The sequence below is a fragment of the Haladaptatus cibarius D43 genome (assembly GCF_000710615.1).
GTDB lineage: Archaea > Halobacteriota > Halobacteria > Halobacteriales > Haladaptataceae > Haladaptatus > Haladaptatus cibarius.
In genome coordinates, this window is sequence record NZ_JDTH01000006.1 from 1 (window position 1) to 115,343 (window position 115,343).

Here is a 115,343-nt window from a genome sequence, read left to right on the forward strand (position 1 = left end):
CGACGTCGCCGACGAGTTCGACCTTCACGGAGGGCATCTCCTCGTGGACGACACGATGTGGGCGCTGTTCACCCAAGACCTCCGGAGCGCACTTCCGGAGGCAACCTTCGGTCTCGCCAGCGAAGTTCTCGAACCTCTCCGAATGCGAAAAGACGAAGCGGAAATCGAGGCGCTACGACGCGCTGGCGAGGTCGCAGACGAGGTCTGCGTCGAAATCCGCGAACTCGGCGAGGACGCAATCGGGATGACCGAGGGCGAACTGGCGCAGGAAATCGAGTCTCGATTGAACGATGCGGGCGGCGACGAACCCGCATTCGGCACTATCGTCGGTTCCGGGCCGAACGGGGCGAAACCGCATCACGGTCATGGCGACCGTCAAATCGGGTACGGCGACCCCGTCGTCCTCGATTTCGGCGCGTTCGTGGACGGCTATCCGGGCGACCAGACTAGAACCGTCGTCTTCGCGGGGACGCCGCCGGAGGAGTTCGACCGGGTTCATCGTGTCGTCCGCGAAGCACAGCAAGCGGGCGTTGAGGCCGCCGAACCCGGCGTCACTGCCGAATCCGTGGACGAGGCAACCCGCGAGGTTATCGAATCCTACGGCTACGGCGAGCAGTTCATTCACCGAACCGGCCACGGAGTCGGCTTGGACGTTCACGAAGGGCCGTACATCGTTTCGGGGAACGACCTGCAACTCCAATCCGGGATGGTGTTCAGCATCGAACCCGGCGTCTACATCCCCGGCGAGTTCGGCGTCCGAATCGAGGATTTGGTCGTCGTTACGGAGGACGGCTGTGAACGATTGAACGATTCTCCCCGGACGTGGCAAGCGCTGTAGGATAGCTCTCGATTTGTGTCGGTCGCTCCTCCAGTCTCATTTCAAAAAATTCGCGAGCCTGCTAGAATCCGCTAGCAGTCGTTCGTGTCTTCGTCGTCAGTCGCTTCGTCGTCCTCGGAATCCGAGTCTTCGGCCGTGTCGTCCGAGCCATCGTCGTCGGTACTTTCATCCGAATCGTCGATCGTTTCTTCGTCGCTGTTGTCGGACTCTTCGCTGTCGTCCGTGTCGTTGCTATCGTCTTTCGGGGTCGTCGCGGAGTCGTCGGAGTCGTCCGTCGAGTCGTCGGTGTTGTCGTCAGACCCGTCGTCTGCGCCATCGTCGGAACCGTCACCAGCATCGCCATCCGAACCGTCGTCCGCGTTGTCGTCGGAGTCGTCGCTGTCGTCCGAATCATCGGAATCGTCGGTGTCATCCGAGTCATCGGAGCCGTTCGATTCATCGTCGCCGGGTGCAGTTGCACCCTGTTCGCTGTCGTCACCACCACTCTGCGTCGCCGTCACGATGCCGCCATCGTCGCGTAGTTCGACGATGTCCGGTTCTCCGTTGTAGAGAACGGTGCCGTCGTATCCGGCATTGTAGTCCGCATCGATTGTCGTCTCACTACCCGTTCCGACCGTTATCGACTCTCCCGGGTCGATACTCGTTCCATACGGGAACGAAAATCGTTCGTAGTTATCGCCGAACGAAACCGTCATTCCTGAGAGGTCATACGACTGGTCACCCTCGTTTTCGATGACGACGTACTCTCCCTCATCGTTGACCTCGGAGATGCCGAGGTCAAGCTCGGCGTATTGTGCGCTTACGAGATGGAATCCGGTTGCAGACAGTAGCAACGCGAACACCACCGCGATCACTGCACCACGTCCTTTCGATTTCATGATTTACTCTGTTAGGTGTGAACGTGCCGGAAATTTCATTTCGATGCACTGTAATTATTCGTTGTCTCGCGGTAATTCCGGCTCGTTCGTATGATAATCATGTTGTCGATTATATTTATATAATATTGGCCGAATAACAAATTATTCAGATTTGGAATATGATAATTGTGTGGGGTATATACTACTGTAATGATTCTTTCCCGAAGTTGAATTTAGAGGATATATCCGAAATTACAGTGGTCTCCGAGGAGTAACGACCGGCCCTTCCGGGCCGATTCCGACCGTCGCCTCGACGCCGAACACGTCGGCCAACAGCTCTTCGGTCACCACTTCGCTCGGCGGTCCCCAGTCGTACGGTTCGCCGTCCCGCAGGGCGACGAGGTTGTTGGCGTAGCGGGCCGCCTGTGAAATGTCGTGGAGGACGATGCCGATTGTCAGGTCTTCTTCCTGCGCGAGGGTTCGGACGACTTCCAGCACGCGAAGTTGGTGGCGCAAGTCGAGGTAGGTGGTCGGTTCGTCCAGCAGGAGAACGTCCGTATCTTGGGCCAACACCATCGCAATCCACGCGAGTTGCCGCTGGCCGCCACTGAGACTGCCCATCTCCTCGTCTCGAAGGTGGGTGACTCCCGCGAGTTCGAGAGCCTTTTCTACAGCCTCGTGGTCTTCTTCCGTTTTCGACTCGAAAAATCCGCGATGCGGGTACCGCCCGTGATACGCGAGGTTTTCTACGGTCAGGTTTCCGGGCGACTCGTTCTCTTGAGAGAGCAAGCCGAGTTTTCGGGCCAGCGTTTTGGTTCCGAGTGAGTGTACGTCCTCGCCATCGAGCTGTACGACTCCCGATTCGGGGTGGAGTTCCCGCGACATCGCCTTGAGAAGCGTGCTTTTCCCGCTTCCATTCGGCCCGACAAGGGCCGTGATTTCGCCCGCCGGGACGACGATGGATTCACATTCGACGATGATACCCGAGTTGGGATAGCCGATTTCCAAATCGACTCCGCGAAGTTCGCTCGCGTTTTCGGGGTTCTGCTCTCCGCCAGCGTCCATTTCTTTCCGTTCTGCGACCATTCCACCGTCGGTCTGTCGCTCGTCGTCGGTTGTTCGTTCGCTCATGGTTCGATTTCCTCCATGTGTTTTCGGACGAGATTCCGCCCGCGCTCCGCTCGTTTCACTCGCTCCGTATCGTCCATCTCCAGTGAGGTGTATTCGCGCTTGAGCCGTTCTTTCATTCGCTTTTTGTCTTCGGGAGTCGCACTTTCGGGCGCGTGCTCGGCGATTAAATCGTCCAACCATTCCCAGTTCGTTCCGCTGTACCGTCCCTCCTCGACAGTCCAATCGTAGTAGTGCTCGGCGGCCTCATCCCAGAGTTCCTCGTCCTCTCGCCGAACGTCGCGGACGAGCGCCAGCGCAGTCCGCGCACCGTCGCCCGCGCTGACGATGGCTTGATGTTCCGCCTCGCCGAGCCATCCCGTGACGTACAGTCCGGAAACGGGTGTTTTCCCGTCGCGTTCGACGGACTCCAACTCCGTTTCGAAATCGGACAGATATTCGTCGTCGTAGACTGACGCGGCGACCAGTCGATTCGGTTCGATTTCTCGACCGTCCTGCGTCGTCACGCGAAACCCGTCGTCGGTTTTCTCGGCGGCGACCACCATCCCGTCCGTGATTTCTGCTCCCGCGAGTTCGGCCTGTTCTCGGCTCATCGCAAGGAACGTCTCCGGCGGAATTCCACCGGGGAAGCCGAGGTAGTTCTCCAGATGCACACACTGACGAATCGCGGCTGTTCCGCCGTCGAATACGAGCGTATCGAGTCCGTACCGGGCGAGAAACACCGCGGCGGAGAGGCCCGACGCACCGCCGCCGACAATGACGACATCCCGGTTCGAAGCCGTTCTTTCGCCCTCCGTCCGTTCTTTTTCCACCATCAGAGTTCACCCAGTTGTTGTCGCTTTCGCATGAGATAGAGGAAGTACGGCCCGCCGACCAGTCCGGTGACGATGCCTACCGGAACCTGAACCGGGTTGAGCGCGAGGCGCGCGCCCACGTCTGCACCGACGACCAGCGCAGGCCCCGCGAACAGACAGCCGATAACCAGTTTTCGGTAGTCGGTTCCGACGACGTTTCGGACGATGTGCGGGACGATGAGGCCGACGAAACTGACGATTCCGGCGACCGAAATGGCGGTGCTCGCGGCGAGAATCGCCAATGTGGAGAGCATGAATCGGACGCGTTCGACCGACATTCCGAGCGACCGGGCGGTTCGTTCGCCGAGCAGGAGGAGGTTCAACTGCCGCGACACGACGAGGGAAATCGGGACGATGAACAGCGTCGGAATCAGGGCGGTTCTAACTTGTTCCCATCCGGTTCCCGTGAGCGACCCGGTCGTCCACGCGAGGGCGGTCTGTACCACGCCGATGTCCTGCGCGAAAAAGAACAGGCCGCGCTGGAACGAGTAGAAAATCGTTCCGACGATGAACCCGGCCAGCACGAGGCGGACGGGACTCGTCCCACCTTTCCAGGCGATTGCGTACACGATCATGAAGGCGACGATGCCGCCCAGTGCGGCGAATATCGGCAGGAACATCGACAGGCCGCTGAAGACGATGAGCGTGAGCAGGACGGCGAAACCAGCGCCGTGGCTCACGCCGAGGATGTACGGACTGGCCAGTTCGTTGCGTGTGACAGCCTGAAAGATGGCTCCCGAGATGGCGAGATTGGCACCGACCAGAATCCCGACGAGGACGCGCGGGAGTCGAAGGCTCCAGACGACGGTGGTTTCACTGCTCAACTCCACAGGAATCTCGTTCCCGAGGAGCAGCGCCAGCAGCACGTCGGGATTTGTTATCACCTTCGGGTCGAACACCGCCCCCCACGCCTGTTCGAGCGACATGCTAAACGCCCCGAAACTCACCTGCACCAGTCCACCAATCACGACGATGGCAGTGCTGGCAATTGCGACTGCCGCCAGTGCCCCGTCGAACGTCTTCGTTACCTCGTTCTCAAAATTCTCGCTCATGTATCCTCTTTTTGTGACTCGGTCGAATCGAGTGCCGCCGGTCGCACTTTGTCGATTTCGAGTCCTCGTTCCTGACTTTAGGTCACCCTAAACGCCGATAAGAGCTTTGGTTTTCCGCACCGCACCCAAATCTGCTTTATTTTCCGTCTTCCGACGCGATACTCTACTCTGTTCAGATTTGTTCGTCTGAAATTATATCTGCCACTTCGCGCTCATCGGTCGGTTGACTTTCGGGGAGTGTTCTCGCTCTTCTCTGTTGTGTAAAATAAGGGTGATTTGTGATATGGGATTGAACGCGAGCGCGATGCCCACCGTGCTCGCGTCGTTCTGCGTGCGATACACTGACTACTGCTTGTTCGTCTTAACCGTTGACGATGTTGACGACCTTCTCGCGGTCGAACAGCTGTTCGGAAATGTCGTACACCTGCTTCGCCGCGCGCTCGGTGACGACGAGGTTCGTGATTGGCCCCTGATAGAGCGGGCCGCCACGGTACACGTCGCCGTTTTTGACCGCCGTGAGTTTGCTCGCCACGTTGTGGTCTTTCATGAACGAGACGACGGTGTTCTGGAACTCCTCTTTTGTCTTCGCTTCGTGACCACGGAAGAGGAGTACGTCGGGGTCGATTTCGAGCAAAGTTTCGTAATCGACCTCGCCGCGGTTTTTGTGGAAGTCACGAACCGACGTGTTTGAAAGTGCGTCTTTGACTTTCAGGCTCCGCCACTGCTTGAAACTCGTCCCCTCGCTGATGAGGTAGGGGAGGAACGCCGTCGGTTCGTTGCCCGACGCCCACATGGTTGCGACTTCGGGGCGGTCGGCTTTGTTCTTCGGAACGACCGAATCGACTTTCGATTGGAACTCTTCGTGGAGCGACGCAAACTGTTCGTATCGGTCAGTTCGCTGGAACACCTGTGCCAACTTCTCGAACGCTTCGTACAGCGTGTAGTACTTGTAATCGTTGTGGAAGTCGTAGCTACGCGAGAAGATGCTGTTCCCGAAGAAGGGTGCGACATCATTGCGAACATCGTCGATGTCACCCTGCTCCCAGTTGAATCGGTTCAACAGGAAGTTCGGGTCAATGATGTGAACGTCGCCGTCCAGTTCGTAGAACAACTCTTTGTTTACGCCGTCCGAAGAAAGGTTGACCATGTCGCTTTTGTCGACGGACACACCCGGAATTTCGTCGTAATACTGGGTGTGGTATCGGCTGGTCAGCCATACTGCTTTCGGCGGTTCAAGTCCGAGCGCGATGCCCATGTCGGCCCAACTGCCGTTGTTGGCGACCCACGTTTCCGGCACCGATTCGAACTCCACTTCGCCGACCGGTTCCATCGACACCGAGTACGGCCCTGACTGGGAAGTCGTGCCGCCACTGCCCGTCCCGTCGTCATCTTCACCGGTTCCGTCGGTACTCGTCTGTGTCTCGTCGCTATCGTCGCCGCCGCCGGTACATCCGGCAAGCAGTGCCGCGCCAGCGACACTGCTTCCCGTGATGAATCGACGTCGAGTGACGGTTTTCGACTCGTCTGCTACCATACTCATGTTTTAGGCTTACCTAAAGATACGTAAAACTTCCCATTTTTCGGCGGGCCTAAAATCTCCTCCCGGCGTGTCTTCGATAATTTTTCGTGTCGCTTGTTGAACTTGACGGCCGAGTTTCAAATACTTGCCCATCGTACCGCGTATCGAGAATGGGGGAGACGACACGATGGGAAACAAAAACGACGGAGAGCGACGACCAGCGACGCGCTCGACGTTCGACAGACGATTTAGAACCATGGGCAGACGACGCTTCGTTTCGACGCTTCTCGGGGCCGGATTCGGTTCGATGGCGGCACTACTCACACCGGACGATATAGAATCTGCAGGGCGCAACGAAGTTCCACTCGTGTACGCGCGCGGGAGCGGCTCCGAACCGCGAACGACGACGGTTTCCGCGGACTGGTTCGAAAACCTCCGCTCGGCTTTCGACGCACACCGCCGACTCGACGTTGCCTCGCTGCCGAGTGTGGTCGGAAGTGCCGTCGTTCCGGGGGAGTTCGGCGGCCGAAACGCCGCGCTCTCGGTTGACGTGACCGGAAGCGAAGCAGGCGGCGCAGTTCCGGAACGCGTCGGCGACGTAGCAGTCGAACTGAACCGCGTCGAATCGAGGAAGACGGACGCGAATCGGAACCGCAGTTCCGATTCGCTCGGGGGAAAACTGGTTCCCGGCGGTATCAAATGCGGCAACCGGAACTCTGCCGGAACGCTCGCACCCGCGATGTACGACGGAACGTCCCCGTTTTTCGCCACCTCAAACCACGTCTTCGGCGGCGATGCGGAACAGCATCGGGGCGAATCGTTCTTCGTCTTCGGCGACGACACCCCGCGGAAAATCGGTGAAGTTCGCAGAGGCTACCAACTCGACGATTTCGTCCGCATCGACCCCGTAAACGGGTTTCACCCGGCGAGCGAGATTCACGGCGTCTCACCGGCCACCGTCGTCGGGCAGTTCACCCGCGAGGGACTCGCCGAACTCAAAGCGCGCGGCGAAAAACTGGAGAAAGTCGCGTATCGGTCGGGCCACTCTACCGGGGCCCTCCACGCCATCGACGGACTGACCTGCGCCTACGGAAAGGTGTGCAAGCGTGGCCAACTGAAATGGGGGTCGCAGTCGGATTTCACCGACGGCGACAGCGGCAGCGTCAACTACCATCCCGACCCGGAAAACCCCGATACTGGCGTTCTGGTCGGCGGGTTCAACAACGCTCGGACGTGGTGGCCCGGCGAGGATTACATCTGGGGAACGTCGGCTTACCACATCACGGCCAACTACGGCTTTACGTTCTCGCCACTGACCGCTGGCTCTCGGTGAACTCCACTTCGACTATCGTTTTTCCGTCGAGTCGTCCGGAGACTGCGTTTGCAAGTCGCTCCGACAACTGCGGATACGGTTCGTTCGTCGGACGACGCACGACGACGGTAATCTGTTGACTGTCGTCGAGGGTTCCCATGTCGTCGAACTCGACCTGTATCTTCACGAGTTCGAGCTGTTGGTACCGCTCTTGTTCGAGTACCGACTGAACCTCTTCGTTGACGGCGTTTTCCGTCTGCATCTGCTTGCTCATCACCAGCCCCGACCCGGAAAACGCGGTGAGCAGGACGGCAACAGCGACGAGGGTCGGAGCCGCCTTTCGGAGCGTCGTTCCTTCGACCGGTCGATAGCCGAGTATCCACAATACGCCACCGCCTGCAGCGTTGATGGAGACGGCGTTCACGACCAACAGGACGAACGCGCCGAGTGCGATGACCGGCGGCCCCCACGCGAGTCCGATTCCGACCGCCGCCGCCGCGGGGATGAGCGCCGCGGCAATCATGACGCCGACGAGCGAAACCGGGAGGGCGGTTGCAAGCCCTAACGCCCCTGCCGCTCCTGCACACAGACCGACCGCCACCGAGAGAAAGCCGGGTGAAATGCGTTGGCTTATCTGATTCACCGTCACCACGTTGAGCGACGGGGGGATGAACTGTGCCGTCTTCAGTGCCCAGCCAAAAATCGTCGCACTGACGATGGCGACGACTAACCCGAGAATTTGGGAACGTAACCCGTCGATAATCATGTGTCGGTCGTTCAGTACGAGGCCGACGCTCGCCGTCATCGCCGACCCGACTTGCGGGGCGATAACCATCGACCCGACGACGATTGCCGGCGAATCGAGCAGGAGTCCGGCGGTTGCGACGATTGCCGACAGCACGGTCATCGCGTAGTAGGTCACCGGACTCGGATTCATCCCGAGCGCTTTCGTGCGGATTTCCTCGGTGGCGATGCTGTCGTCCTCGTCGCCACCCTTGACGAACTTGTCCTCCAGTTCCTGAATGTTCGGCGTCCGTGCCGTTTCCACGCTCCCGATGACGGTGTAATCGTCGGATAGACCGGCCTCCCGAAGGTCAGAGAGCACCCTATCCACGGCCTGTGCCGGGAGTGGAAACTGAACGATTGCCGAGTTGTCGCCGTTGCTCTCCTCGCGCGTGAGGACGTAATCAATACGCTCGTCGTCTAAGACGGAGAGAACGGCGTCCCGGCAGTCGTCCGGAACGAGGACCTGGATGAGACGCATGGCGAAACAACCGAGCGGATGATAAAAACCTCACCGGTCGAAGAATGTTCCAAGCAGTTTCAACTGCGCACGTCGCAGATGTTGGTGAAACGTCGGCGGTGACACGCCGAGTGACGCCGCTACGTCTTCGCCCGTGCTGTTTCGCGGCCATTCGAAAAACCCGGCGAGATAGGCCGTCTCCAACGCCGTCCACTGGCGGTCGGTCAGCGATTCTCCCAACGTTGTCCGAAACTCCGTCACGGTCGGTTCGGGCGTGTCCCGTTCGCGCTGTGCGACGACGTGTACGTCGGGATACATGCCTTGAATCGCCTCGACCATCCCCCGAACGTTCGCGGTCGTCGGGAGTTCGATAAGCGCTCGTGCGCCATTCTCGTCAGCTTCCGCGCTCGCAATCGTTGCACCCCTGTCCGCGAGTGCCGTGACGAACGGCGCTTTTTCGTACCGTAATTCGAGGACGCACTCTGTCTCGGCTTCGTGGAGGATACGACTATCAGTTATCCTGTCGAATTCGGATACCCAGTCGATAACGTCCGAAGATTCTGCGTCCGACACGGTTACGAAGCAGAGGAGCGCCCCGTCCGACGCGAGCGTGTTTCCGAGCAAGTCGAGTTCACATCCCAACTCCTGCGGTAGCTGGACGAAGACGTTGTTCGCATCCGTCGATTCGATTTCCACCTCGACCACGCAGTCGGAAACGAGCGCCTTCCGACTCTCGATTCCAGCAATCGCAAGGCCGATCGTTTCGCCGAGTTCGGCGAGTACCGACTGCTCGCGCTCGTCGAACGCACCGGTTTGATTCGCATGAACGACGAGAACGCCGTAACACGTTTCGTCGTATCGAATCGGGATGGCAGCGAGCGAGCGAAATCCCCTGTCGAGCGACTCCTCGCGCCATGGTTCGAACGCCGGGTCGGTGGCGATGTCCGAGACGACGACGGCGCTCTCCGTTTCCAACGCTTCCGTCGCTGGCCCTCGGAACTCGTCGTCCGGCCTGATGGCCGATTCGAGATACGCTTTGCCGTCCTCGTCCCCGGCGTGTGCAACCGGTTTGACGCTTTTCGCGTTGGCGTCGTACTCGCCGACCCACGTGAACTGATACGGCTCCACCGTCACTAACCGCTCTGCGACCGTCGATTCTATCTCCTCTCGACTCGTCGCCTGCACCAGCGTTCGGTCAACGTCGCGGATGACTGCGTTGATGCGGTTGAGTTCCTCTAACTCTTCGCGGTGCTTCGAAAGCGTCTCTTCGCGCTCGGCTCGGTCGAGTGTCGATTGCACGTTGGCCGCCAGAATCTCCGCGAAATCGTGGACGCGTTCGTCGAGTTCGGTTTCGAGCACCGAACCGACCACGAACACGCCGTGGTCGGCCAGCGGCAGGATGAGTTCCGTTTCGACCGGCGTTTCCGGATTGTACGCCCGCTGTTCGTCTTCTACATCCTCGAAAACGATGGCTTCGCCGGATTCGAACACCGACCACGCAAGCGCTGTTTCATCCTCGGATTTGGGTATCTCGCTTAGTATCTCCTCTGCTTTTCCCGTCACTGCGGCGGGTCGAAGGATGCACTCTTCGGTGTCCACGAGATAGATACCACAGAGCGACAGATCGAGTATCTCGCTCGCCGCCGACACCGCTATCTCGCAGATTTCGTCTTTCGTTTCCGCCCGCATCAGGTCGCGTGTCGCGGAGCGAAGCCTATCGAGGCTTCGCTCGCGTGCGTTTCGCTCCGACACGTCCTTGAAAATCGCGTGGAGAACCTGCTGGTCGCCGAGTTCCGTCACGTTCGAACTGACTTCCACCGGAATTTCAGTTCCGGAGGGGCGGGCGATGTTGATGCCAGTCGCATCCTTCGTGACGCCGCCGCGTTCTGCGTGCTGGTCGAAGATATGTCGATAGAACGCGCGACGCTCGACGGGATGAATTTCCGACTGGTGCATTCCGATTAGTTCGTTTTGTGGCCGTCCGAGCAGAGTTTCGGCGGCCGGATTCGCTTCGATGATGGAACCCGTTTCCGTATCGGCGACGAGAATCGCCTCCGGACTCGTCTCTATCACTTTTCGATACCGTTCGCGTGACTGTTCGAGTTCCGCTTCGACCCGTTTGCGCTTCGAGATGTCGCGGATAACGCCGGTAATCGTTCGCTCGCCGTCGTACCGTCCCTCGCGGAACGACAGTGCAATCGGGATTTCGGCTCCGTTTCTGTGCTGGGCGGTCGTCTCGACGTATCCCCAATCGGTTCGCTGTTCGCCGGTCTCAACGTATCGAGCGAGCGATTCCCGATGAGTCGGTTGCAGTCGTTCCGGTATTAGCTCCGTCAACGGCGACCCGACGAGGTCGTCCGACTCGTAGCCGAAAATCCGTTCGACGCCGTCGTTGGTACATTTGATACTCCCGTCTTCGCCTATCGTGATAATAGCGTCCGGTATTCTGGAAAGCAGCGCCTCTGTGCGTGACTGCCTGTTTTGTGTCCGATACTGGTCGATTGCGCGCTCGATTCGATGTGTTAGCAGTTCCGGGCTGTCGGGTCGAACGCAGTCGGTCGCACCCGCCGAAAGAACGTCAGAGATGACGGTTTCGTCGGCAGTTAGAACGAGAACTGGGAGGTTCGAATCGCGCTCACGAATCGTTTCGAGAGACGACAGCGCATCGTGGTCGGGCAGTGCGTGTTCACAGAGGATACAGTCGGCCGTTTCGAGATTCTCGATAATTTCACGTTTCCCTCTCACTCGCTCGACATGCCCTGACTTCCCTATTTCGACGTGGCTATCACCAACATGAAGGATTCTCGTCTCTGGTTTAGATTCTATCTTAGAGGGCATAATATTAGTACAGCATAGACTGTCTTTATCTTTCGGTCGAACGGGAATCGTTAATACCGGTGCGTGTCAGCCGACAGGTATGAGGCTGGAGGACTACTGGGGCGTGGGACCGAAGACGAGCGACCTGCTCGAAACCAAACTCGGCGTCGAACGGGCGATTCAGGCCATCGAATCGAACACCGTCCGCGTCCTCTCGAACGCAGGCTTGTCGAGAGGTCGGGCGACTCAGATTCTTCGGCAGGCTAACGGCGGCGAGGGAATGGCGGTACTGGCGACGCGGGACACCCGCTCCGTCTACAAATCGCTTCTCGACCTCGCCAGCGACTACGCCGTGACGCCCGACGCTGGCGACCGGATTCGCGTCATGACGCCGGTTCGCTCCTCCGAAGAAGCGTCTGACCGACTCGATTCGGTGATGGACGCCGTCACGTCGTGGAACGTCCTGTCGGACGCCGAGCGCGAATCGGTACTCGCCGCGTTCGAAGAATACGACGGAAGCGAACGAACCGCCGTCGAGACGGCCCTCTCCCTGCAAGCGACCGACACGACCGAGGGCGCGTTCTCTCCCGTCGCGGCAATTGACCGGTCGGCCCTCGACGCCGCGGTCGGTGCCCTCGGCAAACTTGACGATGGCCAAGTCGCCGAAGGTGCGGACGACGAACTCGACCGCCGCCGCGACCAACTGACGGCAGTCGAACGCCTCGAAAGTGATGCGTTAGACGTTCTCGAAGCGGTACAATCCGAAAATGTGCGAAACCCCGACGAGTTCCGCGAGAGCTACGTCGAGTACGTCGCCCGCGAAACCGACATCGAGCCACAGCGCATCCGCGATGCGACCGTCGGGGAGGCCACCGACGCCACGGATTTCGTCGGCGGGTCGCTCCGCGAAATCGTTTCTGAACAGCGAGAGACGGTCGAGGAGCGCGAATCGACAGTCGCAGCGGAACTCGAAACGAAAATCGAGGACGCAAGAGACGCCATCGACGCCGCCGTTTCCGCTGTCAACGACCTCGCTGTCTCGCTCTCGTTGGCTCGATTCGCCGACGAATTTTCGCTCACGCGCCCCGAATTCGTGGACGAGGGGTTCGCCGTCGAAGACGCACGAAATCTGTTTCTCGCAACCGGAAACGGGGACGGGGACGTACAGCCAATCACCTACGGAACGGCGAGCACGGCGTCGCCGGGCCGCCGAAAGGTGATCGAGTTGCCGTCCTGACTGGGGCGAACAGCGGAGGGAAAACCACCCTCCTCGAAACGCTCTGTCAGGTCGCCCTGCTGGCCCAGATGGGATTTCCGGTTCCAGCAGATCGCGCCCAAATCTCGATTTCGGACACCATCGTCTTCCACCGCAGACACGCCAGTTTCAACGCCGGGGTGCTAGAATCCACGCTTCGCAACATCGTCCCACCGCTCACGGACGACGGGCGCACCCTCATGCTCGTGGACGAGTTCGAGGCGATTACGGAACCCGGAAGCGCGGCTAACCTCCTGCACGGCCTCGTCGGCCTGTCGGTAGACCGCGGCGCGCTCGGCGTCTTCGTCACCCACCTCGCGGAGGATTTGAACCCGCTTCCCGACCAAGCCCGAAAGGACGGCATCTTCGCGGAAGGATTGGACGACGACTTAGAACTGCTCGTGGACTACCAGCCCAGATTCGATACCGTCGGCAAATCGACCCCCGAGTTCATCGTTTCGCGTCTCATCGCCTCCGCCAACGACCGCGGCGAACGCGCCGGATACGACGTTCTCGGGCGGGCGGTGGGCGAGGCGGCGGTTCAGCAGACGCTGAGTTCGTGGGCGGAAGAGCAGGAGAAGTAATCGAAAATCAGTTGTCGAACTACTCTCGTTCTCGAAGTCGCTCGCGCTCGTCCGCACGAAACCGATCTTCTACGTCCTCTATCGTCTCGGTTTCCATGAGCCGTTCCAGTTTCCGCTCGAACTGGTCGTCCGTGAGTTCGCCGCTCGCGTATCGGTTCCTGAGGGTTTCGAGGGCGTCCTTGTTCGATTCGGTCGGCTCGTCCGGCCTTTCAGCTTCGTTCGATTTTGCCTCTCCGAGGCCGCCGAATCCGTTCCACCAGTCGGGTTCGTTCCACGACTCGTTCCACCAATCATCGACTTGGTCTTCTTGGTCGAACAGCATGGAGACGATTGGAACGACGACCATGTAGCCGAGGAGCAGGGCATAGAGCCACCAGCCTTGCCCGCTAAGGAGGGCCACGAGCCAGATTCCCGTGACTACCATCGACGTGATTCCCGTCGCGTTTTCGTAGAGTCGTTCACGGGGTGTGTCGCCCATAGGTGTGGGTTTTCGCTACTGGCTATAAAATATCACCTTTGCTATGTTGTCGAGCCCTTCACAACCACAGAGATGGCAGGCCGTTGGCCTGCCCGCCACTATCTCGCCACAAACCTTTACGCCGAAACCCGACGAATCCAAACCCAACGTGCCCGAACTCGAAGACCCTCTCGAAATCGCGGGCGTCGAACTGCCGAACCGCCTCTATCGCGCCCCGCTCCTCGAATGCGCCGGAAACGGCCCGGACGCAGTGGACACCCTGATTCGGGAACTCGAACCCGCGGCGGAGTCGGGTGTCGGCCTCATCTGTCAGGGTGCAACCATCGTTCGCGGGGAGGGCGGCTGTGCCGCACCGGGAATGACGCGGGTTCACGACCCGAAATTCGTTGCGAAACTGGAGCGGCTGACCGACGCTATTCACGACCACGACAGCCGGATTTTTCTCCAGTTGGAACACGGCGGCCTGCGAAGCATGGAGACGTGGCACGCGGGCTTTCGCGCCGAAAATCCCGACCTCCAGCAACTCGCGGTTTCGTGCCCCCCCGCCATCCTGCGGGCGCTTGACCGCGTCGGATTTCTTTCCTACGACGCGCACGTCCTTAGCACCGAAGAGGTGTACAACCTCGCAAAAGATTTCGGTGAAAGCGCGAAGTACGCCATCGACGCGGGCTACGACGGAATCCACATCGCTGGAGCCAACATGGGCATCGTCCAGCAGTTTCTCTCGCCGTTTTACAACCGCAGAACCGACGAATTCGGCGGGTCGCTGGCCGAACGAACGCGATTTCTCGAACTCGTCCACGACGAGATTCGAGAGCGAGTCGGCCCGGCGGTTCCGATTATGACGAAGGTGCCCGCCGAGACGACCGTGCCGCCATTCGTCCGAACGCATCTCTCGCTCGCGGATGGGGTTCGAATCTGCGACCGACTCGCCGATGTCGGATTCGACGCGCTCGTTCCCGTGCAGGCCTCCGTGTTCTGGGACGCGAGCATCGTCCGCGGCGCGTTTCCGGCCCGCGCGTGGCGCGACGAGCGATTCCGCGAGGGCTACGCCGACGCGTTCGGAAGCAAGTGGCGGGCGAGCATGGTTGCCCTGCTGAACTGGCTTCAGTCGAAAAAGTACGATTTCGACCCGGCGTGGAACCGCCCGTTCACCCGTCGGGTGACGGAGCGCGTTTCGGCTCCGGTTCTCGCGGAGGGTGGTATTCGAACCCGGGACGGAATCGATAGGTTGCTCGCAGGAGGTGACTGCGATGCTGTCGGAATGGGCCGTCCGTTTTACGCCGAACCGCGGCTTCCGGCCCGAATTCTCGGGGAGGGGGTTCGGGGAAGTGAGCAGACCGCCGTCGTCTGTGAAAACTGCAACAACTGCACCGTCCCGCAGGCGACTGGTGCCCACGGGGTCTGTCGAACGACGAGCGTTCTCGAAAAACGCGGCGAACTGCGGAAGGCGGGGGTCTACGACGTGGACGAGTCGGGCAATCGCCCGAATCGTCCGAATCGGTAACCCGAGTCGTAACGGGTATTCCGCGGGAGAACCAACCGTGGAGCAGTGACCGACGAGGATTACGGGATTTCGGACGTGTACGACGCCGTTGAGGACATCGGTCGTCCGGTGCTCACCGCCGACGAAGTCGCTCGGGTACTCGACTGCTCGCACGAGGAGGCAAACCGCGTGCTGGAACGATTGGCTGACGAGCGCGAGGTGTCCCGCCTCGACGTGGAACGCGACCCTGTCGTCTGGTTCCCGACCGAATGGGAGCGACTGGCCGACCGGGAGCGAATCGTCGTGTTTCCGAATCGCCGGGAGATCGTCGCCGACCAACCGCGGCAGTTCACCCGGGCGCAACTCTCGCAGTTCGCGCATTTGACGGAGACGACCCGGGAGGGCGGTTACAGCTATCGAATTCGACAAGAAGACATCTGGTCTGCCCCCTACGACTCGCTCGACAACCTACTGCGAACCGTCCGGCAGGTGCTTCCCGAGCAGTCGCCCGACATCGAGCAGTTCGTCGAACAGCAGTGGAAACGCGCGAAACAGTTCCGACTCTACACGCACGAAGACGACTACGTGGTTCTCGAAGCCGCGAGCGACGACCTGATGGGCAACGTCGCACGGCAGAAATTGGACGACAGCCACCTGCGCGCGCCGGTTTCCGACAACGAGAGTTGGGTCGCCGAGGAGAAAGTCGCCGAAGTCAAACGAATCCTGTACGAGGCGGGCTACCCGGTGCAGGACGAACGCGATTTGGAAACCGGCGACGAACTGGCCATCGACTGTTCGCTCTCCCTGCGTGACTATCAGCGCGAATGGGTGGCGGAGTTCATCGACCTGAAATCCGGCGTCCTCGTCGGCCCGCCGGGAAGCGGGAAGACGGTTGCCGCGATGGGCGTTCTGGAAGCCGTTTCGGGGGAAACACTGATTCTGGTTCCGAGCAGGGAACTCGCCGGACAGTGGCGCGACGAACTGCTGGCCCACACGACTCTCTCACCGGAACAAGTCGGCGAGTACCACGGCGGCGAGAAGAACGTTCGCCCCGTGACGATTGCGACCTACCAAACTGCCGGAATGGACAGGCATCGGCAACTGTTCGACCAGCGACGTTGGGGGCTCATCGTCTATGATGAGTGTCAGCATATTCCAAGTAAGGTTTTCCGCCGGAGCGCGAACCTCCAGAGCAAACATCGATTGGGACTGTCAGCCACACCCGTCCGGGAAGATGACAAAGAAAAAGATATTTTCACGCTCATCGGGCCGCCAATCGGCACCGACTGGGACGCGTTGTTCGAGGCGGGATTCGTCGCCGAACCGGAGGTGGAAATCCGGTACGTCGGTTGGGACGACGAAACGTATCACGGCGAGTACGCCAACGCGAGCCAGCGCGGCAAACGCCAGATTGCCGCGTCGAATCCCGCGAAGATGGACGAAATCCGGTTCCTGCTGGAAGAACACCCTACTTCGAAAGCATTGGTGTTCGTGGAGTATCTGGAACAGGGTGAGGAGATTTCAGAGGCTATGGACGTTCCGTTCATCAGTGGCCAGATGCCGCATCCCGAACGCGAGCGCCATCTGCAAGCGTTCCGTGACGGGCGTCTCGACACTCTCGTCATCTCGCGCGTCGGCGACGAAGGAATCGACCTGCCGGATGCCGAACTCGCAATCGTCGCGTCGGGACTCGGCGGGTCGCGGCGGCAGGGTGCCCAACGCGCCGGGCGAACAATGCGCCCCGCCGGACGCGCCCGGATGTACGTGCTGGCGACTCGCGGAACGCGCGAAGAGGAGTTCGCGCGCCAGCAGTTGCGCCATCTCGCGTCGAAGGGAATCCGGATTCAGGAGTCGGTTGCAGAGGAGACGATTTTGGAGGAAAAAGCAGTCGCGGAAGAGTAATCTCGAAACGTCGATTTCACGCCGAAACTGAAGTGTTGGGAGCGACAACTCCGCACATGGCCCGCGAAGTCAGACACACAGAACGGAGTCCACGGATAATCGACGAGGACGACATCGACGAAGAGAAGGGCGACATCGCAATCTGTCTCTGCGGACTGTCCGCCGAATATCCGTTCTGCGACGGGTCACACCGAGCGACCTACGACGAAGAATCGGATACGGTGTACCGATACGGGAACGGCGAGCGCCGGGAAATAGAAGAGCTGGTTTTCGCCGACGAGTAGCCCCTAACTGCACTGAAACAGTTACGCGTCCGAAACGAGTGACCGAACTCGTTTTTCGAGGTCGGCAAGGGGAACCGATTGTGGCGCAGTCGGCGGCGCTGACTGCTCACGGAACCCGGTTCCGGTCGCAATCGCAACGACGTAATCGCCCGTCGAAATCTCGCCCGATTTCGAAAGCTGGCGGATTCCCGCCAATGTGGTCGCAGAGGCGGGTTCGACGCAGATCCCCGCACGGCGGGCGAACTGCTGTTTCGCGTCGAGAATCTCGTTGTCCGAGACGGACAGCACCGCACCGCCCAGTTCACGAACTGCGGCGAGGACGCGGTTACCACTCGGCGGGTCGGAATTGGCAATCGAGTACGCGACGGTTTCACCGCCCTCGATAGAATCGACTTCCTCGGCATCGGCGCGAAATGCCTGTGCAATCGGGTCACAAGCGGCGGCCTGCACGAAATACAGTCGCGGAATCGAGTCGAGCAACTTCGCCTCGCGGAGTTCCCGAAGGGCTTTCCAGATGGCGCTCGCGTGGCCGCCGCTGCTGACCGGCGCGACGATTGCGTCTGGAGCGTTGGGGGAATCGGGTGACTTCGACGAATCCGCCACGAATCGGCCGTGACCGGTCGCAAACGCCTCGCAGATTTCCAGCGCCGTGGTCTTTTGCCCCGCCACGCGATACGGCGTATCGGAGTTGACGAACCGAATGCCCGGCAGTTCCAAACTGTCGTAGTATAGTTTTCCGTACTCCCCTTCGACCTGCACGAGTGTCGGGTCGTACTGGGCGATGTGTCCGAGGCGCTCCGGCGGAATGTCGTCGGGGACGAGGACGAGGCAGTTCACGCCTGCACTGGCCGACATCGCGGACATGCTCATCGCCATGTTTCCGTGCGAGACGGTGCCGACCCAGCCATCTCCGGCTTCCGTTGTCTCCAGCGCGCGGGCGACGCCGACCGCACTACCGCGGTCTTTGAACGTCCCTGTCGGATTGGCGCTCTCGTCTTTGACCCACAACTGACATCCGGCGTAGTCGTCCAATCGTTCGGTTCGAATCAGCGGCGTTCCGCCCGCCGCCAGACCGACGCCCGGTAGCGGTTCCGTCGGAAGCAACTCGCCGTAGCGCCAGAGTCCGGATTCGGGTGGGTTTGATGATTCGTCCGATTCCGTCCACGAAAAATCGCTCGCGTCGGTTTTCAGCCAGAGCGGTTCGCCGCACGCACAGCGCGCGCCGGTTTCCGTCTCCCTGCCGCAGTGATAACAGACGAGGGTCATCGAATCAGTTGCTCGTACTCCCGCTTCGCGCGCGTTGCCCCATCCAGAAGATAATCGGCGTCGATACCGACGACCTGAAAGTCGAACCCGGTTTCGGCCCATCGCTCGACGTCGGTGGGGTCAAGGGCGATGGTTCCGACCGCGGTGTCGGATTCGCCGACGGCGTCCAAAACAGCGGAAATCTCGGTGTCGAGGGAGTCCGTTTCGCCGAACCGACCGAGGGATGCCGAAAGGTCTGCCGGGCCGACGAACAGCGCATCGATGCCGTCCACCGCCGCAATCGAACCGGCGTGTCCGACGCCCTTTGCGGATTCTATCTGCACCATCACGAGGAGGTCGTCGTTCGCGCGTTCGAAGTAGTCACCCATTTCGAGTCCGTACTTCGCGGCTCGTGACCCGGCAACGCCTCGAACCCCTTCCGGCGGATAGCGCGTCGCTTTGACCACTGCGCGGGCCTGTTCCGCCGTTTGGATCATCGGCACGATAACACCGGAAACGCCGGTGTCGAGGACGCGCTTGATTCGGGTCGGGTCGTCGTCCGGTAGGCGGACGACAGGTTGCGTTTCACCGCTCGCCGCGTCTACCGCTCGAACGAGGTTTTCGACGGTTTCGAGCGACATAGACGAGTGTTCCGCGTCGATGACGACGAAATCGAATCCGAGTTCGGCGCTCATTTCTGCGACCGCCGGATGGCCGATTGTCACCCACGTCCCGACGACGGGGTCGCCCGCCCGCACTGCCTGCCTGAGTTCACTCATGGTTCTCCAAACGCTTGGCGGGCAAAAATAGCTATTCGGTCGGCGGTGTGGCTGATTTTTTCGCTCAGTCCGACCCTGTCACGCTGTAGATGACGAACAGGTATCCAATCGTCGAAACGCCGTAGTTCACGGTCAGCAGCACGCGACTGTTTTCGAAATCGTACAGAAACGCGCTGAACGTGGTTGCGATTGCGGCCGCGACGAGAATCGAAAAGCCGATGCAGAGGACGAGCATCGACCGACGATTGGTCTGTAAATACGCCCGCATCGCCAGTCCCACCATGGTAAGACCGGTCGCCGCGAGAACGGCACTGAGTACGATATAGGTGATTTCGATAACTTGCATCTGGTGAGTCGCCCTCGGTATTCGTCACCTACAATTCGGGCAATAGATTTAAATTTATTCAATACCGCAAGTCAGTAACTGGACTGGATGGTTCACCGATAGTTTTGATAGCGCATCGAACTGTTCGACGCACGATGCGCCACTTGCGACGACGCAGTCGTGTGTCACAGCTTCGACAGCAGATTCACCGACTGTGATGCTGAGGTCGTAGTAGTCGGATTTGTAGCCAAAACTTCCGGCCATGCCACAACACTCCACGTCGGTCGTCTCGACCTCGTAGCCGAATCGGGAGAGGACGGCGACGGTGTACGGTTCGAGGCCGAGCGTTCGCGCTTGACAGTGGGCGTGGTAGGTGACTTGCTCTTTGGCTCCGGCTTCGGCATCGGACTCCGAGGCCGAGGCCGAAAGCGCGTCCGGATTGGCACCGTTTTCCAGCAATCCGTAAATATACTCGAACAGTTCGTAGCTGTTCTCGCCGAGACGGTCGAAATCGGACGCGGACAGCAGATTCTCGTAATCCCGTCGGAACATGGCGAGGTCGCTCGGTTCGATGACGACCACGTCCCGATTCGAATCGAGATGCGGCGCAAGTTCGTCCGAAAGTGCCCGAGCGTTGCTTCGCGCCGTTTCGACCATGCCTTGCGAGAGCGGCGCGCGACCGGTCGGCGGCAAAGATGGAATCCGTACCGAAACCCCGAGCGATTCGAGGACTCGCACGGCGACTTTGCCCCGCTCAACGAGAATGTAGTTCGTGTAGGGGTCGGGATACAGAATCGCTTCGCGCTCCACCGATTCCGCGTTCGTCTCTGTTTCCGCATCCACGTGGAGTGGTTCGCGGTCCGCGAACCACTCAACCAGCGTCTCGCGTTGAAACTCCGGCAGTTCCCGTCGTGGGTCGATGCCGAACGCCCACGACAGAAATTGTCGAGTCGCCGTCGAACCGGCGACCCAGTTCGAAACCGGAGCGAAACGACTCCCGAATTTGGCGAGCGTCGAGAAGTTGCCGAACAGTTGCTTTCCCCCGTCGAGAGAGGCGGTTTCGTCGTCCGGCAGGAGTCCGTGGTACACCGAATCGAGATTGTCACTACCATCGCGGTTGATTCGGTCGCGGATGGCAGTGTTTATCCACGGAATATCTATTTCGACCGGACAGGCGTTCACACAGCGAGAACAGCCGGTGCAGAGGTCGTTGAACTCGCCCGCGCTGTCGAGGCCGTAAACCCCTGCCTCCCATCCGGTTGCGATTCCGCCGGTGTACGTTTCGCCGCCGAAGGCGTGGCCGCCGACGTGCTGGAAGTTCGCACAAGAGTTTGCACAGGCACCACAGCGCACGCAGTACAGCGTCTCGCGGAGGACATCGTCGTCACGCATGGCCATCCGACCGTTGTCCAACAGGACGAGATGGAAATCGCGGTCAGCGTCCGAATCGGTCACCGTTTCGACCGGCGGCGTCAAAAACGACACGTAGGAGGTGATGTCCTGTCCGGTCGCGGAGCGCCCGATGAGTTCCACGAAGGGTTGTAAGTCGCTGATGGTGGGTACCAACTTTTCGACGCCTGCTATTGCGATGTGCGTATCCGGCGCGCTTGCCGTCTTTCTGGCGTTTCCCTCGCTGGTGACGAGCGCAAGCGTTCCGGTTTCCGCGGCGACGAAGTTCGCACCAGTGAGGCCAACGTCAGCAGTGCTGATTTTCTCGCCGAGGTAGTTGCTGGCGAACGCCGTGAGGCCTTCCGCGGTTTCGAGCGGTTCGTCCGGGTCGAAATGGCCGTTGAACAGTCGCGCGATGTCCTCGCGGGAACGGTGAATAGCGGGCGCGACGAGATGCGACGGTGCTTCGTCGGCTACCTGCAAGACGAACTCCCCGAGGTCGGTTTCGTACACGTCGATTCCCGATTCCGCGAGATGGTCGTTGACCTCGATTTCCTCCCCCGTCATCGTCTTGCTCTTGACGAGCAGTTCGGCGTCGGCGTCATCTGCGACTTCCGCAATGTACCGATTCGCATCCTCCGCATCGTCCGCGAGATAGACGGTTCCGCCGTTGGCTTCGACCGATTTCCGCACGGTTTCGACCAATTCCGGCAGGCGCTCGATTGCATCTTCCTTGATGCTTCTGGCTCGGGACTTCAGTTCCTCGTACTGTTCGAGTTCCGCGGTTGACTCGTATCGTCCGTCGTTGAACGTTCGCGTATTTGTTTCGACGCTCCGTCCCTCGGTCGCTAGTAGATTTCGGATGCTGTCGGCTTTGTCCGTCATCGGTCGGAAAGCAGGATAACGTGGACGTTTTTCGGCCCGTGGACGCCGTGAACGAGCGCCCCCATATCGGCGGTTGCGCTCGCTCCGGTTGCGAAGATTGCGCTTCCACCGGATTCTGCAATCGCTTCTAGCCGGTCGAACGCACCGGTCATACCGGGAACCACGTCACTCTCGGCGACGACGGCGACGTGGTGGTTGGGATGAAGGCTAACTCGCTCCTCGCCTGCCGAAGTCGGCTGAATCACGACGGTTCCGTAATCTGCGATTGCGAGGCTGGCGTGCGTGACGCCTGTTTTCGCGTTTTCGAGGGCGTCAACAGTCGAATCGCGTGCGCCGAATCGAGGAATTGAATCGGGGAGCGAAATGCCGTCGAACGGCAGTTCCGTCCCCAGTGCAGGTTCGACGACGGCGTCCGAGAGTGCCCGGCCGAACTCGGCCGTCGTCGTTCGGGTAAATCCGACATCGAGTTCCCGCAGGGAGTCTCGAAAAGTCGAGACGGTGTCGGCAGACATGGCACAACGTGGCGCGTTCTCGAATAAATAGTTACGGGCGATGCAGCGCCTCCGCGACTTTTTCGATGGGATGCGGCGGACGCGTACCGATGTCTTCGAGTTGGGTTCGACAGGACGTGCCGGGCGCGACGACGGTTTCGGCGTCGCTCGCTTCCACCTGTTCGAACAGGATTCGCCCGATTGCCTGCGAGAGGTCGTACTGTTCGGCACGGTAGCCGAAACTCCCCGCCATGCCACAGCATCCCGAATCGAGGGGGGCAACCTCGTATCCTGCTCTGCGGAGCACGCCGACGGCGTGATGGTCGCTTCGAATCGCCTTCTGGTTGCAGTGGCCGTGGTAGGCGAGCGATTCGTCAACCTCCCGAAACCGGATTCCGTCGTCCAGCCGTTTTTTGTCGAGAAATTCACAGACGCTGAAGGTGTTCGCCGCGACCAACTCGACCATCGATTCGGTCACCAAATCGGTGTACTCGTCCTGAAACATCACCACGTCGGAGGGTTCCACGAAGACCACAGACCAGCCGTCTTCGACGCGGTTTTCGAGGGCCGAAACGTTCGTTTCGGCCCGTTCGCGCGCTTTATCGAGGAAGCCTTCCGAATAGGCGGCGCGACCACTTGGTGCGAGATTATTTGGAACTCGGACGTGAACTCCCGCCGCTTCGAGCACGCGAACGGCGGCTTTTCCGGGTTCCGGATAGCTGTAGTTGGTGAACGTGTCCGGAACGAACAGCACTCGCTCGGTGGCGATTTCGCGGGAGATTCGCGGCCCGCGCGATTCAAACCAGTCGGTGAACGTCTCGCGTGTGAATCGCGGGAGGTCGCGCTCCGCGGCGATTCCGAGCGCTTTTTGGGCGAGCAGTCCGGCACCCGGTAGTTTCGTGGCCCAGTTCGAAACCGGCGCGAGCGCGCTTCCGAGGGCGGACGCGCGCTCCGCCTCGGCGAAGAATTTGTCCCGCAAACTCGCACCCTGTTTCCGGTGGCTGGCGTGTTTCACCTCGGCTTTCAGCTTTGCGAGGTCTACTCCGGTCGGACAATCTCGGGCACAGCCCTTACAACCTAAACAGAGGTCTAACACTTCTTCCTGAAATCGGTCGGTGTACAGCTCTTCGGTCGGAATCTCGCCGCTGATGGCGGCCCGGAGGAGGTTCGCCCGCCCGCGCGTGGTCGTCATCTCGTCCTTCATGCCACGGTAGGACGGACACATCGTTTCGCTTCCCGTTTGTCGGCAGGTGCCACAGCCGTTACACAGTTCCACGAGATGCGAGAAGCCGCCTTCGTCGGAGAAATCCTGTACCGTTCTCGGTTCGATGGAGGCGTATTCGGGGCCGTATCGGAGGTTTTTGCGCATATCTGCCTCATCCTTGCGGAACACCACTTTCCCCGGATTCAGCCGCCACTCCGGGTCGAACGCGGTTTTGAGTTCCTTGAACGCCGTCCAAAGCTGTGGCCCGTACAGTTTCGGATTGAATTCGGTTCGGGCGAGTCCGTCCCCGTGCTCGCCCGAAAACGCTCCGTTGTGGGTGAGAACGAGCGACGTCACGTCCTCCGCGATGGAGTGCATCGTCTCGATTCCGTCCTCGTCTTTCAGATTCAGAATCGGTCGAATATGGAGCGTTCCGCTTCCGGCGTGGGCGAAGTAAGCCGCCGTGGTGCCGTGGTCTTCTAGAATCGCCATGAACTCGCGGACGTACTCGGCCAACTCTTCGGGCGGCACCGAGGCGTCTTCGATGAAGGGGTAGGGTTTCGGGTCGCCGTCCATGCTCATCAGGAGCGGAATCGCGGCTTTACGGAGTTTCCAGAGGCGCGCTTGGTCGTCGTCCGAATAGGCTTCCAGCACGTCGAAGGCGTCTCCGGCGTGGACGAAATGCGCGTTCGTCTCCGCGATGGCCTCCTCGAAATCCGAGTGCAGTTCGGAGTCGAACTCAAGCATCAATCCCGCTTCCGCCGTTTCCGGAATCGGTTCGGCGTACTCCGCAAATTCGGTCGATTCGCGGGCCAGTCGAAACACCTCGTCGTCCATCAACTCGACTGCGCTCACGTCGAAATCGAGCGCGTCGGGAACCGCCGACAGCGCCGAAACGAGGTCGTCGTAGCAGTAGAGCGCGAGCGCGGTTTGTTCGGGCCGCGTCACCAAATCCAGCGCCGCGCGGACGACGACGCCAAGCGTGCCTTCCGCTCCGACGAACAGTGCAGAGAGGTTGATGTACGTCTCGCCGTCGCGCTCGGACACGACTTTGTGGAGGTTGTATCCGCTGACTGAGCGTTTCAGCGTCGGATAGCGTGATTCGATTTCGTCCTCGTTTTCCGAAACCAGCTTTCGGACGGTTCGGTACAGTTCGGCTTCCTTGTCGTCTTTGCCGACGATTTCGTCCCACTCCGCGCCACCGACCTCGATTTCGCGCGTGTGAATCAGCGACCCGTCAGCCAGTACCACCTCCAGCTCCGCGGTGTAGGCGTTGGTGATGCCGTATCGAACGGAGTGCGCCCCGGTCGAGTTGTTGCCGATACCGCCGCCGATTGTCGCCCGGTTCGAGGACGCGGGGTCGGGTGCGAACTTCAGTCCCCATCGGTGGAGGTGGTCGTCCAAATCGTCTTGCACGACGCCGGGTTCGACGGTGGCCCGTTTCGAATCCGGGTCAACGTCGAGGATTTCGTCCATGTCGCGCGAAAAGTCGAGAACGACACACCCCGGGCCGACCGACTGTCCCGCGAGCGACGACCCGGCACCGCGCGGGAGAATCGGCGTGTCGAACTCCGCGGCGATTCGAACTGCGGCCTGTACGTCCTCGATGCAGGTTGGAAAGACGACGCCGACAGGTCGGGCTTGGTAGATACTCCCGTCGGTGGCGTAGAGTATCTGCGTGTACTCGTCGAAGCGAACGTCGCCATCGACGGCAGAGCGGAGGTCTGACGCGAGTTCGGGGCGTTCGTCTGCGGGGTCGTGGCCGAGCGACTCTCGGTGCGTTTCGAAGTCGGGATTTTCGTCCCGTGTTGCCATGGTAGACAAAACCATACATGGCGACATAAATCCGATGCAGATTCCGAGGTCGAAAATTTAAAAAGATATATCTGACTGTTGCCGGAGTGATTTTCACAGATTTGCTCGCCCTGTCGGTGTCGGACAGTCGTAGTCGTGGTGTCACCGGACGACGCAATCCAAATTTCGCGTGGTTTCCACGCGAGATGTGACGGTCGGGAAACTATCTTCGCAGTTTGGATAGAGCGGGAAAATATCGTTTGAACAACAATTTTAGCTGCCAGAGAAGACGGGAGAATCGGACATATAAATCGCAAGCAAGCGGTCTGGTGCCCTCTGTTTGGCCATCACTCTTTTGTCTATTGCATGAATCTGTAGTATTAGGGAGAACCATGCACGACCTGACTGGTTTCCAGCGAGACTTGCTGTACGTCATCGCTGGACTAGACGAACCTCACGGACTCGCTATCAAAGAAGAACTCGAAGCCTACTACGAGAAAGAGATTCATCACGGGCGACTATACCCGAATCTCGATTCGCTCGTGGATAAAGGACTGGTGGAGAAAGGCCAGCGCGACCGCCGAACGAACTACTACACGCTCACGCGTCGCGGCGCACGAGAAATCGAAGCGCGCCGGGAGTGGGAAGAACAGTACGTCGGCGAAGACGTGTCCCAAACGCAGACCGTTTAGGGGGACAGTGCGGTGCCGAGAACGGCGGCGTTTAACGCTCTCACGTTGCCGAACACCGGATTTGCCTCGTCGAGCACGTAGCTATCGCCGGATTCTACGAGTATACCGAGATTTGCGAGTCGTTCGACGTGCATCCACACCGATTTTCTGGACAACCCAACGAGTTCGTGGAGGTCGTCCTGTGTGATTTTTTCGTCCATCTCCATCGAGAGCAGTGCGTCCAACATCAGGCGAACCGCCTCCGGACTTGCGATGTCGTGGAAACCGTCTTCCGAACCGTGTTCGTCCGCAGTGACGCGCAGACGCTCCGCAGTCTGGGCAACGACGCTTTCTGCGTTCGGACGGTAGGCATCGTCTTCTTCCCGAAATACGTCGAGCGCGACGAGGTATTCCAAGCTCTGTTCGACAGTTTCCTCGCTCTGGTCGAGTTCGTGTGCGAGTTCCTCCGCCTCCCACTCGCCGCCGGTCGCGGCGGCGAGACGAACCAGTTCGCGGGTGGCGGTGTCGCGGGTCAAAAAGAGCCATCCGGAAGGATACGTTAGTCGTGCCTCTCGAATGCCGTCTTCGTCTGCGAGTTCCCACATCTCGTCTCGGTTGTGGGCAGTGCGGAGAGTCCAATCGTGGGCATCTGCGTGAAGCGCCATTGGTTTTCATCTATGCGTAAAGGTATTTAATGTTGTACTCCTGCACCTGCGTCAGGTCGATGTCGATTCGCACGAAACAGTCCACGAAATCCCCGAACAGTCGGAGAGGCGGTGATACATGGCGAGTAACCCCGCAGAGCGCGTGTCGGGAAGTACGTGCAGTTCGACTGACTCGTACCTGACAACGACGCGAAACGTCGTGTCTCGGTCGTGATCGCGGACGAGATACATCGGTACCGGCAGGTCGAACCAGTCGCCGTAGGTGTACGGTTCGGATTCCAGTACGTCCTGTACGACCGCGGTCAGGCGCTCTTCCGAGCAGTCCGAACCGGGCGACAGGCGAAAGATAGTCTCCCCCTCGTAGCGGACGCCGCCGCCGCGCGGATACGTCCGTCGCGGGCGGTGCGGAATCGAAAACGATGGGTCGCTATCGTCTACCATCTTCACGAAATATGCCGTCATCGGTTAAATAGTTCAGCCACGGGAGCGAACGAAAATCGCGGCTCCCGAGACGAGTAGTACCGCGACGACGTGTCCGACGAGGGCGAAGACGAGCAGGTCGTAGCCCCACACGAACGGAACGAGGACGAGTTGAAGCAGAGAGAATCCGATGACGAGCGCATCGACTGCCCGAAGATGCGCGCGAGTTTCGCCGTCGGTCGGATGCCGAACTGCGATCCAGAACCCGGTGACGCTGGCCCACCACGCGGTTCCGATTCGGTAGCAGACGTCCCAGAGGACGAGCAAGGTGAGAACCACCGCCGGAATCGGCGGTTCGGTTCCGAGCACCGATTCGAACAGTGGCGTCCCGCCCTGCCGCGGATTGTAGACGAACAGGTAGGTAACCAGTCCGATGTAGGACAGCAGGCCGAGAACCACCTCGATGCTCGACCCGAACAGCAGTTTTCGGTAGGCGGCGGGCGTCGAAAGCGTTCGAATCCGCCGCGCAATCGTGAGCATCAGCGCGCTTCCGGCAGTGGCGATGACGACCGCCGCAGTTCCGGCGAGGAAACCACTCCAGAGGTCGTAGCGCCACACGAGGAGTAAGAGTAGTCCTTCGAAAAGAACGAACTGAACGGTCAGCGCGAGCCAATCGGGAAGCGTCACGCCCGGAATCGCGTCCACGATGCTCTCGTACGTCCACTGATACGGCCCGCGCTCCGCTTGGCTCATTCCATCCGCCGGATTCGTCTGCTCTATCCGATTCGTCCGGCTCATGAGACCGCTTGTCTGACTGCTTCCTCGAATGGAGTCAGTTCGACTGGGACGATGGAGCGAATCCGATCGTCTTCGACCACAGTGCGCGTTTTCAGGCCGAGGATGAGCGGATGGGCGACGTCTTTCGGCACGTCCGTCACGAGGTCAACCCAGTAGGCGGACAGCTTCGGTGTCAGGACGGGAACCGGAACCATCGTCGCTTTCTTGTCGAGGATTTCGCCCGTCGTCAGCACCATCTCGCCGTAGGTTAGCACGTCCGGGCCGCCGATTTCGAACGTCTCGCCAGCCGCATCTGAACTGTCGAGCACGCCGACCAGGTACGCGACGACATCGTCGATGGCGATTGGTTGACACTCGGTTCTGACCCACTGCGGGGTAATCATCAGCGGGAGACGCTCCGCCAACTGCTGGACGATTCGAAAACTCACGCTATCGTCCCCGATGATGATGGCCGCCCGAAGGACGGTGAGGTCGTAATCACCGTTTGCGAGGATATGCTCCACCTCGCGCCGTGATTTGAGATGGTCGGAGAGCGTCGCTCGCTCGCCACCGAGGCCGCTGAGGTAGACGACGCGCGAAACGTTCGTTCCGCGCGCCGCGTCCACGAAGTTTCTGGCCGCGTTGCGGTCTTGCTGCATGAAATCACCATCTTCGCCCATCGAGTGGACGAGGTAGTACGCGGCATCGATTCCGTCGAAAATTCCGTCGAGACTGTCTCGGTCGTTCAAATCACCCTCTACTACCGAAACCCCGTCTGGCGGGTCGTAAGACGAGGCGTCACGAACCAGTGCGGTCACGGCGTTGCCGTCTGCGAGGAGTTCGGGGACGAGGTGGCGGCCGACGAATCCAGTCGCCCCGGCGACGAGTACCGTCATTATCCACAGTGGGTTCGCTATCGTCCAAAAGCTATCGGGCAACCCGTGAGGTTATGGCTTGGGAGTGTGATATTTTCGTATGGATTGGCTCTTCGTCGTCGCCGTTGCGCTCCTCCTCGCTGGCGTCCTTGGAAGCATCCTGCCGCTTCTCCCGGCGGTTCCGCTGTCGCTCGCCGGAATCTACGCTTACTGGTGGGGAACTGTCTTTTCCGAACCCGGCCTCCTGTTCGTCGCCGGAGCGACGATTGTGGGTGTTATCGCATTCGTCGGAGAGCATACCGCGAGCGCCGTTTCGGCCAAAGCGAGTGGTGGGTCACTCTGGAGCGCGCTCGCCGCAGGTATCGTGGGAGTGGCCGCGCTCCTGACTACCGGCCCGGTCGGAATGGTCATCGGTGTCGCACTCGCTACGTTCGCAGTCGAGTTCTATCGCACACAGGACGCGAAAAAAGGCGCGAAAACCGCAACCTACGCGGTGGCTGGACTGCTTGCGTCGGCGGTGTTCCAACTGCTGGTTACGGGGTCGTTGCTCGTCGGATTCGTCGTTGCAGTGTTAGTTTGAGGTCGATTGTTACTGATTGACCATGTTTTTGTCGATTGGTCACGTTCCTGTGGAATATGCGCGTAACTCCCGCCCTGCTGGTTGCCTTCCTCGTCGTCTGCTCGGGTTGTATGGGCCTCGGAATAAACTCGGACGGGCCGATGCAGTCTCCCGACCAATCCGGCGACCAGTCGGCGACAGCAGGAACTGCGACGCAAGAAACGACCAACGCGGAGGAGAACGTCTCCGCTTCGTTCGTGACGAACGGCGAGCGAACGAACGTGACGCTGGAAGTGGCAAACTCGCCCGACGAACGCTCGCAAGGATTGATGCATCGTGAGTCTCTGCCGGAAAATCACGGCATGGTGTTCGTCTTTGATGAGGCACAGCCACAGACGTTCTGGATGAAAAACACGCCGCTCCCGCTCGACATCATCTTCATTTCGGCGGACGGCACCGTCATCAACGTCGAACAGGCAGACCCACAACCGAACGCGAGCGATTTGGAACTCGACCGTTATTCGAGCGACGAACCCGCAAAATACGTGGTCGAGATGCGTCAAGGATTCGCAAACCGGGAGGGAATCGAATCGGGAACGACGTTCGTCTTCGATGGGGAGCGTCCGACGACCGAAAACTGAGCTATCGAACTGTCTGCTGAAAGTCGAATTTATTTTCTTCAATCTAATTGGTGATTCAGAACTGTTACCCCATCGCACGGCGTACAGAACGCAGAGATGAACGGAATGGAGATTCGACCCGCGAACGAGGGGGATTTCGGCGCGATTCGGCGAATCGCACACCGAGCATGGGACGAAGCCTACGACGACATCCTAGACGAGGACATCATTACAGAAACCGTGTCGTCGTGGTACTCGAACGAATCGCTTTCCGACGCGCTCGACAGGCCCGGAACGGCGTTTCTCGTTGCAGTCACGGACGACGAACTCGTCGGATTCTGTCACGCCGTGTTCTACGAGGACGAAGGCGACGTACTCCGACTCTACGTAGACCCGGACGACTGGGGAAACGGGGTGGGAACCGCATTACACGAGCGCCTCCGCGAGGACTTCAACGACTTCAACACGAAACGGATGAACGCTATGGTGCTCGCGGACAACGACATCGGCAACGAGTTTTACAAACGATTGGGCTTCGAGAAAACCGACGAGGCATCGGTCGAACTCGGTGGCAAAGAGTACGCCGAGAACGTCTACACCTACGCATTCTAAGCATCGCACGACGAATCGAGAACACAAAGCATATACATTATCCCCGACAATTCGCTGATACCTCGGGTAGGGGTACACGAGGTTTTCTTTCGGACTACACGGCTAGCGACTGCTTCGCTCTCGTTCGACTGACAACTACTGTTCCGACCAGTCGTCCTCGAACAGTTGGTACGCACTAGCGAGATTGAACAGCAGGCCACGCTTTTTTGCCCCGTCATCGAGCGCCTGTGCCGTCGCGTGAACGACCTGCGAGTACTGTATCGTCGCTTCACTCACTTCTGCATGGTCGGAACCGAACTCTTCTTCGGTGAACGCGGCGCGAATCGCGGCGCGTTGATACTGTTCGACCAGTTCGAACAGTTGCCAGTACTCCATTCCGTCCCGGCGCGCGTCCACCATCGCGGAGAGCAGACGGCGCTCGAACCGTGACTCCGGAGATTCCGGCAGTTCCTCGTCGCCCACCCCCAGCGCGGTCAGAATGTCGTCCGTGTCATCCACACCCATGTTCGAAAACTGTGAGGTCACTTCCTTTATTATTTTGGGTGAACGACTCCCGATCGGTCAGCAAAAAGTTACGAGAGGTCTTGGAACGCGCCGACGAAATCGTCGTGGTCGGAGAGCGTTTCCCGTGCGCCATCGACGGAGTTACGAAGCGTTTCGACCTCCGATTGAAGTCTTCGATATTCGTCGTTGTCGGCGAGTTCGTCCGCTGTCTTTTCGGTTTCGAGCACTGCCTTCTTCGAAACCAAAGAGAAGTACTGCTGCATCTGGTCGTCGTATTCGACGCGCGTGAGCATCCCCTCGACGGTCGTGTAGAGGTCGTCTTTGGAAACCGGTTTGACGAGGTAGTCGTCGAACCCCATCTCGATGATGTCGAAGTCGGGTTTGACAGCAGTGACCATCACGACGCGGGAACGCAAATCGCGGCTGCGGAGTTCTGCGAGCACTTCGTCGCCGGACAGACCGGGCATCCGTCGGTCGAGGAGAACGACGTTCACCTCGTCGTCGAGTAGGTCTAGCGCCTCGTGCCCTTCGTAGGCCCGTCGAACATCGAAGGAAACCTCTAGCCACGTCGCATAGAGGTCCGTCACGTCTTTCTCGTCATCGACGACGAGAATCGTTGGTTCGTCAACAGCCATAGTTGATCACAGGTGTCCAAGTTTTTCCAGCGGGGACAGTTTGTTAATGAATCATTCGCCATAGCATCTTTATATCTTGTGGTTACGGAATCCGAGAATAGCTAAATATATTTCGTCGCTTGTGTATATTCTATACGAATATCTCTCACCGAAATAAATAACTAGTTCGGGTTCGAAGTGGGGAACGGAATGTCGAAAACCAGTGGTCGTTTTTGCCGGACGCTCCGGCAGTAACACAACCCCCGAAGAACGATTCGAACGACTTCTCGAACTGCCACCGAGTGCGAAACTCGTCTACCGGGTTCTCCAGGAGAACGCGCCCCAGACCCAGCGACAGGTGCGCGAAGAGGCACTCCTGCCCGCCCGAACGACGCGAGATGCACTGACGAAACTCAAACAACAGGAACTCGTCGCGGAACGACTGTACGTTCCCGACGCGCGAAAGCGCCTCTACGACCCCCTTCCGACGGCTCGACCGGACGACGCCACGGAGTAGCGGTTCGCTTCGAACGAAGCGAACCGCGCCACATCGAACCGCACTACACCGCACCACAGTGTACTCAACGTGCGATTCAGCGTCCTCAAACGATGACTGCTCATTTTTATACCGTAATCGTGCAAAACAGCGACAGGAAACAATAGCGCAACAACTGCTATTTCACGTCGAATCCCCGCAAGAACACGAAAACGCACCGTGTCGGTGCGCAACCTGACTGGGCCTCGGTGACTCGCGCCAACCGCCACCCACTGAAAACTGTACACAACTACCACTATTCGTCATTCGGATTTACTATGCAAGCACGTTATATATGAGACGCAGCGATTCCGCCGACCGCTTCATAATCGGTCGTCGCGTGTACTGTATATAGCACAATGCCGTCGGACGAACAACCGTGGTTGCGAAAGCGACGACCGCGTATCGACCCCCCGTCTCATCGGACGGACCACGACCAGTCGAGCCAGTACGCTCAACTGCAGACCGAACTGGAAACCCTTCGACAGCGTCTCGCCGAAACGGAGGCCAGATTGGCATCGCTCGAAGCGGAGTGTGAACGTCGAGAACGACTCGTCAGAGCGTGTTCGATGTGCGGGCGCGTCAGTACTCGACCGGGGCCGGGAGCAGTCTGTCCGCACTGTGAGCACGGAACGCTTCATCGCGTGTGAGGACGAACTACCGCCAACGGCGGGAGTTCGCCGCACAATAGAGGGCTTCCTACCGTGTCCCCGAAAGACCGCTGACGTTCTGCTGGAGTCGAATCGTCGCCGTCAGCAAGAACGCGCCGATCATCACGAGGAAGACGTTTTCGATGCTCCGAATCACGAGCAACTCCACTCCGAGAAGAACATCCAACGCGAGGCCGAGCAGCCCGGAGCAGACGAGCACCGGAAGCAGATGTCTGCGGAGCGTATCGACCGAACTTTTTCGAACCACTGACTCGAACGGCGGACTTCTCATCGAATCTGAGGAAACCGTTATGCGATAACAGGTGGTTGCTAGCATGAGACATGAAAAAGCTCATCAACGACCCATCCGCCGTGGTTGACGAGATGCTTGACGGAATGCTTTCCGCGCACCCGGACGAACTCCGGCGACTGCCGGACACGAACGTTCTCGTCCGAAAAGACGCTCCCGTTTCGGACAAAGTCGCGGTCGTCAGCGGTGGCGGAAGTGGCCACGAACCGACCCACGCCGGATACCTTGGGCCGGGAATGCTGGACGGGGCGGCGGCAGGCGAGGTGTTCACCTCGCCGACCGCCGACGAAATCAGCGAGATGATTCAAGCCTGCGATTCCGGAAAAGGGGTCTTGAACGTCGTCAAAAACTACGAGGGCGACGTGATGAACTTCGAAACCGCGGGCGAATTGGCCGAGATGGAATCCGACGTGGAGGTCGCCGAAGTCGTCGTCAACGACGACGTGGCGGTCGAGGACTCGCTCTACACCTCGGGACGACGCGGCGTCTGCGGCACGATTTTGGTTCACAAAGTCGCGGGCGCGATGGCCGACAGCGGCGAAGATTTGGACGAGGTACAGCGCGTCGCGGAGAAAGTAATCGACAACGTGGCGACGATGGGAACCGCCCTGACTTCCTGTATCACGCCCGAAAAAGGTGAACCGACCTTCGACCTCGCGGAGGACGAAATCGAACTCGGCATCGGCATCCACGGTGAACCCGGCGTCGAACGCGTCGAAATGATGTCGGCGGACGAGATTACGGAACGACTGACTGAACAGGTGTTGGACGACCTCTCGCCCGACTCCGGCGCGGAAGTCCTCACCATCGTCAACGGAATGGGCGGCACGCTGCTTTCCGAACTGTACATCGTGAACCGCAAACTCCAGTCGATGATGGACGAGCGCGATTTGACGACGTGGGACGCGTGGGTCGGCGACTACATGACCTCGCTCGACATGCAGGGCTGTTCGGTGACGGTGTTGGTGCTGGACGACGAACTGAAGGCGTTGTTGTCGCATCCGGCCGAAACGCCAGCGTTGACGGTGTCGTAGGGGTCGAGAGAGCGACTTTTTGTTCAGTATTGGATAGAAAGCAGACGTGCCGAAATACGGTAAAAATAATAAATGTATTACCTGATGTTCTCTCATGCTCCTATTTGGGCCAGTTCAAAATAGTTCTGAATTATTCCTCATTTATGTCCTATTGGGTATCTTTTCACTACTAACCATCCTATTTTGGGGAAAATTAGCACTTTTGCTCGCCGCTGTCCCCGGGTGATATCGAGAAGGAAAAGAAAGCGCGAGAAGTTCAGCAGACGAGGAAAACGACGAATAATCTGTGTACTTCGCCCGGTGAAATTTCCACATGGTTGTCAGTATCGTCTACCCTCCCGGGAGAAATCTTTACCCCTCCCGCCGCGTGCTACCACACCATAGATGGGAACCACCGAGCAAGAAGCAGTCCGCGCGGCAATCGAACGCATCGCAGACCGGATGGCCGACGAAAAGGAGTACCTGACCGACCTCGACTCCGCCATCGGCGACGCAGACCACGGAGCGAACATGAACCGCGGCTTTCGGGCGGTTCACGAAAAAATCGAGGGGATGGACGACGCGCCGCCCGCCGAACTCGTCAAAACGGTCGGGATAACCCTCGTCTCCGAAGTCGGCGGGGCCGCTGGGCCGCTGTACGGCGGGTCGTTCATGACCGCCAGCGCGGAACTCGAAGACGGAGTCACGGCGGAATCGAGCGTGGCGTTCGCCGAGGCGTTTCTGGAAAAAGTGAAAGACCGGGGCGACGCACCCGTCGGCGCGAAAACGATGGTCGATGCCATCACGCCCGCGGTTCACACCTATAAGAAATCCATCGAGGAAGACGACCTCGAACCGGTAGAAGCGCTGACGAAAGCGGTTGACGCCTGCGAGCGCGGCGTGAACTTCACGACGCCGATTCGGGCGACGAAAGGGAGAGCCTCCTATCTGGGTTGGCGCTCCGTCGGCCACCAAGACCCCGGCGCGACGAGCACGCTGTTCATCGTGGAAGCGATTCGGGAAACCGCGGTCGAGTATCTGGGCGACGGCGACCTCGAACCGGATGCCACCTCGCCGACGGTGCCGGACGAAGCGCCCGCGGAAGCGAAGGACGATGAGGAAGCGGGAGGAGCGGAGGAGAAAAACGAAACGCAGGAGGACGCATAGATGGTCGGACTCGTCGTCGTTTCACACAGCGAGCGCGCCGCCGAGGGAATCCGAGAAATCGCCGCCGAAATGGCTGGCGACACGCAAATCGAAGCGGTCGGTGGCGACGGAGACGGCGGCATCGGAACCAACGCGACGGACATTCAGGAGACGATTGACTCGATTTCCGATGGAGAAGCAGCCGTATTGGTTGACCTCGGAAGCGCGGTGATGAACGCCGAACTCGCCATCGAGATGTCGGACAACGACGCGAAAATCGCGGACGCGCCGGTTCTGGAGGGCGCGGTCAACGCCGCTGTTTCGGCAACCAGTCCCAAAGCGACCCTCGATTCCGTGCTGGAAGCGGCGGAGGAAGCGGGCGAGATTTCGAAGGTGTAGAAAATGGATGATATTAAATTCTATGGTAAGACATCTCGATAGAGAAGGGATCTCCAATATCTTACCAAGATTTTTGTCACATAAACGACCATCTGTATTCAATGAAGAGGTTTGGAGCCAAAGACGAACTTCTCGAACGCTCACTCGATATTGATGCTGAGGAGTTTGAACACTTGAGTAAGATTCTCGTTGAGCAGGTAGAGCGAACGAACGAAATAGAACTGACTCCTTTTCATGGTGACGGAGGTATCGACATCCGCGGTTCCATTGGACAAGATTTCTACTGGGCTCGCTTCGGCGTGCAAGTCAAGCAATATACGAGGAATGTAGGGAGTCCATCAATGCGAAGTTTCGTTGGTGCGCTCCGTTCTCACAACTATCAATTCGGGAGCTTCATCACTTCATCTGAGTTCAACTCGGGTGCAGTAGAAGTGGCGGAGGGAGAGTTATCCCACCCGATTAAGCTTATCGACCGTGACCGACTGACCGAAATAATGCTGAACCATGAACTGGGTGTAGTTCACATCGGTGATGAGTACGAAATCGATGAAGATTTCTGGGACTTGTTCGGTACTTCAACTGGCGACAATCTCGTAAAATCGGATGCGGTTCCACAGGCAGATTCCTTTGATGTCATCGAACTCGTGATGCAAGGACTTGATGAGGGGTATCGGTTCAAATATGAACTTTTGGAATACATGAAGGCTAAGACAGGAAAGGACTGGACACCGCGACAAGCAGATTACTATCCACAGGCGGCATGGGCGCTTGGGTATGTTCACAAGAATACAGAGGGAGAGTATGATGGTCGTCAGATGCGGCAGTGGAGCTTAACTCGAGACGGCGAGGAATACCTGACGTACTTGCGGGATGGTGACGAAGATATTGCCAGAGAAAGTCTGCTGAAACATATCCAGAAAGCAGATATCATTCAGAGCGTGTTGGAACGTCTACGTGAAGAGAGTCCGCTCTCACACGACGAACTTGGTGAGATAATCGAAAAAGAGAGTGAACTGAACGACACGACCGCTAATCGCCGACGTGGTACTGTTGGTAAATGGCTCAATGTGCTCCCCGAAGTTCGGCAATCTCGTGACGGTCAAACATACAAATACGAATATCTTGCGAAAAACATGAGCGACTACTGAGGTTACGTTTGACCGGTATCGGTCTCTACGAATTGGTCAAGGTAGGCGGTTTTCTCACGTCGATTGTCTTCGGGTACGTTGGTTACGATAATTTCGCCGACCTTTCCTCGCCCTTCGCCGTCGGAGTTTATGTGGCGTTTCGCACCGACATCGTGGACTCGAAACTCGTCGAGATACTGGTACAGATCTCGCATCGGGGGAGAATTGGAGACAACGACATGAGCGCCGATTTCGTTTAACTCGACTGCGACCTCGCTGAGTCGTTCTTGTTCCTCTGTATCGAACTCCTTCGAGGAATACTCCACGAAGCTCGATGTATGACTGACTGGCTCGTATGGAGGATCGAAGTACACGAGGTCGTCTTCGGTAGCGTGGTCAAGAACATACGAGAAGTCCCCATAGTAGATCCCTATGTCTGCTAAGGCCCGAGATGCGTTCATGATTCGAGAGGCCTGTACCCAATCTGCGCTGGAATGGCGGCCAATTGGAACGTTAAACTCGCCACTGTTGTTTTCCCTGTAAAGACCATTATAGCACGTACGGTTGAGATACATGAGGAGTGCGGCTTCTTCTACCTCATCATACTCTTCTCCGTTTGGTCTCCGGTTGTATAGTTCGCGCTGTTGGTAGTAGTACTGGTCAACTTCCTTTCCTTTGCGGTTCGCCTTCGAAAACTTACGGTTAGGGTCTGGATCGGATTCTGGGCCGTCAAATTCTTCCAGCACCTCGATAAGTGCATTCGGTGAGTCACGAACGACGCGATAGAATGACATCAGTCGTTCGTTTATGTCATTTATTGTACCACTGCTGTGTGGCCCTGTTTTGAAAAAGAGCGCACCCCCACCGAAAAAAGGCTCGTGGTAGGCGTCTACATCAGACTCAGGCGGAAAGCACGCACGTATTTCGTGTAGTATTTGGCGCTTCCCGCCTGCCCATTTGAGAACCGGCTCAGCCATCTTACTGAAGATTGTTTCTCCAAGCCCTATAAACGTCCCCCAACCGTTTCGAAAGTAGAAATCCCACACTCCATGAGATGAGTGCGAGCAGACCGATAGCTGCTAGAACTTTCCGATCTACAATTGGTGTGTTATGTCATGACTCTCTAATTTCGCACGTAACTGTTAACAAGTCAGTCTTCATCCAAAATGGGTAGAGGGGGGTTGAAGAACTTGCTCTTCTTTCGGTTCACTATTAGTCAGTACCATCTACTAATATTCAAATCTAAAGAATATATCCCATCTCTACTTTTCCACCTTCCTCACCTCCTCTCGCGTTTCGACTGACAGCACCTGCTCCGCAAGTTCTTCTGCCTCCTTCGAATCCGTTTCTCGAACCCGACTTTTTACCTCCGGCACAGTCACGGCGCTCATGCTCAACTCATCCAGTCCAAAGCCGACCAGCAGTTCCGTCAGGTCTGGGTCACCGGCCATCTCGCCGCACATGCCGACCCACGCGCCGCCGTCGTGGCCAGCGGAAATCGTCCGGTGAATCGCCCGCAAAACCGGCGGGTGAAGCGGGTCGTGCAGATCTGCGACCTGCTCGTTCTCGCGGGAAGCCGCCATCACGTACTGCGTGAGGTCGTTGGTTCCGATGCTGAGGAAATCGACTCGTTCGGCGAGCGACTCCGCCATGAACACAGACCCCGGCGTCTCTATCATCACGCCGAGTTCCGGAACCTCGTACTCGATTCCATCCTCGTCCAACGCTTTTGCAACCTGCTCGACGCGGGCGAGTGCGGCGTCGAGTTCTTCGACGTGGGAGACGAGCGGAAACATCACGGCGAGGTTTCCCTCTGTCCCGGCGCGGAGCAGTGCGCGGAGTTGCGTTTCGAACAGGTCGGCGTCGGTTCCGAGCGAGCGCCGAATCCCGCGGTCGCCCAAAAACGGGTTGTCTTCTTCGGGCGTGTCGAGGTACGAAATCGGTTTGTCCCCCCCGATGTCGAGGGTTCGGACGATGACTCGCTCGTTTGAGAAGGTAGACAATGCTTCGACGTATGCGTCGTACTGTTCGTCCTCGTCCGGCGGAGATTCCCGGTCGAGGAACAGAAATTCGGTTCGAAAGAGACCGATGCCGTCTGCGCCCGCTTCGTTCGCCGGGTCGAGTTCGGCGAGGGTGCCGACGTTCGCTGCGACTTCGATTTCGTTCCCGTCTCGGGTTCCGACGTGGTCTGTGATGATTTCGGCTTTTTCGTCGCCTGCTCGTTCTCGGGCAGATTCGTCCGGGTCGATGACCACGAGGCCGTCCGTTCCATCGACCAGCACAGGTCGCCCTTCGGCGATCTGCGCCAGTTCATCGCCGACGCCGACCACGGCGGGAATTCCGAGCGACCGGGCGAAAATCGCGGCGTGCGAGGTTCGTCCGCCGAACACAGTTGCGAATCCGGCGACTGTTTCGGGGTCGAGTTGCGCCGTGTCGCTCGGCCCGAGTCGTTCCGCGAGGAGGATTGTGCCATCAGGAAGGTCGCTGAGGTCGGTGCGGTCGCGGTCGGTCAGAATCCGCAGCAGTCGGTCGCGGATGTCCCGAAGGTCGTCCGCTCGTTCGGCCGTTCGGCCCTCCAACCCTTCGAATTTCGCTATCGGGTCTTCGAACGCCTGTCGAACCGCGTGGGGTGCCGGAAGTCCGTTTTCGATGGCGGTTTCGACGCCCCCGCTAATCGCGGGGTCGTCGAGAAACGCCTTGTGCGCGTCGAAAATTTCTGCTTCGTCGTCGCCGACACGCTCACGCGCTCGCTCGCGCTCGGCGTCTAGTTCCTCGTGGGCGCGTTCGCACGCCGATTCGAACCGCTCTAGTTCGGCGTCGGTATCGACGGTTTTCGGGTCGGGGAGGTCGGACAAATCCGCCGTTCCGCGATACCAAATCACGTTCCCGACTCCGGTTCGGGGCGTCACGCCGACCCCCGATAGTTCGACGGACTCGGCGCTCACGACTCACCCTCCGGCGTCGTGAGAACGTCTTCCAGTGCATCGAGGGCCGATTCCGCGTCCTTTCCCTCGGCGACGAGGTGAACCTCGTCGCCCTGCCGAGCGTCGAGGGTCGTGACGGAAATCATGCTTCCTGCGTTTACCGGGCCGTTTTCCTCGGTGGCGACCGTAATCTCGGCGTCGAACTCGCCCGCGGTGGTGACGAACTTCGCCGCGGGTCGAGCGTGGAGGCCGTCTTCTGGGACGATGGTTACTGTTCGCTCCATGTGGTCTGCTGTGGGTTGAACGGGAACCCGCTTCAGGCTATCGCCGGTTCGAAGTCGGGTTCGACTACTCACCTTTCCAGCGTTTCAGCCCCCACTGTGCTCGCGTGTAGCCGAGCGCGAACAGCACCGTTCCGACCAGCATGAGCGACCCGCCCAGCATCGAATTTTGAACCGGCGCGCTCGGGTCGGAGATGGCAACCAGCATCATTCCAGTTACGAGGACGACGAGTCCGGCAAGCGTTATCGGGTCGAGAAACACCAGTCGAAGGTAGTCGCCGATAGACCCTTTCGACCTTTTTGACCCCTTTGTTTCGTCGGAATCGGACACGGTTGACACCTAACTCCCTCCCGCCGGTCGTTCCTGTTCTTCGTCGTGAACTGCCGGTTCTTCAGGTTCGATATCCTGCTCTTCGAGTTTCTTGACGTATCGCCGTGTCAGCAGGTCGTATAGACCACCGCCGATGATGCCGCCGACGGTCGTGGACGTGGCCGGGAGCCACCATCCGCCGCGCGGGCCGGGGAAGGCGATTTCACCCCATCCGGCGAGATACCCGAAGATTCGTGGACCGAGGTCGCGGGCGGGATTCAGTGCGGCCATACTCACTGGCGCTTCGTACTGCACCAGTGCGGCGACGAGCAGACCGATGAGGGCCGCCGCGAGGCCGGGCGTCGCTCGCGTTCCCATCGGATTCCAGTCGTCCACGAGCGCGAAGATGACCGCGACGAGGATGGCCGTGATGACCACTTCGCTGAAGAACGCTTGCGGAAATGAGACGAGGAACGCTGCCTCTTGAAGCGTCTGGAAATCGCCAACTTTCACGCCTGCGAACACCGGGTTCGGGAAGAACGTCCAGAGGGTCATCCCCGTGATGGAACTGCCCGGTTCGCCACGAACCACGTTGTTCGCCTGACTGAACTGCTGGTAGTAGCCAGACCACGTCACGAACAGCGTCGCGGCGGCGAGAAATGCTCCTGTAGTCTGGGCAACGACGTAGCCTGGAACGTGTTTCCACGGGAAATCGCGCCAGACGGCGTTGGCAATCGTCACCGCCGGGTTGATGTGGCCCTCCGAAACGCCGCCGACCCAGTACACCGCGAACATCACGCCGAATCCCCACAGCACGGCCACGCCGAATAGGTCGAATCCACCCGTCAGCACGGAAACGACGACTGCGCCGTCCCCGAGCAGAATGAGGATGAAGGTTCCGACGAGTTCGTTTACGTATTTCGCTCGCCAGTACTCTTCTGCCATCTCACCCACCTCCTTCCTGCGCCCAGTCGAGAGAACGCTCCACGGCATCGACCCAGCGCTCGTGTTTCCTGTCCGCTTCCTCGCTCGCCATCGACGATTCGAACTCGCGGTCAACCTGCCAGTTGTCCCGGAGGTCGTCCACCGAATCCCAATAGCCGACCGCGAGTCCGGCGGCGTAGGCCGACCCGAGCGCGGTCGTCTCGTCTACGACCGGGCGGACGATGTCCGCCCCCAAAATGTCGGCTTGGAGTTGACAGAGGAAGTTGTTCTTCACCGCGCCGCCATCGACTTTCAGCGACTCGACTTCGATGCCGCTATCGGCTTCCATCGCCTCCGCCACGTCTCGGGTTTGATACGCGACGCTTTCGAGCGTCGCCCGGACGAGATGCTCTTTTCTGGTTCCACGGGTCATCCCCACGACGATGCCGCGAGCGCGTTGGTTCCAATGTGGCGCGCCCAATCCCGTGAATGCAGGAACCATGTACACCCCATCCGTCGAATCGACGCTTCTGGCCATCGACTCGGTTTCCGCCGCGTCGTCGATGAATCCGACATCGACCAACCACTCGATAGCCGCGCCCGTGACAAAAATCGAGCCTTCCAGCGCGTACTGTACCGGTTGTCCGGAACGCTGGAAGCCAACGGTCGTGAGCAGGCCGTGTTCGCTCTCGACCGCTTCCTCGCCCGTATTGAGCAGGAAGAAACTTCCCGTCCCGTAGGTGTTTTTCGCATCCCCTTCGTCGAAGCAGGTCTGCCCGAACAGGGCGGCCTGCTGGTCGCCGAAGGCACCCGCAACCGGAACGTCCGCACCGAGGAATCCTTCGGCGTCTGTCGAACCATACGTATCGTCGTCACTCGATGGCCGAACCTCCGGAAGCATTTCTACCGGAACGCCGAACTCCTCGCAGAGTTCGGCATCCCAGTCCATCTCGTGAATGTCGAACAGCATCGTGCGCGAGGCGTTCGTCACGTCCGTGATGTGCTCTCCTGTCAAATTGTAGATGAGCCACGAGTCAATGGTGCCGAACAGGATTTCACCTTCTTCCGCCCGTTCACGGATGTCCTGCGGTCGCGCGCGCTGGAGTTTTATCGGGTCGGCGTTGTCGAGCAACCATTCGGCTTTCGTCGCCGAGAAGTAGGCGTCCGGTTCGAGGCCGGTTTTCGACCGAACCATCTCGACTTTGCCTTCGTCCTCGATTTGCTCCACTCGGTCTGTGGTTCGCCTGTCCTGCCAGACGATGGCGTTGTGGACTGGTCTGCCGGAATCTTTGTCCCACAACAGCGTCGTCTCGCGCTGGTTGGTGATGCCGATTGCTTCTAACTGGTCAGCGGAGCAATCGGCGTCCGAAAGCGCGCTCGTGACGACGTCCTGTGTGTTCTCCCAGATTTCGAGCGGGTCGTGTTCGACCCAGCCCGGTTCCGGATAGTTCTGTTCGTGTTTCTCGTAGGCGCTGGCGACGACCCGACCGTCGTGGTCGAACAGCATGAACCGCGTGCCGGTCGTTCCTTGGTCTATCGCGCCGACGTATGTGTCCGTCATTGTTCCCCCATTCAGTGTGCCGGTTTTCCCCCCTCCCCGCACACCTCGTCAGACACACGGCACGAAGAATAATTAGTTTTCCCACCAATTTCGCCGGATTAGCTCGCGTCGGCGATTCGGTCGTACTGTTCCGCCGAAAGCTCAATATCGGCGGCACCGACGTTTTCTTCCAACTGCTCCGTCGTTCGTGCCCCGACGATTGGAATGCAGGAAAAGTCGCGCTGTTGGACGAGCCATCGAAGCGCGACCTGTGCGGGCGTCGCATCGAGCTCGTCCGCGATGGACTGGATTTCGTCCAACACCTGCCAGCCATCCTCGGACATGTAGTAGTCCTCGAATCGGTCGGTGATGTCGCCGCGAGAGCCTTCCGGAACCTCGCCGTCGCGGTCGTATTTCCCGGTCAGGAACCCGCCCGCCAGTGGCGAATACGGGCAGACCGCGATGTCTTGGTCGGCACAGACGTCGAGATAATCCTCCACGTCACCACCCGCCGCGGCGTGATACATCGGCTGGGTCACGTCGAACCGTGCGAAATCGTTCACGTCGCTCTCCCAGAGCGCCTTGGTCAACTGCCACGCCGCCATCGAACTCGCGCCCAAATAGTTCACCTTTCCATCCTCTACGAGGCCGTTCAGGGTCGAAAGCGTCTCCTCGATTGGCGTTTCCTCGTCCCACCGGTGGATGTAGTACAGGTCGAGGTAGTCGGTTCCGAGTCGGTCGAGTGTCCCCTGAATCTGTTTTTGGATGTGCTTGCGCGAGAGGCCGCGTCCGTTCGGGTTGTCGCTGTCGAACGGGAAGTAGACCTTCGAGGCGATGACGAAGTCCTCGCGGTCGTAGTCCGCGAGCCAATCGCCTATCCACTCTTCGCTGGTTCCGTTCGGGTCGCCGTAGACGTTCGCGGTGTCGATGAAGTTGATGCCGTTTTCCCACGCTGTATCGAGCAAATCGTGGGCCGTCTTGCGGTCGGTTTCGACCGTGCCGTTGGATTCCTTGGCGAATCGCCACGTACCGAAACAGAGTTCCGAGACTTTCGTACCGGTTGCACCGAGTGTTCTGTACTCCATGCACGGGAGTCGTCGGGAAGGGAGGTAAAAGTCGGGAAAGCGGTGAGATGTGGCCTCGTGTTTTTCCGCTATCCTGAATATTCCTTCCGCAGAACCACGTCATCACTCGCATTCCGAACGGTAATCGTATCGTCGCCGTTGTTCCAAACCGCACCATCAGACCCCCAGTACAGTTCGGATTCCGAATCAGAACCACTTCCGGTGTAGAGCGTGACCCTCGCGCCCGATTCCAGCGAAGTGCCGGACGGAACGCGGTAGGTATGGTCTGCCTCGTCCGAAACCGTCCATCCCGAAATGTCGAGAGCGTCGTTTCCGCTGTTTCGTAGGACGATGTACTCGTCGTTCAGGTTCTCGTGGTCGTTGCCTTCTGCATCGGCGTGAATCTGGGCGATGGTGAGGCCAGTCGTGCCACTACTGCCATCCGTGGTTTGGGAACTACCCGAACCGCCCGAACCATCTCTACACGCCCACAATCCGACTTTCTCCTGCTGAGCCTCCGATTCAGCGGAATAGAATCGCTCGCGCTGTTCGAACTTGCTGTCGTAGACGCGGGCGTAGCCCTGCTTTACCAACTGATAGTTGAACGACTTCCCGTCGTCGCGGATGTACACCAGCAGTCGGTCGTACCTGTCGCGGGGGCCTTCGTTCGGGTCGAAAGAAATCGTCACCTGCTCGTCCGCGAGTTCGCTCCGCGCGAACTCGCTCGCTTTGTGGCCCCAGTCGCGCAGGCAGGTCGCTCCGGATTCGTCGTTCGGGACGCCTTCGAACTCCTCGGGGTCGTTTGCGGTGTGCACCTCGGGTGTGTCCACGCCGAGCAGTCTGGCCGTCTCCTGCGTTCCGTTCCGGTATTCGAACTCCACCGTGTCGCCATCCACGATTCTCGTGATGGTGACCGTCCACGCTTCGCCTGTTGTTTCTCCGGCGCTCTGGTCGCCCGTTTCGCCTGCGGGAGCGTTCGTCTGCGTCGTCGAAGACGGCACAGACGAACAGCCTGCGAGGACGACTGCCGAGACGAGGCACACGACCAAAAGCGACGACTTGAGAGACACGATATTGAAACGGTGCCGTTCCCGATTAAATCTATGTCTTCGTGCGTTTTTCCCCGAGAATCATTTATCTGATTGCACGGCGTTACTGCTTCTATGCGTTCCATTCGCATCGAGCGCGCCATCAGTCGCGCTCGTCACGCCGCAATCGGCGGGGCAATCGGTGGTGGACTCGGAGGACTAATCAACAGCAGAGCGGCGAGTACCGGCGGTGCCATCGGCGCGTTCGTCGGCGCAGTAGTCGGGGAAAAACGTCCGGCCGCACGCGCCAAGTTCGAAATCGCCAAAGAACGAGGACAAAAGCGCGTCGAACGAGTTCGGCGATAACTCGCCGAACTCGGCGGGCAAGGTTGCTGAAAATCGTGTCACACCCGATGCAAATCGAAGTTTCAGTTCTTTTTCTCGCCGATACCGAGGAACGCGAGTGCCGCACCCGCGAGCGCGACGTTTTTCAGGAAGTGATTTTTCTCGTTCTGGCGCTCTTGGCCATCGTGGCTCCAGAAGTCGTGTATCGTCGGGGTGACGCCCGCGAAGAACGCGACGATGGAACTGGCCGCGAGGGCGGGGAATCGCCAGATGCTGATACCGACCCCGCCGAGAAGTAGCAGTCCGTGCGAGGAGACGACAGACTCTTCCGGCATCGGGATTCCCTTCGATTCGGCGTAGCCTGCCTGTGCGTCGATGTCTCTCAGGCCGGAGATAGCAGTGAACACGATAACGCCGCCGTACAGCAGTCTGGCGACCCTGAACGCAGTCGATTTTGAAACGTCATTCTCGGACGTGTCGTCAATTGCTTCGCACATACTCACACGCAGTACACAAACCAAGTTATAGACGACGGCTGCATGATTCGGTTACGCTTGTGTCCCTTGCAGACACAGGTGTTACCGCGACTTTCCCGTGGGGCTATCTCATTTCCACTTGATGGAACAGCCGCGGGAGGGCAAGAACTCAAGCTCCACGTCCTCGCTCGCCAGCACGGATTCGATTGCGTCGTGGATGTGAAACTCGGTGGGTTCGTCGTCGGGGTTCAGTGCGTCGTCCAGTCGGCCGTGATACGCGAGGGTGAACTCATCGGCTCGCGGCTCGTCACCGCTCGCCCGTTCCGAGGCGCGTTGTGCCTCGTGTCCTTCGTTGCGAAGGAGGAACGGGTCGGGGGTACAGACCGCGCCGTAGGCCGTGGCCACTTCCTGTGTCTCGTCGTGGAGGTAAGCGTCGTACTGAAGCGTACCTTCCTCGACCCACTCCTGCATGGCCTCGAAAGAGTCGTCCGGATACTCTTCAGCGTCGTTCGAGTTCACGCCGACGACGGCCACCTCGTCGTACTCCGCCGCGATGTCGTTTAGTAGGTCGAACTTCGCCTGCGCGTAGGGACAGTGATTGCAGGTAAACACCAGCAGAACTGCCTCGTACTCCGTGAAATCGCCGAGGCTGTATGTTTCCCCGTCGGTGCCACGAAGTTCGAAGTTCGGCACCGGGTCGCCGCGCTCGATTTCGGCCTCGGATTCTTTCATTACCATGCCAAGGGATTGCTCACCGAGCCTAAAAATACGTTTTCCCCGGTTCGGCCTTCTTGACCGCTTCGACCGCGACTGTTCGGCCTCGATTATTCGACTTCGATTTCGACGACGTCGTCGTTGTTTTCGAACCCATCGCCCCACGGTTCCTCGGCGAGGTCGTTCAACACCAGTTCGAGGTTGCGCTTGTTCGCCTTCCATACCGCGTCCACGATGCCGCCGACTATCGGAATCGTCCCGCCGACCACGTCGATGGCGATGTTCGCAATCATCCGCAACAGCGTGGTGAACGAGACGCCCAACCACGCCGCTTCGACGACGATGTACAGCGAGAGTCCGGCGCTGATGACGTCGCCGACCCCCGGAAGCGCGCCGAGAATCGGATCGATTCCGACGCGAAAGTCGGTTCCCGGGACGCGAACGAGGTCGTCGAACACTCTCGCAACGGTTCGCATCCGCTCGATTGCGGCCCGATTGACGGTGTCGGGGAGTTCGCCGTCGAAGTCGAACTCGTCCGCTAAATCGTCTCTGTCGGTGTTCATGCAGGCTACTGTTTCCGGAATACAATAAATCCGATGGCGGATGCGTTTCGAATCTCACGACACACGAACTTATACGAGATGCTCCGAAACATAGTGGCATGACTTGGCATCTCGCACCCGATTTTCCCTCCTACGAGGCCGCCAAAAGCGAGTTCTCGTGGGACACTATTCCCGACGACTACAACATCGCTCACGACTTCCTTCGGAAGCACGACGATTTGGACGCCACTGCGCTGGAGCAGTATTATCTCGACGGTCGGCACGAAACCTACTCCTTTCGGGATTTGGACGTTTGCTCCAATCGACTGGCCAACGGTCTGTCCGACCTCGGCGTCGGACGAGGCGACAGAGTCGCCGTCGTGATTCCACAGAACCCCGCGAATCCACTGACCCATCTCGCCTGCTGGAAACTCGGCGCGATTTCGCTCCCCCTCTCGATTCTGTTCGGCGAGGATTCCCTGCGCTATCGACTGAACGACAGCGGAGCAAAAGTGGCCGTCGTGGATTCGTCAGTTCGACCCACGCTCGATACGGTTCGGAAGGACTGTCCCGACTTAGAACACGTCATCGAAGTTGACGGGAGCGATTCCGTCGGCAACGGAATCGCTCCCGAGGGTGGGGATGAAAATCACAGCATCCATAGCAACCACAACAACCACAACAACCACAACAACCACAACAACCACAACAACGACAGCTACGATTTCGGCGAGTTTTGTGCAGGCCGGTCGGAATCGTTCGACATCGTGGAAACGACCCGCGATACGCCTGCGATCATCATCTACACCAGTGGTTCGACCGGGCCGCCGAAGGGTGTCCTGCACACTCACGACCTTTGGCTCGGCCACTGTCCCGCGTTTTACATGTACTTCGAGCGAACTGGTGACCCCGAAAAAACGGCAGAATCGACCGAACCGTCGGTCGTACCCGACGATTCGGTGTACTGGACGCCCGCGGATTGGGCGTGGATAGGCGCGCTGGGAGATGTGCTGTTTCCGGCGTGGCACTACGGCGAAACCGTCGTCGGCTGTCCGATGGGCGGATTCGACGCCGAAACCGCCTACGAACTGCTGGAGCGATTTTCGGTCACCGACACGTTCCTTCCGCCCACTGCGATTCGGATGATGATGGGAGTCGAAAACCCCACGGAAAAATACGAATTGTCGCTCCGAAACATCTGTTCGGGCGGCGAACCGCTCACCCCCGAAATCATCGACTGGGCCGAAACGGAACTAGACGGCGTCTCGGTCAACGAACTCTACGGCCAAACCGAAGCGAACCTTCTCGTTGCCAACTGCGGCGACTGGTTCCCGGTTCGCGCCGGAAGCATGGGAAAGCCGGTTCCGGGCCACGAAATCGCCATCATCGACCCGACTTCCGGCGAGGAGAAAGCAATCGGCGACGTGGGGATGATTGCCGTAAAACGCGACGACGACCCAATCGTTTTCGAGGAGTACTGGAATCAAGCCGAAAAAACAGAGGCCGTAACCCTCGACGACTGGCATCTCACCGGCGACCTCGGCTCCCGCGATTCGGACGGCTACTTCTGGTTCAAATCGCGCGACGACGACGTAATCATCACGAGCGGCTACCGCGTCGGGCCGGGCGAAGTCGAAAGTGCAATTCTGGAACATCCGGACGTAGAACAGGTCGGCGTCGTCGGCGTTCCCGACGACACCCGCGGCGAAATCGTCGCGGCGTTCGTGCAACCAGTCACTTCCCGGGACGAGAACGAAGCCTTTCGGGAGGAAATCCGGACGCTCGTGCGCGACAAGTTGGCCAAATACGAGTATCCTCGAAAAATCGAGTTCGTCGCCGAACTCCCACAAACGACGACCGGCAAGATTCAGCGGCGGAAACTCCGGGAAGATGAGTAATTTAAAACGGTGACGAGAGGTACTCCTTCGGAATCGCGTTTCTGACCGTCACGAGGGGATCAACAACCTGCGATATTTCGAGTCCGCCGACGAGACTCGAAAACAGATGGGCGTCCGTCTCGTCGAATCCGTGTTCGTTCGCGAGCAGGGCAATCGCGTCCTCGTTCGCCAACTGGCAGGCCGATTCGAGGGTTTCCGCGCTCGCAATCGTCTTCCACAAATCCGCGGTTTCGACCACGGGCCGCGAGAGTTCGAAACCGGGGTTCGACAGCACCGTCACCGTGATGTCGATGTCCGTGCTGATTTCCGCGCCGGTTCCGCACATCTCTCCGTCGGCCATCGCCGCCTTCGAATCGCCCATCGCAAGCAGCGCACCCTCCTGAAAAACCGGAAAATACGCCGTCGTTCCGCCGGTCATATCCGTCGTATCGAGATTTCCTCCGTGGTCGTGCGGAACGAGCGTCGTGTACGATTCCTCCGTCGGAGCGACCCCGATGGTACCGATACAAGGCTGAATCGGCACGTCGATGTCATCGAAACGAATCATGTCGCCTTCGACCGGGGTCACTCTGGTTTTCGGTTCTTCGATTTCATCTGATTCCTGTAGGAGGCCGAATCCGGGAATCGTCAGCACTCGCCCCCGGTCTTCGGTGACCCGAACGTCCTCGATTTCGACCTTCAGCACGTCACCGGGTTCTGCCCCCTCCACCGCGATTGGCCCGGTTGCGCCGTTGACTTCGTCGGGAACTTCGTCCACAACGTCGCTATCTTCCTGCACCGCCCCGCCGATGCTATCTATGGTTTCGACGGTTAGCGATTCGCCACTCTCCGCGGTGTACACCGGTTCGAGGGTCGGCGTGAACTCGTAGATGAGACCGTCCGCATCGTAGGCTACTGTCTGTCGTGCCATGGAATACTCTGCCACGCACGATTGCAAAAAACCACGTTTGGGAGACGCTATTGCCGAATCGCTTCCGGTGGCCCGCCAGCCAACCGTTCTCTGTCGTGTGCCTCCTCGAAGTCGAGTTCCGGCCCCTTCGGGACGATTCCTTTCGGATTGATGTCGGTGTGACTTCGGTAGTAGTGTTCTTTGATGTGGTTCATCCGCACCGTTTCAGCGACTCCCGGCAGTTGGTACAACTCCTTCAGGTAGTTCCAGAGGTTCGGGTAGTCTACGATTCGCCGGATGTTGCATTTGAAATGCGTCGCGTACACCGCGTCGAATCGTACCAGCGTGGTGAACATCGCAAAGTCGGCTTCCGTCAGTTTCTCGCCGACCAGATACCGTTGGTCGGCGAGCACGTCCTCCCAATGGTCTAACGCGGCGAACAACTCGGTTACCGCCTTCTCGTAGGCGGATTGGGTGTCGGCGAATCCAGACCGATAGACGCCGTTGTTGATTGGTTCGTAAATCGCATCGATGGTTTCGTCAACCTCGTCGCGGTACGCTTCAGGGTAGAACGTCACGTCTCGCTCCGCCACGTCGTCGAACGCGGTGTCCAGCATCCGCATGATTTCCTCCGATTCGTTGTTGACGATGGTTTCTTTCTTTTTGTCCCACAGCACCGGCACCGTCACGCGACCTGTAAATTCCGGGTCGGCCTCAGTATACACGTCGCGCAGATAGTCCGCTCCGTTCACTGTATCGGCGGTACAGCCCAACCTGTCCGGCGAGAACTCCCAGCCGTCGTCCTGTCTATAGGGGTCAACAACCGACACAGAAATCGCGTCTTCCAGTCCTTTCAGCGTCCTCGTGACGAGTGTCCGATGCGCCCACGGACAGGCGGAGGAGACGTAGAGGTGATAGCGTCCCGATTCTGCCGGAAACTCCGCATCCTCATCCGCTTCGACCCAGTCCCGAAACGACGTAGTCTGGCGCTCGAACTCACCTTCTTCGTTCGTCGTCTCGTAGGCATCCGTCTGCCACTCGCCGTCCACGAGCATTCTCATGGTTCGAAGTAGGGCCGTTTTCGACTTAGCCCTGCGGTTCCCCCACGTTCCTTCCGGGTTCGCTGGTTGCGCTGTAAGGAGCTAGAATCGATTTCAGAGTAGCTATCGGGATGGTACATGTATTCCCATCTGGATATTTTCACACCTACTTAGGTAGCTTTCTGGCTATCTGTCTGGATATCTCTCAGTATATCTTTCTGTATATCTCTCTAGAAATCCAAAAGATTGCGCCGATTTCACCCGAACTCGATGTTCATTGCCTCTCGAGATTTTAGAGCAGATAGAATGCCCCAATACCCACGACTCCCCCACCGAGGATGAGCGTCACTGCCTGTACTCCGCGGACGAACAGCACGAACGTCACGACTGCGAGCGCGGCGGTAAGTGGGTCGATAATTGCCTCCTGTGCCAGCGAGACGGTTGCCCCCAAAATCGCGCCGACGACTGCGGCGTTGATACCGACGAGTGCGGCTCTGACCTGTGGATTGTCGCGCACTCTCGCCACGTGGGGAAACATCGCCACGATGAAAATAAACGAGGGCGCGAACGCCGCAAATGCGGCGACGAATGGCCCGAGAACCCCATCGCTTTCTGCTGAACTGTCCGTCGAATCCTCGACGGAAAGTTCGTGGCTGACTGTACTCGAACACCACGGACAGACAGCATCGCGGAGATTTCCCACCAGTCGGCGCGTCCAGCGGTCGAACGCCCAGAGTCGTTCGTCGAATGAACGTCCCGGCAAGTTCGTTCAGATGGTATTGAAACTGGCCGCTGTCACGCATTCCGACGGCGTCTTTCAGTTCCGTAAACGTCGCCGTCCACTCCGGTGCGTTCCAGAGCGCGAAGAGGATTTCCAGTCGGGTTTCGTTCGCCAGCAGTTGGAAGGCGTCTCGAACGCGTTCGTCGGTTGTCTCACCCGTCGCTGAATCCATCGACTGAACCGACACGGAGAACCGAACAAAAACTACTGATTGGCGTCGGAGACGAACGCCATTCGTGTAATTCCGACAACTGAAACGATTTTCTACGAGCGATTATTACCCCCTGTCTTCCTTGTCGATTACGACCACTACGCTCGATGTCACAACACACCTACTCGTCCATCGATTCGCTCATCATTCGGTTCTACAGCTATCGCGGCCTCACCTCCGGTGGATTCGTCTACCCGATTCTGACGGTGCACGCGCTCGCACAGGGCCTCGACCTCGCTGGTGTCGGCCTCGCCGCCGGGATGTTTTTCGCCGGAACGCTTCTCGGCGAGATTCCGACGGGCTACGTCGGTGACCGAATCGGTCGCCGGAACAGCCTCTTCGTCGGTTCAGTCCTCATCTCCGTCACCCATTTTGGGTTCGCATTCGCCGATTCCTTGGCCGGGTTCGTCTTCTTCTGGGGCTTCTGGGGCTTGGCCGCGACTTTCCGCTCGGGAAGCACGGACGCGTGGCTGTACGACACGTTGACCGACCACGAGGCAACCGAGACGTACACCCGCGTTCGCGGCAGAGCGACCGGCGTCTTCTACGCCTCCGCCGCGATTTCCGCCTTGGTCGGCGGCGCGCTCTACGAAAACTGGTCTGCTCTGCCGTTTCTCCTCGCGGGCGTGCTGACCGCGATTGGCGCGCTGGTCGTCCTGACGCTGCCGGAACCCGCCGCGTCCCGCACAGACCAAGGGTTCTCGCTCAGAGAAGCGCGAACCGCCCTCGTCTCGGTCGTTTCGAACCGAACGGTTCGCTCGTTCGTCATCCTCTCCGGAATCGTCCTCGCGGTGCCGGAAACGGTCGAAGTGTTCGTCCAACCAGTTGCGCTATCTATCGGTTTTCGACCGTCCACACTCGGCCCGCTGTACGCCGGCCTCATGCTCGCCGCGGCAGTTGGTTCCTCGACTGCCGACGCCATCGGCCGTCGAATCGGGGTCGGGCGTTGGTTCGTCGTCGGGCCGACGATGCTTGCCGTCGTCCTCATTCTGGCCAGTTCGGTTCACGCCGTGGCCCTCCCCGTGTTTTTCCTTTCCCGCGGTGCGAATACGGTCACGGACACGCTCGGAAGCACGTTCGTCAACGACCGGGTCGCCTCCCACGGACGAGCGACCACGCTCAGCGGCGTTTCCATGGTTCACGCGCTCGTCTTTCTGGTCGGCAGAACTGCTGGCGGCGCGGTGGCTGACGTCACCTCGCCGCTGGTTGCACTGGCCGGATTCGGCTGTCTCGCCGTCGGGGCCGTCGCGGTCATTCGCGCGACCGCAGACCCGTTTTCGGCGCGTTCGCCCGTTCGACCCGAGCAAGCCGATTGACAACTGGACTGCGTCGTCAAACCGGCGTCGTCTCACTCGCTAGAATTTCCGGAACTGTCGTCGTCGGGCCGCGGAAGCGCGACGAACGACGTTCGCTCGATGCTGAAGGGGTCGTACACCGACTGGTGGCACGGACAGTAAATCTCGTCCGCAGCCCCGAACTTCGCACTGCCGGGGTCGCCCTTGAACAGCGGCACGCAGCAGAAATGCGTGCATTTGTCCATGATGGCGATGAAGCCCTGTTGCGTGCTTGCGCTCAACCACTGATTGTCGTTGGCCGCTTCCTCGATTCGCGTGCTCCGAATGAGTTGGACAGGAATCGTCCCGCTCGCGGGAACGTCCTGCGAGCGCCACGTCGCCACAGCGGGTTTCCCGAGCCCCGATTGACCGATACCGTTGCCCCACGATTCATAGTCCTCGAAATCGCTGACGTTGACGATGGCTCCCCCTTCTACCTCCGACTGCCATTCGTACTGCGACGACGATGCGTAGCGGAAGTAGTTGTCTTGGTCTGCGTTTGGTTCGACGCCGGGATACGTCTGGACGCCGCAGTACTGGAACCACTCCGACGAGTACGTGACGCCGCCGAGTTGCTGTTCGGCGACGGTTATCGTTTGCCCTGCCTGCCGCTGCTGTTGAACCTCCGGCCAGACTCCTTTCACGTCACCGTTGTCCTCGATTTCGACCGGAATTTGTGGCATCGGTCGCGGCGCTGGCCCCGCCGTGTTTTCGACGCCGTAGTATTGAATGATACCTCCGCCTTCACCAGTCGGTGCCGTCGCGGAGTTGAGCGTTGCCACCGTTCCAGTTCCGATACCTGCCAACGCCGCGCTTCCGACGACTCCCTTGACGAAGCGACGACGGGACGTGTCTTCCGGATATTTGTCCGCCTCTGACATCGTGTTGTTCACCCTGCGTGGTTCGTTGTGGAACCCTCGTGTCATCACGAAGGTTTGCGCATCATCAGTTTGCGCATGTTTCACCACGCAATCGTGGAGGCTAGGGATTCACCGCCCTTTGTTATTCGTCGCCCATTCGCTAGTCCGCACCGATTACTCCGAATGTCTATCGAGTAATGTTATATTTCTTGATAATTTCTCCCTCGCCGACTGCGACGACTTTTACTCGGTATGATATTATCCATTACAGATTCACATACCGAAAACGATTAAAACAGTGTTACAACCTCCCCGTCTGGTGATTTCTTCCTTTCACGCCCAATAGAGATATATGCGTGTTACAGTGATATCTATACTAGGGCATGACTCACAGTCCACCAGAGCGAATATCGACGGGCGTGTCTGGACTGGACGAGATACTGCACAGTGGTCTTATTCCAGGACGGAGCTATCTCGTTCGGGGCGACCCGGGAACAGGAAAGACGATTCTCGGAATGAACTATCTCACTGCTGGCGTCGAGGCGGGTGAGACGGTTTTATTCGTCAACTTAGAAGAATCGGAAGAGGACATTCGTTCCAACGCGACAACGTTGGGAATCGACCTTTCGGACGTTCACTTCCTCGATTTGAGTCCGGATTCCGATGTCTTCGTTGACCAACAGTCCTACGATATTTTCTCGCCGAGCGAAGTCGAGCAGGAACCGCTTACCACGGCGATTACGGAGCGTGTCGAATCGATAGAACCCGACCGGGTGTTCATCGACCCGTTGACGAAACTGCGCCACCTCACCTCTGACACCTATCAGTTCCGAAAGCAGGTCATCGCGTTTATGCGCTACCTGAAAGAGCAGGGGGCGACGATACTGCTCACGTCGGAGAGTACGCCGGATTCACCCGACCACGACCTGCAGTATATGACCGATGGCACCATCCAACTCGAACGGCCGGATATGGGTCGCGTCATTTCGGTTCCGAAGTTCCGCGGGTCGTCGATTCGGGAGGGCAAACACTCGATGCGAATCGAGCAGGGCGGTCTCGCCGTCTATCCGGAACTGACGACGAACGGGCACGACCGGGAGTACGTCGCCGAACCGATTCCGTCCGGCGTCACCGAAATCGACAACCTGCTTCACGGCGGTATCGAGCGCGGAACGGTCACGGTGTTGAGCGGGCCGACTGGGGTCGGCAAAACGACCGCCGGAACGCAGTTCATGAAGGAGGCCGCGAGCAGGGGCGAACGCTCGGTCATCTACATGTTCGAAGAAAGTACGGAGACGTTTATGCGGCGGAACGAGGCCATCGACATCCCCGTCGAGGAGATGATGGAACAGGGAGCGCTCGAAGTCGAAGAAGTCGAACCCCTCGACCATTCCGCCATGGAGTTCGCCCGCGAAGTTCGGCGCGAAGTCGAAGAGAACGACACGGACATCGTCATGCTAGACGGTTTGCAGGGGTACAAACTCTCGATTAGCAGTGAGAGCAATGAGATGCTCGTCAGGAAACTCCACACGCTGTCGCGCTATCTCAAGGATATGGGCGTCTCAGTTATTCTCGTGGACGAAATCCAATCCGTTACCGGCGAGTTTCAAGCGACGGAGGCGGGAATCAGCTACCTCGCGGACAACATCGTCTTCCTGCGCCATATCGAAATTTCGGGCGAGATGCGCAAGGCCATCGGCGTGTTGAAAAAGCGGACGAGCGATTTCGAGCGCACGCTCCGCGAGTTCAGAATCACCGACCACGGCCTCGAAGTTGGCGAACCGCTTACCAGGCTTCGAGGCGTTCTGTCGGGCGCGCCGGAGTGGACTGAAGTCGAATCCACACTGGACAATGGAGGATGAATCGCTCGTCCTCGTCCTTAGCAAGAACGAAAAAAACCTCGAACTGCTCGCCGACCTCGTTGACCAAGAAGGATGCACGGCGCGCATCACGACTACGGTCGGGGAGTTCGATGCCGTCCTCCGCGGGGACGAGCGAATCGAAATCGCCGTCCTCGATACCGAGGGGTTCACGGCGGACTTGTGGAAGCGATGTGGCTATCTGCACGAACAAGATATTCCGTCCGTCGTCCTCACCCCATCGACGCCCGCGCACGTTCGACGCGAAGCAATCAGCCGCGGCGTTCGTTCCATCCTCGAAAAGCCGGTCGATACGGCCGACCTGCGGGCGACGATTCGCGGCATGCTGATGCAGTAAACTGAACGCCACTCCATTTTTGAACCACCTTCAATCGTCGGATTGGCTTATATAGTCTGTCCAGTTACACACAATTTCTTACCTGTTTGAAATCTGTCTGTCTAAGTGTACAAACCATATCCCCCGAGCGATGATTTCACGGACACATTCAGACGCCGATTCGACTGACCTGATTTCTGGTCGCACCGTCGTGAGCCTCATCTTCGTCGCCATCATGCTGTTTTCTGCCGTGGCCCCGGCAGTTGCCAGCATTTCGGCGACAGCAAGCGAATCGACGCCAGCGGCGGTGACAGAATCAGCACCACTGACGGCATCGACGCCAACGGCGACCACCGGACAACTGAGCGCCGCTGACGGCACCCCGCTTACCGGCGATTCCGTCTGGTCGTTCGACGGTGGGACACATCGCTACGCGACGACAGACGAAACCGGTTCGTTCAGCCTCGATGGCGACGGGACGGTCGGTTTCTACCAGAAAACTGACAATCACTACTGGCAGCGCGACGGAGTTGCCGACATGTATGCAACCGGTCATGGATCTGAAAACATCGGTGAAATTACCGTCCCGAACGCGCATGTGCTCAACGTGCGTGTTCTCGACACAGATGGAAATCCGGTTTCCGACGTGAGCGTTCGTCTGAGCGACCACGCAGAGGATTCGAACGCATCGGTCGGTATCGTCGGTGAAACGGATGAAAACGGATTCTATCGTGCGGACAGAGCGCCGTTTACCGGCGTCGAAATCGCCGGAAACGTCTCGGTTGCGGTTCGCTCCCCGCCGACGCAAGAGCGATTCGTCCAGCGTCAGTATCGCCGAAATCTGACTGTCACGAACGAACAAACGCTGACGATTCGGTTGGAAGACGGGGAAGAAGCTATCGACGTGACCGGCAGTTTCAGCCGGTTCGACGGAACGCCGACGTCCGGTTCGGTCGATATTCGAACCGAACGCACGTTCGCCGACGGTGAGAATCGTTCGTTTGCACTGGATGATTCCGGCGCACTCGACGCGACGCTTCCATTCAATCAGCAACTGGAAGGGATGACGTTCCACCACGTTTCGTTTGTCCAACCCGACTTTCAGCGTGATGGCGCGCCAGACCTGTTCGCCGTCGATAGAATCGACGGCACGGAATCCGTCGATTTCGACCGGCAACTCCCACAGGCGCACACGACGATGTTCTCCGTTACCGACGACGACGGGACGCCGGTTGCGAACGCGGACGTTACGGTAACCCACCGAAGTCCGACGGGAGCGACGGCGAGCAAAACGTTCCAAACCGACGAAAGCGGGCGACTCGGCGGCGGCAAGTCACCCGGACTCGAACTCACCGGACGTCTGACTATTCGAGTGTCGCCGCCGGACTCCGACCGATTCGTCGGCGGTGCGGTTCGTTCCCTCGACGTTCGTGATTCGACGCACGTCTCGGTTTCGCTTGACGAAGCGCCGCCGGAGTTGTCCGGCCTTTCAACCCCGAATTCGGTCGAACTCGGCGATTCGATTTCGCTCACTGCGGACGCGAGCGGCGCTGTTTCCGAATACCGATGGGATTTCGATAGCGACGGGGTGACCGACGAAACGACCGCGGAACCGACGGTTTCACACAGCTACGCCGAAATCGGCACGTTCTCTCCGACCGTGACGGCGGTTGCCGACGATGGCGTAACCGCGAGTACGAGCGAGACGATTTCGGTGGCGGACACGCGTGCACCGATTGCGAACATCTCCGTCCCGCTGACGATACTCTCCGGCGTTCCGGTCACCTTCTCCGCCGAGGAGACGACCGACGAGGGTGGAATTGCTCGCTACGTTTGGGAGTTCGATGACGGAACGACGAAGGAAACGAACTCACCGACCGTTTCGAACACGTTCGAGACGGTCGGCCCACAAACGCTGCGAGTTACGGCGTATGACGACGCCGGAAATTCCGATTCCGCGGCCCGAACGTTCGAAATCGGAAATTGGAGCGAGGATGGCGGCGGTGCCCCCGGAAACAACAGTAGTGCTGGAAACGGTACTAACGGCGGCGGTGCTGGCGGCGCGGGTGGCGGCGGTGGCGGATTCAGCGAAGCAATCGTCGAAACATCGCACGGCGACGACGGCGTGGCAATCGACGTGTTGAACGGTCGAGACGGCGAAACCGCGTGGGCCGACCTCTCCGGCGAGGAAACGGCCGCCGTCTCGTTCACCGAAGTCGGCATCGAGTTCGACCGAACCGACGCGAACACCGCGATTACGGCGGACGGAAAATCCGTTGATGACGCTTCTGACGCTCCGGAGAACGCTCTCGCACTTCTCGACCTTCGGGAGCGATACGTTCGAACCGGTGACGTGGATTCTGCGACGATTCGGTTCTCTGTTTCGCCCGACGAACTACCGGAGGGGGCGACCCTTTCGGACGTGACCCTCTCCCAACTTCGGGGCGACGAGTGGCACACCGTTCACAGCACGCGGGACGGAGTCGAATTTTCGGCGACCGTTTCTGCCTTCTCGACCATTGCGGTGAGCGTCGCTGGTGAGGGAGCGGAAACGGTACCCGAGTCCGGAACTGGCACCGAAACGAACTCCCCGGACGACCGGCAGTCGAATTCGGCAGAGTCGCGTGCTAACACCAACACCACGAACGCCAGGAAAACGACATCGACAGTGACGACCACGGGAACGGCGGAAACGCAGGACGTGCTTAGCAATGGCCAACCAGGATTCGGATTCGTCGTTGCTCTTCTCGCGCTGGTGGTTCTCGCCCGCGAGAGGCAACGTCTTTAACCCTCTCCTCAAATGGTTCGGCAATGCGAATCGAGAACAGTTTCATTCCCGTCCGCGGGGTGGGCGAGAAGACGGAGCAGAAACTGTGGCAAAACGGTGCAATCGATTGGAACGAGTTCGACCCGTCGCTCGTCGGCAGCGCGACGGGGGACAGAATCGAGTCGTTCATCGCCACGGCGAGCGAGCATCTCGACGACGGCAACTCACGCTATTTCGCGTCCGAATTTCCCAGCGGCGAGAACTGGCGACTGTACGAGAACTTCCGCGAGAACACCTGTTTTTTCGACATCGAAACGACCGGGCTAAGCAAATATTCGAGCGTCGTCACGACCGTCAGTTTGCATCGCGGCGGCGAGACGAAAACGCTGGTTCGAGGTGACGACCTCACGGCGGAGGCCCTTCAGCGCGAATTTTCGGAGTCCGATCTGCTCGTTTCCTTCAACGGCAAGCGGTTCGACCAGCCTTTCTTGGAACACAACTTCGACCTGTCGATGGACGCGCCGCACCTCGATTTGATGTACACCTGCAAACGTCTCGGCCTCTCCGGCGGGCTGAGTGCGGTGGAAAACGAACTCGGCGTCAGCCGCGGCGGCATGGACATCGGCGGGCAGGATGCAGTTCGACTCTGGTATCAGTACGAAGCAGGGGATGAAGCGGCACTGGAGACGCTCGTTCGATACAACCAGTACGACACGCAGAATCTGGAGACGATTTTGGAGACGGTTACCGAGACGCTTCACGACGACGTGTTCGCGTGTCATCTGCCCTGAGCGCAAACGCGGGAAACCCGCGTTTGCGCTCAATACTCCGCAACCGCACGAACCGGCGCACCATCTGCATCTTCTACGGAAAGCGGAAACGCGGTCAATCGAAACTGTCGCGGCAATCCATCGAGGTTGGTCAAATTTTCCAGAATGAGGTGGTCGGTTCCGAGCAGTTTGCGGTGGGCGGGAACTCCTTCGGGTTCCCCTTCAGTTGCGTTTTCCGTCGGCGTCGGGTCAACGTTCAGCGCGTCGATGGCGACGTGGTAGTCGTGGTCTGTACACCATCTTGCGGTTTCGCGGGTCAGATACGGATGGTCGAAATAGTCGTCCGTTCCCCAGTGGGTGTCCCATCCGGTCCGAAAGACGAGCAGGTCGTCGTCGGTCGGTTCTGGAAGGTCGGCGGGGCGAATCGGTTCTCTGGCCACCTTTTGACGGCAATCGACCAGCAGGGCGTCGAAAACGAACGTTTCGATGGAGAACGAATCGAGCGTTCGCCCCTCGGGTTCGGTGTGACACGGCGCATCGACGTGGGTTCCGCTGTGGCTCCCGAGTTCGAGGTTGGTGACCCGATAGCCGTCCGCCTCGTGGGTCGCATGCGGCGTGCAGTTTACGGGTGGGTCGTCGGGGTACACTGTCGCGCCCGAGTCGAGCGAGTGGGAACAATCACGGTACATCCTCGTTCGTCCGAATGGGATGTTGAAATAAAACTGCGCGGTTCGTTCGGGATTTTATAAATTATGGTACGACTACTACTCTCCCGAACTTTCAAGAGTACAGACTCCGGTAGAAATATACCGCTCCACTGAGCAGGTATAGCAACGCCGCGTATGAGTAACATTCAACTGACAAAAATATCGACCGGAACAACGGGGCTTGACGAAATTTTGCGAGGGGGTTTCATCGCAAAACGAAGCTACCTTCTTCGGGGTGACCCGGGAACAGGAAAGACGATTCTCGGAATGAACTATCTCACTGCTGGTGTCGAGTCTGGCGAGACGGTTCTGTTCGTTAATTTGGAGGAATCAGCGGAGGACATTCGGGACAACGCATCGACGCTCGACATCGACCTCTCGGACGTTCACTTCCTCGATTTAAGTCCGGATTCCGACGTGTTCGTTGACGAGCAATCCTACGATATTTTCACACCCAGCGAAGTCGAACAAGAACCGCTCACACAAGCGATTACCGAACGGGTCGAATCCATCGACCCAGACCGGGTGTTCATCGACCCGCTCACCCGACTTCGTCATCTGACGTCGGACGAGTATCAGTTCAGAAAGCAAGTCATCGCGTTCATGCACTACCTGAAAGAGCAGGGTGCGACAGTGCTGTTTACGTCCCAGCACAGCGATGAATCGTCGGACGACGACCTGCAGTATATGACCGACGGCACGATTGAACTGGAAAACTCGACGCACGGACGCACCATCAGCGTCCCGAAATTCCGCGGGTCGTCGGTCAATGAGGGCGACCACGCGATGCGAATCAAAACGGGCGGCCTTGCGGTCTATCCGGAAATATCTCCGACGAACCACTCCCGAACGTTCGAAATCGAATCCGTTTCCTCGGGCGTTCCAGAAGTTGACCAACTGCTTCACGGTGGTCTCGAACGCGGAACCATCAGCATTCTAAGCGGGCCAACTGGGGTCGGCAAGACGACTGTCGGAACGCAGTTCATGAAAGAGGCCGCGGGACGAGGTGAACGCTCGGTCATGTACATGTTCGAGGAAACGTTGGAGACGTTCCGTGAACGGAGCGAAACCATCAACATCCCGGTCAAACGGATGCAAGAACAGGGGGCGCTTGAAGTCGAAGAGATGAAACCGCTCGACCGCTCCGCCACCGAGTTTGCCCACCGCGTTCGGAAAGATGTAGAGGAAAACGACACCAGCATCGTCATGATAGACGGTATCGACGGCTACAAACTCTCGCTTCGGGACGACAACGAACGCGTGTTGGTGCGAAAACTCCACTCGCTCTGCCGATATCTGAAAAACATGGGCGTCACCGTCATCCTCGTGGACGAAATCGACACCATCACCGGCGAGTTCCAAGCCACGGAGGCGGGAATCAGCTATCTCGCGGACAATATCATTTTCCTCCGCCACCTCGAAGTGACGGGCGAGATGCGCAAGGCCATCGGCGTGTTGAAAAAGCGGACGAGCGACTTCGAACGCACGCTTCGCGAGTTCGAAATCACCGAGCATGGACTCAAAGTCGGAGAACCGCTGACCCAACTCAACAGTGTCCTCTCGGGTTCTCCGGAGGTGGCGCAACAGCCATCGGAGTCGTACAATGGGTGAGGCGGCCCTTATCCTCGCACTCGGGAAACAAGAGCGGAACCTCGAACTGCTCGCCGGACTGCTCGAAAACGGTGGTTACGATGTCGAAATTGCGACGAGTATGTCCGAGTTCGACGAATTGCTCTCCGTTCGGGACGACGTGGCACTTGCCGTCCTCGACGTTGACGGCTTTACTGAGGACATCTGGAAGCGCTGTGAGCAACTCAACGACCGCGACATTCCGATGCTCGTCCTCGCCGCACAGATTCCGCCCGCAATGCGCCAGAAGGCGGTCAGCAGGGGGGCACAGACGATTCTCGAAAAGCCGGTGGACAAAGCGGATTTGCAGGCGACGATACGCGGACTGATGGAATACATCCGAATGAACTGAGGTCGGGTGAGGAGACACCGGTGGAGTTGCCGAATTTTTTCGTTTCGAGCGGAACGAGGCCGCGGACGTGCTGATTTCTGTGAAAAAGCGATTTTCGGTGGGGGCAAACCGATGACGAGTAGAGTTTGTCCGGCGACGATTGGGGTGGGGGAGGGCCGAAGCGTCAGCGGGGGGTTCAGGGGGACGGCTGGAGGTTCGGTGGCAGGCTGGACTCCAGTGCAACCGGAGTCCAGCGAGGGCCAAGGGGGAACCAACGCAGTTGGGTATCGTCGGGGCGGACAGGTGGGGGAGGGGATGCTACGTCGTCATCAGTTACTGCTTCGTAGGGTACCTAATTCAGCACTACCACGAAACTACCGACCGTATCAAAACTACACACAGTATCAAAACCATCTATACTATTCTGACTGGCGATTGTTTTCGGGGTAGTTACCCTGCTATAGTTTATGTCGGAATGCACGAAGCACGTCTCGACCCGTTTCGGTCAGCGTGACCTGCTTTTGCCGACCGACTTTCGAGACATCGACGTAGCCATCCTCGGCGAGTGGGTCAACGATGTTGGCGTTCAACAGCGCGAACTTCGCTTTGTCGTTCGCCGGACTGCTCTCCGAGATGAACGACAGATTCGCACTCTCGGCGTAGTCGATGATGTCCTTTTTCTTCGGGGTGTAGACCTCCGTATCCACCTCTTCCAAATAATCCATTACGGCGACTTGGTCGCGCGACGGCGATTCGATGGGATAGGTCGGAAGCACTTCTTCGCCGACGTAGCCGTAGCTCTGTCGTTCGTCTCGGTCTTGATGTGCGTATCCCTCCGGTTGGACGTAGTACGCCGTGGCGTCCGTCGCCATGCAGGCGATGGCCGCGCCGACCGCGGAGAGTTTCGACCCGCTCGAAACGTTCACGCGCACGATGTCGTCTACGTGGTCGGAGACGAGCGTCGTGACGACGCCGAGAACGTCGTAGATGTCGAGCAAATCGACGGCCTCGCTTCGAACGTCGATTCCCTCATCCACCAAAACGGATTTCAGTTCGTCGTGATATGTTGGGCGCTCGCTCGCCGGGCCGTCGTGTTCGAGAAGATAGAGAACATCGACACCGTGTTCTCGGACTGGTTCGACGATTCTGTCGTATTCGTATCCGAGCGGCGCGATGTGAACCTCGTCGATGGATTGCATTACTCGGTCGTTCGCCTCCGACTCGTTAAATCCACTGGATAGTGTGGTTCATTCTGCGCTACTCGTCTTCGTTTCCGAGGAGGAGGGAGAACGCAACGACCGCCACGAGAAGCAGTGCCAGCGCGAGATAGCCACGCCACGTCTCCGTCGGAAGCGAGATGGGGCCGACGAACGAGAGGACGGCAACCGCCAGTCCGACGCCCACGCCAGCGACGAGAAGCACGCCGGTCGCGTGGACGACTTCGCCGCGGCGAGTGTCCGCTTCCCAACCGATTTGGAGGTTGATTTCCGCCGCGTGGTCGCCAACGTCTCGAACTACGAGTGCGGCGGCGACACCGCAGAAGACGACGACCGGTGCCGCCCCGAGTTCTGCCGCGACGAGCGCCGCGATGAATAGGGTCGCTCCGCCGAGCGCGTACCCGCTCGCCGAATCGAGGCTGACCCACGGTTGCACGAACGACACGGCGACGACTTGCAGAACGATAAACGCGAGCAGTATTCCGCCGACGCCAGCGATGAGAACCGATGCCGGGCCGAACTGTTCGACCAGCGCTCCCGGTTCGATGGTTGCGACCGCCGAACCGAACGACGGCACGAGAATCGACCCCGCACCAAGCAGTCCCGCGAGGACGACGACGGCGATACCGCCCGCGGAGAAAGCGATTGCTTGCGGCGGTCTGTCGCCCGCCCACGCGATGACGACGTGTTGAACAGTTCGCACCGCAAGCACTCCCAGTTCGAACAGCAAGAACGCCGCCAACGGGACGTGAAGCACGCCGGAACGCAGAAGGGTGCGAATCACGTCGCCGAATATCGACAGCGAGACGAGAAGCGCCTCGAAAAACGACGGCCCCCACGCCGAGGAGGCGACGATAACCTGCATCCCGAGGAACATCCAGTACGGCGTCGGCACCGTTTCGAGTCGGACATCGAGCGGTTCGAGCACCCGCTTTTTGAGTTTCTTTCCTTCGGTGAGCCACTCGTCCAGTATCGGGACGACCCAGTGGAGGAGTTCGATGACGACCAATCCGGCGACTTGCAAACTGATGAGGCGAGCGAGGTCGCTTGACGTGCTGACCGTGACGGCTATCGTACTGACAACTTCACCGAACGTCCGGAATGCTCCCGCGTGGATTCCCCCGGCGACGACCAGTCCGACGAACAGCACGGCGATGGAGCGCCGGAGCATGAGATAGAGGGGAAACCCGGCGACCGAAGTGAGCGTCGTCGTCGCGTTGAGCGCGACCGCCGTCACGCACAGTCCGAGCAGGAGCGCGAACAGCGGCGGGTTGCCGAACACCGCACTCGCCGTGAGCAACAGCACACCGGAGACGATTGCGATGCTTCCGGCCGCTCGGAACTCGTTCGCCGACGACTGGACGCCGTTCGTGCCGAGCGAGATGCAGAGCGCCCCCGCGAGTCCCATCAAAACGCTAGCGAGATTTCCGGTCACCCAGCCGAGGACGAACACCATGTAAGCGGCAATAACGGTTGCGAGCGCCCCGCCGAACCGGGTCGAACCGTGCGTGGTGTTCATGCCGACCACCTCGCTTGACTCTTCGAAATCGCAGCGGCGAGTGGGTCGTCGGGCGACCAGTCCACAACGCGCAACCCGCCCTTTCGAACCTCACTAAGCCGTTCCCGTCGTGCAAGGTGTGCGACCGACCCGCCGGGGGTTTCGGTCGCCGTCACGTCCGGACAGACGACGGTCACCGCATGACCGTAAGCGTCGAGGCGCTTTGCAGCATCCACGGCTTCGTCGTCGGCCATCGGCGAGAGAAACACCACTTGCGTCTCCGACCCGAGCCGTTTCCGAATTTTCTGCAGTTTGCGTCGTGCCATCTCTTGTTTTCGTTTCGCGCTGAACAGGCCGCTTCCGGACGGAACCGAACTCGGCGTCGGAACGTCTTCCAGTTCCGACCGAACGCGCACGGCCTGTTCTCTGCCGCCACTCGGTGAGAGATACATCTGCTGTTTGCCGTACACCGAAACGCCGACGCGGTTGTTCTCCCGAACGAGTGACGTTGCGATTCGCTTTGCGGCGTACACCGAGAGGTCGATTGCGTCCGGTTCGCCGCTCCGCCGCGCGATGCTGGCCTCCGAGCGAGCATCCACGAGCAGGAGGACGGACGCAGACCGACTTTCGCGGAAGTTCACCGTCGTCAACTCCTGTGTTCGCGCGAACCGCTTCCAATCGATTCGACTCATCGGGTCTGCTGGCTGATACTCCCGCGTCGAATGAAATTCGAGTCCTTCACCGCTCGCGTCGGTCGTAATGTGCCCCGGTGAAGCGGTCGTCTGAGCGCGGAGCGGAACGTCCTCGACGAACGTATCGCAGGTGATGGTCGTCTCGACCGTTCGCTTTTCGCGTTTCTCTTCGGTGCCGCTAATCGACTGGGCAACCAGCGTTGTCGGTTCGAACTCGTGCGCGCCGCGACGAGTCCGAATCGTGTACGAGAACGAAATCTCTTCGTCGGCACCGAGACTCGTTCCGTGGCGGGGCGAGCCATCGACCACGGCCAGTCGTTCCGGAACGCCGTCCACGATTCTGAGGTCGGGAATCGCCGATTCGCCGACGTTGCGGACGGTGAGGGTAACTGTGACTTTTTCGCTCGGGCGCGGCGACCGCTCGCTCACCTCGCGGTCGAGTTCGACCGCGAGCGTCGGCGCGCTGGTTCCGAGTCGGTACGCCGTGTACGCGAATCCGACGACCGACGAGAGGAGGATGGTGGCGTTTCCGGTAACCACACCCGCCGCCCCGGCGAGCAGGGCGACCGTCATTCCGGCGTCGAACTGCGGGCCGCGACTCATCGCGACCCTCCGTCGTCTGTTTCCAACTCGGTAACGGCGCGTTCGGCCCCTCGGTCGAACGTTTCGCCCTGCGTCCAATCGACGATTCTGGTTCGGAGCGGAATATCGGAATGCGGCGCGCCGAGGAAGGAGGCGGCACGCGGGTCGTCCGTCCACGACCCGTCTTTCAACGCCTGCTTCGCGTCGGATTCGCTGTATCCTCGCTCTGTGAGCATCTGAATCGCGGCGTTCCGAACGTGTTTGCGTGCGGTCGCGCGGCGACTGCGGCGCTTTCTGGACGGTAGTTCGAGGTTGCCTTGGAGTTCGAGTGCGTCGTCCACGTCGGCCCCGCTGGTTCGATGTTCGTAGTAGTAGGCGATTTCGGGTTCTCGTCGCGGTTTCCACACTGACTTCTCTTTTTCCGTCACCTCGCCTCTGACCGACCAGAGACCCAACACCCCCGCTACTCCTGCGATGACTATAATCGGCAACGGGGCGGCAATCCAGCCGACCAGCGGCCTGATGATCGACTCCGGAATCGCCCACGGTGCGAAAATCACGACAAAAGCGAGCGAGAGCGAGCCGACGCCGATGCCGAACAGCAGTTGCTCTCGGCTTATCGATTCGGACAGTAGATGGCGGATTCGTTGGCTCGCCCGGCCCAGATGGCGCATCACGCGTCATCACCGTCCCGGAATCGCTCGATTTTATCGAGCGCGGCGCGAGCGATAGTGGTTCGCTCTCCCGACGACGGATAGCTTCCGTATCGAACCTCGCGGAAGGCGTCGGTCAACTGTCGAACGGCGTCGGTCGGGAATCCGCGGTTGATGGCCGTTCGAGCGAACTCCTCCGGCGTTGCGGCCCGGCGATTGCGAACGCGGAGGTGTTCGGTCATGTTCTCCCACGCTTCTTCGATGTCCGGCGGGCCGACTTTTTCGGGTTCCGCCGTCGCGGTGTCCGATTCCGTCTCGGTCGATTCGGGTTCTTTCTTCGACGTTTTGCTCCCGAATTCCGGCAGATTCGGTCGGGAGAAGAGGCTCGGTACCGACAGCAGTCCCGAACCAACCGAGCCAAGAGCGAGGAACGCTCCGCCGAATCCGCGGCCGATGGCGGTGGCTGTCTTGCCGACCGCCGACCCGAATCCGGTCAGTGCGACCGACAGGCCGCTTCCGAACTCGGACAGGAGGGTCGCCGTGTCGTCGACGAATCGAGGGACGGAGGCCGAAAATCCGATAACGAGGCTCATCGTTCGCGCCGGAATCCCGGAGACGAACGCACTGATTGGTTCGCCACTGATCGTGATGGGAATGAGGCCGGAACCGCCGATTTCGAAGGTTCCTCGGCGGAACCCGATTCCGACAAAGAAGGCGGTGAGAACGCCGAGTACGGATAAAACGGCAGTTATCGATTCGAGGACATCGAGTCCACGGGCGGGGTCGTTCTCCGACGACTGCGAACCTCCTGCTGTCGTCGTTTCTCCGTCTTCGTCGGAACTGCTGTCGCTCGATTCATCAGTTTCCGTCGTTGTCGAATCTTTCGACTCGGTAACCGTTTCCTGTTCGTCCGGCAAATCGCTGTCGAACGACCCGCTTCCCGGACTGTAGAAGGGATTTGCATACGATTCACTCGACCCGTCTGCGCGACCGTCGTCCCCCGCACTGGTCGGATACGAACCGAATCCGGTTGCGGGAAACAACGACGCCGCGAAGACGACTGCGAGGACACAGAGGGCAGTGAGGGCGACACGGCGACGCTTGGAGTTCACTAAGTGGGTGGTTATCCGTCATCACAGAAATATCTTGCTTCCTGACTGATCAGAAGTCGGAACCAACATTCATGTATGCTGACCGCGACGAATGAAATACGACATGTCACGCGACCCCGCCCTGACTCGGCGAATCTTCGCCACCCTTTCGCTCGTCCTGCTCGCAGATTTGGCACTCGTCGCCTGCGGTGCGTTCCTCCTTCGCCCGTGGCTCTTCCCCCTCGTCGAAAGCGCGCCCGCCGGTTTAGGATGGCTCGTTCTCGTCTTCCCTGCAACCGTAATTCTCGTCTGGGCGCAACTGCGCTACGCCCGCCGGGAGGCGCTCGCGGAAGTCGATGCGAGCGTCGTCACCGCCGACGAATATCCGAACCTCACCGCCCGAATCCGCCGTCTCGCCAGCGGGACGGACGTTCCGGTTCCGACCGTCGCTGTCACCGAGACCCCCGTCCCGAACGCATTTACGGTCGGTGGGCCGCGAAGCGCGACCATCGTCGTTTCGACCGGACTGCTCGAATCGCTCGGTGAGAACGAACTAGACGCCGTCCTCGCGCACGAACTCGCACACATCAAAAATCGGGATGCGATGGTGATGACGCTCGCGACGTTCGTCCCGTCGCTCGCGGGCGACTACTCCCTGCTCCGCGACCTCGGACTGAGTCAGTCCGCACGATACACGGTGTGGGCCGTCGCGCTCGCCCTGCTTTACGTTCCGAGCGCCACCGTCATCGATGCGCCGCTTTTCAGCCTCCAGTACACTCTGCTGTTCGGCCTGCTCGTCGCGTGTCTCGTCCTGTTCGGCGGCGTCGCACTGGGTATCGTGGCGATGCCGGTCGTCTCGCTCGCCAGTCGTCTCTCACACGACCGGGAGTTCATCGCCGACCGCGCGGGTGCGGTTCTCGCTGGGAGTCCGGCGTCGATGGCCTCCGCGCTCCGGACGCTGACCGAGGATGGCGAAACGGCGCCGGAACAAGACGCTCGCGCGGTCGGCGGCGTTCGGCAACTCTGTTTCTTGCCCGGTGGATTCGGGAAAGAAACGGGCGACAGCGACCTCGAATCGCTTCCGATTTCGATGCAAACCCATCCGTCCACCGACGAGCGAATCGCTAGTCTGCGGGCGTTGGAAGCCGAAAACTGATTCGTCGATTCGGGAACCCCGATTCCGAACTGCCTCTTCTGGAATCTCTACTCTGGATTGTCTATTCTGCGGTCGTCGTTTCAGCGGGTGACCGGTCGGGTTCGAAAAACCAGTACACTGCTATCCCTATCGCCGCTTCGAGCGGCCCGATGAAAATCGCAGACAGCATGAAGAAAAAGTATGCTGCCATTCCCAGATGGTCGGCAAGCGTGGAATCAGTGTTACCCATTGCTATCTTCTAATTGTAGGACATCTTGTATATATCCTTCGACGGTGAGTTATGTTCAAATACGAAATATACATTGGACGACGACGGGTGAATTTGAGTTGATAAATGGGAATAATATTATCGATTGACTGATTACCCTCCGAAAATGTTCGCCGACCCTCCATCACCGAACGCCAACCTCTCGCGCCGACAACTGCTCGGTGCCGGTGGTTTCGCCGCCCTCGGCGCGTGGTACGTCCGTCCCTCGGTGTTCACGGACGAACTGTTACTCGATTCGACGGTGCCGGACGACGCGTGGCCGATGGCCGGTCGAACCCCATCCCGGTCGGGATACGCATCCTCGTCGAACGCGCCGACGAACGAGGTGCGCGCTATCTGGCAAACCGACGTCGGTGACCCCGGTTTCTACCTTTCTGTAATCGTCCGCGACGACACGGTTTACACGACGACGCGAAACGAGTTGGTCGCGCTCGACGCCGAGCGGGGAACCGAACGCTGGCGGTTCGGAAAGGAATTTATACAGGGCGGCCCAGTCGCTATCGATGGTGGAGCATGCTACAGCGCAGGAGTCAGCCTGTACGCCGTCGCCGGTGGTCGTGACAACTGGAAGTTCAAGACGACCAGTAGCTTCAGCGAAATCCTGCCCGTCGGAAATACGATTTTTATCCCAGCATCCGACGGGAATTCGGACGTTCTCGCCGCCCTCGACGCGGGGAGCGGGATTCCACGCTGGAAAACCACTCCGGGATGGCTTCCCCTCGCCTACGCGAACGACGTTCTCGTCGGCACCGGTGGTTCGGGGTCGGTCGTGGTGGGACTCGACGCGAAAACCGGCGACAAACTGTGGGAACTGTCCAGAGTCGGATTACCCGGTAACGTTTCCTCGCCGCTTCGTTTCGGCCCCGTTATCGCAAACGGAACGCTCTTTGGCGGCAGCGAAACGCTCTACGCGGTGGATATTCAGGACGGGTCAGTACAGTGGTCTGCCGACGCGGCCGGGCCGTGGATGGCGAGTGACGGAGACGCCGTCTACCGCGCCCGAGACGGCCACATTGTCGCGCTCAACGCGTCCGACGGTAGTATGCGCTGGGAAACGTCGGCCAACGCGTTGACCGTCGTTTCCGGCCTCGCAGTCACGGACGACGCGATTTACGTCGGCGTCGATTCCGGCGTGGTCGCACTGGACAACGAAACCGGCGACGAACTGTTCGCGTTTCGTTCGGATTCGGCAGGCGGCGGTGGGCCGCCTGCCGTCGTCGGAAACAGAGTGTACGTCGGCATCGGCGAAACGATAGTTGCGCTGGAGGAAGCATGACGAGCGAGAACACAGCAAGCGCAAACGATGCAAGTGAAGATGGGGTCATCCGTCGCGTCAGCACTGCACTCGACAAACCACTCTGTATCTTCGGTATTTGGTGGTGCCTGTCCATCTCAGTCAGCAGTTTTCTCTCCCTCTTTCTCGATGCGTGGTTCGCTCACCCGCTCCCGCTCTCTTCGATGGCGTTCGCGCAAATCGGAGCGCTCTTCGCCGCCGTTCTGTTCGTCGCGTACCGCCCCGATGTCGGGTACGGAAAAACGTTCACGTTTAGTGTCGCTTCACTGGTCGGTTTTGTCGTCCTCAGCTTTGCTACCGGAGGCGAATTGTTCCCCAATTCGAACGTTTCCGGGTCGCTGTACCCCGCCCTCGACATCGCGCTTCTGTCGATAGCCGCGACTCTGTTCGGCTACGCGCTGGTTTTGCGGCCGATCGAATCGCCGGACTGATTCGACCGACCGGTTCGAAAAACGAGTCCTATTTCGAGAGTGCCGTGGCTCCGGCGAAAACGACCGCTCCGGCCATCACGACGGCGAGCAGGCCGAACGCGGCGGCGAATCCGGCGGTATCAGCAATGACGCCGACGATTGCGGGGGCAATCGCACCGACACCCATCAGCAGGGTTCGAACGAGTCCGAGGCCGCCGCCAGCCACGTCGCCCGGAATCGTCGCCGATAGATAGGCCCCGCGAATCGGACGAAAGCCGTGACTGCCGAGTCCGAACGCGACGACAATCGCACCGAGGACGAGCGCGCTCGCCTGCCCGACGACGACCAGCGTCCCGAGTGCCGCCGCCGCAACCGCGAGAACCGCGATGGTGAGCGGCAGTCGTCCGATTCGGTCGGAGAGATCGCCCGTAACGATTTGGACGAAACTCACGGCGAACAGCGCGCTGTAGACCAAGGATGCGGTTCCGTCGGTCAGTCCGTTCTCGGTGAGATACAGGGGGAGGAACGCGACCACGCCGTTGTACGCGAAGCCGAAGCAGAGCGTCACCCCGACGAACAGCGAGAACCGACGGCTCTGGAACAGCGAGAGATACCGTCTGAAGCCGATATCCGTCTCCCCGTCTGCTCTCGAATTTGATTCCGAATCGACGCGATTCGGGCTGTTGGTGTCGTCTGCGTTTTCGGCACTGTCGGCGCTCCCAGCGCTGTCTGCGTCGTTACCCCCGTCCGTCGTCCGCCGTGGAACGTGCGAAAACACCCCGCCGGCGAGTGCAACCCCCACAACTGCGCCGACGAGGAAGAGCGCGTGCCAGTTTCCGGCGTCGGTTACGATGACGACTGCGGTGGGTGCCGCAACGCCGCCGAACGCGCCGAGGGTGTCGAACAGGCCGAGCGCACGCCCGGTTTTGTTCGGATACACGCGCGAGAGCAACCTGATGGAGACGGTCTTGTGAACGCCCGTTCCGAGGCCGATGAGGAGCATTCCGCCGAGGAGAACGACCAGCGGCGCGGAAATCCCGAGTACCAGCGCGCCGCTAGCCGCGACCACCGCACCGGCCACGATGACCTGTACGGCCCCGAAACGGTCGGCGAGGATGCCGCTCGGAAACTGCATGAGCGAGTAGCCTATCATCATCGCGGTGAACGCGGTTCCCAGAAATGCGTTCGAAACGCCGAACTCCGTCTGGTAGACGGGAAACAGGGCCGGAAGCGCGTATCGGAGAAACTTCGCTAAAAACCAAATTCCGGCGGTCAACAACAGCGTGTCGTAGTGGAAAACGCGCGAAAATCGACCGGACACACCAGTTGCCATCACCCTACTGCACTCCGTTCGACCGATAAAAAGTGGACGGAATCGGCGATACAGACCGTTCACGGGAAATACAGACGTTTACGGGGAATACAGACCACTCACGGGAAATAACGAGCGATAGAACGCCTCTCGTATCTATTCCTTATCGCGTAAACCACTTAAATGGAACATGAAATTCCTTTTCCACGTATTCCTGACAGCGAAGCATTTGCCCGTCCATCGCCAAGGGTGCTCGGGGGAGCTATGACAGACGCAGTTATCGTCATCGACATGCTGAACGACTTCGTAACGGGGGAAATCGCCGCGGAGCGGGCACAGCGGATTATCCCGACGCTCGACCGACTCACCGGCGCGGCTCGGGAACACGGTATTCCGGTCATCTACGCGAACGACGCCCACCGCCCCGAGGATTTCGAACTCGACGTTTGGGGACTCCACGCGATGCGAGGAACCGAAGGCGCGGAGGTGATTCCTGAACTCGAACCCGAATCCGGCGACCACGTGTTCGAGAAGCGAACCTACGATGCGTTCTACGAAACCGGATTGGACAAACACCTCCGAAGCCTCGGTGTTGACCGAGTCGTGTTGACTGGACTCCACACGAACATGTGCATTCGCCACGCCTCCGCCGCGGCATTCTTCCGCGGGTATCCCATTCTCGTTCCGGAAGACTGCGTCGATGCCTTCACCGAGGACGACCACCGCAGTGGACTTCAGTATCTCGACGATGTGTACAACGCCGAACTGACGACCGCCGCCGAACTCATTAGCGAGTGGGAACGCGACGAGGACGCGAACTGATTCCTTCGTCGTTCGCGCACGGAACTAGAATCGACCGTCTGTTGTGAATTTCCAATCAGTACACCTATTTCGGCTCCGTTTCACAGTTCTCCATGAACGGAGTGATTCACCGATATGAGCGGGTTTTTCAGCGTTCGACGTTCGCCCGTTTCGGTGCCGTCGGTCTCCTCATCGTTTACGGAACGCTCATTTCGACAATCGCGCTGTCGCCCACGTTTCAGTGGACGGGCAGTGCGCTCTCCGACCTCGGTGCAGTCGGTGCGGATAGAAGTTGGCTGTTCAACGGTGGCTTGATTGTTGGCGGTGCCTTCCTGTCCCTATTCGCGTTTGGCGTCTTCTCGAACAGCGAGCATTGGGGCAAACAGGTAGGTTCCGTGCTTCTCACGCTAGCATACGTGCTGAGCGTTTTCGTCGGTCTGTTTCCGTATCCACAGCCACAGCACACGCCGATTGCGCTCGCCCAGTTCGTCCTGATTCCGGTCGGATTGCTGACTTTCGGTGTCGAAAGCGTCCTTCGCGGTGCTTCGGGGCTTGGTGGAATCGCACTCGCTCTTGGAACAATCGCCGTCGCCGGTAATCTCTGGCTGTTTAGCGTCGTTTCGGCGGGTTCCGAAGCGATTGCCTTACCGGAATTCGCCGTCGTCTTTCCGCTCGACAGTTGGGCGATGGTGATGGTTTGGCGACAGTACCACGGAAAATCGGCGCAGTAGTCGCTAGACTTCACTACTGTTCGCTCGCGCTGAACCCGAGCGCGTTGACTCGTTCGACAAGCAAACTCGGATTGACGTTACCCCTGACTTCTACCGTTCCTTCGACGTGGTTTGCGTTGACCTGCTGGACGCCATCCTCGTGTTTCAGTTCGTGCTGAATCGTGTCTTCACAGCCGTTACACATCATATCCTCGACCATGAACTGCGTCGTTTCGGTTGCCATGGTTCCGGAACATCGTTCAGCAGTGATTTCCATAACTGTCACGGCTAATCTATTTATTTTCCACTAACTCCTTTAGAACGAACTTCGGAGCTTCGACAGGCCCAACAGTCAGCGGTGCCTAACACTCTCGAAGACGATTGTCCGAGCGAAATCAGTCAGACCCCGATAAAACTGGGCCAGCAATTTCGATAGTGGCGGCGGATTCGACTCGTGAACCAACATCCTCATTCGAACACTCACACAACTACCTTCCAATGAACCGACGAACGTTTCTCCGCACCGGTACGGCACTGGCAGGAGGAACCGCTCTCACGGGTTGTCTCGAATCACTCGGATTCAGGACACAGTCCGCGTGGCGCGACCCTCCTATCGTCGAAAACCGTCCCGACGCCGTCTACTACCCCGCCTACATGGAAGGCATGGAGATGTACGGGATGGCCAAAGACGGTGATTTCCGTTTCGCGCTGATGTACTCCTACCCCCACCGGTTCTGGAACGTCACCGGCCAGTCGAACAACAAGGTTCCCGTTCAGTCGGACGACTCCCTCCATCTCATGATTTCACTTTGGGACGCGAAGACGAACACCGTCGTTCCGGCGGACATGCAGTTGACGATTACGAAAGACGGCGAAACGGTCGATGACCGAGCGCCGTGGCCGATGCTGTCCCAGACGATGGGGTTCCACTACGGGGACAACGTCACGCTCGACGGCAACGGTTCGTACACCGCAACGGTGGCTGTCGGGTCGATAGGCGCGCGCCGAACCGGGGACTTTGCCTCTCGATTGGACGGCGGCGCGTCCACGACCATCGACTTCGATTTCGATACGGAGCAGATTTACGACGTGGAGTATCGAGAAATCGGCGAAAAACAGGGTTCCCGCGATGCCATCGAACCGATGATGGAAAACGTTCCTGCGGGTCGGGCACCCGACCCGAAGAAACTGCCGGGCACCGTCGTCGGAACGAAATCCTCCGGAGATGCTGATTTCGTCGTAACGGTCGTCGAACCGTCGAACCGGTTCACCGACAGTGACAAATCATATCTCGCAGTATCGCCGCGAACGCCGTACAACCGAATCGTGCTTCCGCGACTGTCGCTTTCGATGGAACTCCTGCGAAACGACAACACGATTTCTACGGGGTCGATCGCCCCCGCGCTCGACCCGGAACTCGACAATCACTACGGAACCGCCGTCGAGGACATCCAGTCCGGTGACACCCTTCGGTTGACAATCGATTCACCACCGCAGGTTGCCCGCCACGATGGCTACGAGACGGCGTTCATGGAGATGCCGCCGATGGAGTTCACCGTCTGAATCTCTTTTTTGAACTTCGAAGTAGCATCCCACGGATTCGCTCGACAACCGAGCGAACCTGTCCAAAACGGGTTTTCACGAAACGACTCCTCATCAAACAAGTCCTCGCAATACGACTTTCCACGACACCTCACGACACGAACGCCGGGTTTGCCGTTGGAAGCGAGATGAGCCACAAACTGATGACGGTGTAGGCAATCATGACGACGACGAAGGGATACTGGCTTCGAACCGCCTGGATTCGACTCGGAAACGTCGCGTAGGCTTCCGCGTGCGCGAACCAGACCGAGAGCACGTGGCCGGCGAGAATGAACGCGATGGTAAGCGCGCCGAACCACCCCGGAAGGGTCAACACGAGTGGGTTCGCTGGCGGCGAGAACGGCGAAACCACCGAGTTGATGAACGACGGAAGCAGCGAGACGAAAAAGCCGAAGTAGTGTGCAAGGTGGTACCCCGCGGCGATGGCCAACAGGGGCGGCGCAAACTGGACGGCCATCGTTCGCGGCGTGAGGTAGGTTTCACCGGTTTTTCGGGCGAACTGTGCTGCCAGCCGGAAGGCTCCGAGGAAGAGCAGGTAGCCCCCGACGAACAGCACGGCGTAGACAACGAGCGGCGGGAGTCCCCATCCGACGACAGTCCTAACGAACTCGACGCCGGTCGTCGTCGTGACGAACCCGCTGAACGTGAGTTCCCAAATCAGCGCGACGACGAACGCGATGTCGGCCCGACTGGACACGATTCCGGATTCGGGGAGATCGAACCCCGGCGGACGGAGCGTGATACCGTTTTCCGACCAGTTGAGCGGCCCGACGCTTCCGTAGAACCGGAACGTCACCGACAGCGGGTCGGCGTTGGAAAACCACGATTTCGGCGTGTAGACGAGCGCTCCGGCGAGCGTGACGACGGAATACGCGCAAATCGCGGTTGCGAGCAAAGCCGGTTCCTTGTTGACCGGCGTCACCGTCTCTAGCCACACGAGGGCCAGCAGTCCGACGACTGCTGGCCATCGCCCGATGCGGCTCGGATACTGACGGTTGAGGGTGGGAAGCAGTTCGGCTATCGTCCGCCACGGGTTCAGGGCGGGCCAGACGTTTCCGACGAGGTAGACGAACATCGTCAACCCCGCGCGAACCCCCGCGAACACGAGGATGACAGCGGCGTTCGCGGTCGGAACCTGCGGCCCGACGAGCCCCCGATAGACGATTATTACCAGCCCGGCGACACCGATGAACCGAGCGAGATAGCGGATTCCCTGCCGAAGCGGCAGTCCTGTCGAAACCGGTTTCCGCCAGTCGTGAACCGACCGAATGAACTCCCGGTCGGTGACGACGCTCGCCAAGAGGGCAGACGCGCCGATTACCGCGCCGCCGGTTGCCAAGTACAACCACTGCGGTACTGCAAGTGTTCCGCTCGAAGCGTCGGAAAGCCCAACGGCCGCGTTGCTCGCAATGACGACGTCGATGAGCGTCAGGCCGAAGAGACACCCGAGTATGGCGCTTCCGAGCGACCGGGCGGTCGCGTGCCAAGGAGACTCGTTTCTGGCCATCGAATATGGATAGTTCGTGGCGCACTGCTGTTGTAGTTGTCGAAGGAACATCCGGCGTGACGGTTCGTTCGTCGTTCCGCTACAGTCGGTCGTACTCCACCGACAGCGTTCCGTTGGTCCGCTTTTCGGCCCAGATGATACCGTCCGCTTTTTGGCGGAGTGCCGTCAGCGTTTCCTCATCGTGTGCCGCAAAATCGATGTCTAGCAGCGTACAGCCGAAATCGGTGGATTCCCCCGTGACCGAATCGACGAACCGAGACGCCTGTTCGAGGGTCGTGTCGGCTAGAATCGAACTGAACGACGAAACGAGCAAATGTCGCCTCCCATCCCGGTGAGAGAGAACGTCGTCCAGTTCCGAGATTGCGAGCGACGTTCGAGTTACGTCGCCGTGTCGCGGCGTGTAGATGGTCGGCGTCGGTTGATACACCACTGTGAGACTCTCGTGTTTCGATGTCGTATCCACGATTCCGAGTGCGGGCAATCTACTTCGTTCGTCCGGAATGTATTTGGTGGTGAGCGTCTCGGCGGACAGTTCCGTCGTTACGAGGCTGATGGAGTCCGATTCACTCCGACATCGTTCGAGCAACCACAATCCGAGAAGGGTTCGGTGGTGTTCTACCGACCCCGTGAGGAGAAAAACCGCTTCCGAATCGATCATCGACGGGAGGTCGTCAACGATGGTCTCCTCGAAATAGGAGTCGATAGGGTTGGATGTGGTCATCGTTTCCTTGCTAGTTGGAACGCTGTGGCGGATGGAACGTGTCGAATACGGTGGCAACCCCGCCCGACGATTGCTTCCACTCTCGCCGTTTTCGTCGCGGCGTTCAACGGTTCCACATCAACCGACTTTTCAAGCACTGCACCGTATTCCGAAGATGGAAGGCATTTCATGGGTAGAGATGCATACTGTTCGCACTGCAATCTCGCCGAAGGATGCGTGCTGACCGGGCGCCTTCGGAAGAAAGAAAGGTCGAACCGAACTGTCTAGGCGTCTTTTCGACATCGTATATAACTTTCGTCAAATCGGAACTGTCGCCTGCAGTATGGCAACTCTGTAACCACTCTTCGAGGGATTCCGTAGGTGCCGCCGACCGACGCTTTTGTCGAATCGTTCGGAGTATAATCGTCTGATGATATATGTGCCGACGATATTTTTGTCCTGACTGCGAGCATACAGTACTCCGCACGACGGTTCCGAATCCTTTTTGGGATATTTCCGCAACTAGTGAGAGATGAATACGAATAGAACGCGCTCTCGATTCTCTCTTGTTGTTCCCGTGACGAATCTCACAGAACCGACGAGTTACACTGATTCGGTGAGGGCGACGAGACGAGCATCTGCTCGGAAACGATGGTGAGGCTGCTCCCGAAACGTCTGCACGAGGCCGTCGAGCGACTGTCCACCCGACTTGAGAGAGCGGTCGGCGGTCAGTACGTCGTCATCGGTGCGGTCATCGTCAGCACGTTCTTCATCGGCTTCGGCGGTGGCGTGATTTTTCCCATCTTACCGAACCTCGGTGCAGTTCTCGGTATCTCCCCGTTTCTGGTCGGGATAATTCTGAGCGCGAATCGGTTCTCGCGGCTCCTTGCAAACGCACCGGCTGGGAGTCTCGTAGACCGAATCGGAACGAGAAAGCCGTTCGTCATCGGGATGTTCGTGCAGGGATTCGCCACCTTTGGGTACGTGTTCGCCATGCTCGCTCCGATTCCGGAAGCGTGGTTCATGGCGGCTCGGCTCCTCTGGGGCGTCGGGAGCGCGCTCGTCTTTGCGACCGCGTACACGATTGCCGCCGACGTCAGCGACGGCGGCTCGCGCGGGGCGAACATGGGACTCATCAGAGGCGGCGTCCTCTTCGGATTTCCGACTGGAGTGGTGATAGGCGGCGTCGTAAGCGAACTCTCCGGAACCGTCGTCGCCTTCGCCGTCGCCACCGTCTTCGCCTTTTTCGCCAGCATCGTCGCCTACGTGACGGTTCCCGAAACGCACGTCGAGGGTGGAATAGACAAGTCGGTCAAGCCGTGGGACATCAACACGAGTCTCCCAGCGCTCACGGTCGGTTTAGTGAATTTCGCCGTCTTGTTCGTCTACATCGGTGCGCTGTTCGCCACGCTCGTCGTCTTTCTCGACCAGAATCAGCTCAGCGTCTTCGGGTTCGACGCGCAGGGGTCATCGGGCATTTTCATGGGTATCACCGTCGTCGCCGCGGGCGTCTCGATGTACTTCGGCGGCTACGTGAGCGATCGCAAGCAGTCGCGCGTCCCGATACTCCTCTGTTTTTTAACTGCCACGTCGCTCGGATTCGTTCTCTTTACCTTCGCGGATTCGATACCGACGCTGGTTGTCGCCTGTCTGTTCGTCGGTATCGGACAGGGCGGAACGAGCGGGCCGCTGATGGCGCTGTTGGGCGACCTCGTACCCGACGGTGAGATGGGGCGCGCCGTGGGAACGAACAACGTCTTCGGCGATATTGGCGGCGGATTCGGCCCAATTGTTACGCTTCCGCTGGTCGAGAGTATCGGCTTCGAGCCTATCTACCTCTCCTGTGCGGCCCTCCCACTCGTAGCGGCGATTATCCTCCTCGGCGGCGTCCACCGGGAAACTGGCGACTTTCTCCCGAGTGTCGAATCGTGACCCTACGACACTGTCTTTTTGTTTCTATGTCCGTGGTGTTCCGAAATCCCACAGCAACTGGCGCATTCACTGCATGAGGGCGTACAGGTTGGATTTGTTTAGCGGCGTTCGTGGGGAGAGATGTATTGTCTTTATCACCATTCCAACAAGCTGAAGTTAGGGATGGCAGATACCCGCAGAGACGGAAGTGTCTCTTTCGGCGACTTCTTCCCGGTTCTCGTCGCCAATGCGCTCCCGTTCGCTGGCCTCGTGCTCCCCAACAGTGGTGTTCGCCTTCATTCGGTGTACCTCCTGTACTGGTTCGAACTGTTGACGCTGTTTCTCGTCTACTGTGGCTGTGCCCTGTTCGCACAGCAAGAGCAGACCGTCGAGAACCTGTATGACAACAGTGTGTTCGATTCGCTCCCCTCGATACAACTCCATCGAGCGCTCCCCGCAGTCCATCTTCGAAACGTGGGGTTCGTCGGACGAGGAGCACTCGTCATGTGTGTTTGTCTGCTCTGTGCCGGTGTACTGATTCTCAGCACGCTTGCGCCACACGACTCGATTCTCTCGTGGCTCTCGACCCTCACGAATCCCATCGCGTTCGTATCGGCACTGGGAATCGTGATTGCACACCTCACGTATGCCTATCGGAACTACTTTCGACCACGTCGATATAGGGATTTATCGCCCGATGAGGTTCTCACGCCACCGTTTTACTTTACGGGACTGTTCTGCGTCGTTACCTTCGCGTGGATTTTGGCGTTCGCGTTCGTCGGTGCGTTCTTTCTCAGCGCAACCTCCCGACCGGTTGCCGAGGTCGTCACGGGAGCCATCCTCTTCGGCGGGTTCGTGCTCTCGAAGCTCTGGCTCGAATGGGTGCGATTTCAGGCCGAACACGCCGTAGAGCCTAGCGGCCTCGCTGCATGTTTGGTGCCTTCCTCGCTGCGGTCGATGTTCCCAGAGTAACCCCAATCTCGAATCGAGGGCGAGATGGGGGTACCCTCCCCCATCGTTTTACTGGAAACGGTGTGTTAACGCATAGTATCGCCAAGAGTAGTCGAAACTGAAAATCAGTTTGGTGCACAGGACAGGTTCCGAATTCGACAATCGGTTTTTCTCGACACATTCCAGACGACCAGCAGCGAGTTTGGCGCTCATCGAAGTATCATCGAATATCTTCCCGATTCCGGGGAAGAGTTCACTACGATGTGGACTGTCTTGGAGTTAGACTTCGAAGCATTCGATCTGTATTAACTCATCATGCACACGTGGCGGCTCTGACTTTCTATTTCTGTACTCTGATTTCTCTATTCATGTATTATTTATAGATATGACACCTACAATAAGGTGGTCTGGCCATTAAGTAGCTATTGTAATATTCCCAAAAGTAAAAACAATTTTTCCATCATAGAGAGGTAAAGCTATATATCACTAGTTTGTGCATCTCAAGTGTGATGATACCAAATAGCATAGAAAATGCAAGCAGGAGAACGTTTCTCAAGTTTGCTGGCGCTAGTGGACTCACCGCCACAGCCGGCTGCCTCGGGTTCGGCGGGAGCGGTGGTTCGGATACAATCGTCTTCGGACAGCCTGCAGCGCAGACCGGCCAGTGGGATTTTCTCCAGCCTGGCGTCTCTCAGGCTACTGACGTCGCCGTCGAGGGTATCAACAGCGCTGACGGACCGTTGGATTCCCAATTAGAGGTCGTTCGACGTGACACCGCGGTCAACCCACAGGAGGCTCGGTCTGTGGTTACCCAACTGCTCGATAACGACGATGCGGTGGCTCTTCTCGGGCTGTTTTCTAGCGAAATCAACCCACTGTTCAACTTTTTGCAAGAACAACAGACACCCATCGTGACGCCATGGCCCGGTTCAAATTTCCTCGATACCCGGGGCGGTGACAAAGGCACCTCGGAAAATATCGACGACGATGAGTGGCTCTGGCGAACCGTTATTAGCGATACCGTTCACACGGCCGGTGCTGCAAAGCGTGCACTCGAACAGGATCACACCACGATTGGTGTAATAAATGGAACCACGGAAGGAGCACGAAGCTGGGCTGATGGCTTCATCACGTCATACGAGAACGGTGGCGGAACGGTCGCAAACCAAGTCGAGGTCAGCCAAGGAGAGTCGAGCTACCAGTCTGCCCTCGACCGCTTGTTTGGAACTGAGTTTAGCGCATTTGCCGTGAGCATCCCGCTGGAAGATGCAATCACGCTCCTCTCCGATTGGGCCGACGGCGGTTACGGGCGGCAACCGATTCTCTCAGACCCACTCTCGCAAAATGAACTCGCCAAACAGGTCGGTGGCGATCTGAACGGTGCATGGGCCGCTAGTCCCGGTCAGTCTGGCCCGAACTACGATACGTTTCTCGAAGCCTATGAGGGTGCAGGTGACGCCGAACTGAACGCGTGGACTGCTCCAGCGTGGGATGCGATTCAAGTTACTGCATTAGCCGTCGAGAGAGCGGGTGAAGCGAGTGCAGAAGCAATCGAACGAAATCTTGGGCCGGTTACCCGCGGTGACGGCACCGAAGTTGCCACGTTCGCCGAGGGGAAAGAAGCGTTAGGAAACGACGAAGAGATCGTTTACCGCGGTGCGGCAACATTTATGAGCTTCACCAACTTCGGTAATGTGTTTGGATCGGTGAGTATCAACACAGCACAGGATGGGACGTTCGCCGAGCAGGAGGTCATACCGGCAGAAGACCTGCGCGAGTTCGTTAGCGAAGATCAATACTAAATATGGGACTTGCACAGAACATCATCTTTGGCCTCGTAACTGGTTCATACATCGCAATCGCCGCAATCGGGTTCACCCTCATATACGGGATTGTGAACATGATAAACTTCGCCTACGGCGAGTATCTCACTATCGGGGCATTCGTCGGCGTCGTCACCGCTGGTATGCTCCCGATGCCGCTCCCAATCGCGGTCTTCGTTGCAATGGTTGCGAGCGGTGCTGTGAGCCTCGTTCTCGCTCGGCTGTTTTTCACTCCGATCAACGAAACCGGGCCCGTGCCGATGCTGTTGACGTCAATCGGATTGGGACTGGTGCTACGGAACGGTATCCGCCTGACTGCCGGGCGAAGTGGCCGTTACTTTGACACCGAAGTAGCGACGTTCAGAATGGAGAACTTGCCGGAGCTTTCAGTTGGGTCGGTGAATCTACTCGGTGACCTCTTCATCACCACCCAGCAGCTTTTGGTTATCGGAAGCGCAGTCGTCGTCTTCCTCGGGTTGCACACACTGCTGACACGGACGGACGTCGGTATCGCGATGCGAGCGATGGGCGACGACGAAAATTTAGCCCGCGTCCGTGGCATCGACACGCAGATGATTCGGGATAGCGTCTGGGTGCTGGCCGGAGTACTTGCGGGTCTAGCAGGAGTCCTTATCGGTGTCCAGACAAGTGTCAGTGCCGGAACTGGCTTCAATCACATTCTACAGATACTGTCCGCTGCCATTCTTGGTGGTGCTGGGAGTCCATACGGTGCCATTGCGGGGTCGTACGTTATCGGCCTCATGCTGGCACTGTCGGTGGCGTTCCTCCCCGCGGGAATGACTGGCATTTCGTCAGCGATTGCATTCCTCGTTCTGGTGGTTGTTCTGCTAGTCAAGCCGAGTGGTATCGCGGGACAGGAGGTACGAGAAGCATGAGTGTTGCCGACCGTCTCCCCAAAAGCGATTCAGAAAGAGCACTCCTCTTTGGAGGTATCTGCATCGTATTGGGGGCGCTACTCACGCTCACCCCGTTACGTACGACGCTTCCGAGCGGACTCTACGTCTTTTTCGAGGTTGGAATACTGTTCGTTATCTACGGAATACTAGTGCTGGGACTCAACCTCCAGTACGGCCACACAGGACTCGTCAATTTCGGTCACGTGGTCTTTTTCGCCGTCGGCGCATATACCGTGGCGATGTTGTCGGCCCAAGATACCTTCGCCGGTATCGGATTAGGATTCCCGTGGCCGCTGACGCTAGTCGTCGGCGTCGTCGCTGCGGCACTACTCGGTGCTATCGTTGGCGCTACCTCTCTCCGTCTGCGAGACGATTTTCTCGCCATCGCAACGCTTGCGACCGCGGAAATATTTCACACGTTGTTCATCAATTTCCGCGGAATATTCGGCGGTAACGTCGGTATTCTTGGTGTGCCACAGCCAGTAAAAGAGTTTGCTGGCGATGCTGATACCACGTTGCTAGCGACACTCCTTCTCATTGGCGGTTTCGCTGCGCTCACCTTTACTGTCGTCACCCGGTTGACCGACGCACCGTATGGCCGGGTGTTACGGGCCATCCGAGCGGACGAACTGGTTACGCGGTCGGTTGGCAAGGCTACGTTCACCTACAAGATGCAATCGTTCGTCTACGGTGCCGCACTTGCGGGACTTGCTGGCGGTCTGTTCGCACTCTACAACGGTGCGGTCGCTCCGGGGTATTTCACCATTCAGGTAACGGTGACCGTCTGGATTGGAATGCTACTCGGTGGTGCCGCTAACAACCGCGCGGTGTTGGCAGGGCTTGCGATTATCATGGGGCTTCGCCTGCTATCACGGTTCGCGCTCGGCGTTGCGCCAGTGTCCGCTGACGCATTTGCGTCCATTCGACTCGTCGTCGTCGGCATGATACTGATAATCGTTATTCGCTACCGGCCAGCTGGCATTTGGGGCAACGCGAAAGAGTTGGGGGTGGATTCGTGACGCTACTCGACGTCGAGGGTCTTAGTAAGGAGTTCGGTGGCCTTCGCGCCCTCGACGAACTGTCTACCTCCATCGAACGTAACGAGCTCGTCGGTGTGATGGGACCAAACGGTGCAGGGAAATCAACGTTCTTTAACTGCATCAGTGGCGTCGTCCCCCCCGACGATGGACAGGTCACCTTCGATGGCGAGGAGATTACTGGTGACTCGCCCGAGTCGCTCGCCCAAGCCGGACTCGTTCGAACCTTCCAGCATACGCGGGAACTAGAAACGATGACGGTTCGAGACAATGTACGGCTCGCCGCACCCGGCCAACGTGGGGAGCGTACCATTCCCGCACTGTTGCAGACTGGGTCGATGCAGGAGCAAGAACAGAGGGTTCGTCGTCGCGCAGACGAACTGATCGACGCGTTTGAACTCGACCATCTCGCTGACGAGTACAGCAGTAATCTCTCGGGTGGGCAGCGAAAGCTCCTCGAAATGGCTCGGGTGCTGATGCTCGACCCGGAACTCCTCTTACTGGATGAACCCTTTGCGGGAGTGAATCCGACGCTGACTCAAGAAATCGCCGACCGTATTCGTGACCTCAACGACGAAGGAATGACCATCGTCATCATCGAACACGAACTCGAAACGCTGACCGAACTGGTTGACCGTCTAATCGTGCTTGAACAGGGACGCCTTCTCGTGGAAGGCGTTCCCGAGGAAGTGCTGTCCGACGAGCGTGTCATCGAAGCCTACCTTGGAGAGTAACAATGGATATACAACACACTGACGAACGTGCTGAACCGCGACTGCAGTCACCGTCCATTTACTGCTGGCAGTATGCGCCCAGTATCTCCCAATCGAAAACGGAGATGGTCGCATGACGTTGCTTGACGTTTCACAACTCGACGCTGGCTACGGCGACCTGCAGATACTCTCCGACATTGACCTCGACGTCGAAGCTGGCGAATACGTTACCATCGTCGGGCCAAACGGTGCTGGAAAGTCCACGGCGATGAAAGCCGTTTTTGGCATTGCTGACCGTCTCGGCGGTAGTATAACCTTCGATGGAACGGATATTTCCGATTTGCCGCCCGAATCGGTCATTGATCAAGGGTTGAGCTATGTCCCCCAAACGGCCAACATCTTTCCCTCACTAACCGTGACGGAGAACCTCCGACTGGGGGCCTACATCCTCGACGACATTCCTGAAGAGCGCCGTCAAGCGGTCTTCGACCGTTTTCCGATTCTCGCTGAACGTCTCGACCAGCGGGCCGGAACGATGTCCGGCGGCCAACAGCAGATGCTTGCAATGGGCTGTGCACTGATGCTTGACCCAGACCTCCTCTTGCTTGACGAACCCTCGGCCGGTCTTGCACCGGATCTCGTCACGGAGATGTTCGACCGTGTGGACGCAGTCAACGAGGCTGGAACGGCCATTTTAATGGTCGAGCAGAACGCCAAGGAAGCGTTGCGTCGCTGTGACCGTGGCTACGTGCTGGCACAAGGAGAGAATCGCTACGAAGGTTCCGGGAATGAACTGCTCAACGACGAGGAGGTTCGTAGACAGTTTCTTGGTGGCTGACCGTTCCAAATTGCTGTTTTATCCACCCTCTCTCCCTTACCAACTGCTATCGTGACATATGCCCACAGTAAACTTATTTCGCTTCGGAATACTGTGTCTGTACATATGGACGTCATCGTTATCGGCGGAGGGATTGTCGGCCTATCATCCGCATATTACCTTGCACAAGCGGGTATGGACGTTACTCTTTGTGAAAAGGGTTCTATCGGCATGGAAAGCACCGCCCGCTCTGCTGGCGGTATCAGGATGCAGTTCTCGACTGACATCAATGCCCGTTTGTCAGTGGCGAGCCGAGAAGTCTGGGATACGTTCACCGAGGAGTTCGGGGTTGACATCGCATATCGGAAGTCCGGCTATCTCTTCCTTGCACGGACTGAGGAGACAGCGACGCAGTTCCGTGAAAACGTGGCAATGCAGAACTCCCTCGGTATCGAAAGCGAGTACCTCTCACCGTCGGCGGCTACCGACTACTGTCCGGGCCTTCGTTCGAATCGTTTCGTTGGCGCAACCTACAATGCGACGGACGGCTATGCGGACCCAAATCTCGCAGTGCAGGGATATGCGACGAAGGCACGTGAACTCGGCGTCGATATTCGAACGAAAACTGTCGTCCGGGATGTCCTCACCGACGAATCGGGTGTCACCGGAGTCGAGACGGACGCTGGAAAACTCGATGCGGATTACGTCGTCAACGCTTCCGGTGCATGGGCGGCGAACCTCGCTTCGATGGCGGGAGTTGACCTGCCGATTCACCCCCGGCGGCGACAGATAGCGATAGTCGACCCGACACAGCCGATTCCAGAAGATCATCCGTTGACCATCGACCTCGACACTGGGTCGTATTTCCGTCCGGAACGAGATGGAGCCGCAATCGTCGGCGGTCATTTCGATGACGAGGACACCAACGTAGACCCAGACGCCTACTCGGATTCGATGGCCATCGAGTGGGCAGCCACTGCTGTCGAACACGCGGCGGACTACACGGCGTACTTCGACGGCGATTCACGCATCCGGAGGGGATGGGCGGGATTGTACGCAGTGACGCCCGATCACCACCCTATCATCGAAGAAACCATCCCCGGATTTGTTACTGCTGCTGGGTTTTCAGGCCACGGTTTCCAGCATGCTCCGGCGACTGGGCAGTTGGTCGCCGAACTGTGCGTCGATGGCAACGCTTCGCTTGTCGATATCGACTCACTGTCGAGTCGTCGTTTCGAACGTGGGAGCGAGTTCGTCGAACGAAACGTCGCCTGAATCGGTCTAACTGAAGAGCGGAACGAACTCGAACAACAGATACGCAGAGACTGTCGCAATCCCCGGAACGATGTTCTGCATGGCGATAACGCGGGCAGTCGTCCACGGTTTGTACAGTGCATCGACGGCAGGGAGTGGGTTGCTATCCGCTTCAGTAGCCGACGAGGTGTGAGTCTCTTTCTTTCTGGCTTCATCAATCGTCGGTGTGTCTTCAGTGTCTACAGCAAGTGCACCGCTCGTGATTCCCGGTGGTCCTTCTTCTATCATCGTCGAGCGCCGAGTGTACTCTTTCACACGCGTAGCACGACCCCAGCCAAGCCCGACGATACTCATTGTCGAAACGATGACGATACTAGCAGGGATTCCCAGCGCTGAAAGGATGGTGATGAGTGTGGAACTCACGACTGCCACGACCAATGCCGCGAGCAGAGGCATATCGGTAAGCTCGTTCCCCATCGTATCTATCGTTCGTCGAGCAATCGTAAACGCACCTACTGCGATGGCAGCCCCCGCAATCAGAATCCCATAGTTCATCTCAATCGCACCGCTGCCGACGAGTGGGGCGATTGCATTCGCCATATTCGATGCACCGGCCGAAAATGCGGTATAACAGGCGACGGCGAGAACCAACAGGGTACCGACGAACTCTCGCATCGTCGTGTTCGGGCCCAGCGCTGGCCGGACAATCCAGCCCGAGCGTTCGATATGAATCAGTGCACCCTTGGTCTGCGTGATGGCAAACCAGTCGAGAAGAGTGGGGTACCAGTATCGACCGATAACAGCACTCACCCAAAAAGCAATTACCGGCGAGACGAGCCACCACGAGATAATCTCCCCCATCACTGTCCAGTTCAGTGCATCCGTTGCGAGGCCGAGGCCAGCAATCGTGCCGACACCAGTCATCGAGGTCGAGGCAGGAACACCGACGATGTTCGAGAGAAAGAGCGCGAGTCCGATGAAAAAGAGCACTGCGATACTCGCTTCGAGCGTGAAAAACCGACTTGGAACGATTTTATCACCCATCGTGTTGATAACATTACGCCCAACTGTCCAGCCGCCGACAAGTGCACAGATGCTCATGAGAGATGCAGCCCCGAGTTTCGAAATGGTTTGACTTCCGACTGCTGGGCCGAACGCAACGCCCGTGTTCGAACCGCCGACATTAAACCCGACAAAAATTGCGACAGCAAGCCCGACGACAAAGAGTATCTCTACCATAGATAAACCAGGTGAGATCGTTTGTTAAGTCCTTTGTCAAGGTCTAATCAGTATTTTTCTGGTGTTTCTCTCAGGTTGGCTTTCTTTTGGAATGGCTCACTTTCTCCCCAACCGAATCAATTTTATTGGTACAGTACAACTGCGGTTGTTGAAAATTATATCTGTCTGCTGTTGTTGAAAGTTCTGCCAGTCTACCGTTGCTGGGAGTCCTTCCATTCAGCGCAATCGACGCGCTGATACAGATTTCGAAGAAGTCCGTCTCCGAATACGAGGACGAGAACCGCACCGAGAAGGTTGAACACGAAGTCGTGAATGACATCCGACCTGCCGTAGGACACCAGTATCGGTTGGAAACCGAAGCGCTCCGCGACCATGTGGATGATGTACTCCATGAGTTCCCACAGGCTGCCGATACCGACGATGGTGGCGAGAACGCGCGGGCGGGGATTACGGCCCTCGCGGCGCGAAGCGGCGTAGACGAGTCCACTGAGAAGCGTCGAGGAATGGGTGTGAGTGAGATGATCCCACCACCACACGTCGTCGTATGGCCCGAGCATCCCGACAGAATGAGTGAGCATCGCGGTATTCGAATACAGACGTTGCCACGGCCTGAACGTAACGTCGTACCGTCGTTCGATGATGTCTGGGAGGCAGGTCGCCGCGAGCGCGATGGCCGCGTTGACGACTGCCCCCGGATTCCGGCGACGAAGCCCCTCGATGAACACGAACCCAATCGCATATCGAAGTCCCTGCTCGACCGTCTTTGTCCCTTCCGTCTGCGTGTTCGTAGTCACGTGTACCGAGTATCATTGTAACGGCAACGACAAATAGATTTGTGCCGTCTCGTCGGATCGTGGGTTCTCTGCCAGTACCAGAACGATTTGAGACGGTTGGATCGAATCTATCGCTCCGCGCGGCGACTGCCTGCTACTGGATTTCGTAACCGGAGAAGTACCGCCGTACTTGAGACGCCTCATCGACGTGCTGTAGAACCACGCGCAGTTTGAGTCGTGCCTTGTGCGCTGGAAGGTCATCACCGTGTATCGCTCCGTAGTCCGCGAGGGTTTGGCCACCGCCGTCGGTTCCGTACACCGCTGCCGTCGAACCGGCGTAACACCGTGACGTGACGACGACGGGAACGCCAGCCGAAACCGCCTGTTCGATGGCATTGCCTACTGCTGCGGTCGTGTTCCCTAAGCCGGTTCCCTCGACCACCAGTCCATCGACTCCGGCGTCGAGTGCGTCTTCGATTTGGTCACCGCCGACCCCCACACCGGATGTAACCATTCGAACGTCGATGTCCGATGGTTCGCCAGTTCCATCGAGAGTGACCGAGTAGCTTCCGGGTTCTCGGTACCACCGAACCGCACCTCGGGTGGTTACCGCAACCGGCCCTTTCTCGGGTGATTCAAAAGCGTCGAGCTTTCGCGTGTGTCGCTTCGTCACGTCACGGGCCGCGTGCAGTTCTTCGTCGAACGCGATGTAGACGCCGCCCGAATTTCGGATTCGGTCGTCGGTAAGCACTCGAACCGCCGTGAAGAGGTTTGCCGGGCCATCTGGACTGACTTCGTCCGGGCGTCGTTGTGCGCCGGAAAAGACGACCGGAACACCGACATCGAGAGTTAAATCGAGGTAGTATGCCGACTCTTCCATCGTGTCGGTACCGTGGGTGACGAGGATGCCGTCGGCATCGTCCTCGACGGCCCCTTCTATCGCCTGTCGAAGTTCCTCCAGCGTCGGAATATCCATGTCGAAACTCGGTCGTTGGGCGACTTCGCGCACGTCGAGGTCTGCGTAGTCTGCGAGCTGTGGGACAGCTTCGACGAGCGCTTCGCTATTTTTGCTCGGTTTCGCTCCGCCCGTCTCGTCGGTGCTGGCGATGGTGCCGCCGGTTCCGAGTATCGTAATCGTCTGGGCCATAGGGTAGTCATCGGCTCGTCGCCACAATAGTCTGTTTCTGCGTCGAAATCGTGTTTGTACTGTACTACGAGTGGAACTTATTGCAGTACGAGTGGAGCTCGTGGTTTGGCATACTTCTAAGGACGTTCGAACCGTCCTCTCTTCTTCAAATGAGTGATATTGACGTCGCAATCGGCATCGACGCTGACTGTGTGGCAGGCTGGCTCGGGTCGTATGGTGGGGAAGATTCGCCCGCAGACCTCTCCCGAGGTATCTCGGCGGGAAAGGAAGGCATTCCTCGACTCGTCCAACTCTTCGAAGACGAAAACGTCGATACGTCGTGGTACATCCCCGGCCACACGATTGAAACGTTCCGTGATGAAGTCGAGGCCGTCGCGGCAGGCGGGCACGAAATCGGCATTCACGGCTATTCTCACGAGAATCCGACCGACCTCGACCGCGAACAGGAGGACACGATAATCGAAGCGTCCATCGATCTCATCAAGGACGTCACGGGAGAGCGACCTGCTGGTCACCGTGCCAGTTGGTGGGAGTACAGCGAGAACACGCCCGAACTCGTGGAGAAACACGATTTCCTCTACGACAGCAGTCTGATGGAGACGCAGTTCGAACCGACGTGGATGCGGACGGGCGATTCGTGGAAGAAGATACAGTACGACCAGTCCCCCGAGACGTGGATGGAACCCTACCAGTACGGTGAGGAAACCGACGTCGTGGAAATCCCCATCAGTTGGTATCGAGACGACATCCCGCCGATGCTGTTCGTCAAACAGCCGAACTACCACGCAGGCTACAAAGACCCCGCGATGCTGTACGAACAGTACTACAAGCGGCAGTTCGACTTTCTCTACAATCGCCGCAAAGCGGGCGTGTACACGCTGACAATTCATCCCGACCTTCACGGCCTTCCACACATGATACCCCACCTTGAGGAGTTCATTCAGTACGTGAAGGGGCACGAGAACGTCGAAATAAAGACGCTCGAAGAAATCGCGCACAAGTTCAAGGACGACCCGTCGGTGTACGAAAGCAAAGGGGAGTATGTATAAACTGACGATAGGTGTATAATGGACGTTCGAGGGTGCTGAAACGCCGACAGCCAAAACACCGCTCGAACCGTCTCCGGACTTCTTATAGTACCGACGTCAAAAAGATATCTCTCCCGAGTAACCTATCTTTGAGAGGTATTAAACTCATATGGTATGCTATATTAATAGTCGGTTCAAAATACTACTAATTTATTTTGTACCTCCCAACTTCACGGTGGGGTACAAATATTACGATCACTGCAATCGACAGTTGGAATCATCGATTTCAAGCACCCAGATAGTAACGATTCGAACAGTACGGACGGAAAAACGCGCGTTTTTGCTGCCAGTCACGTTTCAGCGACACTGCTGACTACGGAAAATGAAAGAGTAAGTAGAGGCAATCTCCATTGCAGTTAGTTCATAATGAATCTGACTAATAGAAGGATCTAAAAGTTGAACTGTATGTAAAACTATAATATTTAAATTATCCTACTGTTTGTCCAACGCCCGTTGGATAATCGTACTGTGCTGGGACTCTTTAGCGACGAGAGCGATTCTGAAGCGGGGCCGACTTTTCATTAGGAGTCTACGGTTGCAATCGTTTTGAGCAGGACATCGACGGCGATTCGGACGGACGTTTCGTCGATGTCGAAATTCGGAGTGTGATGACCGTTTGGGTGGTCACTGCCGATTCCGACGTATGTGGCTTTTCCACCGTTTTCTTGCACTCGCTGAATCAAGAAGGATGCGTCTTCGCTCGCGCCGAATCGCTCCCGTTTCGAGACGTTCGTCACTCCTTTGACTGTCGCCGCAGCATCGGAAACGGCGGTTATCATCTCATCGTCGGCTTCGAACGTCGTCGTCTTTCCGTACGTCTCGATGTCGTATTCCACTTCGTGCATCGCTGCCGAGTGAGCCACGATGTGCCTTGATTTCTCCATCATGTAATCGTTGACAGCGGTCGTTTCGCCCCGAACTTCGATTATCAGTTCCGCATGGTCGGAGATAACGTTCTGTCCGTTCGGCGAAGAAACCTTTCCGACGTTTACTCTGGATGCGCCGTCGCTGTGGCGGGGTATCGCGTAGAGATTCTGTATCGCAGTCATCGCCGCTTGGAGCGCGTTCGACCCCTTCTGTGGTGCATTTCCGGCGTGTGCGGATTGACCGGTAAATCGAACGAGGAATTTGCAGTTACAGAGCGGTCGGTCGTACCCTGCGATGATCGTCCCCGTTTCGTTGCCGAGGCCCAGATGCAACGCCGCGAAATAATCGACATCGTCTACGTGACCGCTTTTACTCATGGGAATCGCCCCACGGCCGCCTTCCTCTGCGGGCTGGAAGAACAGCTTAAGTGTCCCATCGAACGCAGACTCTCCGATTTCGCGTGCAATGCCGATTCCGATGGCTGTGTGCCCGTCGTGCCCGCAGGCGTGCATTTCCTTCGAGTGGCGGCTGACGAATCCATCGCGCATCGGAGCGTGGGTGTCGTCGCGTGTTTCCACTATTTCCAGCGCGTCCATATCGACGCGGATGCCAACCACTGGCCCGGTGGCGTCGCCGTAGGTTCGTTCGGCCACGAGTCCGGTGCTGTTGCCCATCTGCTTTAGTACTTCTTCGGGGGCACTTTCATCGCTAGCACGGGCGCGCGCCGCGGCAATTTCGTCCTCGTCCGGAACGCCAAGCCGTTGCTCCACTGCTAACGCTTCCTCGCCGAGGTGGAGCGTGAAACCCAGCCGACCGAGTTCAGTTGCGACGAGTGCCGTGGTTCGAAACTCCTTCCATCCGACTTCCGGATGCGCATGTAAATCTCGACGTATCTCTACGAGTGACGCCGTTCCGTCCCATACTGAATCCTCGTTTTCCATCATTGTTGTTTTGGTGATCAGATACTTTTGGTAAAGCCAATTTCAGTCTACGTCAGACACGACACCGTCGTCCGACGGTCGTTCGTTCATCGCCTGTCGGGTCTTCTGTTTGAGATTATCGAGGTTGTGTTTTTCCGCGGCCTCCAGCACTCGTTCGTACTCGGGCTCCTGCATGAGCGAAATCCCGAAGAACAGGAATATCGAAATCGGAAGCCCGACGAAGATTGGATGCAGTCCCATGAACTCGGCGGTGTCCGCAAACCATCCCGCCCACCACCACGCGACCGTGAGGCCAGCACCGAAGGCGATGCTCCAGAAGGCTGCGTCAGAAGTTCCGCGTGGCCAGTAAAACGCGGCGAGCCACGGCACGAGAACACCACCGGTCAACGCGACTGCACCGAAGACGATGAGGTCGATGATGCCGGGGACGACGAGCGCAAGTGCGAGCGAGAGCATCATCAGGCCAAGCACGGCAACCCGTGATGCTTGTTGCTGTTTGTCACTGCCAGCGTCCGGGTTCATGTACCGAAGGTAGATGTCCTCGACGAAGTTCGATGCACCGGAGAGCAGAAAGCTGTCGCCGCTGCTCATGACAGCAGCCGCGAGCGCCGCGAGGAGAATTCCGGCGAGCCACGTCGGGAGGATATCAACCGCCATCGTCGGCATCAAGAGCTGTGAGTCCGCAATCGAGGGGTACATCACGATACCCATCGCACCGACGATGAGTGGAACCGGAATGTAGGCGAATCCGATGATGCCGTTGAGGGTCGTTCCGACGAAGCCATCACGAGGGCTTCGTGCCGACATTACGCGTTGGAGATACCCCTGTCGGACGAGCATGCTCGGAACGAGCGTCACGACGTAGCCAGCGATGAGCGTCCATTCCATCGCAAAGAGGTCAAACGCCTGTGGTGCGCGCTGGGTCACTTCGGCGGTCATCGTCGAGACGCCACCGAACTCGAAGATGCCGAGTATCGCCAGCATCCATAACCCGACGAAGAGAATGATTCCCTGAACGAAGTCTGTCCACATGACGGCGGCCATTCCACCGAGGATAGTGTATGCGGTGATGACGAGCGCACCGAGGATGGCTGCCTGCTCGATAGTGATGATATCACCGAGGAGGAAGCTGATGATAGTCCCTGCCGCCAACCACTGTGCTCCGAGTGTACTGACGAACCGGAGGATATAGAACGGTAATGCGATGAATCGCGTCTTCCCGTCGTAGCGGTCTTCCAGCATCGCCGGAATTGTAATGTTCGACGTCTTTGGGAGTTTGTGCCCGAGAAGCACCGCCACGACGAAGAAACTCGCAAGCGAAATACCAAAGCTCCAGAACGCCGTGATACTTTGCCCATCGTACGTCGATGCCGACAGCCCGATGGTTCCGCCTGCACCGATTGCCGTTGCGAAAAACGACAGCGCGACGAGGTACCACGGAGCACCTTTTCCTGCGAGGAAGAAATCTTCGAGGTCTTTCATCCCTTTCTTATGGAAGTATACGCCGATTGCCAACATCCCGATGATGTATGCAACGACAATGCCTGCTATGTATGACCGTAACATTCCTACAGACACGGTTTCACCATCACTATTTATACTTTTCTTCCCTCCAATGATAGGTGAACTAACTAATAATATAGAACATTTATCCATTTTTTACTGATTTTCTACCTCAATTGTTTTATTCTAGAATACAACATATCCGACTGGTTTGAGAAAGACACAAATACACACCCTTTGTCGCTCGGACTATGCAGATAGATGCAGAGCGTCTCCAGCGTGACCTAGAGACGAACGCACAGTTCGGTTCGGTTGCTGTCGATGACGGACACGCACGAACGGTGTTGACGGGAACTGATGCAGACGAACGTGCCCGGGACTATTTCGTCCGCCGACTTCGGGAAGCGGAGATGGACGTTCGAATCGACGCAGTCGGAAATATCGTCGGGCGGTGGGTTCCAGAAACCGCAAATCCCGATTCGAAAGCCGTCGCCACGGGGAGCCACCTCGATTCGGTTCCCGAAGGTGGGATTTTCGATGGCCCGCTCGGCGTGTACGCCAGTCTCGAAGCAGTTCGTGCGATGCAGGACGCAAACCTCCCCGTCGGTCGTCCGATTGAAGTTGTCTGTTTCACCGAGGAGGAAGGACAACGATTCGGCGTCGGTGCGTTAGGTTCGGCGGTCGTGACGGAATCGCTGTCCATCGACGATGCACACGCGCTCACCGATGAAGACGGGACGACCCTCGAAACCGCGCTCGATTCGATTGGTTTTCTGGGCGACGGTCGAATCCGACCGGAAAAATGGGATTCGTGGCTGGAACTGCATATCGAGCAGGACACACGGCTTGAAGCCGAGAGTACCTCGATTGGGGTCGTCACGGCGATTACGGGTATCGCGCGCTGTGCCGTTAGTATCGTCGGCGAGGCGAACCACGCGGGGACGACGTCGATGGCCGAACGAACGGACGCGCTCGCCGCGGCGAGTACCGTTGTCAACGAAGTCGAAACGGCGGCGATTCAGCTCACCGAGAAAGACGCGCCAACGGCCGTCGCAACGGTCGGGTCGCTCGATGTGTCGCCGAACGCACCGAATGTCGTTCCCGGACGAGTCGATTTCACCGTGGACATCAGGGACGTTTCTCATGAATCAATGCTAGAACTCATCGACCACGTCCGTGCTAGTTTGAACCGCGTAGAGGCGGAGCGTACCGTCGAAACGTCGTTTTCCCTGCCGCGACATCGGAACCCGAGAAAGATGAGCGAACGGTGTCGGCAAGCAGTTCACGAGACTGCAACCGAGGCCGAAATTTCCGCTATCGACCTTCACTCCGGGGCAGCCCACGACACGATGCGGCTAGAACCGTTCACCGACGTTGGGTTGCTTTTTGCACCTTCTCAGGACGGAATCTCTCATAATCCACTTGAATGGACGAATTGGGAAGATTGCGCCGACAGTGCCGAAGTACTCGCCGGTTCCCTCTTCAGCCTTTCAAACGGATAGATTCACGTCTCGTATTGGTTACTTTATGTCGTACATCCGATTATTCGCCTTGCACTTACTCACCAGTGCCGACGCTGGCAATCAATTTTTCGGATTCTTACCTCGAAAACGCTTGAAGTGGTAGTTTTCACCGCTTTTCCGGCGACTCACGGTTGTGAACACGTATCACTGCAGTTCTCACAATTCTATGTATGGGAAACAAACTTATTTCTCCCTTACACCTCCTGTAAGCTGCCGTCAGTCACAGTATCGATAGCACATCGAGATGCCGCGATGTTTATATCTGCTCGATACGGCTCAATAGCGCTTATGCTGGAACCAACGATTTCCACGATATGGAAACGCCTATGTGCTCGGCGTATTTGGGTGTGTGTATGACACACTCACCCGGCGACGAGGGGTCGACACAAAGCCTCAAAACGGTAACGACGACGTTCGATATAATCGATGCACTCGAATCGCTCGCTGGTGCGGGTGTGACGGAACTGGCGGACCATCTCGATATCTCCAAGAGTGCCGTGTATAAACATCTGTACACGCTGAAAGAGCGAAAGTACGTCGTGAAGGACGGCAACGACTATCGACTCAGTCTCCAGTTTCTCCTTTTGGGAGAGCACGTTCGAAACCAGAATCCGCTCTTCCGCATCGGTAAGCCGGAAATCGAGAAATTGGCGGACGAAACTGGGGAGTACGCACATCTGACGACGGAGCAACACGGTCTTGGAATCAATCTCTGTAAGATTCGCGGTGAACACGCCGTCGGAACTGACTACCAAATTGCAAAAAAACAGCGTGCGAACTATCTTCACTCGATGGCAACGGGGAAGGCTATTCTCGCGTTTCTTCCGGAAGAGCGAGTGAACTGGATAATCGACCGGTATGGCCTCCCTGAGATGACCGATTCGACACTCACTGACCGTGAAACGCTGTTCGAATCCCTCGCAGAGATTCGAGAACAGGGATACGCAGTCAACGATGGTGAGGAAGTCGAGGGTCTTCGTGCCGTCGGTGCCCCGATTCACGACCGGGACAAGTCTGTTCTCGGTGCGCTGAGCGTATCAGCACCGAAAACACGGCTCAGTGGTGACCAATTCCGCAAACACATTCCGGAGTTGGTGACTCGAACGGCGAACGTCATCGAGGTTAATCTAAATATGGTCGAACGCTCTTCGGATATCGGTTCGCTCTAACATTACAAAACTAATTCTGTAATGGATATTCACATTTCTAGTCTTCACACGAAGTACTCATCTATTGATGTAAAACTGCTCTTCGAACAATCCATTACAAAACTTGTCTTGTAATGGTCCGTTGATGCATTCCATGAGTGGATCTACCACGCTACGTTTAGCGATACAAAACATACGAAACCTATCTGTAGGAGAGATTGATGCTGATGACGTTTGCGGCTCGCATGACCATATCGGGGACGGTTGACTCCAGATGTTCGTCGCGCATCCTACTCGCGGGGCCAGCAACGCTTACAGCGCCACGAACGGTGCCGTCGTTCGTGATAACCGGTGCCGCAACGCACCGAATCCCTTCGGCCCGTTCTTCCATGTCGAGTGCGTATCCCTGTTCACGAATACGCTCCAAATCATCGAACAGTTCCTCGCGTGTCGAGACGGTGTGCTTCGTACTCGGTTCGAGGCCGTGGCTCTCGATGATTGCTTCGACGCGGTCTTTCGGCATGTGTGCGAGAATGGCCTTCCCGAGTCCTGTCTGGTGTAGATAGACGCGAGAACCGATCCCTGTGTCGAGCGACAGTGCGTTTTCTCCTTCTGCGCGATAGAGGTAGATTCCACGTCCGTGTTCTTCGACGAGAATATTGCCGAGTTCGCCCGTTTCCTCGGCGAGTTTGTCCACTTCCGGCATTCCCACCTCGTAAATTTTGTGCTGGTTTTTTATCTGTTCGCCGAACTCGAAAAATCGAAGCCCCAATCGGAATTGGGTTCCGTCTTTCACGACCAGTTCGTTCTCTTCGAGCGTCGTTAGGTGGTTGTGAACCGTTCCCTTCGTAATATCGAGGTGGTTCGAAAGTTCGGTCACTCCAGCCCCATCCAACTCGGCCACCTTTTTCAGGATTGTGGCGGTGGTTTCCACGGCCTTTACCGGGTTTTTTGCGCGTCCCATGTCATTCGACGGGAGGGCCAACCACAAAAAAGTTGTTTAGTGATTCTAAACATATCGTTGCGCTAACTGTACACTGTATATTTGATTGTTTACGGACGTGCGAGTGTGTAGAAATTTTCTACAGTCGCCCTTGTGAGTTCTAACGCTTCTATGGAGTCGAAAGCAATCGAAATTAGGGAGGTATGATTTTCGTTCGCTGCGAGCTAGCCGCGAAAAACGGTTTAGCAGGACTAAACGCAACGGCGAAAAACGCTCGGCGAAAGCTTTTACATGTGGTGTCTCAGATACTCCTGTGCCGAATATGGACTATGAACTAGATGCAAATGTAGCTCTCGTCACAGCATCGAGTAGCGGCCTCGGAAAGGCGTCGGCGAAAGCCCTCGCGGCCGAGGGTGCGAACGTCGTCATCAACGGTCGAAACGAAGACCGTCTCGCGGAAGCCGAAGACGATGTTCGGGCAGTCGCCGAGGGCGACGTGCTCGCCGTGCAAGGCGACCTGACGAACTACGACGATATTGAACACCTCGTCGAACGCACCGTCTCCGAGTTCGGCGGAATCGACCACCTCGTAACCAATGCCGGTGGCCCACCGAGCGGCCCGTTCATGGAACTGGACGACGAGGATTGGTACGGCGCGTTCGACCTCCTCGTGATGAGCGTCGTTCGCCTCGTCCGCGAGGCGGCCCCGCATCTTCGCGAGGACGGTGGCGGAACCATCGTCACGATAACCTCTCGAAGCGTCAAAGAGGCGATTCCGTCGCTCGTGCTCTCGAACGCCGTTCGCATGAGCGTCATCGGCCTCGAAAAGACCCTCTCGAAGGAACTTGCGCCGGAAATCCGGTCGAACGCGGTTCTCCCGGCACCGCACGAGACGGCTCGCCAGCAGGAACTCATTCAGGCTGCCGTCGATAGAGGGGAGTACGACAGTTACGAGGAGGGCCTCGACGCGAAGGGTGACATCAACCCACTCGGTCGTATCGGCGACCCGATGGAACTCGGTGACGCCGTCGCGTTCCTCTCCTCGGAGCAGTCGAGTTTCATCAACGGCGTTGCCATCCCCATCGACGGCGGACAGGGCGCGTCCAACCTGTAGCCATGACACGACTTGCACGAACAATCGACGGTAGACCTATGCTCGGCGATGACGACGGATTCGTTCCGCTTTCGTCCGCCGACCCATCGCTCACGACGATTCGTGACGCCCTTCCGCTCGCCGCGACGGGCGACCTGCCGACGCCGGACGAAGCGTCGGCGAGCCGCGTTCCCGAACGACACCTTTCGTTCGCCGCGCCGCTCGAACGCCCCGGAAAACTGTGGGGAATCGGACTGAACTACGCCGACCACGCGTCGGATTTGAACGAAGACAGCCCGACGGAGCCTGCGAGCTTTATGAAACCCGCGACGGCAGCCACCGGCCCTGAGGGGTCGATTCGGCTTCCGCCGCGGGACATCACGAACCGCGTGACCGCGGAGGCAGAACTTGCGTTGGTTATCGGCCAGACGTGTTCCAACGTGGACGAAGCCGACGTTGACGACGTTATCGCCGGATACGTCCCCGTCATCGATATGACCGCAGAAGACATCTTGGAGCGAAATCCGCGCTTTTTGACCCGGTCGAAAAGTTTCGACTCGTTTCTCGTCTTCGGCCCGTCGTTGGTCACGACCGACCAAGTCGGTTCGCTGGACGAACTCTCCGTTAGAACAGTCGTCAACGAGGAAGTCGCCGCGGAAAACCGGATTCGGAACATGATGGCGACGCCGCGCGAACTCGTGGCGTTCCACTCGAACGTCATGACGCTCGAACCGGGCGACGTTATTTCGACCGGAACGCCCGGTGCGAAACACATCGTTCCCGGCGACAGCGTCAGAGCCGAAGTCGAACGCGTCGGCACCGTCAGTTCGGACGTGGTCGGATGAGGTTCGAACGTCACTCAAACGTCAGAAAGATTTTAGACACCCTGTGCGCCACATCATAACACACCACCCATGAAAATAGCAGAAGTAGAGAGTTTCGCCGTATCGATTCCGCTGAAAGAACCCGTCGCCTTCGCAACTCGCGTCGTGGAAGAACGCGACCACGCCATCGTGTACGTCCGAACGGAGGACGGCACCGAGGGCGTCGGATACTCCCTCGGCTACGGCGGTGCCGACGTCATTGCAAAGGCCGTAGAAAGCGTTCTCGCGCCGATGGTCGAAGGCGAAGACCCCCGTGACACGTCTCGCCTCTGGAGCGAGATGTTCGACGCCACGGTGCAAATAGGTCGAAAGGGCGTGATGGTGCGGGCCATCTCCTGCATCGACACAGCCCTCTGGGACATCAAGGCGAAAGCCGCCGGAATGCCCTTGTACAAACTGCTCGGCGGGCACGCCGACGAAGTCCCGGCATACGCCAGCGGCGGTTACTACCGCGAAGGGAAGGGCCTCGAAGGCCTCCGCGAGGAGATGGAAACCTACGTTGACCGCGGTCACGACGTGGTCAAAATGAAAGTCGGGCGAAAATCGCTGGAGGAGGAAGTCGAGCGAGTTCGCGTCGCCCGCGAAGCTATCGGCCCGAACCGAACGCTCCTCATGGACGCGAACGGCAAGTGGAAGAACAAACAGGAAGCCGTCCGCGCCTGCCGTGCGTTCGAAGAGTACAACCCGTACTTCATCGAGGAACCGGTGATGCCCGACAGCCTCGACCTCTACCGCGAGGTCAACGAATCGCTCGACTACGCCGTCGCGGGCGGCGAACTGGAGTTCAACCGCTACGGTTTCGCCGACCTGCTCCGCGAGGACGCCGTCGAAATCATCCAACCCGACGTGACGGTCGTCGGCGGCGTCACCGAGTGGATGCGCGTCGCCGACATGGCCGCGTGTCACGACATTCCGGTCGCACCGCACTACAACTGGGATCTGCACATCCAACTGCTCGCCGCCATCGAAAACGGCCTCTGGATAGAGTACTTCTACCGCGACTCGGACGTGAAGGCGTTCGACGACGTGTTGACGTACCCGGTCGAACCGGAAGACGGGATGATACAACTCCCACAGCGTCCCGGTCACGGCGTCGAACTCGAACGGGACGCCCTCGAAGAGTTCCGAATCTGAGTAGAGCGGTTCCGACGCCAACCGATTACGCAAAAATTCGAATGTGCGGACGCCGTTACAGTTCGTACCGTTCGCCGGGCGATAGTTCGGCGATAGTCGGCGCGTTTTCCCCTGCCCGGTCTGCGAGTTCGACGGCGAACTCTTCGACTTCGTCGCTCCCCGGAACGTAGTGAACCGGAATCACGGTTTCAGTGTCCAACCATCCGGCGGCGACGGCGGCGTCACGGGGCGGAAGCGGGGCGAGGTCGCCCGGCGCGCTCCCGACAGGGAGCATCACGGTGTCCGGTTCGTTTAGCTCGACGAACAGTTCGAGGTCGCTGAACAACGACGTGTCCCCGGCGTAGTAGAGGCTCGCGTCGGGAAAGTCGAACTGAAATCCGAGCGGCATCCCCGACAGTCGTTGCCCGTCCGATTCGAAGTACGAGAGATGGCGGGTTTCGAGCACGCGCACCTCGACGCCGAACAGTTCGAACGCGTTGCCCCAGATGACTCGTTCCACGTTTGCTTCTGGAACACCCTCGGTTACGAGATGGTCGGCGACTGCAGGTTCGGTGTAGACCGTTGCACCCGATTCCGCCGCGATTTCGACGGTGTCCCCGAGATGGTCGTAAGCACCGTGTGTGACGAAGATTGCGTCTATATCCTCGAAATTCGACACCGTTTCGTCGCTCCATTCGGGTTCGAGAACCCACGGGTCAACGAGTATTCGAACGTCTCCATCCGTCACTTCGAACGACGAGAGGCCGTAGTACGTGAGGCTGGCCGGTTCTGCTGACGACATAGCTTCCCCTCTTTTCCCCGGTTACAATACTGTTCCGGCGTTGACCGGCATGTCCAATTTCGATGACACTGACCTGAACACTTTTGTGAGGTGCCGATAAACGGGTTGCTACAGCACATGACCACAAACGTCCTACTGACGGGTGCGTTCGGGCGTGTCGGCACGGCCATCATCGACCACCTCGCAGACAGAGATGAGTACGAGTTCACGTATCTCAACCGGTCGGAACGAGAGGAATACGACACGTTCGTCGCGGACGTTTCGAACTACGAGGAGATGCGTCCGGCCTTCGACGACCAAGATGCGGTTATCCACCTCGCTGGCTACCCGGAAACCGACGGTACGTGGGAACAGATACTACAAAACAACATCATCGGGATGCAGAACACGCTCCAAGCCGCCAGAGACGCGGAGGTGCCGAAGTTCATCTTCGGTTCCACCAATCACGTCGTCGGCATGTACGAAGCGGAGTTCGCACCCGAACTATACGAACCCGGTTTCGACCTGCTGGTTGACCAAGATTCACCCCGGCGTCCAGACTCCTACTACGGAACCTCGAAATCGTTCGACGAAGACCTCGGTCGGTACTACGTCGAGAACTACGACTACCCAGAGCAGTTCTACTCGCTTCGGATCTGCTCGGTTCGCCACGAGGAGTACGACCACCCCTACGGCGACGCAGAACACGGCGCAGACGAAGGAGAGTGGGAGCGAGGTAGTCCAGAATACGATCTGAAAGTCGCGCGGATGAAGGCGATGTGGCAGTCCCGCCGCGACCTCGCTCAGCAAGTCGATTGCTGTCTGCGAGACGACGACGTGGAATACGACGTATTCTTCGGCGTCAGCGACAACGACCGCCGATGGTTCAGCATCGAACACGGACGGGACGTTATCGGATACGACCCGCAGGACAACGGCGAGGAGTGGGACGCGCCGCCGGAGGGGAACTAAATGACGAAGAAACTGCTCCTCGACGTTGACCCCGGAATCGACGACGCGCTTGCGATTCTGATGGCGCTCGGAAACGACGATGTGGAAGTCGTCGGCCTGACCACGGTCATGGGGAACACGACCATCGAGAACACAACGAACAACGCCCTCGCACTGCTGGAGTTCGTGGACAGAACCGACATTCCCGTCGCGGAGGGTGCAGGCCGTCCGTTTGCGGATGAACTCGTGATGGCCGAATACGTCCATGGGCCGGGCGGCGTGCCGGAAACCGTTCGTGAGGCGCTTCCTGACCCGTCCACTGACCCCATCGACCAGCATGCCGCCGACTTCATCCTCGAACAAGCGGAGAAGTACGGCGACGACCTCACAATCGCCGCGGTCGGCCCCCAAACGAACGTCGCGCTGGCGATGGCGAAAGACCCGACGCTTCCAGATACCGTCGCGGACATCTACCAGATGGGCGGCGCGCTGAAGACGACGGGGAACATCACGCCGCAGGCGTCCTTTAATTTCTACGTCGATGCCGCCGCCGCGGCCCGCGTCGTGCAGGACGGGTGGCCGACCGTCGTCGGCCTCGATGTAACTGAACCGGCGCATCTCCCGCCAGAGGCGCAGAAGCGCTTCCGCGGACGGGGTTCGCTCGGCGACGTTATCGCGGACATCCTCGAATACAAGGCACAGGGGCCGGACGGAACGGTCGCCGAAGGTGGTTCCATCACGAGTGACGCGGTTGTCTTGGCAGGTTTCCTCGGCAACCCGCTGACCTACGAGGATGCCTACGTGGAAATCGACACGACGGACGGGCCGTCGAACGGCGCGACCGTCTACGACGAACACGGCGTCTACGAGAAACAGCCGAACTGCACCGTCGCGCTCGATGTGGACATCGAGCGCTGTCGTGAGGTCATCATGTCGAACTTAGAGAAGCTACTGCCCGAGGGAGACGCATGAATCGAATACTTGCCGTCGTTAAGCCGACGGACACGGATGTGGAACTGCTCGAAGAGGCTGGCGCGGTCGCCGCGGGAACGGGCGTCGAGGTAGTCGTCCTCGCGCTCGTGTCGGAGGGAAGCGAGGATGCGTCGGTGGACTCGATACGGCAGTGGGACGGCTTCGACGCCACCAAAACCGACGAAACGGCGGAAACCGTCAATCGATTTGCGGAGTACCTCGGGAGTCAGATTCTCGACCCGTTCGGGGTCGAGTATCTCGCCGTCGGCGAGCGAATCGAAACCACCCGACCGTCGAGCAAAATCATCGACGTCGCGGAAAACCACGACTGTGACCACGTCTACGTCAGCAACCGCGGTCGGTCGCCGACTGGAAAGGCACTGTTCGGTGACACGACCCAGTCTGTGATTCTGAACTTCGACGGGTTCGTCACGGTGCGAACTGCGTAACACGGTACGAATCGCATACGGTACGAATAGCGTAAGGACGAAAACGCGCTCACGGTTCCGAATGGAAACGAGGCTTTGGTCGGTTACCCTCGGGTGAATCGGTCGATTCCTCTCCCGAGGTGGAAGAACCAAACATTTAATAGGGGTTATCTCACACTCATTCATGGTACATAATGTCAAGCACAGGTGCCACGACTAGTACGAGTCGTATCGAACGGTTTCGTGAAAACGTTTCGGAGGATTTCACGACGACAACGTGGGTGCTCATTCCATTGGGTATCGGCATCAACGCAATCGGCGGATTCATCGCAAGTACGCTGAAGCTCCCGCTGTTTTTGGACAACATCGGGACGATGCTCATCGGCATCCTCGCCGGACCGTGGGCGGCTGCGCTGACCGGTGCCCTCGCGAATCTCATTCAAGCGATGCTCGGAAACCCGGTTCAACTTGCGTTCATGCCGGTTCCGGTCGCTATCGGCCTTGTTACGGGATTTCTAGCTCGCAGAGGGTGGTTCGACAGCGTGAAGAAGACGATTGTTCCGGCCATCGTCCTCACCGTCGTGGCCACCATCATCGCGACGCCCATCGTCGTCCTCGTGTTCGGCGGCGTCACCAGTTCAGGAACGAGTTTGGTCACTGCGACACTCGTTGCGACGGGTCGAAGCCTCGTCGAAAGCGCGGCCACCGCACAGTTCGCCGTCGAGTTCGTGGACAAAGGTGGGTCGGCCTTCATCGCCTACTTCATCGGAAAGTCGGTTCCGTCCCGATACCTCCCGCCACAGGGGCAAGATATATATTCGTAGTTGGTTCAAGAAAAGGTATGCAACGGAGTTGTGTGGGTTACAATCACCTCTGTCATATGAGGTACATATCAATGCACAAGGAATACATCAATGCCTGATTCGGATACCTCGATATACCAACCCGGCGAGAGCATACTGCACAGAATGAATCCGGTGACGGAAATCGTGCTTGCAACCTGTCTCTCGTTGGTGGTGTTCATCGTCGGCGACTACCGAATCCCGCTCGCGCTGGCGCTCGTTTTGATCGGGTTCGTGTTCGTCGCACGAGTGCACGGCCTCCTCCTCAAACTGTACGGAGCAGTTGCCGTGCCGTTCGCGTTCTTCTTGCTCCTCATTCAGGGCATTCTGCTCAGGCCAGCAGACCCGACGGCGTTGTACACGTTCGGTTCGATAACCGTTTGGGAGTCGGGCTTCGAGCAGGCACGACTGATATTCCTGCGAATCAGCGTCCTCATACTGGCGTTCCTGTTGTTCGCCACGACGGCACAGCCACAACGGATGCGTATCGCTCTCATGGAGAAGGGGGTGCCGAGCAAACTCGCATACGTGTTCATCGCATCGCTCCAGATAATCCCGGAAATTCGAGATAGAGCAGGGGCCATCTCGGAAGCACAGCAGGCACGTGGACTCGACACCACGGCGGACGTTCGGACGCGCCTTTCGTCCATCGTCGCGCTGTTGGCCCCCCTGCTCATCAGTACGCTCATCGTCGCAAACACGCGAGCGTTGGCGCTCAACGCCCGCGGATTCCAATCTGAAGGACCACGGACGTACCTGTACGAGGTTTCCGACCCGACGGGCGAGCGCGTTCTGCGATACCTCGGTGGCGTTGCAGTTATCGCGGCAATCGGATGGAGGATTCTCATATGAGTTTGATAGAACTACACGACGTAACGTTTCAGTACGGCACCCAACCTGACGACGAATACGCCGTCAACGACATCGATTTCAGTATCGAAGAGGGCCAGTTCGTCGGAATCACGGGACAGAGTGAGGCAGGGAAGGCGACCCTCTGTCGGCTCATCTCCGGGCAGATTCCCCACTTCTACCACGGTGACCTCTCGGGAACGATCACCGTCGAAGGGGCTTCGACGGTCGAATCGACCGTCGGCGACCTTTCGAAGAAAATCGGATTCGTCTTCGAAAACCCCTACGACCAGCTTACGGGAGCGACCTCGACCGTCCTCGAAGAGGTCGCGTTCGGACTCGAAAGCCACGGTCTTACACGCGACGAAATGCGCGACCGGGCACGTGACAGCCTCGCCGCAATCGGGGTCGAAGACCTCGCTGACCGGAACCCGATGCAACTCTCCGGTGGGCAGTGCCAGCGCGTCGCCATCGCATCCGTCATCGCAATGCAACCTGACGTGATGGTTCTCCGGCAACCCACGGCACAGCTCGACCCGGAGGGAACCGAAGAGGTGTTCGACGTTGTCGGGTCGATGAACGAGGACGGATACACCATCGTGATGGTCAGCCAAGAGATAGAGCGATTGGTTCCCCACCTCGACCGACTCGTCGTGATGGACGACGGTACAATCCGGTTCGACGGACGGCCGGACAACGTTCTCGTCCGGGCAATCGAGGAGGGGCTTCCAATCCCCGTTCCCGACCCTGTCGAAATCGGACACCGACTCCGTGACGCCGGAACCGTCTCGGCCGACGAACCGATTCCGGTGACGGAGTCCGGTTGTCTGTCGGAACTCCGCCGTGTCGGCAACGGTCGGCTTCTCGGAAGCAAAACGGACGGCGGGCACAGCGCTTCGCCGCGCGACGAACCTCTCGACGAGACGGCCGACATCGTCCTCGATGAATTGCATCATCAGTACCCAAGCGGTGTCAAGGCGCTTCGCGGCGTCTCCTTCTCGCTCGATGACGGCTGTGTCTGTCTCATCGGTCAAAACGGTGCGGGAAAATCCACGTTGGTAAAGCACCTGAACGCGCTCCTCGAACCGACCGAGGGAGTTGCGTACATCCGTGGTGCGAACACGAGCGAACACACCACGGCCGAACTCGCCCACGAGGTTGGCCTGAGCTTTCAGAATCCGGACGACCAACTCTTCCACAGCACCGTCGAAGAGGAGATACAGTATGGCCCACGAAACCTCGACTTTGACGACGAAAAAGTGACGGAAACGACCGAACAGGCGCTACAATTGCTCGGATTAGACGAACGGCGGAACGAGAATCCGTACGACTTCGGCGAACCGTGGCGCAAGCGAGTCGCAGTGGCGTCCATCGTTGCGATGGACACGCCGATAGTCGTCCTCGACGAACCGACGAGCGGACAGGACGCGCCGGGATACGAACGGCTTGGACACGCCGTCGATACCCTCGCCGACCAGGGAAAACTCGTCGTCATCATCACGCACGACATGGATTTCGTGCGCGAGCACGCAGACCGAACTGTTCTCCTCGCAGAAGGACAGGTCATCGCGGACGGCGATACACGCGACGTGTTGGGCGATGCCGAAACGCTCTCTCGCTCGAACGTCCATCCGCCGACGGTGACGCGACTGAGTCTCGAACTCGGCGTCGGTTCGCTCCTCTCCGTCGAGGAGTTACTGGACGCCATCGGCGTTTCGACGGACGGTACATCGCCGTAGAATCGACCTCGAAGTACCACTCACGCAAGACGCAACCACACAGCCACACTAACACAATCACACGATACACATGAATACGAAACTACTGCTGGACGTAGACCCCGGAAACGACGACGCTATCGCACTGTTCATCGCACTTGCCGACGACGACGTTGATGTCGTCGGCATCACGACGGTGGCGGGCAACACGACGGTGGACAACGCGACACGAAACACGCTGTCCCTCCTCGAACTGGTCGATAGAACGGACGTTCCCGTTGCGAAGGGCGCGGGCCGTCCGCTCGCGGACGAACTGGAGATGGCAGAACACGTCCACGGGCCGGACGGCCTCCCCGAGGTGGTCAGAGAGGGCCTTTCCGAGCCATCGACCGAGACGATAGACCAGCACGCCGTCGATTTCATCATCGAACAGGCACACGAACACGGCGAGGACTTGACCATCGCGGCGCTCGGGCCGCAGACCAACCTCGCCTTGGCGCTCGCAAAGGAACCATCGCTTTCCGAGATGGTCGGCGACATCTATCAGATGGGTGGCGCGCTGAAGACGACGGGGAACGTCACGCCGCAGGCGTCCTTTAACTTCTACGTCGATGCCGCCGCCGCGGCCCGTGTCGTGCAAGATGCGAATCCGAAAGTCGTCGGCCTCGACGTGACGGAACACGTCTACGTGGACACGGAAGATATTCTGGAACTCGCCGAGGAGGCGGCCCCCCTTCCCACGATGGCCGCCATTCTGGAGTTCAGTATCGAGGAAGTTCGCTCGAAGTTCGGGCACGACGGTGGACTGGCGAGCGATGCGGTCGTTCTGGCCGACATCGTCAACGACGCGCTCGACTTCGAAGACGCCTACGTGGAAATCGACACGACGGGCGGGCCGTCGAACGGCGCGACCATCTACGACGAACACGGCGTCTACGAAAACCCACCGAACTGCGAGGTAGCGCTCGGTGTGGATGGAGACGCGTACCAGCGCACGGTTCTCGAAAGTCTTCGTACATTCGTTGAGTAACGCGAGTTAACGTCGCTCGCTTTCCGTCTGAATCGTGCTACTGACATAGCTACAGAAAGGATATACTAAATCGATAAAGTGGAAACTACTTATAATTGTACAATTGCGCAGGTAGCGTATTAATGTTTGGTTGGAGTTCCGGTCGGAACGAAAAACTCGCTCTTCGACTTAGCGACGCGCGAATCGTCTGCAACTTGTGTGGTCGATCATATCCGGTGACGGCCCTCTCGAAGTTGGCGTCTGTGAGTGCGAACGGTACGTATTGTCGTCGCACACAGTATGGAAATTTGTATATAACTGCGCACCCAACAATCGGTAAATGGAATCGACACAGCAGACGCAACCGCAGGTAGAGGTTTCCGCACACAACATCGGCGGAATTGACCGGACTGCCGTTACCTTCTCTCCGGGTGTGACTATCCTCACTGGTCGAAACGCGACGAACCGAACGTCGTTCCTCCAAGCCATCATGGCGGCGCTCGGCAGTGAGCGAGCCTCGGTCAAGGCTGATGCCGACGAAGGATCGGTCGAACTCTCCATCGGTGACGAAACCTACACACGAACGCTCACCCGGAAAAACGGCACTATTGCAACGAGCGGCGACCCGTATCTCGACGACGCGGAACTCATCGATCTCTTTTCATTCTTGCTCGAATCGAACGAAGCGCGACGCGCGGTCGCGCGGGGAGACGACCTCCGGAATCTCATCATGCGTCCCGTCGATACCGAAGCGATTCAGACGGAAATCGAGCGACTCACTGCCGAGAAACGTCGCATCGACGACGAACTGGAGGAGTTGGAGTCGCTCGGTCAAACGCTTCCGACGCTCGAAGAGAAGCAAGCCCGATTGGCGAACGAAATCGAAGCGAAACGAGCAACGCTCGAAGCGAAAGAAGCAGAGCTAGAAGCGGCGGATGCTGACCTCGGTGAGACTCGTGCGGAACAAAGCGAACTGGAATCGAAGTTGGAGACGCTTCGTGAAACGCGGTCACATCTGGAAGACATTCGGTTCAAAATCGGAACGGAAGAGGACAGTATCGAAGCATTACAGAACGAACTCGCCGAACTCGAAGACGAGCAAGCCGACCTCTCCGACGTCTCGACCGACACGGTTTCGGAATACGACCAGCGACTGGGAACGCTCCGCGAACGCAAACAACAGCTCAATTCGGTCGTGAGCGAACTGCAGACGATTATCCAGTTCAACGAGGAGATGCTCGGCGGGACCAATCCAGATATTCGCGCTGCACTCCAGTCGGAAGCCGAAACGGGCGGCGAGAACGGGTCAGTTACCGACCAACTCGTCGCCGAAACGGAGACCGTCGTCTGCTGGACGTGTGGAACGGACGTCGAAAAGCAGACAATCGAATCGACGATCGACCAACTTCGAACGTTTCGTCAAGAAACGCTCGACGAACGCAGTGATCTGAGCGCCGAGATTGACGACCTCGAAGCGGAGAAAGCAGAACTCGAAACGAAACGACAGAAACGGGATAGCATCGAACAGCGTAGAAAACAACTCGAAACCGAACTCGACGACCGGAACGCCCGACTCGACGACCTCCGCGACGAACGCGCCAGCGTAACCGGCGACATCGAAGCGCTCGAAGAGACGGTCGAGGAACTCGAACAGGAAGATTACAGCCAGCTACTCGACTTGCATCGTGAGGCGAATCAACTCGAATTCGAACTGGAGCGGCTCGAAACTGACCTCGAAGACGTGGAATCAGAACGTTCGAATATCGAAGATAAACTGTCCGAAAAGGAAAAACTGGAAGACCGACGAGCCGAGATTCGAGACGAATTGGCAGACCTCCGGACGAGAATCGAGCAGATCGAAGCCGACGCCGTAGAGGAGTTCAACGAACATATGGCGCGCATGCTCGACCTGCTCGACTACGAAAACCTCGAACGGATTTGGATAGAACGCACGGAGCGAACTGTTCGTGAGGGTCGGCGGAAAGTTACCAAAAGCGTGTTCGAACTGCATATCGTCCGGAGTACGGAGTCCGGTGCAACCTACGAGGATACGATAGACCATCTCAGCGAGAGCGAACGGGAAGTCACCGGCCTCGTGTTTGCGCTTGCGGGGTATCTCGTTCACGAAGTGTACGACCACGTTCCGTTCATCCTTCTCGACTCGCTCGAAGCAATCGACTCGAACCGTATTGCGAGACTCGTGAACTATTTCAGCGACTATGCGGGGTATCTCGTGGCTGCACTGCTACCGGAGGACGCCGCCGCGCTCGACGACGAGTACGAGCGCGTCGCCGAAATCTAAGCAGATCGTTCCAACTGTCCTCTTTTTAGACAGGAGTTCTACAGCGAACGGATTGACTTATGTCACAGCCGTCGGTGACTTCTACACATGGTTTCTGGTGTCCACGCACAACTTGAGGTACGCGGTGCGGAGGGCTGTCCCGCGTCCTTGGTGAGCGAGGAGTGTACGGTTGAATCCGTGACGATCAGCCAGCACAGCACGCCGGAAACGACGGCTGTCGTCGGAGAAGTGACGGTAGACCATGCGGACGACGAACGGACGGAACTACAACACGTGGACGAAGTGTTCGCCGACGATTCGAAATCGGTGTATCGGTACAGTCACTCGAACGGCGACTGTCCGTGTTCACGCGTTCCAAAACACGGGTGTCCCATCCGTGAGCTTCGTGTCGATTCTGGACGACTCGTGTTCTCGTTTATCGCACCGAATCTCGAAACGCTTCGGGAGGTCGTTTCGGATTTGCAGGGGCGTTGTGCTGGCGTCACGGTTCGCCGTCTCACGCAATCCGAGTCCCTCGACGATACGCAGTCGTTACTGTTCGTAGACCGGACTGCGTTCACGGAGCGACAGTACGACGTCCTCCGAACCGCCCATCGGATGGGATATTTCGAATCACCGAAAGAATCGAACTCCGAAGCGGTTGCCGACGCGTTGGGAATCTCGGTGGCGACGTTCGTCGAACATCTCTCGGTCGCCCAGACGAAACTGCTGGAACAACTATTGACGGATTGAGTCGTCCTCTTCGCCCCTCGAAAAATCGTGTTTCGGACTGTGTCCACGTACCGTGCGATATGCCGATTGATAACTCATGACGTGGGATTAAATAAACCCAAATGTACTAGCACCAGTTCGTATCTCGCCGCGACGACGACAGTGAAACGACGCAATGACACGAACGATTTATCGAGAAATCGGCGGCCGGGACGCGGTCGAAACAGTCGTCACCGATTTTTACGACCGAGTGTTGGCGGACGACCAGCTTGCATCGTACTTCGACGGAATGGACATGAACGAACTGTACGCCCATCAAGTTCAGTTCATCAGTGCCGTCACTGACGGCCCGGCCGACTATACGGGCGACAACATGCGCGAAGCACACGCGCATCTCGATATTGACGAAGATGATTTCGACACCGTCGGCCAGTATCTCGAAACAGCACTTCGGGAGAACGGCGTCGAAGACGACAATGTAGAAGCGATTATGGCCGAAGTCGTTTCCCTCAAAGAACCGATTCTCGGTCGATAGTGGCCACTGTACCGACGACTAAAATCTCGAAGCCATAACACCGTTTCTCACTCACCGATGTTGTGACCCAATCAGTCAGGTAAAAGTAGCTCGCTCGCTAAAATCCACTAATGTCATCGAAACGGCGTCGTCCGCGAGATGAAGCTATCCGTGGACGCTCCCACTGCGGAGCATTCCGTCCGCTCTCTGCGTTCGTCCTCGTCGTCGTCATGCTCGCTCACACTCCCGTCGTTTCCGCACACGGTGCGACTGCAACCGGCGGACTCGCCCACGGACATGGAACCTTTCTCGCTCTCGGCGGACTCGGAGTTATCGCCGCCACCATCGCCTTCAAGCGAATCGGTCGTATCTCGCCGACGGCCGCACTCTCCGGGGTATTTGTCGGACTCGTTATGACTGCACTCGGTGCAATCCTCTTCGAAGCGCTGTCGCCGGAAACCACCTATTCAGGGGCCTCCATGCCTTTTCCGCGGTCGTGGTACCTCCCAATGGCGCTCTCGGTGGGGTTCTTGGTTATCGTGGCGAGCCTCGTCATCGGCCGACTTCGGTGGCCGACGCGACCTCGTTACTCCTTCCTCGGCATTCTAGCGGGACTGTGGATTGCGTATCCGTACCTTCTTCCCGGCAACGCCAGTGACTCGCATCCGCTCGGATACGCTATCGTTCTGGGAACACCCATCCTCGTCGGGTACGTCGTCTGGAAAGACGTGGGGATTGTGATTCGTGCGGTTCTTCGTGACCGGGCCGCCCGCTGGTTTGGCATCGGTGTCGGTGTCGTCGTTGCCCTCTTTTTCGTCTCTATTACGGGCTATCTCTCGTTTTTCCCGGAAGAAGGCCTCCCACACGAACGGGTGATTGTCGTTCTTCCTGCAATTTATCAACTCGTGACGTGGCCCACACTCGAAATGTATCTCCCTCACATCCCACTCTTCGTCGCAATTTCACCCGGACAACTCATCGTTGTCGGATTGTTGAGCACGCTTGTCGGACTGAATGCCGCCGTAATCGCCCGTCATTGGCGCGTCGAGGAACAAGCGGGAATGACACAGAGCACCGCTGGGGCCGGTGCAATCGTCGGTTCGTGTACGTGTGGTTGCTGTGGTCCGCTCGTCGCCAAAGTCGCCGTGTTGTCCGCGGGGCCTTCCATCGCGGCCCCACTGTACTGGGTGTTCGTCGATACGGCCTCGCCACTCAGCGCGCTGTTCATCGTTGCGAGCATCGTCCTGTTCGTCGGCAGTCTCGTCTACTCGGTCGAAACGGCGCGCCAATCCGGAGAATCGACGGCCGTTATCCCTGCCGATTGAATCGTAGAAGGCTTCGGGGAAGGAAGGTCGAAATAATCGCTCGGATTCGATTGTCACTGGTTGGTCGAATCAGCGATTGATATGAATCGTCCACCCTGTGCAGGTAGGGGCGTACCACCAGTGGACGAAGAAAGGAAAAGTGGTCATCAACGGGTTCATACTGCTTTCCCTTCTAAATGACAGTATGCGTGAACTCGTCTTCACTCTCGAATATGCGCCGGAAACCAACGCCGTTGCGGACATCCTCACTGCCAATCCGGAGACGAAGATTCGTTCCCTCTCCTGCCACGTCTCTCCTAACAATCTGTGGCGCGTCGATTACGTCACCGGTGGTCGAAGTGCACTCGACGACCTCGCGGAAACCGTCGCCAGCGCCGAATATTATACCGACTGTCTGGCCCGCCGTGACTGCGAAGCCGACTGGGAAACCCAAACTCTCGACCGTACCGAGGACGCACTCGTCCTCTACTCCTATTGGTCACGCACGCCCTCCTGCACTTCCATCCCCCACCTCGCACTCGACCACTTCGGGAACGGACTTATCTTCCAGACGACGTGGGTTGGACACCGGTACGAGTGGCGAATCATCGCCCCCGACGATACTACCTATCACGCCTTCCGGACTGCAATCGAAAACGAAATCGACGACACCACGGGTGTCACCTTCGTCCGGGTCGGCGATGCGGATGACGCCACTCCGGATGACGGTGAATCCTCGTTGACACCCGAACAGGATGCGGCCATGCGGGCCGCCGTCGAACACGGCTACTACCAGACGCCCCGGGAAATCGAAACCTACGAACTCGCTGAGAAACTCGGTATCCCCGGTTCGACGCTCTCCTACCGACTCCGCCGTGCCGAAGCGCAACTAGCCGAAGCCTACGTTACCGACCACTCCTCGTCTGCCCACCTATCGTCCCCCGATACCTGAGTGGAGTTGGTGCACACCAACTCAAGGGATTTGTCATCCGGGTTCGTCCGTCC

Annotated in this window: 110 protein-coding genes and 2 pseudogenes; 57 read left to right on the forward strand and 55 right to left on the reverse strand. The window is 58.4% G+C overall.

Annotation, left to right across the window (positions count from 1 at the left end):
• A partial coding sequence (locus HL45_RS15895) for a M24 family metallopeptidase (RefSeq protein WP_049972184.1) occupies nt 1-838 on the forward strand: 838 nt, incomplete at its 5' end.
• Between the two features lie 71 nt (nt 839-909).
• Here HL45_RS15895 and HL45_RS15900 read toward each other — a convergent pair.
• The 5 genes from HL45_RS15900 to HL45_RS15920 all read right to left on the reverse strand — a co-directional run bounded on the left by HL45_RS15900 (nt 910) and on the right by HL45_RS15920 (nt 6,263).
• On the reverse strand, nt 910-1,716 hold the full coding sequence (locus tag HL45_RS15900; protein WP_049972185.1) for a lamin tail domain-containing protein: 807 nt from the start codon (nt 1,714-1,716) through the stop codon (nt 910-912).
• Nucleotides 1,717-1,947: 231 nt separating this feature from the next.
• Entirely contained in the window at nt 1,948-2,826 is an 879-nt protein-coding gene (locus HL45_RS15905) for an ABC transporter ATP-binding protein (RefSeq protein ID WP_084157055.1), read from the reverse strand.
• Nucleotides 2,823-3,638 (reverse strand): NAD(P)/FAD-dependent oxidoreductase, encoded by an 816-nt coding sequence (locus HL45_RS15910; protein WP_049972186.1) that lies wholly within the window; start codon nt 3,636-3,638, stop codon nt 2,823-2,825. The genes HL45_RS15905 and HL45_RS15910 overlap by 4 nt, the downstream gene beginning before the upstream one ends.
• Nucleotides 3,638-4,729, reverse strand: a complete 1,092-nt coding sequence (locus HL45_RS15915) for a FecCD family ABC transporter permease (protein WP_049972187.1) — start codon at nt 4,727-4,729, stop codon at nt 3,638-3,640. Before HL45_RS15915 ends, HL45_RS15910 begins: the two co-directional genes overlap by 1 nt.
• 361 nt (nt 4,730-5,090) lie before the next feature.
• The gene (locus tag HL45_RS15920) at nt 5,091-6,263 is read right to left on the reverse strand and encodes an ABC transporter substrate-binding protein (protein WP_049972464.1); all 1,173 of its coding nucleotides are present in this window, start codon (nt 6,261-6,263) and stop codon (nt 5,091-5,093) included.
• 172 nt (nt 6,264-6,435) lie between these two features.
• Here HL45_RS15920 and HL45_RS15925 point away from each other — a divergent pair, with 172 nt between their 5' ends.
• Nucleotides 6,436-7,581: a hypothetical protein gene (locus tag HL45_RS15925; protein ID WP_049972465.1), complete on the forward strand. Its 1,146-nt coding sequence runs from the start codon at nt 6,436-6,438 to the stop codon at nt 7,579-7,581.
• On the opposite strand, the gene HL45_RS15930 is transcribed toward HL45_RS15925, so the two are convergent.
• Together HL45_RS15930 and HL45_RS15935 are read right to left on the reverse strand one after the other, a co-directional pair.
• Entirely contained in the window at nt 7,547-8,824 is a 1,278-nt protein-coding gene (locus HL45_RS15930; protein ID WP_049972188.1) for a TIGR00341 family protein, read from the reverse strand. The two genes, HL45_RS15925 and HL45_RS15930, sit on opposite strands and share 35 nt — an antisense overlap.
• 30 nt (nt 8,825-8,854) lie before the next feature.
• Nucleotides 8,855-11,548, reverse strand: coding sequence for a PAS domain S-box protein (locus HL45_RS15935; RefSeq protein ID WP_233274815.1), 2,694 nt, complete (start codon nt 11,546-11,548; stop codon nt 8,855-8,857).
• A 172-nt stretch (nt 11,549-11,720) separates the two neighbouring features.
• Between HL45_RS15935 and HL45_RS15940 the strand changes: the two are divergent.
• Nucleotides 11,721-13,459, forward strand: a pseudogene (locus HL45_RS15940) (MutS-related protein).
• Between the two features lie 19 nt (nt 13,460-13,478).
• Here HL45_RS15940 and HL45_RS15945 read toward each other — a convergent pair.
• Complete coding sequence (locus tag HL45_RS15945) at nt 13,479-13,937, reverse strand: SHOCT domain-containing protein (protein WP_049972190.1); 459 nt, start codon at nt 13,935-13,937, stop codon at nt 13,479-13,481.
• Between the two features lie 148 nt (nt 13,938-14,085).
• Between HL45_RS15945 and HL45_RS15950 the strand changes: the two genes are divergently transcribed.
• The 3 genes from HL45_RS15950 to HL45_RS15960 are packed head-to-tail and all read left to right on the forward strand — an operon-like array spanning nt 14,086 to nt 17,609.
• Nucleotides 14,086-15,444, forward strand: a complete 1,359-nt coding sequence (locus tag HL45_RS15950) for an oxidoreductase (protein ID WP_049972466.1) — start codon at nt 14,086-14,088, stop codon at nt 15,442-15,444.
• A 45-nt stretch (nt 15,445-15,489) separates the two neighbouring features.
• A complete protein-coding gene (locus HL45_RS15955) occupies nt 15,490-17,325 on the forward strand; it encodes a DEAD/DEAH box helicase (protein WP_049972191.1) in 1,836 nt (611 codons plus the stop codon).
• Between the two features lie 56 nt (nt 17,326-17,381).
• A complete protein-coding gene (locus HL45_RS15960) occupies nt 17,382-17,609 on the forward strand; it encodes a CDGSH iron-sulfur domain-containing protein (RefSeq protein WP_049972192.1) in 228 nt (75 codons plus the stop codon).
• Between the two features lie 21 nt (nt 17,610-17,630).
• Here HL45_RS15960 and HL45_RS15965 read toward each other — a convergent pair whose 3' ends face one another.
• From HL45_RS15965 to HL45_RS15990, 6 genes are all read right to left on the reverse strand, one after another.
• Nucleotides 17,631-18,875: a threonine synthase gene (locus tag HL45_RS15965; protein WP_049972193.1), complete on the reverse strand. Its 1,245-nt coding sequence runs from the start codon at nt 18,873-18,875 to the stop codon at nt 17,631-17,633.
• Complete coding sequence (locus tag HL45_RS15970) at nt 18,872-19,633, reverse strand: HpcH/HpaI aldolase family protein (protein ID WP_049972194.1); 762 nt, start codon at nt 19,631-19,633, stop codon at nt 18,872-18,874. The genes HL45_RS15965 and HL45_RS15970 overlap by 4 nt, the downstream gene beginning before the upstream one ends.
• Before the next feature lie 64 nt (nt 19,634-19,697).
• Nucleotides 19,698-19,979: a DUF7521 family protein gene (locus HL45_RS15975; protein WP_049972195.1), complete on the reverse strand. Its 282-nt coding sequence runs from the start codon at nt 19,977-19,979 to the stop codon at nt 19,698-19,700.
• A gap of 54 nt (nt 19,980-20,033) precedes the next feature.
• Nucleotides 20,034-22,232 (reverse strand): LUD domain-containing protein, encoded by a 2,199-nt coding sequence (locus tag HL45_RS15980; protein WP_049972196.1) that lies wholly within the window; start codon nt 22,230-22,232, stop codon nt 20,034-20,036.
• Nucleotides 22,229-22,744, reverse strand: coding sequence for an LUD domain-containing protein (locus tag HL45_RS15985; protein WP_049972197.1), 516 nt, complete (start codon nt 22,742-22,744; stop codon nt 22,229-22,231). Before HL45_RS15985 ends, HL45_RS15980 begins: the two co-directional genes overlap by 4 nt.
• A 31-nt stretch (nt 22,745-22,775) precedes the next feature.
• On the reverse strand, nt 22,776-25,742 hold the full coding sequence (locus tag HL45_RS15990) for an FAD-binding and (Fe-S)-binding domain-containing protein (protein ID WP_049972198.1): 2,967 nt from the start codon (nt 25,740-25,742) through the stop codon (nt 22,776-22,778).
• 371 nt (nt 25,743-26,113) lie between these two features.
• Between HL45_RS15990 and HL45_RS15995 the strand changes: the two genes are divergently transcribed.
• Nucleotides 26,114-26,413 carry a PadR family transcriptional regulator gene (locus HL45_RS15995; RefSeq protein ID WP_049972199.1) on the forward strand — a complete coding sequence of 100 codons (300 nt, stop codon included), beginning with the start codon at nt 26,114-26,116 and terminating at the stop codon, nt 26,411-26,413.
• Here HL45_RS15995 and HL45_RS16000 read toward each other — a convergent pair.
• The 4 genes from HL45_RS16000 to HL45_RS16015 are packed head-to-tail and all read right to left on the reverse strand — an operon-like array spanning nt 26,410 to nt 29,150.
• Nucleotides 26,410-27,057: a hypothetical protein gene (locus HL45_RS16000; RefSeq protein WP_233274816.1), complete on the reverse strand. Its 648-nt coding sequence runs from the start codon at nt 27,055-27,057 to the stop codon at nt 26,410-26,412. The genes HL45_RS15995 and HL45_RS16000 overlap by 4 nt on opposite strands.
• Before the next feature lie 51 nt (nt 27,058-27,108).
• Nucleotides 27,109-27,498 carry a hypothetical protein gene (locus tag HL45_RS16005; protein ID WP_049972200.1) on the reverse strand — a complete coding sequence of 130 codons (390 nt, stop codon included), beginning with the start codon at nt 27,496-27,498 and terminating at the stop codon, nt 27,109-27,111.
• Between the two features lie 33 nt (nt 27,499-27,531).
• On the reverse strand, nt 27,532-28,230 hold the full coding sequence (locus tag HL45_RS16010) for a DUF7530 family protein (RefSeq protein ID WP_049972468.1): 699 nt from the start codon (nt 28,228-28,230) through the stop codon (nt 27,532-27,534).
• A gap of 41 nt (nt 28,231-28,271) precedes the next feature.
• Nucleotides 28,272-29,150: an NAD(P)H-binding protein gene (locus tag HL45_RS16015; RefSeq protein WP_049972201.1), complete on the reverse strand. Its 879-nt coding sequence runs from the start codon at nt 29,148-29,150 to the stop codon at nt 28,272-28,274.
• Between the two features lie 79 nt (nt 29,151-29,229).
• Here HL45_RS16015 and HL45_RS16020 point away from each other — a divergent pair, with 79 nt between their 5' ends.
• The 3 genes from HL45_RS16020 (at nt 29,230) to HL45_RS16030 (ending at nt 30,920) form a co-directional block, all read left to right on the forward strand.
• Nucleotides 29,230-29,709, forward strand: a complete 480-nt coding sequence (locus HL45_RS16020; protein ID WP_049972202.1) for a DUF456 domain-containing protein — start codon at nt 29,230-29,232, stop codon at nt 29,707-29,709.
• A 56-nt stretch (nt 29,710-29,765) separates the two neighbouring features.
• Nucleotides 29,766-30,329, forward strand: a complete 564-nt coding sequence (locus HL45_RS16025) for a DUF192 domain-containing protein (RefSeq protein ID WP_049972203.1) — start codon at nt 29,766-29,768, stop codon at nt 30,327-30,329.
• Between the two features lie 105 nt (nt 30,330-30,434).
• Complete coding sequence (locus HL45_RS16030) at nt 30,435-30,920, forward strand: GNAT family N-acetyltransferase (RefSeq protein WP_049972469.1); 486 nt, start codon at nt 30,435-30,437, stop codon at nt 30,918-30,920.
• A gap of 135 nt (nt 30,921-31,055) precedes the next feature.
• Here the strand turns inward: HL45_RS16030 and HL45_RS16035 are convergent, their stop codons facing one another.
• Nucleotides 31,056-31,424: a hypothetical protein gene (locus HL45_RS16035; RefSeq protein ID WP_049972204.1), complete on the reverse strand. Its 369-nt coding sequence runs from the start codon at nt 31,422-31,424 to the stop codon at nt 31,056-31,058.
• 68 nt (nt 31,425-31,492) lie between these two features.
• Nucleotides 31,493-32,059, reverse strand: coding sequence for a HalX domain-containing protein (locus tag HL45_RS16040; RefSeq protein ID WP_049972205.1), 567 nt, complete (start codon nt 32,057-32,059; stop codon nt 31,493-31,495).
• Between the two features lie 202 nt (nt 32,060-32,261).
• Between HL45_RS16040 and HL45_RS16045 the strand changes: the two genes are divergently transcribed.
• Together HL45_RS16045 and HL45_RS16050 are read left to right on the forward strand one after the other, a co-directional pair.
• A complete protein-coding gene (locus HL45_RS16045) occupies nt 32,262-32,555 on the forward strand; it encodes a hypothetical protein (protein ID WP_049972206.1) in 294 nt (97 codons plus the stop codon).
• Between the two features lie 377 nt (nt 32,556-32,932).
• A complete protein-coding gene (locus tag HL45_RS16050; protein WP_049972207.1) occupies nt 32,933-33,223 on the forward strand; it encodes a hypothetical protein in 291 nt (96 codons plus the stop codon).
• A gap of 49 nt (nt 33,224-33,272) precedes the next feature.
• On the opposite strand, the gene HL45_RS16055 is transcribed toward HL45_RS16050, so the two are convergent.
• The gene (locus HL45_RS16055; RefSeq protein ID WP_049972208.1) at nt 33,273-33,515 is read right to left on the reverse strand and encodes a hypothetical protein; all 243 of its coding nucleotides are present in this window, start codon (nt 33,513-33,515) and stop codon (nt 33,273-33,275) included.
• Between the two features lie 50 nt (nt 33,516-33,565).
• Between HL45_RS16055 and dhaK the strand changes: the two genes are divergently transcribed.
• The 4 genes from dhaK (at nt 33,566) to HL45_RS16075 (ending at nt 37,239) form a co-directional block, all read left to right on the forward strand.
• Entirely contained in the window at nt 33,566-34,567 is a 1,002-nt protein-coding gene (dhaK, locus tag HL45_RS16060; RefSeq protein WP_049972209.1) for a dihydroxyacetone kinase subunit DhaK, read from the forward strand.
• A 384-nt stretch (nt 34,568-34,951) separates the two neighbouring features.
• Nucleotides 34,952-35,713, forward strand: a complete 762-nt coding sequence (gene dhaL / locus HL45_RS16065) for a dihydroxyacetone kinase subunit DhaL (protein ID WP_049972210.1) — start codon at nt 34,952-34,954, stop codon at nt 35,711-35,713.
• A complete protein-coding gene (gene dhaM / locus HL45_RS16070) occupies nt 35,714-36,091 on the forward strand; it encodes a dihydroxyacetone kinase phosphoryl donor subunit DhaM (RefSeq protein ID WP_049972211.1) in 378 nt (125 codons plus the stop codon). It abuts the gene before it with no gap.
• Between the two features lie 101 nt (nt 36,092-36,192).
• Nucleotides 36,193-37,239 carry a restriction endonuclease gene (locus HL45_RS16075; RefSeq protein WP_049972212.1) on the forward strand — a complete coding sequence of 349 codons (1,047 nt, stop codon included), beginning with the start codon at nt 36,193-36,195 and terminating at the stop codon, nt 37,237-37,239.
• 2 nt (nt 37,240-37,241) lie between these two features.
• Here the strand turns inward: HL45_RS16075 and HL45_RS16080 are convergent, their stop codons facing one another.
• The 8 genes from HL45_RS16080 to HL45_RS16115 all read right to left on the reverse strand — a co-directional run bounded on the left by HL45_RS16080 (nt 37,242) and on the right by HL45_RS16115 (nt 45,331).
• Nucleotides 37,242-38,195, reverse strand: coding sequence for a DNA adenine methylase (locus HL45_RS16080; RefSeq protein WP_049972213.1), 954 nt, complete (start codon nt 38,193-38,195; stop codon nt 37,242-37,244).
• A 285-nt stretch (nt 38,196-38,480) separates the two neighbouring features.
• On the reverse strand, nt 38,481-40,163 hold the full coding sequence (ptsP, locus tag HL45_RS16085; protein ID WP_049972214.1) for a phosphoenolpyruvate--protein phosphotransferase: 1,683 nt from the start codon (nt 40,161-40,163) through the stop codon (nt 38,481-38,483).
• Nucleotides 40,160-40,426 carry an HPr family phosphocarrier protein gene (locus tag HL45_RS16090; protein WP_049972215.1) on the reverse strand — a complete coding sequence of 89 codons (267 nt, stop codon included), beginning with the start codon at nt 40,424-40,426 and terminating at the stop codon, nt 40,160-40,162. The genes ptsP and HL45_RS16090 overlap by 4 nt, the downstream gene beginning before the upstream one ends.
• A 64-nt stretch (nt 40,427-40,490) precedes the next feature.
• Entirely contained in the window at nt 40,491-40,763 is a 273-nt protein-coding gene (locus HL45_RS16095; RefSeq protein WP_233274817.1) for a hypothetical protein, read from the reverse strand.
• Entirely contained in the window at nt 40,764-41,678 is a 915-nt protein-coding gene (locus HL45_RS16100; RefSeq protein ID WP_233274818.1) for an MIP/aquaporin family protein, read from the reverse strand. It abuts the gene before it with no gap.
• Nucleotide 41,679: 1 nt separating this feature from the next.
• Nucleotides 41,680-43,218: a glycerol kinase GlpK gene (gene glpK, locus HL45_RS16105; RefSeq protein ID WP_049972217.1), complete on the reverse strand. Its 1,539-nt coding sequence runs from the start codon at nt 43,216-43,218 to the stop codon at nt 41,680-41,682.
• Nucleotides 43,219-43,316: 98 nt separating this feature from the next.
• A complete protein-coding gene (locus HL45_RS16110) occupies nt 43,317-44,282 on the reverse strand; it encodes an aldo/keto reductase (protein ID WP_049972218.1) in 966 nt (321 codons plus the stop codon).
• A 68-nt stretch (nt 44,283-44,350) separates the two neighbouring features.
• A complete protein-coding gene (locus HL45_RS16115; RefSeq protein ID WP_233274819.1) occupies nt 44,351-45,331 on the reverse strand; it encodes a lamin tail domain-containing protein in 981 nt (326 codons plus the stop codon).
• A 93-nt stretch (nt 45,332-45,424) separates the two neighbouring features.
• Here HL45_RS16115 and HL45_RS16120 point away from each other — a divergent pair, with 93 nt between their 5' ends.
• Nucleotides 45,425-45,655, forward strand: coding sequence for a hypothetical protein (locus tag HL45_RS16120; protein ID WP_049972220.1), 231 nt, complete (start codon nt 45,425-45,427; stop codon nt 45,653-45,655).
• A 62-nt stretch (nt 45,656-45,717) separates the two neighbouring features.
• On the opposite strand, the gene HL45_RS16125 is transcribed toward HL45_RS16120, so the two are convergent.
• From HL45_RS16125 to HL45_RS16135, 3 genes are all read right to left on the reverse strand, one after another.
• Nucleotides 45,718-46,131, reverse strand: a complete 414-nt coding sequence (locus HL45_RS16125) for a DoxX family protein (RefSeq protein WP_233274820.1) — start codon at nt 46,129-46,131, stop codon at nt 45,718-45,720.
• 108 nt (nt 46,132-46,239) lie between these two features.
• Nucleotides 46,240-46,848 carry a thioredoxin family protein gene (locus HL45_RS16130; protein WP_211250884.1) on the reverse strand — a complete coding sequence of 203 codons (609 nt, stop codon included), beginning with the start codon at nt 46,846-46,848 and terminating at the stop codon, nt 46,240-46,242.
• A gap of 86 nt (nt 46,849-46,934) precedes the next feature.
• The gene (locus HL45_RS16135) at nt 46,935-47,387 is read right to left on the reverse strand and encodes a DUF4112 domain-containing protein (protein ID WP_049972221.1); all 453 of its coding nucleotides are present in this window, start codon (nt 47,385-47,387) and stop codon (nt 46,935-46,937) included.
• Nucleotides 47,388-47,485: 98 nt separating this feature from the next.
• On the opposite strand from HL45_RS16135, the gene HL45_RS16140 reads away from it, so the two are divergent.
• Nucleotides 47,486-49,264 carry an AMP-binding protein gene (locus tag HL45_RS16140; RefSeq protein WP_049972222.1) on the forward strand — a complete coding sequence of 593 codons (1,779 nt, stop codon included), beginning with the start codon at nt 47,486-47,488 and terminating at the stop codon, nt 49,262-49,264.
• A gap of 1 nt (nt 49,265) precedes the next feature.
• Here HL45_RS16140 and HL45_RS16145 read toward each other — a convergent pair whose 3' ends face one another.
• The 4 genes and pseudogenes from HL45_RS16145 to HL45_RS22055 form a co-directional block, all read right to left on the reverse strand.
• Nucleotides 49,266-50,174, reverse strand: coding sequence for an acetamidase/formamidase family protein (locus HL45_RS16145; RefSeq protein WP_049972223.1), 909 nt, complete (start codon nt 50,172-50,174; stop codon nt 49,266-49,268).
• A 47-nt stretch (nt 50,175-50,221) separates the two neighbouring features.
• Nucleotides 50,222-51,214 carry a glutathione S-transferase family protein gene (locus HL45_RS16150; RefSeq protein ID WP_049972224.1) on the reverse strand — a complete coding sequence of 331 codons (993 nt, stop codon included), beginning with the start codon at nt 51,212-51,214 and terminating at the stop codon, nt 50,222-50,224.
• Nucleotides 51,215-51,485: 271 nt separating this feature from the next.
• Nucleotides 51,486-51,956: a chromate transporter gene (locus HL45_RS20515; protein ID WP_049972225.1), complete on the reverse strand. Its 471-nt coding sequence runs from the start codon at nt 51,954-51,956 to the stop codon at nt 51,486-51,488.
• A gap of 31 nt (nt 51,957-51,987) precedes the next feature.
• Nucleotides 51,988-52,146: pseudogene (locus HL45_RS22055) on the reverse strand (DUF7347 domain-containing protein); the annotation flags it as partial.
• Between the two features lie 146 nt (nt 52,147-52,292).
• On the opposite strand from HL45_RS22055, the gene HL45_RS16160 reads away from it, so the two are divergent.
• A complete protein-coding gene (locus HL45_RS16160) occupies nt 52,293-53,501 on the forward strand; it encodes an MFS transporter (protein WP_049972226.1) in 1,209 nt (402 codons plus the stop codon).
• A gap of 32 nt (nt 53,502-53,533) precedes the next feature.
• Here the strand turns inward: HL45_RS16160 and HL45_RS16165 are convergent, their stop codons facing one another.
• The gene (locus tag HL45_RS16165; RefSeq protein ID WP_049972227.1) at nt 53,534-54,400 is read right to left on the reverse strand and encodes a QcrA and Rieske domain-containing protein; all 867 of its coding nucleotides are present in this window, start codon (nt 54,398-54,400) and stop codon (nt 53,534-53,536) included.
• A 362-nt stretch (nt 54,401-54,762) separates the two neighbouring features.
• On the opposite strand from HL45_RS16165, the gene HL45_RS16170 reads away from it, so the two are divergent.
• From HL45_RS16170 to HL45_RS16185, 4 genes are all read left to right on the forward strand, one after another.
• Nucleotides 54,763-56,241 (forward strand): ATPase domain-containing protein, encoded by a 1,479-nt coding sequence (locus tag HL45_RS16170; RefSeq protein WP_049972228.1) that lies wholly within the window; start codon nt 54,763-54,765, stop codon nt 56,239-56,241.
• Nucleotides 56,231-56,596: a DNA-binding transcriptional response regulator gene (locus HL45_RS16175; RefSeq protein ID WP_049972229.1), complete on the forward strand. Its 366-nt coding sequence runs from the start codon at nt 56,231-56,233 to the stop codon at nt 56,594-56,596. The genes HL45_RS16170 and HL45_RS16175 overlap by 11 nt, the downstream gene beginning before the upstream one ends.
• Before the next feature lie 130 nt (nt 56,597-56,726).
• Nucleotides 56,727-59,363 carry a PKD domain-containing protein gene (locus HL45_RS16180; protein WP_049972230.1) on the forward strand — a complete coding sequence of 879 codons (2,637 nt, stop codon included), beginning with the start codon at nt 56,727-56,729 and terminating at the stop codon, nt 59,361-59,363.
• 23 nt (nt 59,364-59,386) lie between these two features.
• On the forward strand, nt 59,387-60,133 hold the full coding sequence (locus tag HL45_RS16185) for a ribonuclease H-like domain-containing protein (protein WP_049972231.1): 747 nt from the start codon (nt 59,387-59,389) through the stop codon (nt 60,131-60,133).
• A gap of 29 nt (nt 60,134-60,162) precedes the next feature.
• Here the strand turns inward: HL45_RS16185 and HL45_RS16190 are convergent, their stop codons facing one another.
• Nucleotides 60,163-60,801, reverse strand: a complete 639-nt coding sequence (locus tag HL45_RS16190) for a cyclase family protein (RefSeq protein ID WP_049972232.1) — start codon at nt 60,799-60,801, stop codon at nt 60,163-60,165.
• 153 nt (nt 60,802-60,954) lie between these two features.
• Here HL45_RS16190 and HL45_RS16195 point away from each other — a divergent pair, with 153 nt between their 5' ends.
• Both HL45_RS16195 and HL45_RS16200 read left to right on the forward strand, forming a co-directional pair.
• Nucleotides 60,955-62,430 carry an ATPase domain-containing protein gene (locus HL45_RS16195; protein ID WP_049972233.1) on the forward strand — a complete coding sequence of 492 codons (1,476 nt, stop codon included), beginning with the start codon at nt 60,955-60,957 and terminating at the stop codon, nt 62,428-62,430.
• Nucleotides 62,423-62,800, forward strand: coding sequence for a response regulator (locus HL45_RS16200; protein ID WP_049972234.1), 378 nt, complete (start codon nt 62,423-62,425; stop codon nt 62,798-62,800). Before HL45_RS16195 ends, HL45_RS16200 begins: the two co-directional genes overlap by 8 nt.
• A gap of 437 nt (nt 62,801-63,237) precedes the next feature.
• Here the strand turns inward: HL45_RS16200 and HL45_RS16205 are convergent, their stop codons facing one another.
• Genes HL45_RS16205 through HL45_RS16225 form a run of 5 tightly spaced genes read right to left on the reverse strand, consistent with a single transcriptional unit; the run spans nt 63,238 to nt 68,533 of the window.
• Nucleotides 63,238-63,978 carry an HFX_2341 family transcriptional regulator domain-containing protein gene (locus HL45_RS16205; protein ID WP_049972235.1) on the reverse strand — a complete coding sequence of 247 codons (741 nt, stop codon included), beginning with the start codon at nt 63,976-63,978 and terminating at the stop codon, nt 63,238-63,240.
• A 58-nt stretch (nt 63,979-64,036) separates the two neighbouring features.
• Nucleotides 64,037-65,515 carry a DUF7519 family protein gene (locus HL45_RS16210; RefSeq protein ID WP_233274821.1) on the reverse strand — a complete coding sequence of 493 codons (1,479 nt, stop codon included), beginning with the start codon at nt 65,513-65,515 and terminating at the stop codon, nt 64,037-64,039.
• On the reverse strand, nt 65,512-66,789 hold the full coding sequence (locus tag HL45_RS16215) for a DUF58 domain-containing protein (protein ID WP_049972237.1): 1,278 nt from the start codon (nt 66,787-66,789) through the stop codon (nt 65,512-65,514). Before HL45_RS16215 ends, HL45_RS16210 begins: the two co-directional genes overlap by 4 nt.
• Nucleotides 66,786-67,442, reverse strand: a complete 657-nt coding sequence (locus tag HL45_RS16220; protein ID WP_394324787.1) for a DUF7269 family protein — start codon at nt 67,440-67,442, stop codon at nt 66,786-66,788. The genes HL45_RS16215 and HL45_RS16220 overlap by 4 nt, the downstream gene beginning before the upstream one ends.
• Nucleotides 67,442-68,533 carry a DUF4129 domain-containing protein gene (locus HL45_RS16225; protein ID WP_049972239.1) on the reverse strand — a complete coding sequence of 364 codons (1,092 nt, stop codon included), beginning with the start codon at nt 68,531-68,533 and terminating at the stop codon, nt 67,442-67,444. The genes HL45_RS16220 and HL45_RS16225 overlap by 1 nt, the downstream gene beginning before the upstream one ends.
• A gap of 103 nt (nt 68,534-68,636) precedes the next feature.
• Here HL45_RS16225 and HL45_RS16230 point away from each other — a divergent pair, with 103 nt between their 5' ends.
• Entirely contained in the window at nt 68,637-69,668 is a 1,032-nt protein-coding gene (locus HL45_RS16230; RefSeq protein ID WP_049972473.1) for a M48 family metalloprotease, read from the forward strand.
• A gap of 61 nt (nt 69,669-69,729) precedes the next feature.
• Here the strand turns inward: HL45_RS16230 and HL45_RS21305 are convergent, their stop codons facing one another.
• Nucleotides 69,730-69,897 (reverse strand): hypothetical protein, encoded by a 168-nt coding sequence (locus tag HL45_RS21305; protein ID WP_162833891.1) that lies wholly within the window; start codon nt 69,895-69,897, stop codon nt 69,730-69,732.
• A gap of 145 nt (nt 69,898-70,042) precedes the next feature.
• Between HL45_RS21305 and HL45_RS16235 the strand changes: the two genes are divergently transcribed.
• Together HL45_RS16235 and HL45_RS16240 are read left to right on the forward strand one after the other, a co-directional pair.
• A complete protein-coding gene (locus tag HL45_RS16235; protein WP_233274822.1) occupies nt 70,043-71,212 on the forward strand; it encodes an outer membrane protein assembly factor BamB family protein in 1,170 nt (389 codons plus the stop codon).
• On the forward strand, nt 71,209-71,661 hold the full coding sequence (locus tag HL45_RS16240; RefSeq protein ID WP_049972240.1) for a hypothetical protein: 453 nt from the start codon (nt 71,209-71,211) through the stop codon (nt 71,659-71,661). Before HL45_RS16235 ends, HL45_RS16240 begins: the two co-directional genes overlap by 4 nt.
• 28 nt (nt 71,662-71,689) lie before the next feature.
• Here the strand turns inward: HL45_RS16240 and HL45_RS16245 are convergent, their stop codons facing one another.
• Entirely contained in the window at nt 71,690-72,973 is a 1,284-nt protein-coding gene (locus tag HL45_RS16245; protein ID WP_049972241.1) for an MFS transporter, read from the reverse strand.
• A 243-nt stretch (nt 72,974-73,216) separates the two neighbouring features.
• Here HL45_RS16245 and HL45_RS16250 point away from each other — a divergent pair, with 243 nt between their 5' ends.
• Together HL45_RS16250 and HL45_RS16255 are read left to right on the forward strand one after the other, a co-directional pair.
• Nucleotides 73,217-73,774, forward strand: a complete 558-nt coding sequence (locus HL45_RS16250; RefSeq protein ID WP_049972242.1) for a cysteine hydrolase family protein — start codon at nt 73,217-73,219, stop codon at nt 73,772-73,774.
• A gap of 92 nt (nt 73,775-73,866) precedes the next feature.
• On the forward strand, nt 73,867-74,484 hold the full coding sequence (locus tag HL45_RS16255) for a DUF998 domain-containing protein (protein WP_049972243.1): 618 nt from the start codon (nt 73,867-73,869) through the stop codon (nt 74,482-74,484).
• Between the two features lie 13 nt (nt 74,485-74,497).
• On the opposite strand, the gene HL45_RS16260 is transcribed toward HL45_RS16255, so the two are convergent.
• A complete protein-coding gene (locus HL45_RS16260) occupies nt 74,498-74,707 on the reverse strand; it encodes a heavy-metal-associated domain-containing protein (RefSeq protein ID WP_158413708.1) in 210 nt (69 codons plus the stop codon).
• Nucleotides 74,708-74,961: 254 nt separating this feature from the next.
• Here HL45_RS16260 and HL45_RS16265 point away from each other — a divergent pair, with 254 nt between their 5' ends.
• A complete protein-coding gene (locus HL45_RS16265; RefSeq protein ID WP_049972245.1) occupies nt 74,962-76,026 on the forward strand; it encodes a twin-arginine translocation signal domain-containing protein in 1,065 nt (354 codons plus the stop codon).
• A gap of 130 nt (nt 76,027-76,156) precedes the next feature.
• Here the strand turns inward: HL45_RS16265 and HL45_RS16270 are convergent, their stop codons facing one another.
• Both HL45_RS16270 and HL45_RS16275 read right to left on the reverse strand, forming a co-directional pair.
• Entirely contained in the window at nt 76,157-77,572 is a 1,416-nt protein-coding gene (locus tag HL45_RS16270) for an ABC transporter permease family protein (RefSeq protein WP_049972246.1), read from the reverse strand.
• A 79-nt stretch (nt 77,573-77,651) separates the two neighbouring features.
• Nucleotides 77,652-78,293, reverse strand: a complete 642-nt coding sequence (locus tag HL45_RS16275) for a DUF7504 family protein (RefSeq protein ID WP_049972247.1) — start codon at nt 78,291-78,293, stop codon at nt 77,652-77,654.
• A gap of 630 nt (nt 78,294-78,923) precedes the next feature.
• On the opposite strand from HL45_RS16275, the gene HL45_RS16280 reads away from it, so the two are divergent.
• The 8 genes from HL45_RS16280 to HL45_RS16315 all read left to right on the forward strand — a co-directional run bounded on the left by HL45_RS16280 (nt 78,924) and on the right by HL45_RS16315 (nt 87,716).
• Entirely contained in the window at nt 78,924-80,204 is a 1,281-nt protein-coding gene (locus HL45_RS16280) for an MFS transporter (RefSeq protein ID WP_049972248.1), read from the forward strand.
• A gap of 162 nt (nt 80,205-80,366) precedes the next feature.
• On the forward strand, nt 80,367-81,155 hold the full coding sequence (locus tag HL45_RS16285; protein ID WP_049972249.1) for a DUF6498-containing protein: 789 nt from the start codon (nt 80,367-80,369) through the stop codon (nt 81,153-81,155).
• A 488-nt stretch (nt 81,156-81,643) separates the two neighbouring features.
• Nucleotides 81,644-82,936, forward strand: a complete 1,293-nt coding sequence (locus tag HL45_RS16290) for an ABC transporter substrate-binding protein (protein ID WP_049972250.1) — start codon at nt 81,644-81,646, stop codon at nt 82,934-82,936.
• Nucleotides 82,937-82,938: 2 nt separating this feature from the next.
• Nucleotides 82,939-83,853 (forward strand): branched-chain amino acid ABC transporter permease, encoded by a 915-nt coding sequence (locus tag HL45_RS16295; protein WP_049972251.1) that lies wholly within the window; start codon nt 82,939-82,941, stop codon nt 83,851-83,853.
• The gene (locus tag HL45_RS16300; RefSeq protein WP_049972252.1) at nt 83,850-84,893 is read left to right on the forward strand and encodes a branched-chain amino acid ABC transporter permease; all 1,044 of its coding nucleotides are present in this window, start codon (nt 83,850-83,852) and stop codon (nt 84,891-84,893) included. The genes HL45_RS16295 and HL45_RS16300 overlap by 4 nt, the downstream gene beginning before the upstream one ends.
• Nucleotides 84,890-85,645, forward strand: coding sequence for an ABC transporter ATP-binding protein (locus HL45_RS16305; protein WP_049972253.1), 756 nt, complete (start codon nt 84,890-84,892; stop codon nt 85,643-85,645). Before HL45_RS16300 ends, HL45_RS16305 begins: the two co-directional genes overlap by 4 nt.
• A 112-nt stretch (nt 85,646-85,757) precedes the next feature.
• A complete protein-coding gene (locus tag HL45_RS16310) occupies nt 85,758-86,462 on the forward strand; it encodes an ABC transporter ATP-binding protein (protein WP_049972254.1) in 705 nt (234 codons plus the stop codon).
• Between the two features lie 105 nt (nt 86,463-86,567).
• Nucleotides 86,568-87,716, forward strand: coding sequence for an NAD(P)/FAD-dependent oxidoreductase (locus HL45_RS16315; protein ID WP_049972255.1), 1,149 nt, complete (start codon nt 86,568-86,570; stop codon nt 87,714-87,716).
• Nucleotides 87,717-87,722: 6 nt separating this feature from the next.
• Here the strand turns inward: HL45_RS16315 and HL45_RS16320 are convergent, their stop codons facing one another.
• The 3 genes from HL45_RS16320 to HL45_RS16330 form a co-directional block, all read right to left on the reverse strand.
• Entirely contained in the window at nt 87,723-88,934 is a 1,212-nt protein-coding gene (locus HL45_RS16320) for an inorganic phosphate transporter (protein WP_049972256.1), read from the reverse strand.
• A 191-nt stretch (nt 88,935-89,125) separates the two neighbouring features.
• Nucleotides 89,126-89,728: a hypothetical protein gene (locus HL45_RS16325; RefSeq protein WP_049972257.1), complete on the reverse strand. Its 603-nt coding sequence runs from the start codon at nt 89,726-89,728 to the stop codon at nt 89,126-89,128.
• Nucleotides 89,729-89,861: 133 nt separating this feature from the next.
• Nucleotides 89,862-90,854 carry an asparaginase gene (locus HL45_RS16330; protein ID WP_049972258.1) on the reverse strand — a complete coding sequence of 331 codons (993 nt, stop codon included), beginning with the start codon at nt 90,852-90,854 and terminating at the stop codon, nt 89,862-89,864.
• 149 nt (nt 90,855-91,003) lie between these two features.
• Between HL45_RS16330 and HL45_RS16335 the strand changes: the two genes are divergently transcribed.
• Entirely contained in the window at nt 91,004-91,903 is a 900-nt protein-coding gene (locus HL45_RS16335; RefSeq protein WP_049972259.1) for a polysaccharide deacetylase family protein, read from the forward strand.
• A gap of 560 nt (nt 91,904-92,463) precedes the next feature.
• On the opposite strand, the gene HL45_RS16340 is transcribed toward HL45_RS16335, so the two are convergent.
• Nucleotides 92,464-93,753: an amidohydrolase gene (locus HL45_RS16340; protein ID WP_233274823.1), complete on the reverse strand. Its 1,290-nt coding sequence runs from the start codon at nt 93,751-93,753 to the stop codon at nt 92,464-92,466.
• A 39-nt stretch (nt 93,754-93,792) separates the two neighbouring features.
• Nucleotides 93,793-95,316: a sodium:solute symporter family protein gene (locus HL45_RS16345; protein WP_049972260.1), complete on the reverse strand. Its 1,524-nt coding sequence runs from the start codon at nt 95,314-95,316 to the stop codon at nt 93,793-93,795.
• A 188-nt stretch (nt 95,317-95,504) separates the two neighbouring features.
• Between HL45_RS16345 and HL45_RS16350 the strand changes: the two genes are divergently transcribed.
• On the forward strand, nt 95,505-96,755 hold the full coding sequence (locus HL45_RS16350; protein WP_049972261.1) for a Zn-dependent hydrolase: 1,251 nt from the start codon (nt 95,505-95,507) through the stop codon (nt 96,753-96,755).
• A gap of 374 nt (nt 96,756-97,129) precedes the next feature.
• Entirely contained in the window at nt 97,130-97,945 is an 816-nt protein-coding gene (locus tag HL45_RS16355; RefSeq protein WP_049972262.1) for an IclR family transcriptional regulator, read from the forward strand.
• A 181-nt stretch (nt 97,946-98,126) separates the two neighbouring features.
• On the opposite strand, the gene HL45_RS16360 is transcribed toward HL45_RS16355, so the two are convergent.
• Nucleotides 98,127-98,888, reverse strand: coding sequence for an IclR family transcriptional regulator (locus HL45_RS16360; protein WP_049972263.1), 762 nt, complete (start codon nt 98,886-98,888; stop codon nt 98,127-98,129).
• A gap of 301 nt (nt 98,889-99,189) precedes the next feature.
• Here HL45_RS16360 and HL45_RS16365 point away from each other — a divergent pair, with 301 nt between their 5' ends.
• From HL45_RS16365 to HL45_RS16375, 3 genes are all read left to right on the forward strand, one after another.
• Nucleotides 99,190-99,981, forward strand: coding sequence for an SDR family oxidoreductase (locus tag HL45_RS16365; RefSeq protein WP_049972264.1), 792 nt, complete (start codon nt 99,190-99,192; stop codon nt 99,979-99,981).
• 2 nt (nt 99,982-99,983) lie between these two features.
• Nucleotides 99,984-100,805, forward strand: coding sequence for a fumarylacetoacetate hydrolase family protein (locus HL45_RS16370; RefSeq protein ID WP_049972265.1), 822 nt, complete (start codon nt 99,984-99,986; stop codon nt 100,803-100,805).
• 69 nt (nt 100,806-100,874) lie between these two features.
• The gene (locus HL45_RS16375) at nt 100,875-101,978 is read left to right on the forward strand and encodes a mandelate racemase/muconate lactonizing enzyme family protein (protein WP_049972266.1); all 1,104 of its coding nucleotides are present in this window, start codon (nt 100,875-100,877) and stop codon (nt 101,976-101,978) included.
• 55 nt (nt 101,979-102,033) lie between these two features.
• On the opposite strand, the gene HL45_RS16380 is transcribed toward HL45_RS16375, so the two are convergent.
• Nucleotides 102,034-102,759, reverse strand: a complete 726-nt coding sequence (locus HL45_RS16380; RefSeq protein WP_049972267.1) for a metal-dependent hydrolase — start codon at nt 102,757-102,759, stop codon at nt 102,034-102,036.
• Nucleotides 102,760-102,876: 117 nt separating this feature from the next.
• Here HL45_RS16380 and HL45_RS16385 point away from each other — a divergent pair, with 117 nt between their 5' ends.
• The 12 genes from HL45_RS16385 (at nt 102,877) to HL45_RS16440 (ending at nt 115,290) form a co-directional block, all read left to right on the forward strand.
• The gene (locus tag HL45_RS16385; RefSeq protein WP_049972268.1) at nt 102,877-103,710 is read left to right on the forward strand and encodes an NAD-dependent epimerase/dehydratase family protein; all 834 of its coding nucleotides are present in this window, start codon (nt 102,877-102,879) and stop codon (nt 103,708-103,710) included.
• Nucleotides 103,711-104,661, forward strand: a complete 951-nt coding sequence (locus HL45_RS16390; RefSeq protein ID WP_049972269.1) for a nucleoside hydrolase — start codon at nt 103,711-103,713, stop codon at nt 104,659-104,661. It abuts the gene before it with no gap.
• Entirely contained in the window at nt 104,658-105,110 is a 453-nt protein-coding gene (locus HL45_RS16395) for a universal stress protein (protein WP_049972270.1), read from the forward strand. The genes HL45_RS16390 and HL45_RS16395 overlap by 4 nt, the downstream gene beginning before the upstream one ends.
• Before the next feature lie 173 nt (nt 105,111-105,283).
• Nucleotides 105,284-105,913: an ECF transporter S component gene (locus tag HL45_RS16400; RefSeq protein WP_049972271.1), complete on the forward strand. Its 630-nt coding sequence runs from the start codon at nt 105,284-105,286 to the stop codon at nt 105,911-105,913.
• A 90-nt stretch (nt 105,914-106,003) separates the two neighbouring features.
• A complete protein-coding gene (locus HL45_RS16405; RefSeq protein ID WP_084157061.1) occupies nt 106,004-106,783 on the forward strand; it encodes an energy-coupling factor transporter transmembrane component T family protein in 780 nt (259 codons plus the stop codon).
• Nucleotides 106,780-108,519: an ABC transporter ATP-binding protein gene (locus HL45_RS16410; protein WP_049972273.1), complete on the forward strand. Its 1,740-nt coding sequence runs from the start codon at nt 106,780-106,782 to the stop codon at nt 108,517-108,519. Before HL45_RS16405 ends, HL45_RS16410 begins: the two co-directional genes overlap by 4 nt.
• A gap of 70 nt (nt 108,520-108,589) precedes the next feature.
• Nucleotides 108,590-109,528 (forward strand): nucleoside hydrolase, encoded by a 939-nt coding sequence (locus HL45_RS16415; RefSeq protein ID WP_049972274.1) that lies wholly within the window; start codon nt 108,590-108,592, stop codon nt 109,526-109,528.
• A 319-nt stretch (nt 109,529-109,847) separates the two neighbouring features.
• Nucleotides 109,848-111,809 carry an archaea-specific SMC-related protein gene (locus HL45_RS16420; RefSeq protein ID WP_049972275.1) on the forward strand — a complete coding sequence of 654 codons (1,962 nt, stop codon included), beginning with the start codon at nt 109,848-109,850 and terminating at the stop codon, nt 111,807-111,809.
• Nucleotides 111,810-111,896: 87 nt separating this feature from the next.
• On the forward strand, nt 111,897-112,541 hold the full coding sequence (locus HL45_RS16425; RefSeq protein ID WP_049972276.1) for a helix-turn-helix domain-containing protein: 645 nt from the start codon (nt 111,897-111,899) through the stop codon (nt 112,539-112,541).
• Between the two features lie 154 nt (nt 112,542-112,695).
• The gene (locus HL45_RS16430) at nt 112,696-113,055 is read left to right on the forward strand and encodes a group I truncated hemoglobin (RefSeq protein WP_049972277.1); all 360 of its coding nucleotides are present in this window, start codon (nt 112,696-112,698) and stop codon (nt 113,053-113,055) included.
• Between the two features lie 110 nt (nt 113,056-113,165).
• On the forward strand, nt 113,166-114,359 hold the full coding sequence (locus HL45_RS16435) for a hypothetical protein (RefSeq protein ID WP_049972278.1): 1,194 nt from the start codon (nt 113,166-113,168) through the stop codon (nt 114,357-114,359).
• A 184-nt stretch (nt 114,360-114,543) separates the two neighbouring features.
• Nucleotides 114,544-115,290, forward strand: a complete 747-nt coding sequence (locus tag HL45_RS16440) for a helix-turn-helix domain-containing protein (RefSeq protein ID WP_049972279.1) — start codon at nt 114,544-114,546, stop codon at nt 115,288-115,290.
• Nucleotides 115,291-115,343 lie beyond the last annotated feature (53 nt).

Coding starts and splice junctions, on each gene's coding strand:
- dhaK (WP_049972209.1), top strand. CDS start 33,566: ATGAAAAAGCTCATCAACGACCCATCCGCCGTGGTTGACGAGATGCTT.
- HL45_RS16035 (WP_049972204.1), bottom strand. CDS start 31,424: ATGGGTGTGGATGACACGGACGACATTCTGACCGCGCTGGGGGTGGGC.
- HL45_RS16165 (WP_049972227.1), bottom strand. CDS start 54,400: ATGTCAGAGGCGGACAAATATCCGGAAGACACGTCCCGTCGTCGCTTC.
- HL45_RS16295 (WP_049972251.1), top strand. CDS start 82,939: ATGGGACTTGCACAGAACATCATCTTTGGCCTCGTAACTGGTTCATAC.
- HL45_RS16390 (WP_049972269.1), top strand. CDS start 103,711: ATGACGAAGAAACTGCTCCTCGACGTTGACCCCGGAATCGACGACGCG.
- HL45_RS15990 (WP_049972198.1), bottom strand. CDS start 25,742: ATGGCAACACGGGACGAAAATCCCGACTTCGAAACGCACCGAGAGTCG.
- HL45_RS16345 (WP_049972260.1), bottom strand. CDS start 95,316: ATGTTACGGTCATACATAGCAGGCATTGTCGTTGCATACATCATCGGG.
- HL45_RS15915 (WP_049972187.1), bottom strand. CDS start 4,729: ATGAGCGAGAATTTTGAGAACGAGGTAACGAAGACGTTCGACGGGGCA.
- HL45_RS16040 (WP_049972205.1), bottom strand. CDS start 32,059: ATGGCTGTTGACGAACCAACGATTCTCGTCGTCGATGACGAGAAAGAC.
- HL45_RS16240 (WP_049972240.1), top strand. CDS start 71,209: ATGACGAGCGAGAACACAGCAAGCGCAAACGATGCAAGTGAAGATGGG.
- HL45_RS16255 (WP_049972243.1), top strand. CDS start 73,867: ATGAACGGAGTGATTCACCGATATGAGCGGGTTTTTCAGCGTTCGACG.
- HL45_RS15925 (WP_049972465.1), top strand. CDS start 6,436: ATGGGAAACAAAAACGACGGAGAGCGACGACCAGCGACGCGCTCGACG.
- HL45_RS16355 (WP_049972262.1), top strand. CDS start 97,130: ATGACACACTCACCCGGCGACGAGGGGTCGACACAAAGCCTCAAAACG.
- HL45_RS15960 (WP_049972192.1), top strand. CDS start 17,382: ATGGCCCGCGAAGTCAGACACACAGAACGGAGTCCACGGATAATCGAC.
- HL45_RS16385 (WP_049972268.1), top strand. CDS start 102,877: ATGACCACAAACGTCCTACTGACGGGTGCGTTCGGGCGTGTCGGCACG.
- HL45_RS21305 (WP_162833891.1), bottom strand. CDS start 69,897: ATGGGTAACACTGATTCCACGCTTGCCGACCATCTGGGAATGGCAGCA.
- HL45_RS15945 (WP_049972190.1), bottom strand. CDS start 13,937: ATGGGCGACACACCCCGTGAACGACTCTACGAAAACGCGACGGGAATC.
- HL45_RS16425 (WP_049972276.1), top strand. CDS start 111,897: ATGGTTTCTGGTGTCCACGCACAACTTGAGGTACGCGGTGCGGAGGGC.
- HL45_RS16360 (WP_049972263.1), bottom strand. CDS start 98,888: ATGGGACGCGCAAAAAACCCGGTAAAGGCCGTGGAAACCACCGCCACA.
- HL45_RS16290 (WP_049972250.1), top strand. CDS start 81,644: ATGATACCAAATAGCATAGAAAATGCAAGCAGGAGAACGTTTCTCAAG.
- HL45_RS16265 (WP_049972245.1), top strand. CDS start 74,962: ATGAACCGACGAACGTTTCTCCGCACCGGTACGGCACTGGCAGGAGGA.
- HL45_RS16200 (WP_049972234.1), top strand. CDS start 62,423: ATGGGTGAGGCGGCCCTTATCCTCGCACTCGGGAAACAAGAGCGGAAC.
- HL45_RS16410 (WP_049972273.1), top strand. CDS start 106,780: ATGAGTTTGATAGAACTACACGACGTAACGTTTCAGTACGGCACCCAA.
- HL45_RS15980 (WP_049972196.1), bottom strand. CDS start 22,232: ATGACGGACAAAGCCGACAGCATCCGAAATCTACTAGCGACCGAGGGA.
- HL45_RS15985 (WP_049972197.1), bottom strand. CDS start 22,744: ATGTCTGCCGACACCGTCTCGACTTTTCGAGACTCCCTGCGGGAACTC.
- HL45_RS16090 (WP_049972215.1), bottom strand. CDS start 40,426: ATGGAGCGAACAGTAACCATCGTCCCAGAAGACGGCCTCCACGCTCGA.
- HL45_RS16120 (WP_049972220.1), top strand. CDS start 45,425: ATGCGTTCCATTCGCATCGAGCGCGCCATCAGTCGCGCTCGTCACGCC.
- HL45_RS16335 (WP_049972259.1), top strand. CDS start 91,004: ATGAGTGATATTGACGTCGCAATCGGCATCGACGCTGACTGTGTGGCA.
- HL45_RS16375 (WP_049972266.1), top strand. CDS start 100,875: ATGAAAATAGCAGAAGTAGAGAGTTTCGCCGTATCGATTCCGCTGAAA.
- HL45_RS16075 (WP_049972212.1), top strand. CDS start 36,193: ATGAAGAGGTTTGGAGCCAAAGACGAACTTCTCGAACGCTCACTCGAT.
- HL45_RS16405 (WP_084157061.1), top strand. CDS start 106,004: ATGCCTGATTCGGATACCTCGATATACCAACCCGGCGAGAGCATACTG.
- dhaL (WP_049972210.1), top strand. CDS start 34,952: ATGGGAACCACCGAGCAAGAAGCAGTCCGCGCGGCAATCGAACGCATC.
- HL45_RS16380 (WP_049972267.1), bottom strand. CDS start 102,759: ATGTCGTCAGCAGAACCGGCCAGCCTCACGTACTACGGCCTCTCGTCG.
- HL45_RS16005 (WP_049972200.1), bottom strand. CDS start 27,498: ATGGTAGACGATAGCGACCCATCGTTTTCGATTCCGCACCGCCCGCGA.
- HL45_RS16215 (WP_049972237.1), bottom strand. CDS start 66,789: ATGAGTCGCGGCCCGCAGTTCGACGCCGGAATGACGGTCGCCCTGCTC.
- HL45_RS16030 (WP_049972469.1), top strand. CDS start 30,435: ATGGAGATTCGACCCGCGAACGAGGGGGATTTCGGCGCGATTCGGCGA.
- HL45_RS16270 (WP_049972246.1), bottom strand. CDS start 77,572: ATGGCCAGAAACGAGTCTCCTTGGCACGCGACCGCCCGGTCGCTCGGA.
- HL45_RS16330 (WP_049972258.1), bottom strand. CDS start 90,854: ATGGCCCAGACGATTACGATACTCGGAACCGGCGGCACCATCGCCAGC.
- HL45_RS15910 (WP_049972186.1), bottom strand. CDS start 3,638: ATGGTGGAAAAAGAACGGACGGAGGGCGAAAGAACGGCTTCGAACCGG.
- HL45_RS15970 (WP_049972194.1), bottom strand. CDS start 19,633: ATGAGTGAACTCAGGCAGGCAGTGCGGGCGGGCGACCCCGTCGTCGGG.
- HL45_RS16235 (WP_233274822.1), top strand. CDS start 70,043: ATGTTCGCCGACCCTCCATCACCGAACGCCAACCTCTCGCGCCGACAA.
- HL45_RS16100 (WP_233274818.1), bottom strand. CDS start 41,678: ATGGCAGAAGAGTACTGGCGAGCGAAATACGTAAACGAACTCGTCGGA.
- HL45_RS16140 (WP_049972222.1), top strand. CDS start 47,486: ATGACTTGGCATCTCGCACCCGATTTTCCCTCCTACGAGGCCGCCAAA.
- HL45_RS16245 (WP_049972241.1), bottom strand. CDS start 72,973: ATGGCAACTGGTGTGTCCGGTCGATTTTCGCGCGTTTTCCACTACGAC.
- HL45_RS16170 (WP_049972228.1), top strand. CDS start 54,763: ATGACTCACAGTCCACCAGAGCGAATATCGACGGGCGTGTCTGGACTG.
- HL45_RS16440 (WP_049972279.1), top strand. CDS start 114,544: ATGCGTGAACTCGTCTTCACTCTCGAATATGCGCCGGAAACCAACGCC.
- HL45_RS16420 (WP_049972275.1), top strand. CDS start 109,848: ATGGAATCGACACAGCAGACGCAACCGCAGGTAGAGGTTTCCGCACAC.
- HL45_RS15965 (WP_049972193.1), bottom strand. CDS start 18,875: ATGACCCTCGTCTGTTATCACTGCGGCAGGGAGACGGAAACCGGCGCG.
- HL45_RS16300 (WP_049972252.1), top strand. CDS start 83,850: ATGAGTGTTGCCGACCGTCTCCCCAAAAGCGATTCAGAAAGAGCACTC.
- HL45_RS16315 (WP_049972255.1), top strand. CDS start 86,568: ATGGACGTCATCGTTATCGGCGGAGGGATTGTCGGCCTATCATCCGCA.
- HL45_RS16145 (WP_049972223.1), bottom strand. CDS start 50,174: ATGGCACGACAGACAGTAGCCTACGATGCGGACGGTCTCATCTACGAG.
- HL45_RS16000 (WP_233274816.1), bottom strand. CDS start 27,057: ATGGCGCTTCACGCAGATGCCCACGATTGGACTCTCCGCACTGCCCAC.
- HL45_RS16260 (WP_158413708.1), bottom strand. CDS start 74,707: ATGGCAACCGAAACGACGCAGTTCATGGTCGAGGATATGATGTGTAAC.
- HL45_RS16320 (WP_049972256.1), bottom strand. CDS start 88,934: ATGGTAGAGATACTCTTTGTCGTCGGGCTTGCTGTCGCAATTTTTGTC.
- HL45_RS15930 (WP_049972188.1), bottom strand. CDS start 8,824: ATGCGTCTCATCCAGGTCCTCGTTCCGGACGACTGCCGGGACGCCGTT.
- dhaM (WP_049972211.1), top strand. CDS start 35,714: ATGGTCGGACTCGTCGTCGTTTCACACAGCGAGCGCGCCGCCGAGGGA.
- HL45_RS16130 (WP_211250884.1), bottom strand. CDS start 46,848: ATGGTAATGAAAGAATCCGAGGCCGAAATCGAGCGCGGCGACCCGGTG.
- glpK (WP_049972217.1), bottom strand. CDS start 43,218: ATGACGGACACATACGTCGGCGCGATAGACCAAGGAACGACCGGCACG.
- HL45_RS16395 (WP_049972270.1), top strand. CDS start 104,658: ATGAATCGAATACTTGCCGTCGTTAAGCCGACGGACACGGATGTGGAA.
- HL45_RS16010 (WP_049972468.1), bottom strand. CDS start 28,230: ATGAGCCAAGCGGAGCGCGGGCCGTATCAGTGGACGTACGAGAGCATC.
- HL45_RS16365 (WP_049972264.1), top strand. CDS start 99,190: ATGGACTATGAACTAGATGCAAATGTAGCTCTCGTCACAGCATCGAGT.
- HL45_RS16150 (WP_049972224.1), bottom strand. CDS start 51,214: ATGAGAATGCTCGTGGACGGCGAGTGGCAGACGGATGCCTACGAGACG.
- HL45_RS16160 (WP_049972226.1), top strand. CDS start 52,293: ATGTCACAACACACCTACTCGTCCATCGATTCGCTCATCATTCGGTTC.
- HL45_RS16175 (WP_049972229.1), top strand. CDS start 56,231: ATGGAGGATGAATCGCTCGTCCTCGTCCTTAGCAAGAACGAAAAAAAC.
- HL45_RS16370 (WP_049972265.1), top strand. CDS start 99,984: ATGACACGACTTGCACGAACAATCGACGGTAGACCTATGCTCGGCGAT.
- HL45_RS16110 (WP_049972218.1), bottom strand. CDS start 44,282: ATGGAGTACAGAACACTCGGTGCAACCGGTACGAAAGTCTCGGAACTC.
- HL45_RS16195 (WP_049972233.1), top strand. CDS start 60,955: ATGAGTAACATTCAACTGACAAAAATATCGACCGGAACAACGGGGCTT.
- HL45_RS15975 (WP_049972195.1), bottom strand. CDS start 19,979: ATGCAAGTTATCGAAATCACCTATATCGTACTCAGTGCCGTTCTCGCG.
- HL45_RS16230 (WP_049972473.1), top strand. CDS start 68,637: ATGTCACGCGACCCCGCCCTGACTCGGCGAATCTTCGCCACCCTTTCG.
- HL45_RS16340 (WP_233274823.1), bottom strand. CDS start 93,753: ATGATGGAAAACGAGGATTCAGTATGGGACGGAACGGCGTCACTCGTA.
- HL45_RS16250 (WP_049972242.1), top strand. CDS start 73,217: ATGACAGACGCAGTTATCGTCATCGACATGCTGAACGACTTCGTAACG.
- HL45_RS15995 (WP_049972199.1), top strand. CDS start 26,114: ATGCACGACCTGACTGGTTTCCAGCGAGACTTGCTGTACGTCATCGCT.
- HL45_RS16020 (WP_049972202.1), top strand. CDS start 29,230: ATGGATTGGCTCTTCGTCGTCGCCGTTGCGCTCCTCCTCGCTGGCGTC.
- HL45_RS16220 (WP_394324787.1), bottom strand. CDS start 67,442: ATGCGCCATCTGGGCCGGGCGAGCCAACGAATCCGCCATCTACTGTCC.
- HL45_RS16190 (WP_049972232.1), bottom strand. CDS start 60,801: ATGTACCGTGATTGTTCCCACTCGCTCGACTCGGGCGCGACAGTGTAC.
- HL45_RS16080 (WP_049972213.1), bottom strand. CDS start 38,195: ATGGCTGAGCCGGTTCTCAAATGGGCAGGCGGGAAGCGCCAAATACTA.
- HL45_RS15920 (WP_049972464.1), bottom strand. CDS start 6,263: ATGGTAGCAGACGAGTCGAAAACCGTCACTCGACGTCGATTCATCACG.
- HL45_RS16310 (WP_049972254.1), top strand. CDS start 85,758: ATGACGTTGCTTGACGTTTCACAACTCGACGCTGGCTACGGCGACCTG.
- HL45_RS16025 (WP_049972203.1), top strand. CDS start 29,766: ATGCGCGTAACTCCCGCCCTGCTGGTTGCCTTCCTCGTCGTCTGCTCG.
- HL45_RS16210 (WP_233274821.1), bottom strand. CDS start 65,515: ATGAACACCACGCACGGTTCGACCCGGTTCGGCGGGGCGCTCGCAACC.
- HL45_RS16400 (WP_049972271.1), top strand. CDS start 105,284: ATGTCAAGCACAGGTGCCACGACTAGTACGAGTCGTATCGAACGGTTT.
- HL45_RS16180 (WP_049972230.1), top strand. CDS start 56,727: ATGATTTCACGGACACATTCAGACGCCGATTCGACTGACCTGATTTCT.
- HL45_RS16350 (WP_049972261.1), top strand. CDS start 95,505: ATGCAGATAGATGCAGAGCGTCTCCAGCGTGACCTAGAGACGAACGCA.
- HL45_RS16435 (WP_049972278.1), top strand. CDS start 113,166: ATGTCATCGAAACGGCGTCGTCCGCGAGATGAAGCTATCCGTGGACGC.
- HL45_RS15905 (WP_084157055.1), bottom strand. CDS start 2,826: ATGAGCGAACGAACAACCGACGACGAGCGACAGACCGACGGTGGAATG.
- HL45_RS15900 (WP_049972185.1), bottom strand. CDS start 1,716: ATGAAATCGAAAGGACGTGGTGCAGTGATCGCGGTGGTGTTCGCGTTG.
- HL45_RS16280 (WP_049972248.1), top strand. CDS start 78,924: ATGGTGAGGCTGCTCCCGAAACGTCTGCACGAGGCCGTCGAGCGACTG.
- HL45_RS16430 (WP_049972277.1), top strand. CDS start 112,696: ATGACACGAACGATTTATCGAGAAATCGGCGGCCGGGACGCGGTCGAA.
- HL45_RS16055 (WP_049972208.1), bottom strand. CDS start 33,515: ATGAGAAGTCCGCCGTTCGAGTCAGTGGTTCGAAAAAGTTCGGTCGAT.
- HL45_RS16125 (WP_233274820.1), bottom strand. CDS start 46,131: ATGTGCGAAGCAATTGACGACACGTCCGAGAATGACGTTTCAAAATCG.
- HL45_RS16415 (WP_049972274.1), top strand. CDS start 108,590: ATGAATACGAAACTACTGCTGGACGTAGACCCCGGAAACGACGACGCT.
- HL45_RS16285 (WP_049972249.1), top strand. CDS start 80,367: ATGGCAGATACCCGCAGAGACGGAAGTGTCTCTTTCGGCGACTTCTTC.
- HL45_RS16050 (WP_049972207.1), top strand. CDS start 32,933: ATGCCGTCGGACGAACAACCGTGGTTGCGAAAGCGACGACCGCGTATC.
- HL45_RS16135 (WP_049972221.1), bottom strand. CDS start 47,387: ATGAACACCGACAGAGACGATTTAGCGGACGAGTTCGACTTCGACGGC.
- HL45_RS16015 (WP_049972201.1), bottom strand. CDS start 29,150: ATGACGGTACTCGTCGCCGGGGCGACTGGATTCGTCGGCCGCCACCTC.
- HL45_RS16185 (WP_049972231.1), top strand. CDS start 59,387: ATGCGAATCGAGAACAGTTTCATTCCCGTCCGCGGGGTGGGCGAGAAG.
- HL45_RS16205 (WP_049972235.1), bottom strand. CDS start 63,978: ATGCAATCCATCGACGAGGTTCACATCGCGCCGCTCGGATACGAATAC.
- HL45_RS16275 (WP_049972247.1), bottom strand. CDS start 78,293: ATGACCACATCCAACCCTATCGACTCCTATTTCGAGGAGACCATCGTT.